Here is a 112,766-nt window from a genome sequence, read left to right as displayed (position 1 = left end):
CGCTGCGGGCCATGAACGGCCGGCTGAGCAGCACCCCGACCGGAATGCCGAGCAGCAGCGCCATGAGCATCGAGGCGCCGACCAGCAGCAGGTGCGATTGCAGGTAGAACAGCAGGTCGCCGCGCGAGTCGCGCAGGGTCTCCAAACCTATCCAGTGAACCAGCAGCGCCAGTACCACGACGAGGCCTGCCAGCCCGGCGAGCAGCTTGCCGGTGGTCTTGCTCATGACGACTCCCTTCGAACCCGCGCGCCGATCCGCAGGCATGTTCTGATGGGCGCGGCCCGCCTGGAAGGCGCAACCGCTTGATTCTCCGACGGCATTTGCCGTCAAGAGGTTCCACCGGCATCTCATGCCGTGGGCCTCGACGTCACGTCGGACGGGCACAGCGACCACCGCGGGGCATGGGCTTTTGCCGTATACTTGCCGGCTTTTTCCGACACGCCTTAGATACCGGGACCGCCATGACCACCCAGGCCGCCGAAGTCGCGAAACGTCGCACGTTCGCCATCATTTCCCACCCCGACGCGGGCAAGACCACCATCACCGAAAAATTGCTGCTGATGGGGCAGGCGATCACCGTGGCCGGCACGGTCAAGTCACGCAAATCCGACCGCCATGCCACCTCCGACTGGATGGAAATGGAAAAGCAGCGCGGCATCTCCATCACCACCTCGGTGATGCAGTTCCCCTACCGCGAGCACATGATCAACCTGCTCGACACCCCCGGCCACGAAGACTTCTCCGAAGACACCTACCGCACCCTGACCGCGGTGGACTCGGCGCTGATGGTGCTCGACGGCGGTAAAGGCGTCGAGCCGCGCACCATCGCCCTGATGGACGTCTGCCGGCTGCGCGACACACCCATCGTCAGCTTCATCAACAAGCTCGACCGCGACATCCGCGACCCCATCGAGCTGCTCGACGAGATCGAGGCGGTACTGAAAATCAAGGCGGCTCCCATCACCTGGCCGATCGGCTCGTACCGCGACTTCAAGGGCGTCTACCACCTCTCCGACGACCGCATCTACGTCTACACGCCGGGCCACGGCCACGAGCGCATCGAGACCCGTGTGATCGAGAAGCTCGACTCCGACGAGGCCCGCAACCACCTGGGCGACCTCTACGAGCGCTTCGTCGAGGAATTGGAGTTGGTGCAGGGCGCCTGCCATGAGTTCGACCAGGACGCCTTCATCCGCGGCGAAATGACCCCGGTGTTCTTCGGCACCGCGCTCGGCAACTTCGGCGTCGACCAGGTGCTCGACGCGGTGGTCGACTGGGCGCCTCGCCCCCTGTCGCGCGCCGCCAACGAGCGGGTGGTCGAGCCGGTGGAGGAGAAGTTCTCCGGCTTCGTGTTCAAGATCCAGGCGAACATGGACCCCAAGCACCGCGACCGCATCGCCTTCATGCGCATCTGCTCGGGCAAGTACGAAAAGGGCATGAAGCTGCGCCATGTGCGAATCAAGAAGGACCTGAAGATCGCCGACGCGCTGACTTTCTTCTCCAGTGAGCGTGAGATGCTCGAAGAGGCCTGGGCCGGCGACATCATCGGCCTGCACAACCACGGCACCATCCAGATCGGCGATACCTTCACCGAAGGCGAAAACCTGGGCTTCACCGGCATCCCACACTTCGCGCCGGAACTGTTCCGCCGGGTGCGACTGAAGGATCCGCTGAAATCCAAGCAGCTGCGCCAGGGCTTGCAGGAACTGGCCGAAGAAGGCGCCACCCAGGTGTTCTTCCCCGAGCGCAACAACGACATCGTGCTGGGCGCGGTCGGTGTGCTGCAGTTCGATGTGGTCGCCAGCCGCCTGAAAGAGGAATACAAGGTCGAGTGCGCCTACGAGGCGATCAACGTCTGGTCGGCTCGCTGGATCGAGTGCGACGACAAGAAGAAGCTCGAAGACTTCAAGAACAAGGCCTACGAGAACCTCGCCATCGACGGCGGCGGCCACCTCACCTACCTAGCGCCCACCCGCGTCAACCTGAGCCTGATGGAAGAGCGCTGGCCCGAAGTGAAATTCCGCGCCACGCGGGAACATCACTAGCAGTCGCCCGCGCTGACGCGAATCTTCTGGGCAGGCGTGTGCAAGCACGGCGCCCCTCGCCCAGAAGATCCGTATCCATCACACATCACTGCCGCAGCGGCTTCGCTTCGCCTGGATGCCAATAGAGACCTGCCCGCTGCCGATGCGTGCGGCTTGAGCCTCAGGCGCGCTGAGGCTCCAGGGTCTTGGAAAACACCGCGGTACCGTCGATGTCCCGAAGGGTGACGCTCAGGGCACCGCTGCGCGAATCGATCTCCACCTCTCCAAAAAACTGGAAGCCGGCATAGGGCGATGCGTTGGCGGTCGGAGGGGCTTTCTGGAACACCACCTGCGGGCCAAAGGTCGCGTCCAGCGGATTGGGCCCGAAGCTGCCAGCATTGAGCGGCCCGGCGACAAACTCCCAGAACGGGTCGAACTCCTGAAAGGCCGCGCGATTGGGGTGATAGTGGTGCGCCGCACAGTAGTGCACATCGGCGGTCAGCCACAGGGTATTACGGACCCGATAGCGGCGGATGAAGCCAAGCAGATCGGCGATCTCCAGTTCGCGGCCACGCGGCGGGCCGTCCTGCCCGTTGGCGATCGCTTCCCAACGCGGGCGCCCGGCTTCATCGGTGCCGTCGGGCACATGCAGCCCAATGGGCATATCGGCGGCGATGACCTTCCATGTCGCCCTTGAATGACGCAATTCGCTCTTGAGCCAGGTCAGCTGCTCGGCCCCGAGGAACGCGGTATCTGGCCCCTGCGCTTGCTGAAGGTTGTGTGTGTTGGGGCCGCGATAACTGCGCATGTCCAGCACGAACACATCCAGCTGTGGCCCATAGGCGATCTTGCGATAGACGCGTCCGGATGCATCGCGACCTTCCAGTCGCATGGGGGCGTACTCCAGAAACGCCTGGCGACCGCGACGGGCCAGCAGGTCGATATCCCTGACCTGGTAGCGCCCGTCCAGCTCCTTGCCGGGGGACCAGTTGTTGGTGACCTCATGGTCGTCCCATTGCCAGATCTGCGGCACCTCGGCATTGAACTGGCGCAGGTTGTGGTCAAGCAGGTTGTAGCGGTAGTTGCCGCGAAACTCGTCCAGTGTCTCAGCGACCTTCGTCTTGGCTTCAGTGACGATGTTGCGCCACAGACGCCCGTCCTCGGCGGTCACCTCAGCCTGTATCGGGCCGTCGGCGTAGATGGCGTCGCCGCTCTGGATGAAGAAGTCAGGCCGACGCTGACGCATGGCTTCGTATATGCGCATGCCACCGAAATCGGGGTTGATTCCCCAGCCCTGGCCGCAGGTGTCCCCACCCCAGACGAATCGGATATCCCGCGCCCGCTTGGGCGCCGTGCGCAGATGCCCCAACCAGGGTTCGCTGCGCACATGATCCCTGGCGTCCTCGAAGTAGGCTCGGTAGAAGATCGACTGGTCCGATGGCAGGCCGCGCAGGTCCAGGCGCACCGTGTAGTCGAGGCGCTCATCGGTCGGTCGCGAAACCATCCGCCGCGCATTGCCGAACCCACTGGTGGTGTCCCACTCCACCACCAGCCGAGCCGGCCGATCACAGCGGCTCCAGATCATTGCACGATCGGCCAGTACATCGCCGGACTGCACGCCGTCGGTCATCCAGGGACGCGCCGTAGGCGCCGCGACGATGGCAGGCGATACTCCCAGCGCCGGCAGTGCGAGTCCCGCACCGATGCCTTGAACGAGACGGCGGCGTATGGGGTCCGGTTCAGCAAGCACTGGCTCGGTTACGGTCGGTTCGGTCATGGTGGTCCCTCCAACGTTTGCCCGTTGAGAAGGGTTTAAGCGACACGCTTGACAGAACCGTGACGCACCGACGAACGGCGACCGGGGAAACCGCACTCAGGCGTGGCGTCGAGCCAGCCTCAGGCCCTGAAGACGCCGCTCACAGCAACGCCTTCGCACAGGCCAGGGTGGATGAACCGCTCTTAAGCTACTGCCCCTCCTCCAGCGTCCACGCCACGACCGAATCGCCGATCTTCGTGCCGAACGAGCCATGTCCGCCGGCCATCTGCACCACGTACTGCTTGCCGGTCTTCTCCGACACATAAGTCATCGGCGTAGCCTGGCCACCAGCCGGGAGCCGTCCTTTCCACAGTTCCTTGCCGGTCTGCAGGTCGTAGGCGCGCAGGTAGTAGTCCAGGGTGCCGCTCATGAAGGCCACGCCTCCGGCCGTGACGATCGGGCCGCCCAGCGCAGGCGTGCCGACCCGCAGGGGAATGCCCAGCGGCGCACTGTCGCGGCTGGTGCCGTTCTTGTGCATCCAGACCTTCTGCATGGTGCGCAGATCGACTGCCGTGACGTAACCCCACGGCGGCGCTTGGCATGGCAGCCCGAGCATTGAGAGCAAGGGTTGCAGCCGCACCATATAAGGCGCGCCGAGGTTCGGCTGCAGGCCGGTTTCGCCGCCGCCGGTGCGCTCGTCGGGATCGACTTCGCTGCGCTTGACCATCTGCGAGATGAACGCCAGGTAATTGGGCGCGCCGAACAACAGCTGGCGGCTCGGATCGACCGCCACCGAGGGCCAGTTGAAGGTCCCGACGTTACCGGGATAGATCAGCGAGCCCTGCTCGGACGGCGGCGTGAAGTCGCCCTCGTAGCGCAGCTTGCGGAACTGGATGCGGCACATCATCTGGTCCAGCGGGGTGCCGCCCCACATGTCGCGCTCGTACAGCGGCTCGTCCGGCGCATAGCTGAGCGCAGACATCGGTTGCGTCGGCGCGGTGTAATCGCCCTGGACGGTACCTTGCGGCACCGGACGCTCTTCCACCGGCACGATCGGCTCGCCGGTGCGTCGGTCCAGCACGTACAGATCGCCACGCTTGGTCGGCTGGATGATCGCCGGCACTCGGCCCTGCGGCGCGTCGATATCCACCAGGATCGGCTGCGACGGCAGGTCCCGGTCCCAGAGGTCGTGATGGATGGTCTGGAATTCCCAGCGCACCTGGCCGGTATCCAGATCCAGCGCGACCAGGGTCGCCGTGAAGCGCTCGGCCTCGGGAGAGCGCGGGACGCCCCATTGGTCCGGCGTCTGGTTGCCGGTCGGAATGTAGACCAGGCCGAGCGACTCGTCGGCCGTGGCGATGGTCCAGGAGTTGGGTGTGCTGCGTACGTAGGTCTCGCCCGGTGGCAGCGGCTCGGTGGCGTCCGGATTGCCCGGGTCGAAATTCCACACCAGCTGACCGCTGCGCACGTCGTAGGCGCGAATCACGCCGCCGGGCGAATCCACCGCGCCGTTGTCGGTGATCGAGCCGCCGACGATCACCAGTCTTTCGGTCACAACCGGCGGAGAGGTGGGCAGGTAGACGCCCAGCGCGTCGTCACCCAGCCCGACCTTCAGGTCCACCACGCCGGCGTTGCCGAAGTCTTCGCAGGGCTTGCCGTCCTCCACGTCGAGGGCGATCAGGGTGCCGTCGTTGGTCGGCAGGAACAATCGGCGCTCGCAGCGCGCGGCAGGCTGCGGGCTGGTCGCCGTCGCACCGCCATAGCGGGTCGCGTCGTGGAAGGCCAGGCCACGGCAGGTCATGTGCTGGTAGTACTCGGCTTTACGGTTGATGCTCGGATCGAAGCGCCAGCGCTCCTCGCCGGTGTCGGCATCCAGCGCGATGGCGATGCTGTGCGGGGTGCAGATATACAGCGCGTCGCCGATCTTGAGCGGCGTGACCTGGTTGGTCAGCTCGCCCGGGTCGCCTTCGCCCGGCAGATCGCCGGTGTGGTATTCCCAGGCCTTTTCCAGCTTGTCGACGTTTTCTGGAGTGATCAGATCCGCAGTCGAATAGCGGACCCCCCGGTCCGAGCCGCCATAGGCCGTCCAGGCGCTGGCGGAACGATCGGCCTGCCCGTCCGGGCTGATGCCCTGCATCTGCGCGTCGCTGAACTGGCCCTCGATCGAATGGTAGTCCTGGGTCAGCGAATAGACGGCCATCAGCGCGCCGGCCAGCAGCCCCACGCCGAGCAGGCCGCTGGCACCGTCGCGCCAGGTGCGGCGGTCGCCCACGTGGCGGTTGACGAAGGGCAGGATCAGCCAAAGCCCCAGGAGGCACCAGAGATCGATGCGCGGCGCCAGCTGCCACCAGTCGAACCGCACCTCGTAGATCGTCCAAGCCAGCGTCCCCAGCAGCAGCACCGCGTACACCCAGAGCGCCGCCCGACGCCGGGTGAACAATAGGCCAGCCACTACCAGCAACCCGATACCGGCGATCAGGTAGTACCAAGAGCCACCCAATGCCGCGAGATAGGCACCACCCGCCGCCATGATGATGCCCAGCACCAGCACTATCAGGGCGGTCAGGGTGATCCGCAGCGGTCGGGCCTCGTGTTCGGTGGTCATCAGCACGCTCCTGCTCGTTCGGTTGAGGCGAATGGGCGAAGCGAAACGTTTTGATACACCTCACCCCGCTATGGATGGATGCAGCGATCCGGCCTTAGTTCAGATCAGGCGACGGCATCGACGCTCAACGGTTGTGCCTCGGGCCTCTTGATGACCGCATAAACCACGCCGGTCAGCAGGCTACCGGCGGCGATGGCCAACAGATAGAGCAGCGCATGGTTCATCGCATTGGGGATCAGCAGCACGAACAGCCCGCCGTGGGGAGCCAGGAGCTTGCAGCCGAAGGCCATCGACAGCGCACCGGTGAGCGCGCCGCCGGCGATGCTGGCGGGGATGACCCGCAACGGGTCCTTGGCGGCGAAGGGAATCGCCCCCTCGGAGATGAAGCACAGCCCCAGCACCCCGGCGGCCTTGCCGGCTTCGCGTTCGGCCTGGGCGAACTTGCGCCGCGCCAGCACGCTGGCGATCGCCATGCCGATCGGCGGCACCATTCCGGCGGCCATGGTCGCGGCCATCGGCGCATAGCTCTGGGAGGCCAGCAGACCGACGGAAAAGGCATAGGCCGCCTTGTTGATCGGCCCGCCCAGGTCCACGCACATCATCGCGCCGAGCAGCAGGCCGAGCAGGATCGCGTTGGAGGTGCCCATGGTGTCGAGGAAGGCGGTCAGCCCGTTGAGCATCTGCGCGACCGGCGTGCCGACCACGTAGATCATCACCAGCCCGGTGAACAGGCTGGCCAGCAGCGGAATGATCAGGATCGGCTTGAGGGACTCGACGCTCACCGGCAGCCGCACCCAGCGGATCACCGCCAGCGCGCTGTAGCCGGCCACGAAGCCCGCAATGATCCCCCCGATAAAGCCCGCGCCCAGGCTGCCGGCCAGCAGCCCGCCGATCATCCCCGGCGCGAGGCCCGGGCGGTCGGCGATCGAATAGGCGATGTAGCCGGCCAGCAGCGGCACCATCAGCTGGAAGGCGGTCTCGCCGCCGATCTTCATCAGGGCCGCGGCAAGCGTCCCCTCTTCCTTGAACGCCTCGATGCCGAAGACGAACGACAGCGCGATCAGCAACCCGCCGGCCACCACCATCGGCAGCATGTAAGACACGCCCGTCAGCAGGTGCTTGTAGACGCCTGTCTTCTCGGTCTTCTTCGGCGCCTGGTCGGCGGGCGCGGCGCCCGTCTCGATGCGGGCTTCCTCGAATGCCTTCTGCAGCGTGGCCTCGGGCTGCTTCAGAGCGACGCCGGTACCGCAGCGGTAGATGCGCTTGCCGGCGAAACGCTCGACATCCACCTCGATGTCGGCGGCCAGCAGCACCGCATCGGCGTCGTCGATGGCCTGGCGCTCCAGCACGTTGCGCGCCCCGACCGAACCGCGGGTTTCGACCTGCAGCTGGTAGCCGAGCTTCGTGGCCGCCTGCTGCAGGGCCTCGGCGGCCATGAAGGTATGTGCCACCCCGGTCGGGCAGGCGGTGATCGCGACCAGCCGCGGCGCGCGCTCATCGCTCGCAGCGGCGGGTTCGCCCTCGGTTTCGAACACCTCGGCCTCTGCGGCCGCCTGCCGAATGAACGCCTCGGGATCGCGCAGCGCCTCGGCAGGTGTCGATTGCACCAGCCGCTTGCCGACGAAACGCTGCAGGGACAACGGCCCGGTCTTGACCACCACCACCAGGTCGGCGGCGGCGATTTCGGCAGCGGTCAGCGGCGAGCCGATCGCCCGCGGGTCATGCACCTCGACGCGCGTCGACCAGCCGAGGCGCTGCGCCGCGGCTTCCAGCAGCCGTGACGTCAGCACGCTGGTGACCATGCCGTTCGGGCACGCCGTGACGATCAGAAGATTCATTCCACACCTCGTGTCAGGGTTTGCAGGCTCACCTCGGCTTCCAGCCGGGCCAATTGCTGGCGATCGCCGATGCCGAAACCGATCTGGCCGACCGCCTGCGCGGCGACCGCCGTGGCCAGGCGCAGCGTGCGCTCTCCGCTCCAACCCTCGAGCAGCCCATGGAGCATGCCCGCCAGCAGCGAGTCGCCCGCACCGACCGTACTGACCACCTCGACCCTGGGCGGTGTCGCCTGCAGCAGCCCCTCCGGGCCGAACCAGCTGACCCCCTCGGCGCCCTGGGACACCACCACATGCTCGATTCCGGTGGCGCGCAACCGTCCGGCTTCGGCCGCCAGCGCCCCGGGCGAGTCGAGCGTCGTGCCGCTGGCATCGGCCAGTTCATCCTCATTGGGTTTGATCAGCCAGGGCGACACCTCAAGCCCGGCCCGCAGCGCCGTGCCGCTGGTGTCGATCGCCAGCGGGATATCGAGCTGCCGGAGCATCCCGAGCAGCTCGGAGAACCACTCGACACCGACGCCTCGCGGCAGGCTGCCGGCGACCACCACCGCGTCGTGGCCAGGCGCGACGCGGGCCAGGCGCGCCAGCAGCATCGCCTGGGCCTGCTCGCTGGCCATCAGCCCCGGACCGTTGATGTCGGTCACCCGCCCGCCCGTTTCGGCGAGCTTGACGTTGCTGCGTGTCTCGCCCGGCACGCGGACGAACTCGTCGGCGAAGCCGCGGCGGGCGAACAGCGCATCGAAATCGTTGGGGTTGCTTTGCCCCAGAAAGCCGCTGACCGTGCAGCGATGCCCCAGGTCGGCCAACACCTGGGCCACGTTGAGCCCCTTGCCGGCCGCATGGACGCTCAGGGACTCGCCGCGATTGACCTCGCCGAGGCGCAGGTCACCCAGGCGTACGGTCAGGTCCAGCGCCGGATTGGGTGTAATACTCAGGATCCTTGCCATCAGTCTTGCTCCGTCACGAAGGCGCGCACTTCGGCGGCGCCGGGCAGGTTGAGCGCCTGCTGGGCCAGTTGCCGGCAGCGGGCCTGATCGAGTTCACGCACCCGCGCCTTGACCAGCGCGATGCTGCGCGCCGACACGCTCAGTTCGTCGACGCCAAGGCCGATCAGCAAGGGCACGGCCAGCGTATCGGCGGCCAGCTCGCCGCAGACACCCACCCACTTGCCGTGAGCATGGGCCGCCTCGACAGTCATGCCGATCAGCCGCAGCACCGCGGGGTGCAGGCCGTCCGCCTGGCCCGAGAGCGAGGGATGGCCACGGTCGATGGCCAGGGTGTACTGGGTCAGGTCGTTGGTGCCGATGCTGAAGAAATCCACCTCGGCGGCCAGGGCGGGTGCGATCAACGCGGCCGACGGCACCTCGATCATGATGCCGACCTGCAGGTCGGCCACCGGGATCTCCGCGCGCAGGCGGTCCACCAACTGCCTGGCGGCGCGCCACTCCTCCATGAAGCCGACCATGGGGAACATGATGCGCAACGGCCGCCCCTCGGCCGAGGCCAGCAGGGCGCGCAACTGCACCTCGAGGACTTCCGGACGCTGCAGGCTCAGGCGGATACCGCGCACGCCAAGGAAGGGGTTCTCCTCGGCGGGCATCGGCCAGTAGGACAGCGGCTTGTCGCCGCCCACATCCAGGGTGCGCACCACCAGCGGCCGCCCATCGAGGGCGTCGAGCACGCGTCGGTATTCGACTTCCTGGGTGGCCTGGTCCGGCGCCTGGGCGTGGTTCATGAAGACCAGCTCGGTGCGCAGCAGGCCGATGGCTTCGGCGCCCTGCTCCACCGCATCGGCGGTTTCGGCGCTGCTGCCCAGGTTGGCGGCCACCTCGACTCGACGACCATCGCGTGTCACTGCTGGCTCCAGGCGCCGGGCGTCGGCCAGGCGCTGCCGCTCCAGGCGCTGGGCGCGGGCCTCGATCGCTTTCTGCAGCTCGCCCTCGTTCGGCGCGACCTGCAGCTCGCCGCGATCGCCATCGAGCAGCAGGACCGTGCCCCTGGCGAGCCCCAGCACCGCCGCGCCGGCCCCGACGATGGCGGGAATGCCCAGCGCACGCGCGATGATCGCGCTATGGGCGGTGGCGCCGCCGCGCGCGGTGAGAATGCCGGCTACCCGCTGGCGGTTGAGGGTGGCGACATCCGAGGGCGCCACCTCGTCCATCACCAGCACGTAGGGCTCGTCCGGTGCCTGCTCGGCCTCGGCACCGATCAGGCAGGCCAGTACCCGTCGGCCGACGTCGCGCAGATCCGCGGCACGCTCGGCCAGCAGAGCGTCGTGCAGGGCTTCCTGCTGGCGCGCCGCCACCTCGACCTCGTCGGCCCAGGCCGCTTCGGCGCTCAGGCCCTGCTGGATCTTCGCCAGCACGTCCTCGCGCAGGGCCGGGTCGCGCAGCATCGCCTGGTGGGTGACGAATATGTCGCGCACGCTGGCCACTTCGCTTTCGCCGATCAGCCGGTCGATCTGGGCGAAGACCTCGTCCAGCGCGGCGTCCAGGCGCTGCTGCTCGACCTGCGCCGATTCGCCTTCACGCTTGAAATCCATCGTCAGGGGCGTGCGTACCAGTGCCGGGCCGATAGCGATGCCCGGCGAAGCGGCCACGGCCTGAATACGCTCGCCCGGCTGCAGCCTCGCCACGGCGGCGGTATCGGTTTGCGGGTAGGCAGCCGGCGCCTCGAGCACTTCGTCCAGCTCGGCGGGCAGCGGCTCGACCGCTTCACCCAACCCCTCCTCGACCGCAGCCACCAACACCGGCAGCGCGTCGGCGGCGATGCCCGGTTCGGCGAGAAACTCCAGCGCCTGGCCACGCTGAACACCCATCGCGAGCAGCTTGCTCAGGCTCTTGGCCGACACGCCGGGGCCATCGGTGCCGGCCAACCGTACGCGGATATCGCCGGCGAACTGCTGGGCGACTTCGATCAGTATCTTCGCCGGGCGCGCATGCAAGCCGTGAGCGTTAGCCAGGATCACCCGTGCCTGCGGCCAGTCTGCGGCCACCTCGCCACCGAGGGCCTCGAGCACCACGCGGCTGCTGCGGGCGCGGGCCAGCTCCTCGCCCCGCCCTTCGATGAGCAGGTCGCAGAGGCGCTCGAGCATGCTGCGATGGGCTTCGCCTAGGCTGGACAGGCAGAACAGCCCGGTGACCGGCTCGCCGCGATGACTCAAGGTCCTGGCCGGTGTGACGAAGGCCAGCGCCGGGCGCAGCACGGACTGCTCGCTGCTCAGCCACCAGAGGCCCTGGCCCAGCGGCAGTGCATCGTCCAGGGACAGGCTGTTGCCGAAGCCGGACTCGACGCATTCGGCCTTTTTCAGCAGTTTTACGCTCTGCCAGGCCAGTTCGTCGAAATCCTCGGCGGCAGTCGCCAACGCCACCAGCTGGCTGTCGAGGGCCAGCTCCTGGGGAGCGCCCTGCAGCAGATCGATGATGGTTTCGGCGCGCTCGGCGTTCTTCAAGGCTTCGCTCATGTCCGCCTCACCAAGGGCGCGGGTGAGCAATTGCAACAGTCGCAGGTGTTCGTCGGAGCGGGCAGCGATGCCGATCGCCAGGTAGACGCGATGGCCGTCACCCCAGTCGACGCCGTCGGGAAACTGCAGCAGGCGCACGCCGGTGGCATGCACCTGGTCGCGGGTCTGTGGGGTGCCGTGGGGAATCGCGATCCCCTGGCCAAGGTAGGTCGAGCCTTGGGCCTCGCGGGCGCGTAGGCCCTCCAGATAGCCTGGGGCCACCAGGCCATCGGCCACCAGGGCGTCGGCCAGCAGCACCAGCGCAGCGGACTTGTCGTCCGCGGACTGGTGCATGCGGATATGCTGGGCGTGCAATTCGAGCATAGGGTCTCCTGTACCGGCTACGCCCGCCGGGAATGGGCTCGCTCGCGGTGAGGCGGTCGAGCGAAATCATGAGTGGCGGTATGACCGGACGACTGCTGAAACGTTTCACCAAGACTGGAAACATACCCTACTCTCGGGTCATCCTAGAAGTACCGCCGCCGATACGCCCCTTCAACCTTAGGACATTCGCTTGAAACTGACCGACATCGCCCGCCTCGCCCAGGTCTCCGTGACCACCGCCAGCTATGTGATCAATGGCCAGGCCCAGCAACGGCGCATCAGCCAGGCGACGGTCGAGCGGGTCATGGCGATCGTCGAGCAGCAGGGCTATCAACCCGATCAGCAGGCCGCCGGCCTGCGTCGCGGCCAGACCCGTACCCTGGCGCTGGTGGTGCCGGACCTGGAGAACCCCAGCTACGCCCGCCTGGCCAAACTGCTGGAGCAAGGCGCGCGCCGGCGCGGCTACCAGCTGCTCATTGCCAGCTCCGATGACGACCCGGACGCCGAGCGCACGGTGGTCCAGGTGATGCGATCACGGCGCTGCGACGCGCTGATCGTCGCCAGCTGTCTGCCGGCCGAGGACCGCAGCTATCGCCGCCTGCTCGATGCCGGCCTGCCGATCATCGCCCTCGACCGGGCGATGGACCCGGAACACTTCTGCTCGGTGGTCAGCGACGACCACCAGGCCGGCGCCGAGCTCGCGGCCTCGCTGCTGAGCCCGCCCCCCCGGCACATCGCGCTGATCAATGCCCGTCCGGGCCTGCAAATCAGCCAGGAGCGCGAGCGTGGTTTCAACGATGCGCTCGAAGGTTTCGCCGGGCGCGTCAGCATTCTGCGGGCCGAGCAGTTCAGCCGGGCCTGCGGGCGCGAGAAGATGCTCGAACTGCTTGCCGACGACATGCCCGACGCCCTGGTGACCACCGCCTACCTGTTGCTCAAGGGGGTGTTCGATGCCCTGCGCGAGCGCCAGATGCTCTGGCCGGAACACCTGCGCCTGGCCACCTTCGGCGACTCGCAGTTGCTCGATTTCATGCCGCTGCCGGTCAACGCCATCTCCCAGCAGCATGAGCGCCTTGCCGAACGGGTCCTGGAGCACGCCTTCGCCGCCATCGAACAGGACGACTACCGCCCCGGCGTCGAGGCCATCGAGCGCATCCTCAAAGTTCGCGCCTAGCCGCGGCCGCCGGTTGCGCCCGCGTGGCGCCTGGCGGAAGCTAGCGGCTTTTCACGCGAGCCGTCCCATGAACATCGACACGATCGTGCAGCGCCTGCACCGCATCCGCGACGCCAACGACTGGCGCCGCTATCACTCGCCGAAGAACCTGGCCATGGCCGCGAGCGTCGAGATGGCCGAGCTGGTGGAGATCTTCCAGTGGCTCGACGAGGACCAGGCACGGCAGCTCGACGAGGCGCAGCGCGAACACGCGGGACAAGAGGTGGGCGACATCCTGATGTACCTGATGCTGCTCTGCAGCGAGCTGGGCATCGACATGGAACAGGCACTGCTGGCCAAGCTCGCCGACAACGAGCGGCGGTTCGCCCGATGACCGACCGCCACTTCGACGAACTGGCGACCCGCTTCGCCGAGAAGATCTATGGTGGCGCCAAGGGCGCGATTCGCCTCGCCGTGCTGCAGACCGACCTGACCGAGGTGCTGCCAGAGCGCCCGCTGCGGGTGCTGGACATCGGTGCGGGGCTCGGCCACATGAGCCTCTGGCTCGCCGCGCAGGGGCACCGGGTCACCCTCACCGAGCCTGCTGAGCCGATGATCGAGAGCGCGCGCCAGCGCTTCGCCGAGGCGGGCCAGGATGCAACGTTCATTCAGGCGCCCTGGCAAGCACTGCCGGAGCGGCTCGAGGGCCAGTTCGATCTGGTGATCTGCCATGCGGTGCTCGAATGGCTGGCCGAACCCCAGGCGATCTTGCCGGTGCTGCGCCAGTTCACGGCCGATGATGGCTGGCTGTCGCTGGCGTTCTACAACCGCGACGCGCTGATCTACCGCAACCTGCTCAAGGGCCACTTCAAGAAGCTGCGCAGCGGGCAGTTCGCCGGTGAGCGGCAGAGCCTGACCCCGCAGCGGCCCCTGGACCCGCGCGAGCTGGCCGCGCAACTCGACGCGCAGTGGAGGGTCGAACACCGTAGCGGCGTGCGGGTCTTCCACGACTACATGCCGCCCGATTTCCAGGCACGCACAGAGCCCGCCGAGCTGGTCGAAATGGAGCTGGCCTATCGCAGGCATCCGGCCTTCGCCGGCCTCGGTCGCTACCTGCACTGGTTGTGCCGTCCACGCGGCACAGGAGGTTCTGAATGATCCGCCCGCTCGCCCTGGCGCTCTGCCTTGGCCTAGCCGGCTGCCAAGGCCCGCAGCCCTACGTCGCCGAGTCCACGCCGATTCCGCCCGCGCCGACTAATGTCCAGCACGCACCCGACATGAGCGCCTATCCGGCGGCGCCGCTGGATTTTTCCCGCTATCAGCGTTGGAGCTGGAAGTCGGCGCCGGCCGGCACGGCATCCGTCACCCCCGAGAGCCTGCAGGAGATGGTCAGTGGCGCGCTCGACCAACGCGGCCTGAGGCCGGCGCCCAGCGGAAGCCAGGGCGACGTGCAAGTCACGGCCGATGCACGCCTGGAGACCCGCACGCGGCAGGTCTATGACAGTTACGGCACCTACTACGGTCAAGGGCTCTATGGCCGCGGGTATGGGCTCGGAGGCCAGGTGCCGCTGGCACGCAATTACGAGGAGCAGGTGATGCTGGTGCGCATCGCTCTGTTCGACTCAGCCACAGGACGACAGGTCTGGAGCAACCAGGCCGAAGCCCGCAGTTCGGGCAGCCAGGCCGAGCGCGCCGACGCGATGCGTGAAGCGGTGCGCCGCGCCCTGGACGATTATCCGCCACGCTAGCGCCGCTAGTTTTGGCTCCACTACGGCATTGCAGGAGATCGACCATGATCCAGCGACTGCTTCTGATACCCGCCCTGCTGCTGCTCGCGGCCTGCCAGAGCGTCCAGCTCGATCGGGACTTCGACCCCAACCGGGACTTCGCCGGCTACCGTAGCTGGGAGTGGAAAGACCCGGCGGTGCAGTATCGCCCGGACGATCCGCGCATTCAGAGCGACCTGACCGGACAGCGGATCCGCGATGCCATCGGCGACCAGCTCGACCAGCGAGGCCTGCGCCCTGCGGTGGCAGGCGCCAGCGCCGACCTGCTGGTCCAGGCCTGGTACCTGGTCGATGAACGAGAAGAACAGGTGATGACCAGCAGCTATGGCGGCTGGGGCGGCCCCTGGCACGGCTTCTGGGGTGGACCGGGGATAACCCAGATGCGCACCATTCGCTACCAGATGGGCACCTTGCAAATCGACCTGTACGACCGCCGCGACGGCAAACTGGTCTGGCGTGGAACCGGCAGCCAGATGCTGCAGGCGGGTCAGCCCGGCCCCGGCGAACGCGCCGCCGCGATACGTGAGACGGTTGCACAGGTTCTGTCGCAATACCCTCCGCGCTAGAGCGCCTGCGCGGCTCCGGAAGCTGAACTATCCTGACAGCAGCGCCGTCGAAATTATGGTTCCGTATCCGTTCGGACCTTGTCGCAGCGTTACCGGAACAGGCAGGGGGCCGCCATGCACACTGGACATCTACGCCCGCTGTCTTCCGAAGAGCGGCGACGACAAGACGATGCGGAGCTGATCGAAATCCGCTCACCAGACCCTGTCTGGCCTCGGCGTTATCTGGAAGAAGCGAGCGCCATCAACCGGACCATGAAAGCCTACGGCATCGAGGGAATGCGCTTCGAGCACTTCGGCAGCACCTCCGTGCGCGGCCTTGCCGCCAAGCCCATCATCGACATCATGATGCTGCCGCCGCCGAGGTGCGACTGGCGCCAACTGGTGGTGCCGCTATTGTCGCTGGGCTATGTCCACTGGCGCGACAACGTCGCCCCGGAGCGCATGTTCTTCGTCAAGTCGCTGCTTCCTGAGGGCCGTCAGCGCACGCATCACGTGCACGTGATGACCCTGGCCGAGGCCGACAAGCATCTGCGCTTTCGCGACTATCTGCGGCGCCACCCTGAAGTGGCCGAAGCCTACGCCGATCTCAAGCGTTCCCTCGCCCGCCAGCATCCCTACGACCGCGCCGCCTATACCCGCGGCAAGGACGCCTTCTTCGCGATGACCCTCGGCCAGGCCAACGCGGAGCGCACCCTGCAGCGCTGAAGTAGCGATCACGGCCTGCCTTACCCATACTGTCGCGCCCCGCTCTCACTGGAGATTCCAGATGCCCGCTACTGCCTGGTGGCTGCTCGCGCTGCCCTTCATCGCCGGTTCCTTTCTGCCTTTGCAAGCCGGAATCAACGGACAACTGGGTCGGCAGATCGCCAGCGTTACCGGTGCCGCGCTGATCTCCTTCGCGATCGGCACGCTAGCGTTGCTGGCGCTGGTCGTTGTCCAGCGCGAACTGCCGACGATGCAGGCGCTGCGGGAATTGTCGTGGTGGCACTGGAGCGGCGGGCTGCTCGGGGCGTTCTTCATCACCACCGCAGCCTTCGCCGGACCGCGCATCGGTGCCCTGCTATTCATGGCGCTGGCCCTGGCCGGCCAACTGGCCATGGCGACGCTGCTGGACCACTTCGGCTGGGCCGGTTTCCGTCAGTCGGCGGTCAGCCTGAGCAAGATCGGTGGCCTGCTGCTGATCTTCGGCGGCGTCTGGCTGATCAATCGTGGCTGAGCCGGCCTGCCGTCACTGCCGCGAAAAGACGTAGAACAGGTTCGGCTCACTGACCAAATAGAGGTCGCCACGTTCGTCGAAGGTCATCCCTTCGGCTTGCGGCACGCCGCGTTCCAGACCGGCGAAACCGCTCCAGAGAGGCCGCGAACTTACCATCCGGCCCTCGCCGTCCAGCTCGACGATGATTTGCGACTCGTCGCTGAGCAGCGCCAGGTGGCCACTGCTCGCATCGTAATGCACTGACGACAGATCGCTGACTGGCAACTGGTCGTCCAGCCAGGACGCCCGATCGATCACTTCGATGTCCAGAGCGCCGCTCAGGCTCGCCTTGAGCCCGCGGATCTCATAGAGCTTCATCGGCGCCTTTTCCTTGACCACAAAAAGCCGGTCGCCGGCGCGATCATAGTCGACGCCTTCGAAGCCCGCGTTATCGCCTTCGCCGAGTGCCAAGGTCAGGCTGCGTGACTGGTGCCGATGGATCGGCCCGGGACTGGTGGGCACCGGCAGTATGTGCATGGCTTGGCCGCGTTCCTCGAGCACCACCAGCAAGTCGTCGCCCAGGTAGGCGACCCCCTCCACGTCGATGAAGCCGCTCAGGGGATACTGGCCGAGCACATGGCCATCCCGGCTCAGGGCGAGCAACGTCTCGGGGTTGTTGACGACCGCCCAGAGCTGGTCGCGATCTTCATCGAAGGCCAGCCCGGAGAGATTGTCCTGCACCTGCGCGACCGGCCGTGCCTCCACCCGTACCTGATAGGTATCCAGCGCCATGCCGGCGGGGGCCAGCGCCTCCTGGCGCCACGCTGACTTCAGCGCATGATAGAGATGATCATCCAGATGCACCTGATACAGGGCCAGTAGCCCGCAGGCACCGAACAACCAGCGCCAGGGGCGCGCGACGGGGCGCGTGGCGAACCACGCTTTCATAGTGGCGATCATCGCAGACTCGGCTTGATGAAGGAGTGGGCCGGAGTCTACCCCGCCAATGTGTCAGCCTGGCGACCAGCACGACATTTATCGCAATACCATCAGGGTGCGCCGCACGCCAGCTCGCGGCGGAACCCAGAGACATCCAGGCGCCGTCCTTGCTGCACCGAACCGATCAACTGCGGGTCGCGTACCGCATGACGCAGCAGGGCGTCGCGAATCTGCGTCGCGCTGGCACAGGGATTGAGCGAAGCATACAGCGCTGCGGCCCCCGCCACGTGCGGGGCCGCCATCGAACTGCCGCTGTAGTACGCATACCCGCCTTCGGTAGCCGTCAGCGGCGCGGTCGAGATGATGTCCACACCAGGCGCCGAGATATGCACGCTGTTGGCGCCATAGTTGGAAAAGTCGGCCCGGGCGCCGCTCGGTCCATGCGCCGCCACGGTGATGACGTTGGGCAGGGCGTAGCTGGCCGGGTAGCTGGGGAACCGGTCGATATCGAGGCCGTCGTTGCCGGCCGCAGCGATGAACAGAATGCCGGCATCGCCCGCAGCCTGGATGGCATCGGCCAGCGCCTGGGAATAACCGCCGCCGCCCCAGGAGTTGTTGGTCGCGACCAGTGCGATGCGCTTCTCGCGCTTGAGGGTGGTGAGGTAGTTCACCGCCGCGATGGCGCCGGCCGTGGTGCCTCCGTCAGCGCCGAGGAACTTGGCGGTGATCAGCCTGGCGGTCGGGCATACGCCGGCCACCCCGATGCCATTGTTGGTAACCGCGGCGATGGTCCCGGCCACATGGGTGCCGTGATCGTCCTGCACGCCATCGAATACCGAGGCGTCGTTGGCATCGAAATCCCAGCCGTGAACGTCGTCTACGAAGCCGTTGCGATCATTGTCCTGACCGTCGGGCCTGCTGCCTTCGCCCGGGTTGACCCAGACATTGGCACGCAGGTCGGGGTGGTTGACCATCACCCCTTCGTCGATCACCCCTACATGCACTTGGTTCGAGCAGAGTGCCGACGCATTCCAGGCCGCCAAGGCACCGGAACCGTAGGGGTGCGCGGGCGAGGTAGTCGGCCCCTCCAGTCCCCACATCCACTGCAGGCCCGGATCGTTGGGATTACTCCGCTGGGTGCGGTAGACCCAGTTGGGTTCGACGTATTCGACCGCGGGGTCGCTCAGGAAACCGGCGATAGTCGCCCTGTCGAGTCGCTTGCCGGCCAGGCGCACCTTTACCAGATCGCCCCTGCCGTCGCGGCGCTCGCGCTTGTTCGCCAAGCGTCTTGCAGGCGAGGCGGCATGCCGCGAATAGGCAGCGCTCTTGTCCTGTTCGGTGGCCTCGGCGCGAAACTGCACGATCAGCTCGCCGGCAACGTGAGGGCGCCCCGAACGTAACGATGTCTCGATGGATTCCACAGAGGGACGCGCCATCAGATCCCCACACCCCAACCCCAACAGCCCCACCAGGGCCAACCCCATACGCCGTTCGATCATTATCTCTACCTCGGGAACAACGATTGAGGACCGCCGCTGCGGCGGCATTTACTACAAAAGGTTTCAGGATCTTAGCGACTCCGATCACCCGCACCCGAGCGCACCGACGAAAGGCAAAGCCTCTGGATAGCCAGTCCGGCCCGGGCTTACGGAACTCCCCGACCATCGCCGCAGCCCAAGTGAGGCGCCGTGCTTGGAAGACGGCGCGGCACCTCGACTCAAGGGAGCGAAACATGCAGGTAGATTTCTTCGGCTGGCTCGGCCAGGCGCTGGGTACGGTAATTCGCTATATCGTCGACGGGCTCGAATGGTTCTTCAGCCTGTTCGCCATCGCCGGCCACAACTTTCTTCGCGGCCTGTCCGAAGCGCTGGGCATGGACCAGTCGGTGATCAGCCTCGGCGCGCTGGTGATCGGCCTGCTGCTGCTCGTGGCTGCCATCCGGGCCTTCCTCCGCCGCTCGATCGTCGCCGGCGTCATCTGGCTGATCCTCGGGCTATGGCTGCTGAGCTGGATCATTCACTGACACGGCAGACCTGTCGGTCGTCCCGCCGTATCATGCAGCCTCCCAATCACGCCAGCCCTCCCCATGCCGATGACCGCCTGGCGCCATCGTCCTACCCATCGCCGGGTCTGGGCGCTGGCCGCGCCGATGATCCTGTCCAACCTGTCAGTGCCGCTGGTGACGCTTGTCGACACCGCCGTGATCGGACATCTACCCCACGCCCACCAACTGGCGGCGGTAGCGGTAGGCGGTAGCCTCTATACGCTTCTGGTCTGGGTGCTGGGTTTCCTGCGCATGGGCACCACCGGCTTCGCCGCACAGGCGGTCGGTCGCGGCGATGGCGGCGCACTCCGGCAGGTCCTTCTGCAGGGGCTGCTGCTGGCGCTCGGCTTTGCGCTGTTGTTAGGCCTGGCCGCCGTGCCGCTCAGCGGGCTGGCGTTGCAACTGATGCAACCTTCGGCCGAGCTCGACGCACTGACCCGCGAGTACTTCCACACCCGGTTGTTCGGCCTGCCGGCGGCGCTCGCCAGCTATGCGCTGATCGGTTGGTTCCTCGGCGCGCAGAATGCCCGCGCCCCGCTGGCGATCCTGCTCATCGCCAATCTCACCAATGTGGCGCTGGACCTCTGGTTCGTGCTGGGCCTGGAGTGGGACGTCGCCGGTGCCGCGCGGGCCTCGGTATTGGCCGAATGGGCCGGTGTGCTGGTCGGCCTGGCGCTGGCACCCAAGGCATTGGCGCGCCATCCCGGCAGGCTGAATGCCCGCGCGCTGGGCCTGTGGCGCAACTGGCGGCCGCTGCTGGCGGTCAACCGCGACATCTTCATCCGCTCCCTGGCGCTGCAATTGGTGTTCTTTCTGGTTACCACCCAGGGGACCCGCCTGGGCGATGCCACGGTCGCCGCCAACGCGCTTCTGCTCAACGGGCTGATGCTCACCGCCCATGCGCTCGACGGCCTGGCTCATGCCGTCGAGGCCCTCGCCGGCAGGGCCATCGGCGCGCGTGACCGCCGCGAACTGGTGCGCGTGATGACCGTCGCCGGCGGCTGGTCGCTGCTGGCGAGCCTCGGCTTCGGCCTGTTCTTCCTGCTCGGCGGTACTCTCTTCGTCCAGTTGCAGACCGACATTCCCCAGGTACGCGAGCAGGCCATCGCCTACCTGCCTTATCTGGCTGCACTGCCACTGGTGGCGGTATGGAGCTATCTGCTCGACGGGTTGTTCATTGGTGCGACACGGGCGCGCGAGATGCGCGACAGCATGCTGCTGGCGGTCGCGATCGCCCTGCCGCTCGGCTGGATGCTCCAGGGGCTCGGCAATCACGGACTGTGGTTGGCGTTTCTCGCCTTCATGCTGCTGCGCGCGCTATGCCTGGGAAGACTCGCCTGGAAGCTGCAGCGCGATGACGGCTGGTTTACCCTTGCGCACCAACAACCACACGCCGAACCGAAAGGATCCTGACATGGCGTACGCGATCGCCGCCTACCTGCACTTCATCGCCATCTTCGTGCTTTTCGCCCTGCTCACACTCGAGCACCAACTGTTTCGCCTGCCGCTGACCCTGGAACGGGCGCGCAGTCTGTTCCGCATCGACATCGCTTTCGGCGTGACCGCCGGGGTGGTGCTGGTGACCGGCATCAGCCGGGTCATGTGGTTTGGCAAAGGCCTGGGCTACTACCTGAGTAACAGCGCCTTCCACGCCAAGATCGGACTGTTTCTGCTGGTCTCGCTGCTGTCGATCTACCCGACCCTGACCTTTCTCAACTGGCGCAATGCGCTCAAGGCCGGCCAGGTCCCGCAGGTCAGCCCGCAGACGGGCTACTGGGTGACCTGGGTGATCCGCCTGGAGCTGCTGCTGTTGCTACTGATACCGCTGGCCGCGGCGCTGATGGCGCGCGGCTTCGGTGTGATCACCTGAGCGACACTCAGGGCGTGAGGTAGGACGAGCGGGTCAGCCCCAGACGCAGCGCATCGATGTACTGGGTCCGCTCCTTGGCGCTGAGCTTGGCCCCGGCCACCTTGTCGCGGTAGTAGGTCATCAGCTCCTCGGGCGAGAGGTGCACATAGCGCAGCATGTCCTCGATGGTGTCGTGGGTCTCGATGCCGGCGTGGTAGAAGCTGCCGTCCTCGCGCTGGTAGACGTTCACCGAGTCGGTATCGCCGAACAGATTGTGCATGTCGCCGAGAATTTCCTGGTAGGCGCCGACCAGGAAGACGCCGAGGAAATACTCCTCACCGGCCTGAATTTCATGCACCGGCATGCTGCTCTCGATGCTCTGCTCGTCCACGTAGTGCTTGATCTTGCCATCCGAGTCGCAGGTCAGGTCCTGCAACACGGCGCGGCGCACCGGCTCCTCGTTCAGACGCTGCAGCGGCACGATCGGCAGAATCTGGTCGATCGCCCAGGTGTCGGGCAGGCTCTGGAAGACCGAGAAATTGCAGATGTACTTGTCGGCCAGCTTGTCGTTGAGTTCGTCGAGCACGGCGCGGTGCGAGCGCTGACGGGCCTTGAGCTGGTTGTACAGGCGACGGCAGATGGCAAAGTAGCTCTGCTCGGCCAGCGCCTTCTGCGCCAGAGTCAGCTTGCCGGCGGCGTACTGTGCGGCGGCCTCGCTCATGTAGTGGGTCGCGCGCCAGTAGGTTTCGGTGACCATCTCCGGATCCGTCGGCCCGAGCAGATCGGCCAGCGACTGCACGATCTCCGGCAACTCGTCGTAGTTGTCAATGGTTGGCGCCTCGTCGTTGTGGCGCTCGAAGTCGGTCACCTGCATCACCAGCACCGCATGGTGGGCGGTCATCGCCCGGCCACTTTCGGAGAAAATGTGCGGGTGCGGCAGCTCCTGGCGGTCGCAGAATTCCTTGAGCATGCCAACCACGGTACCGGCGTACTCGTCGATGTCGTAGTTGATCGAGCTGGCATTGCGCGAATGGGTGCCGTCGTAGTCGACGCCCAGGCCGCCGCCAACGTCGATGTGGTCGACCGGCAACCCCAGCGCTCGCAGCTCGGCGTAGTAGCGGATGGCTTCGCGGAACCCATCGCGGTAGTCGGCGAGGTTCGCGATCTGCGAACCCATGTGGAAGTGCAGCAGGCGTACGCCCTGGTCGATGCCGGCCTCGCGGAAGCGCTCGATGACGGTCAGCAGCTGCGCGGCGGAAAGGCCGAACTTGGACTTTTCACCACCGGTGTCGGCCCACTTGCTCGAGGCCAGCGACGACAGCCGCACGCGCAGTCCCACCTGCGGCACCAGCTTGAGTTCGGCGGCCTCCTCGATCACCAGGCCCACCTCGGACATCTTCTCGATGACGATGAAGACGTTGTGGCCAAGCTTCTGGCCCATCAGCGCCAGGCGGATGAACTCGCGATCTTTGTAGCCGTTGCAGACGATGGTGCCGCCCTTGGGCGCCAGCGCCAGCACCGCCATCAGCTCCGGCTTGGAGCCGGCTTCCAGTCCGATGGAGACGTTCTGGGTGGCGATGATGTTCTCGATCACCGCTTCCTGCTGATTAACCTTGATCGGATACAGCGCGGTGTAGCGACTCTGGTATTCGAGACGCTCGATGTTGGCGTCGAAGGCACCGGTCAGCCGCCGCACGCGGTCCTGCAGGATGTCAGGGAAACGCACCAGCAGTGGCAGCGTGAGGCCGGCTTCGCGCAGTTGCTCGATCAGCCCGGTGAACTCCACCGGCGCGCCGTCCGGCCCCTGCGGACGGACCTCGACCTGGCCCTCGTCATTGATCGAGAAGTAGCCGGCGCCCCAGTGGCGGATACCGTAAACACTGCGGCTGTCGGCTGCGGTCCACTGGCTGCCATCGTCTTTGCGTGTGCGTCGTACGGGCATCGAAGCCTCCTGAAAAATGCATTCGTCCAGCCGCGACGCTGATCGCGCGGCCGGCATATCGGGTTTGGACAGGCCGGGGCCCGGGAAAATCGTTTCGGGAAACGCGGGTCGCGCGGCCCCGCCATCAACCGCCGGACTTCTTCGCCTTGAAGCCACGCTTGAGCAGTTCATCGAGCAGCAACTGGACGTGGTCGCCCTGGATCTCGATCACCCCGTCCTTGAGCGAACCACCGGTGCCACAACGACGCTTGAGTGCGGTCGCCAATTCCTTGAGTTCGGCCTCGGCCAGCGGTACGCCTGTAACGGTGGTGACGGTTTTTCCACCGCGCCCCTTGGTTTCGCGCCGCACGCGCGCAATCCCATCGCCTGCGGGAATGACGTTCTGGCCACAGATGCATTCGGCCTGCGGCTTGCTACAGTCGGGGCAATGCTTGCCGCCATCGGTGGAGTACACCAGGCCGCCCAGGGCTGCGAACGAGGTGGTTTTCTTCGCCACGAAGACCTCATCGAACAGAATGGTGAGTCGGCCCGGCATCGCGGGCCCGAAGGGGCGGCAATGTATCAGCAAAGTGTGTCGATGCTAATCCCCGCGCCCCTGGTCATCGCTCCCCTCAACCCAGCCGATCGCTCGGCGCATATGGCGCGGGATCGATGATCGGCGCGCGGCCACTCATCAGATCGGCCAGCAACTGGCAGGACGCCGGCGCCAGCACCAGGCCATTGCGGTAATGCCCGCAGTTGAGCCACAGCCCCTCGAAACCGTCCACGCTTCCTATATAAGGAATGCCTTCGGGCGAACCCGGACGCAGCCCGGCCCAGTGGCGCACCACGTCGGCATCGGCCAACGCAGGCAGTAACTCGATGGAGCTGGCCTTGAGACTGTCCAGCGCGACATTGGTGGGAGTCTTGTCGAAACCGGCATGCTCGAGGGTGCTTCCCACGAGGATATGGCCATCGCGTCGCGGGATCGCATAGCGCGTCCTGGCCAGCACCATGCTCGGCAGAAAGTCGGCGGCGCACTTGAAGAGAATCATCTGCCCCTTGACCGGTTCGACCGGCAGTTCGAGCCCGAGCGTGGCCAGCAGCTCGCCGGACCAGGCACCGGCCGCGACCACCACCTGGTCAGCCAGCATCTGCCCCTGCGCCGTCTCCACACCGATAACCCGCTCCCCCTGGCGGGCGAAACCATGCACCGGACAGTTCTCGACCAGGCGCACATTGGGCATCCGCTGCAGCGCCTCGCGCAATGCTCGGGTCAGTCTGGGATTACGTACGTTGGCCACCCCCGGCATATGGATGGCGCTGGAGAAACCCGGCCCCAACGGCGGAACCGCCTGGTAGACCTGCTCGATTTCCACCGACTGCAACGGTCGCCCTTCCCGCCGCGACCACTCCAGCGCCTGCGCTTCGTCTTCCAGATCCAGCCAGTAAAGGCCGGTCACATGCACCTCAGGATCGACACCCGTCTGGCCGAGCAACTGCTGCCCCAGCTCCGGGTAGAACGCCTGCGACCAATGCGCCAGGGCCGTCACCGCCGGGCTGTAGCGCCACGGATAGAGCGGCGAAACGATTCCTCCGCCCGCCCACGATGCCTCTTGCCCGACACCCTGCCGTTCGACCAGCACGACCTGCGCTCCGTCCCGCGCCAACATCGCCGCGCTGAGCAGCCCGATTACACCGCCGCCCACAACCAGGAACTGCGTCACAAACTTCTCCTTCAATATACCGTCGAGCGTTGACCTGGCTTCAGCAAAGGCCGAAAAGAGAAAGGCAACCTCATTCAAACCACAAGGACGTGGTCATGAAACGAACCAACACAGGCATGTCGTTGGCGGAGCTGCTTATCGTTGTCTGCCTGCTCTGCATCGCGAGCAGCATTGCACTGCCCGCCTTTTCCCACTTTCTTCAACGCAACACGCTCGAAGCCCTCGCCGACCAGCTGCAAGGGCAGCTCGCCCATGCCCGGGCCTTGAGCGTGGCGACTCATCGCGACGTGGAGCTCTGCGGCACCGTCGATGGCACTACCTGCACCAGTTCCTGGGAAAGGGGCTGGATACTCCGCTCGCCCGCGACCGGGCTGGTCATCAGTCACCATGCGATCGATGATCCGCAGCAGCTGCGCTGGGCAGGCGCGTCGAAGAAGATCAGCTTTTATCCCAATGGTACGACAAAGATGGGCAATGGCCGATTCTACCTCTGCGATCGGCAGGGCGAGCTCGCCTGGCAGCTCGTCCTCAACAAACAGGGCCGGATCAAGCGTATCCGGGGCCTGGAAAGGAACCAGCAGGCCAGCAAACCTTGCGGTTGAGCACACAACCGACAGCCCGGTTACCGGTCATCGCCACCCAGACTCCAGTCATCTGGCACTCTAGAGACAAAGGCGTGGCACTTGCGCATCATCGCCTCCAGCTAATCTCAGGAGTTCCGCATGGACAGCACGAGGAAACCCCAGGGTTTCACTCTGATCGAGCTGATGGTCGTCGTAGCCGTGCTCGGCATATTCGCCGCGATCGCAGTTCCCAGCTTTACCCAATTCGTCAAAAACAATCAGACCCAGTCCGCCAGCAACGAAACCCAATCGTTGCTGCAGCTCGCCCGTGCGACCGCTGTTTCCAACCGGGAAACACTGAGTGTGTGCATCGACGATCAGGTGTGGAGCCTGAAGAAAGACTGCGGCGACAACATTGCAAACGCCTTGCGAGTGGTCGAACCACCCCCAAATGTCGTGCTCAGTGCCGACAGAACCACTATCGCCTTCAACGTGAACGGTACCGCCCCAGCAACCAACATCACCGTTTGCCAGGACGATGACGCGACCAACGGTTACACCATCAGCATCAAGAGCAGCGGCCACATTCGCCAGTTCGCCCGAGGGAAGGCCAACGCCGAAGGAAATGCCATGAGTACCTGCACGCCATGAAAATATCCATGAAATCGCACCTGGGCTTCAGCATGATCGAGGTCCTGATCACCCTTCTGCTGGTCTGTATCGGCGTGCTGGGCATGGTGGCCTTGCAGGGCAAGACCATTGCCTACACGCAGGATTCGGTTCAACGCAACGTGGCCGCGACGCTCGCCAACGACCTGATCGAACTGATGCGGGCCAAGCCCGACGGCCTTCCGGCCAGCTCGGGCTTCTACAAGGCCAGGACGGCTGCCTTCCCCACCACTCCAGCAGCCTGCACACCTCTTCCGGATGAGCAAAGTGCCCAGCTGGCCTGCTGGGCAGAGCGAGCGAAAGCGGCACTGCCAGGCGCCTCGGAGCTGCTCCAAAGCGAATTCTATGTATGCCGCTCGTTGAGCTCGGGCAACTGCACCGGCAATGGATCGGCAGTGGAAATACAGCTGGCCTGGCGGGTTAAGGCAGGCGAATGCATGGATGCCAGTGCTACCGATGGCGACACCACGATCTGCCGCTACCGGCTGCGCAGCCAGCTCTAGGGAACCGATATGACTTTCAGCAAACACCAATCCGGATTGTCCCTGATCGAGCTGATGATCGCGCTGCTGATCAGCAGCTTCCTGATCATCGGCGTGACCCAGATCTACATCGACAACAAGCGCAGCTACCTTTTCCAGCAGAACCAGGCCGAGAACATCGAGGCCAGTCGCTATACCCTGCTTGTGCTGCAACAGGAAGTCGGCAAGGCGGGCTATCGCCGCCGCCCCGACGAAACCATCGAGGCCGCATTCCCAGCCTTCAACGCAGCCGGCTGTAGCTTCATCGCGGGGGAAGTCGCCAAGGCGACCAACTCGCCAGCAGCCTCCCTCTGCATTCGCTACCAGCCCATGGACCCCACCGACAGGGATTGCCTCGGCAACCTGCCGGAAAGGACCACGGAGATCAGTGATCCGTACACCAGTGCCGTAGAGATCGTCGTCGAGCACATCTACCTTGACCCGGCCGACAAAAGCCTGAAGTGCACCGTCGCCAATACCGACAAGACAGGTTCCACCCTGCGCGCTGCGCAGACTGCTGAACTGGTTACCGGTGTGGCCGGCCTGCGGCTGGAGTCCGGCATCGGCAGTGCGAGCGATACCCGCGCCGTCGAGCAATACACGACCGACCCGACCACTCAGCAGGTCCTGACCTTGCGCTATACCGCGCTGATGCAGAGCAGTAACCCCAACATGCGCGACGCCGTGGACGTCGACACTGCTCTGGCCAACTGGAAGCAGTTCACCAATGCCTCCGATGACGAAACCAACGCGATAAAGGCCGCCGACAAAGGCGAGCTCTATCAGGTCATGCAAAGCACCATCATGCTCAGGAACCTATTGCCATGAAATCGATGCCAAGGCGCCAGGACGGAGCCACCCTGTTCATCGCACTGATCATCCTGCTGGTAGTGACGCTGCTGGCGGTATCGAGCGTTCGCGAAGTCACCCTCGAATCGCGCATGACCGGCAACTTCGTCGAGCAGCAACGTCTGCTCAACGCCTCTGAAGCGGGCCTGCGTGAAGGGGAAAGCCGTCTGACCGCGCCGATCAAACCGCTGGAGGTTGGCTGTTCCACGGGCTACTGCCTGCGTGACATCGACCCCGCGTACGAGCAGACCTTCAACACCAGCCTGGCCTACAGCCCGGCCGACGGCACGCAGAGCAACTCAGGAACCAACGTCAGATGGTATGCCCTGCCCGCTCCCTCGGGCAGCGCCGAGGGCGCCGCGGAAAACCCGGAATACGGAAACATGATGCAAGGCATAGGGGTGTTCCGCTACGAGGTGAACTCCGAAGCGACCAACACCAGTTCGGAGCGCACCACTGGCCTGCGCACCACCACCGCCAAAGTATTCAACTGAGACTCTGAAATGGAAATCAAGACGCGCATTAATCATGCGAAGGCCTTTGCGAGCCTGCTGACCTTCAGCCTGTTGTTTGGCGGCATCCAATCGGCCCAGGCGACTCTGCTGGACGTCAGCCAGAAACCGTTGGTGCTTTCAGACAGCGTAGCACCCAACCTGATCTTGACGTTGGACGACTCGGGCAGCATGCGCTGGGCGTTCGTGCCCGACGACATTAACGGCGTTCATCAGACCCGTCGCGCCAAGTCCGCAGCGTTCAATCCGATGTACTACGATCCGTCGGTCACCTACCAGCTGCCGACCAGATACAACAACGACGGCAGTGTTGCGGCTACTAGCCCCTACAGCACAAGCTTTACCGCCGCGTGGAACAACGGCTTCTTCGCTAATAACACCAGGGGTTCGTTGAACCTGTCCACAGGATACAAAGTCAGCTGGAGTTACGACCCAAACGGCAATATCGGCACTTCGTACGGGTACAGCAACACCACTAACAGGCTGGCTCAAAACCCGACCGACGACTTCAGCGCCACCGCTTCGCGTAGCACCAATGGCATCACCAGGGTGGTCAAGGGCGATATCAGCTTCGCGATCGAGCGTACGGCCAGCAACCGATGCACGGCAACCGCCACCATCAACGGAACCAGCATTCCCGCTACCTGCACCGGCTCAAACAACAACTACACCGCGAGCTTGGCGCAGGTGGGAGTGCCTGCCTATTACTACCTATATGACACTTCTCTCAGTGGCTGTACCAGAGCCACCACTGACGAAGATTGCTACCGCCTTGTCTTCGTCAGCGCTACTTCGGGTCAGCTACGCGACGACGATGACGCCTCGGGTCGAGACGAGCGGCAGAATTTCGCAATCTGGTACTCCTTCTACCGTAACCGCGGTCTCGCTACGCTGAGCGCGGCCAACCTGTCGTTTACCGGCTTGCCCAGCTCGATCCGCTTGACCTGGCAGACGCTAGGTAACTGCACCAGCTTCACCGGCACGGGCGCCAACTGCGGCACAAACTACTTCCGCAGGTTCACCGACCATCACCGGGGCAACTTCTTCAACTGGCTGCCGACCATCAACTTCAACACTTCAACCTATCTGCTACAGGCTACGGATCGGGCAGGGAAGTTTCTGGCAACCGCAGAGCCGTGGTACAAGGACCCTAACCCTCTTACCAGCAGCGGTGGCAGGGCCAACTCTGAAACGACCCCGACCTATGCCTGCCGTCCCAGCTTCCACGTTCTGATGACTGACGGCATGTGGAACTCGGCGATGACGGTCGACGTTGACGACAACTCTTCGATCGCAAGTCTTCCAGACGGCACAAGCTATGCGCCTCGCACGCCGTTCAGGGACTCGACGCGAAACACTCTGGCGGACCTGGCATTCAAATACTGGGCAACCGACGCGCGTCCGAACCTAGCCAACGACCTGAAGCCATTGATCGCCGCGCCGAACACCGATGCGACAACGCGCTACTGGGATCCCCGCAACAACCCCGCCACCTGGCAGCACATGGTCAACTACACCATCGGCCTTGGCCTGGGTTCAGCACTGACCAATCCCAGCGTACCCTGGACAGGAGAAACTTTCGCAGGTGCTGGGTACGAAGCACTGAAGGCCGGCACGAACTGGCCAGCAGCCGCCAGCGGCAGCAATAACAACGTCTACGACCTCTGGCACGCAGCGATCAACTCGCGTGGCGAGTTCTTCAACGGCGACAGCCCCGACAAGGTAGTGGATGCGTTCAACCAGATCCTCAACCGCATCGGCAACTACACCACGTCGGCGAGCCGCCCTGCCGTCACTGCCTCGCAAGTCAATGGCGCCACATCACGTGAAGTTTATGAGACCGAGTTCTCCAGCGATGACTGGAGCGGCGACCTGAAAAAATATGCAATCGACTCGGTGGGCGTTCGCACTCAGGCCTGGAGTGCTAAGAGCAGACTGAGCGGTGAGCGCACCGTCCATATGGCTGCCGCGAACGGCAGACAGCTCCAGGAATTCAACTGGACCAACCTCACTATTGAGCAACGCGCCTTTTTCAATACCGATCCCGACAACATCACCGGCAGGCCCGATAACAAAGGCGAAGCCCGGGTCAATTACATTCGCGGTAATCGCAGCAACGAAGGCATAACGACTGGAACCTTTCGCACGCGTAGCAGCGTACTGGGCGACATCGTCAATTCGGCCCCGGTGGTCGTGAAGGACGCGCAATATCTGGCATATCTCGCCGACCGTATCGATGGCTCGCCAGGCGACTATTACCAGTTCCAGCAGCGAGTCGCTAACCGCAAGGAAATGATCTATGTCGGCGCAAACGACGGCATGTTGCATGGTTTCAACGCTGCCACCGGTGCCGAGGAGCTGGCATTCGTGCCCAACGCCGTGCTGCCCAACCTCTACCGGCTGACGGGGCAAAACTATCAGTCCGGCGGGCACCGTTACTATGTAGACGGCACCCCCGTGGTGTCAGACGTCTACTTCAACAATGCCTGGCACACAGTGCTGATCGGCTCGCTGCGAGGCGGCGGTCGCTCCCTCTTTGCACTGGATATTACCGATCCCAATAACGTCCGGCCTCTGTGGGAATTCACCCATGAAGATATGGGTCATACCTTCCCGCAACCTGTCGTAGCCCGGCTGCACACCGGCAAGTGGGCAGTGGTGACCGGCAACGGCTATGGCAACCAAAGTGGAGCCACCGCTGACAAGGCTGCGCTGTTCGTGATCGATGTCGAAACCGGCGAACTGGTACGCGAAGTCATCGTCGATGGAGACACCACCAAGGCCAACGGCCTGTCGTCCGTGCGACTGGCAGACAACGACAGCGACGGCATTGCCGACTATGCCTACGCAGGCGACCTGCAAGGCAACCTCTGGCGCTTCGATCTGTTCCGCGCCACCAATAGCACCACACCGGCTGGCAATCCCTTTGCCTCGTCCGTGATCGGAACGGCGCAAGCCGCGCACATTGAGGCGTCGTATGGCGGCAAGCCCCTGTTCAAGGCCACCGATGCCACGACCGGTGCGGTTCAACCCATCACGGCGGCGCCGTCACTGGTTCGCCATCCCTCGCAATTGGGCTATCTGGTGATGTTCGGTACCGGCAAGTACTTCGAGGACAGCGACGGCAACGTCAACACCACTTTGGGGCACAGCGTCTACGCCATCTGGGACCGCAAGACCAAGGCGGAGACCACGGCGACTCCCCCGACCATCACGCACGGCAACTTGCTCGCCCAGACGATCCTGCGGGAGCTCAGCACGGACATTAACGGTGTCACCAGCGAAAGCCGCCTGGTCAGCCAGAATGTGCCGAAGTGGTACAAAGACAACGCTACTGCCAATCTGACCGATAACGATGTCAACCACTGGGGTTGGCGTCTCGACCTGCAGGTGGGCGCTAAAGCCGGCGAGATGATGATCAACCCGATGGCCGCCCGCGGCCAGGCGCTGATCTTCAGCACCCTCACCCCCAACGACGACCCCTGCAAAGACGGTGTGGAGGCCTGGCTTTACGGTATCAACCCGTCCTCGGGTGGCCGCACCACCTTCAGCGTGTTCGACATGGATGGCAGTGGCGACGTCAACGGGGGTGATACCTATAACAATGAGGTAGTGTCCAGCCGCAAACTGGATTCGGCCAGTGGATTCAACCTGAACGGCGATACGCTATTCAGCACCGACGAAAGCATTGTGGTCGATTACGGCCCAACCTCCAGCGGACGCCAGAGCTGGCAAGTCATACCTAAGAGGAACGATTAATGGCCATGCGTAAACAAGGCGGCTTTACCCTGATCGAGTTGATGGTCGTGGTCGCCATCATCGGAATCCTGGCTGCGATCGCCATTCCCAGCTACCAGGATTACGTGCTGCGCGGTAATCGGACCGAAGGCATGGCACTGCTCAGCGACGCAGCTGCCCGCCAGGAGCGCTATTACGCGCAGAACAATACCTATGCCGATACCCTGGCCAAGCTGGGACTTCAGGAGAGTTCGAACAACAACCTATATACGTTGACCATCAGCAACACGAGCAGCACCACCTATACCCTGACGGCCGCGCCTAAGGGCGCTCAGCTCAAAGACACCAAATGCGGAAGCCTGGGCCTGAACCAGGCGGGGGTAAAAACCAAGACCGGAACCGCAGCGCTGAGCGATTGCTGGAAATAATCTGAGCGACAGCAAAAAGGCCAGGAGCCCAAGCTCCTGGCCTTTTTTGTTTCCGCTGTTTTTGTCACTGAACGAATGCCGATGAAATACTTTTGCTGCTTTCGGCATCTGCCGGGTCCCGTTAACCAGCACTAACTTCAGGCCATTCGAACATCTTGATTGCCCTTGCCCCCTTCGTCACTGTATACCCAGCCCGACTGGCACGCTATACCGCCTTCAGCCGCAACTCCTTCGGCATCGAAAACGTCACGTTCTCCGGACGGCCCGCCAGTTCGTCAGTGCCTTGCGCGCCCCACTTGCCCAGCTGTTCGATCACGCCACGCACAAGCACCTCGGGAGCCGAGGCGCCGGCGGTGATTCCGATGTTCTGCACGCGCTCGAACCATTCCTGCCTGAGATCCTCGGCACCGTCGATGAGGTAAGCCGGCGTGCCCATTCGCTCGGAAAGTTCGCGCAGGCGGTTGGAGTTGGAACTGTTGGGGCTGCCGACCACCAGAACCACGTCGCATTCATTGGCCAACTGCTTCACCGCGTCCTGGCGGTTCTGGGTGGCGTAGCAGATATCATCCTTGCGGGGGCCGCCGATGCTCGGGAAACGCGCCCGCAGCGCATCGATCACCCGGCTGGTGTCGTCCATCGACAAGGTGGTCTGGGTGACGAACGCGAGCGCCTCGGGATTGCGCACCTGGAGCTGCGCCACGTCCTCCTCGTCCTCGACCAGATAGATCGCACCGCCGTTGCGGTCATCGTACTGGCCCATGGTGCCCTCGACCTCGGGGTGCCCCTCGTGGCCGATGAGCACGCATTCACGTCCTTCCCGGCTGTACTTGGTCACTTCCAGATGGACCTTGGTGACCAGGGGGCAGGTGGCATCGAACACCTTCAGCCCACGCTTCTCGGCTTCCTGGCGAACCGCCTGGGAAACGCCGTGTGCGCTGAAGATGACGATAACGTCGTCCGGCACCTGATCGAGTTCTTCGACGAACACGGCACCACGAGCGCGCAGGTCTTCGACGACGAACTTGTTGTGGACCACTTCGTGGCGAACGTAGATCGGTGGGCCGAAGACCTCGAGCGCCCGGTTGACGATCTCGATGGCGCGGTCGACACCGGCACAGAAGCCGCGGGGGTTTGCGAGTTTGATCTGCATGGTTATCTCGGCACGCATGGCAAAGGCGTCAGTGTAACGCGGGTGGTGCGCACGAACAGCGCGCAGGCGTTGCATGGCCCAGGCGACCTCACCCGGGCCTGCCGATCAGGCCGGCTGGACGTCGAAGATCTCGACATCGAAGGTCAGCGCCTTGCCGGCCAGCGGATGGTTGAAGTTAACGGTCACGTGCTGATCGTCGAAGGCCTTCACCACCCCCGGCAGCTCGGTATTGGCGGCATCGTTGAAGATCACCAGCAGCCCCTCGGACAGCTCCATGCCTTCGAACTGGCTACGCGGCATGACCTGCTCGTTCTGCGGGTTGGCCTGGCCAAAGCCCTGCTCCGGAGAAATCTGCAGCGAGCGCTTGTCTCCGGCCTTGAGACCGAACAGCGCCTGCTCGAAACCCGGCAGCAGGTTGCCGTCGCCGACCTTGAAGGTGGCGGGCTTCTTGTCGAAGGTGCTGTCGACGACATCGCCGTTTTCCAGCTTGAGCGCGAAGTGCAGGGTGACTTGGCAGTCGGCCCCAATGCGCTGTTCAGTCATGTGCGGGTTCTCCGGTTTTGTTGCCCTTGAACATATCCAGCGCCAACATGATCGCGCCCACGGTAATGGCGCTGTCGGCGATGTTGAACGCGGGGAAATACCAGCGGCTCTGCCAGTGGACAAGGATGAAGTCGACCACATGGCCGAGCACCATACGGTCGTAGAGGTTGCCCAGCGCGCCGCCGAGCACCAGCGACAGCGCGACGGCGAGCCAGGTTTCGTCAGGCTTGAGGCGTTTGAGCCAGACGACCAGCACGGCACTGACGCCGATGGCGATCGCAGCGAACAGCCAGCGCTGCCAGCCGGAATGATCCGCCAGGAAGCTGAAGGCGGCGCCGGTGTTGTAGGCCAGCGTCCAGCTGAAGTAGTCCGGAATCACCTCGATGCGCTGGTACAGCGTCAGCGCGCCCTCGAAATAGAACTTGGTCGCCTGGTCCAGCACGATGATCACCACACTGAGCCAAAGCCACGGCAGTTTGCCGAAGCGGGCGCTCATGACCTTTTCTCCAAGCACGGCGTAAGGCGACGGTCACGCATAGTGACGGACCTCGCCATTGCCTTCGATGTTATCCAGGCAACGACCGCAGATCTCTGGATGAGCGGCATGAGTGCCGACGTCAGGCAGGTGATGCCAGCATCGGCCGCACTTGGCGTAGCCAGTCTTGCTGATCTGAAGCTTGAGACCGGACAACTCGCTCTGCACGGCTTCGGCCGGCGCCTCGACAAGAGGCGCTACCGTCACCGCCGAGGTGATCAGCACGAAGCGCAACTCGCTGCCCAGCTTGGCCAGATCGCTTACCAGCGCATCTTCAGCATAGAGCACCACTTCGGCCTGGAGATTGCCCCCGATCGTCTTGGCCGCGCGCTGAGTTTCCAGTTCCTTGTTCACGGCAGCCTTGACCGCCATGACCTTATCCCAGAAGTCACGACCCAGTTCGACGTTCGCCGGCAGCTCGGCCAGCCCTTCGTACCAGGTATTGAGCATCACAGACTCGTTGCGCTCACCCGGCAGGTACTGCCAGATCTCATCGGCGGTAAACGACAGGATCGGCGCGATCCAGCGCACCAGCGCCTCGGCGATGTGGTACAGCGCGGTCTGGCAGGAGCGCCGCGGCAGACTGTCGGAACCGGTGGTGTACTGGCGATCCTTGATGATGTCGAGGTAGAAGCCGCCAAGCTCCTGCACACAGAAATTGTGGACCTTCTGATAGACGTTCCAGAACTTGTAGGTGCCGTAGGCTTCCTCGATTTCCCGCTGCAACAGCAGAGCACGATCGATCGCCCAGCGGTCGAGCGCAATCAGTTGATCAACCGGAACCAGATGCTGCGCAGGATCGAAACCGTCGAGATTACTCAGCAGGAAGCGTGCGGTATTGCGAATGCGCCGATAGGAGTCCGCGCTGCGTTGCAGGATGACCTTGGAAACCGCCATCTCGCCGGAGTAATCGGTGGACGCTACCCACAGGCGCAGAATGTCGGCGCCCAGGGTATCGGTGACCTCCTGCGGCGCAACGACGTTGCCCAGCGACTTGGACATCTTGCGCCCGTTCTCGTCGACCACGAAACCATGGGTCAGCAGCCCCTTGTACGGCGCATGGCCGTCGATCGCCGAACCAGTTAGCAGCGACGAGTGAAACCAGCCGCGGTGCTGATCGGAGCCTTCGAGATAGAGATCGGCGCGTGGACCGCTCTCGTGGCCCATCGGATGCGAACCGCGCATTACGTGCCAATGCGTGGTCCCGGAGTCGAACCAGACATCTAGGGTGTCACTGATTTTTTCGTACTGCGCCGCTTCATCGCCCAGCAGCTCGGCCGCATCCAGCTTCGACCAAGCCTCGATGCCGCCCTGCTCGACGCGTTGCGCCACGGCTTCCATCAACTCGACGGTGCGCGGATGCAGGTCGCCGCTTTCCTTGTGCAGGAAGAACGGGATCGGCACGCCCCAGGTGCGCTGACGCGAGATGCACCAGTCCGGACGCCCGGCAATCATGCCGTGCAAACGCGCCTGGCCCCAGGCCGGGACGAACTCGGTCTGTTCGATGGCATCCAGCGCGCGTCGACGCAGGGAGCTGCCGTCGTGGGCGACCTTGTCCATGCCGACGAACCACTGCGCCGTGGCGCGATAGATCAGCGGCGTCTTGTGCCGCCAGCAGTGCATGTAGCTGTGCTGGATCGATTCGTGCTGGAGCAGCGCGCCGACTTCACGCAGCTTCTCGACGATCTGCGGGTTGGCCTTCCAGATGAACTGGCCACCGAAGAACGGCAGATCCGACACGTAGACGCCATGGCTCTGCACCGGGCTGAGAATGTCGTCGTTCTCCATGCCGTAATGCTTGCAGGAGCGGAAGTCGTCTTCACCGTAAGCGGGCGCCGAATGGACGATGCCTGTGCCGGCGCCGGTTTCCACGTACTCAGCCAGGTACACCGGTGCAAAGCGCTCATAGAACGGATGGCGGAAGCGGATGAGCTCCAGCGCCCTGCCCTCGCAGCGGGCGATGATTTCGCCCTGCAGACCGTAGCGCTGCAGGCAGGATTCGACCAGCGCCTCGGCGAGCACCAGCAGTTTGTCGCCGGTATCGACCAGCGCATAAATGAAGTCGGGATGGACGTTGAGTGCCTGGTTGGCCGGAATGGTCCAGGGCGTGGTGGTCCAGATGACGATACTGGTCGGCTTGGACAACGCCGAGACGCCGAAGGCCGCGGCGAGCTTGTCCGCGTCTTCGACTTGGAAAGCGACGTCAATCGCATCGGACTTCTTGTCCTGATATTCGACCTCCGCCTCGGCCAGGGCGGAGCTGCAATCGAAGCACCAGTTCACCGGTTTTAGGCCCTTGAAGACAAAGCCGCCTTCGACCATCTTCGCCAGCGCGCGGATTTCGCCGGCCTCGTTGGCAAAGTCCATGGTGCGATAAGGATTGTCCCATTCCCCGAGCACACCGAGGCGGATGAAGTCGGCCTTCTGCCCCTCGATCTGCTCGGCGGCGTAGGCGCGGCAGCGCTCGCGGGTCAGGTCGGCAGGCTGGTTCTTGCCATAGGTGATCTCGACCTTGTGCTCGATTGGCAGGCCGTGGCAATCCCAGCCTGGCACGTAGGGTGCGTCGAAGCCGGCCAGGGTCTTGGAACGGACGATCATGTCCTTGATGACCTTGTTCACCGCATGACCGATGTGAATGCTGCCGTTCGCGTAGGGCGGGCCGTCATGCAGGATGAACTTCGGACGACCCTCTCCAATCTGCCGCAGCTTCCGGTACAGATCGATGCTGTTCCAGCGCTGCAGAATCTCCGGCTCGCGCTGGGGCAGACCGGCCTTCATCGGAAACGCCGTGGCCGGCAGATTGAGGGTCGCTTTGTAATCGGTCATTTCAGTCCTGGCTCATGGTAGAGGGTGAAGCCCGCCAATAGGCACGGGCAGCAGCGATGTCCGCGTCGATCGCTGCCTTGAGCGCCTCCAGAGAGGCGAAACGCTGCTCGTCGCGCAGCTTGCGATGGAAAGTGATCCGCAGCCGGCGTCCGTACAGGTCACCGGCGTAGTCCAGCAGATGCACTTCCAGATGCGGTTGGCCGTCGCTTTTCACCGAAGGCCGCATGCCGATATTGGCCACGCCAGGCCATTGCCTGCCGTCCAGCTCGGCGCTGACGGTGAACACCCCGTCGACCGGAGGCCGGCGCCGCTTGAGCTGGATGTTCGCAGTCGGCGCGTCGAGCTGCCGACCGAGCTTCTGTCCATGCAGGACGCGCCCGGTGATGGCGAAGGGTCTGCCCAGCAGGCGCTCGGCCAGGGCAAAGTCAGCCGCCGCCAGCGCTGCGCGCAACCGCGTGCTGCTGACCCGCTCGCCATCGACTTCGATGGTGGTTGCCGACTCGACGGTGAAGCCTTCGACGGCTCCGGCCTTGAGCAGGAAATCGAAATCCCCGGCCCGGTCGCAGCCGAAGCGAAAGTCATCGCCCACTTCCAGATGCTCGACGCCCAGTCCTTCGACGAGCACCGCATGGACGAACTCGGCGGCACTGAGCTCGCGCAGGCGTCGATTGAAGGCCAGGCATAGCACGCGATCGACGCCCTGTTCGGCCAGCAGCTCGAGTTTCTCGCGCAGACGGGTCAAGCGTGCCGGCGCCTGGCCGGGAGCGAAATACTCCCGCGGCTGGGGTTCGAAAATCACCACGCAGCTCGGCAGCCCGAGCTCGGCCGCACGCTCGCGCAGACGCGCCAGGATGGCCTGATGCCCCCGGTGCACGCCGTCGAAATTGCCGATGGTGGCGACGCACCCCCGATGTCGGGGTTGCAGACTCTGTAGACCTCGAACCAGCTGCATACCGCACTTCTTGATCGTAAAGTGGCCAATTATACGCACGCGGCGGGTAGCGCGGACAGCGTCACTACAGTCGCGGATCGACGGCGCGATCGATCAGTGACGCAGGTGCCGCGGCCGCAAACCCAGCACCAGCAGCCCCAGGGCGAATGCCGCCAGCCCGCCGCCCACCAGCAACGTCAGCTGCAGCGCCCGGCGCTGCCATCCCCAGGCGAACCATTCGGCCGACGGTACATTCAACCACCACACCACCGCCACCATCGCCGCGCAAGCGCCCAGCAGGCGAAGCGCGAACAGCCCCCAGCCCGGCGCCGGCTGGAAGACCCCGATCCTGTACAGCCCCCAGAACAACAGGAAGGCATTGAGCATCGACGACAACGAGGTGGCCAGCGCCAGCCCGACGTGCTTGAGCGGCCAGATCAGCAGCAGATTGAACACCATATTGGCGACCATGCAGATGATCGCGATGCGCACCGGCGACTTGAGGTCCTGACGCGCGAAGAAACCGGGCGCCAGCACCTTGATCAGCATGAAGGCCAGCACCCCGAGCGAGTATGCCTGCAGCGCCGCCGCCGACTGCACCACCGCCTCCTCGCTCATGACGCCATAGAAGAACAGGCTGGCGATCAGCGGCTCGGCCAAGATGCCCAGCGCGAGCGCGGCCGGCACACCGACCAGCAGCACCATCCGCAACGCCCAGTCGAGCGTGGCCGAGAACCCTTTCGGGTCGGCACCGGCATGCTGGCGGGACAGGCTGGGCAGGATCACGGTGCCGATTGCGATGCCGAAAGCACCGAGGGGCAACTCGGACAGCCGATCGGCGTAGTACAGCCAGGACACGCTGCCGGTCTGCAGGAAGGACGCCAGCACCGTGTCGAGCAGCAGGTTGATCTGACTGACCGACACGCCGAACAGCGCCGGCACCATCAGCAGCATGATGCGCTTGACGCCCTCGTCGCCGCGTTTTATCCGCGGCCTCGGCAACAGCCCCAGGCGCGCCACGAACGGCAACTGGAAGCCGAGCTGAACGACACCGGCGATCAGCACGCCCCAGGCCAGCGACATGATCGGCTGATCGAAGTACGGCGAAAGCAGAACTGCTGCCCCGATCATGCAGACGTTGAGCAGTACCGGGGTGAAGGCAGGAACGGCGAAGCGCCCATAGCTATTGAGCACACCGGCGGTGAACGCCGTCAGCGAAATCAGCAATAGATAAGGAAACGTGATGCGCAACAGCTCACCGGCCAATTGCATCTTTTCGGGTTCGCCGCTGAAGCCGGGCGCAAAGAGCATGATCAGATAGGGCGATGCCACCACCCCAAGCGCCGTCAAGGCCGTGAGGGTTAGACCAAGCATGCCTGCCGTGCGATCGACCAGAAGCTTGACCTCGGCAAGGCTGCGCTTGGTGCGGTACTCGGACAACACCGGCACGAAGGCTTGCGCGAACGCTCCCTCGGCAAACAGCCGACGCAGGAAGTTGGGTATCTTGAAGGCGATGAAGAAGGCATCAGCTGCTGCGCCCGAGCCGAAATAGCTCGCCACCACCATGTCGCGTATCATCCCCAGCACCCGGGAAAACAGCGTCATCACGCTGACCACTGCGCTTGAGCGCAGTAAACCGCCTTTGCCGGACGTCTCGGACATGTGTGTTCCTAACTGATTGCAATGCACAGGGCTCGGACGAATTGCCCGATGGCCCAATACGACAGGAAACGAGCGCGCGAGTTTAACCAGCACCCACCCGTCAGGCCAGTATTCGGACTTAACGACCAGGGTTGACATTCGCTCTACGCGTCGGCATGATTCGCGGCCTTATTTGTTCCGGCAATCCCCCCAAGTTTTCGAGGAGTTCGACGGTGGCCAACAGCCCTTCCGCCAAAAAACGCGCAATTCAGGCTGAGAAGCGTCGCAGCCACAATGCAAGCTTGCGCTCCATGGTTCGCACCTACATCAAGAACGTGGTCAAGGCCATCGATGCCAAGGACCTGGAAAAAGCCCGTACCGCCTACACGGCAGCCGTACCGGTCATCGACCGCATGGCCGACAAGGGCATCATCCACAAGAACAAGGCCGCCCGTCACAAGGGCCGCCTGAACGCTCACATCAAGGCCCTCGGCGAAGCCGCTGCAGCCTAAATCGAGCGCTCGAAAAAAACCGGCCATGCGCCGGTTTTTTTGTGCCCGCAAAAGAGCGCTACAAAATCAAGAGAGCCGCACCGATCAGCGCGCCGGCTCGGCCCAGGGAAGAATGGGAATAGCCGTGACCGCGTTCTGCGGACTCCCCTCTATTACCCGATCGCTATAGACCAGATAAACCAGCGTATTGCGCTCCCGATCGAAGAAGCGCACTACCTGCATGGTCTTGAACACCAGCGAGGTGCGCTCGCGAAAGACCGTCTCGCCATCCTTGAGCGTCTCGTCGAAGCGGATCGGCCCTACCTGTCGACAGGCGATGGAAGCCTCGGCACGATCCTCCGCCAACCCCAGCCCGCCCTTGATGCCGCCGGTCTTTGCCCGCGACAGGTAGCAGGTTACGCCCGAAACCTTGGGGTCATCGAACGCCTCGACCACAATTTTGTGATTGGGACCGAGCCACTTGAACACCGTATCGACTTCGCCGATTTCCCGCGCCTGCCCCATTGCTGGCAACAGCAGTAGCGCAGCAGCCATGATCGCTTTCGTCGAAACCATCAACACCTCACACCAGGATCAGATTGTCGCGATGAATGAGCTCGGGCTCATCGACATAGCCGAGCAGCTTCTCGATGTCGTCGGAGGCATGCCCCAGGATTCGCTGAGCCTCGAGCGCACTGTAGTTGACCAGGCCGCGAGCGATCTCGCGCCCCTGCGGATCGACGCAGACCACCATTTCGCCCCGGCGGAAGCCTCCCTGCACCGCCCGCACGCCGACCGGCAGCAGGCTGCGCCCGGAACCCAGCGCCTGGGCCGCACCGGCATCGAGCGTCAGCGTGCCACGCGTCTGCAGATGCCCCGCAAGCCACTGCTTGCGCGCCGCATGGCGGCTACGCTCCGGCGCGAGCAGGGTACCCAGACGCTCGCCAGCCTTAAGACGCGCCAGCACCTGCTCGATACGCCCGCCCACGATCACCGTATGGGCACCGGAACGTGCCGCCAGCCGAGCCGCCCGCAGCTTGGTCTGCATGCCGCCTCGCCCGAGCGCACCACCGGTCCCGCCAGCCACGGCGTCGAGCGCCGGATCATCGGCACGCGCCTCGCTGATCAGCAACGCATCGGGATTGACCCGAGGGTCGGCGTCGAACATGCCATCGCGATCGGTGAGGATCACCAGCAGGTCCGCCTCGACCAGATTGGCGACCAGGGCCGCAAGGGTGTCGTTATCGCCGAAGCGGATCTCATCGGTGACGACCGTGTCGTTCTCGTTGATCACCGGGATGGCACCGAACTGAATCAGGGTTCGCAGGGTGCTACGAGCGTTCAGGTAACGCTTGCGATCGGAAAGATCGTCATGGGTCAGGAGGATTTGCGCGGTGTGACGCTGATGGCGGGCGAAGCTCGACTCCCAGGCCTGCACCAACCCCATTTGCCCGATCGCGGCGGCCGCCTGCAGCTCATGCATCGCCTTCGGCCGAGCGGTCCAGCCAAGCCGACTCATACCGGCCGCCACCGCCCCGGAGGAAACCAGCACCAGTTCGACCCCCGCTTCGCGCAGGGCCACCATCTGCTCCACCCAGACCGCCATCGCCGCCTGATCCAGACCACGCCCATCGGCCGTCAGCAGCGCGCTGCCGATCTTCACCACCCAGCGCCGTGCGCCGGTCACCTTGTCCCGCATCATGTCCGCCTTATGATCCGATCCAGCCCTTCAAGGCGCGACCAGTGATTGCACCGGCCGCGTCGCGCAAAAGATCAACGTACGTAAATGATCTCGGCGCCGTCCTCATCATCATCGTCATCATCGAAGTCGTCGTCATCGACTTCGTCCACCGCCTTGACCCCGGCACGCCGCAGCGCACGCTGGTCGTCGAGCGCCTGCAGGCGCGCCCGCGCTTCGTCCTCGATACGCTGATCCAGCTCGGCCAGCGCCTCGGCGAATGCCGGCTCCTCGGCGATGCGCAGCGCGCGCTCATCCAGGTAGCGCATGATCGCCTGACTGAGCTCTTCGGTGCCTTCGCGCTCAAGGGCAGAGATCACGAACACCGGCCCTGTCCAGTCGAGCCGCTCGATGACTCGGCGCTTGCGCTCCTCCTGCTCTTCCTCGAGCAGTTGGTCGGCTTTGTTCAGCACCAGCCAGCGGTCGCGCTCGGTCAGCGCCGGGCTGAATTTCTCCAGCTCGTGCAGGATGGTCTCGGCCGCATCGGCCGGATCACTTTCGTCCAGCGGCGCCATGTCCACCAGATGCAGCAGCAGCCGGGTACGCGAGAGGTGCTTGAGAAAACGAATGCCGAGTCCGGCGCCTTCGGCGGCACCCTCGATCAGACCCGGAATGTCCGCGATCACGAAGCTCTTGTAGCGCCCGACACTGACCACCCCGAGATTGGGCACCAGGGTCGTGAAGGGATAGTCCGCCACCTTCGGCTTGGCCGCCGAGACCGAGCGAATGAAGGTGCTCTTGCCGGCGTTCGGCAAACCCAGCAGACCGACATCGGCCAGCACCTTGAGCTCCAGCTTCAGATCCCGCGCCTCACCAGGCTTGCCCGGCGTGGTCTGGCGCGGCGCACGGTTGGTGCTCGACTTGAAGCGGGTGTTGCCCAGCCCGTGCCAGCCGCCCTGGGCCACCATGATGCGCTGACCAGGCTTGGTCAGGTCACCGATGATTTCCTGGGTATTGGCATCGATGATGGTGGTGCCGACCGGCACCGGCAGGATCAGATCCTCGCCCTTGGCACCCGTGCAATCGGTGCTGCCGCCCTTCTCGCCGCGCTGCGCCTCGAAACGGCGGGTGTAGCGATAGTCGATCAGGGTGTTGAGGTTCTCGTCGGCCTCCATGAACACCGAGCCGCCATCGCCGCCGTCGCCGCCGTTGGGGCCACCCTTCTCGATGAACTTCTCGCGACGAAAGCTCATCATGCCGTTACCGCCGTCGCCGGCCTTTACAAAAATCGATACTTCATCGACGAATTTCATGGGTACGCCTCCCGCCGGGACAGCGGGCCAGATAACAAAGAGAAACAGACCGGTCGCCGGAGACGACGATCGCGACTGCAGTGTTTGAGAGCTACGGATCGAAAAGACTCGACTCGCCGCCTACCGCCCGTCGCAGCTACCGGTTAACAGCTCAACAGGATACAGAAACAAAAAAGCCCCGTCGCATGACAGGGCTTTTCCAGCAACGCCGCGATCAGGCCGCGACGACGCTCACGTAGCGACGGCCGAAAGCGCCCTTCACTTCGAACTTGACCACGCCTTCCACTTTCGCGAACAGGGTGTGGTCCTTGCCCATACCAACGCCGTAACCGGCATGGAACTGGGTGCCGCGCTGGCGAACGATGATGTTGCCGGCTTTGATGACCTGGCCGCCATACATCTTCACGCCAAGGCGTTTACTTTCGGAATCGCGACCGTTGCGGGTAGAACCGCCAGCTTTTTTGTGTGCCATGAGTTCAACACTCCTATAAAGGATTCAGGCGGGGATTAGCCCTGAATACCGGTGATTTTGACCTCAGTGAACCACTGACGGTGGCCCTGACGCTTCATGTGGTGCTTACGACGGCGGAACTTGATGATGGTCACTTTGTCGTGGCGGCCCTGGGCAACCACTTCAGCGGTGACTCTGGCACCATCGACCACCGGAGCGCCGATCGTTACATCGTCGCCGTTGCCGATCAGCAGAACGCGATCAAAAGTGACCGCTTCGCCAGTGGCAACTTCGAGCTTTTCAATCTTCAGGTACTCACCTTCGGCAACTTTGTATTGCTTGCCGCCGGTTACGATAACTGCGTACATCGTGTATCTCCGTTAATCCTGCTCACCCAGCGCTTTGGAATGGTGTTTGGTGGCTGGCATGGCTGCATGGGGCCGGAAGGGACGCCCGTGCAATTGCGTAAGGCAGGGAAATGCCCAGGGGGAAGTTCAGGGGCCGCGATTGTACGCAAGCCGCTGGCGCTGTGCAAGGGCCACGGGCCCTTGCCTTGACAGCCCAGGACCCGCCCCATAGCATGCCGCGCATCCTTCGAGGAGCGATAGCCCCCACATGCAACCCCAGGCTTTCTACCAGGTCGTGGCGGACGACTTTGCCGCGGTCGACGGCATCATCCGCAAACAGCTCACGTCGCGCGTGCCGCTGGTGGAAAAGATCGGGGACTATATCACCTCCGCGGGCGGCAAGCGCCTGCGTCCACTGCTGGTTCTGCTCAGCGGCAAGTCGCTGGGTTACGAAGATGAACAGTTGCGGTTGCTGGCTGGCATCATCGAATTCCTTCATACCTCGACCCTGCTGCACGACGATGTCGTCGACATGTCCGGCATGCGCCGCGGTCGCTCCACTGCCAATGCGCTTTGGGGCAACGCGCCGAGCGTGCTGGTCGGTGACTTTCTATATGCACGCTCGTTCGAGATGATGGTCGAGCTCGGCTCGATGGAAGTGATGCGCATCATTTCCCAGGCAACCCGCGTCATTGCCGAAGGCGAAGTGCTGCAGCTGTCCAAGGTCCGCGACGCCAACACCACGGAGGCGACCTACATGGAAGTCATCCGTGGCAAGACGGCCATGCTGTTCGAGGCCTCGACCCATAGCGCCGCCACCCTGGCGCAGGCGGCACCGGAGCAAAGCGAGGCGCTGCGTACCTTTGGCGACCACCTCGGTGTCGCCTTCCAGCTGGTCGACGACCTCCTGGACTACCAGGGCGACAGCGAAGCGCTGGGCAAGAACGTCGGCGACGATCTCGCCGAAGGCAAGCCCACGCTGCCACTGATTCGCACCATGAGCCATGGCACCCCGGAACAGGCGGCCCTGGTGCGCCAGGCGATCCAGAAAGGCGGGATCGAAGACCTGGAGTCGATCCGCAGCGCCGTCGAAGCCTCTGGGGCCCTGACTTACACCGCCGAGCTGGCCCGCGACTACGCCGAGCGGGCCATCGCCTGTCTCGAGGTCATCCCGGCAAACCGCTACCGCGACGCGCTAGCCGAACTGACCCACTTCGCCGTCGCCCGCACCCACTGACAGCCGCGCCTGCGGCTGTACCGCTCGTCTCACGTCATCAAGCACATCGGCCGGTCTCGGCGGATCGTTGCCGCTCGACAGAAGTTATTTGCAGCCACCTCTTGCTAAATTGAGAATAGTAATTATTCTCATTACCAGAATTTACTGGAGGTGCCGCATGACTTATCTGATAGACGCTTGGCTCGACCGCCCGCAACCCTACCTGCGCATCCTCGACAGCAGCACCGGTAATACCTGTGTGACGCTCGACGGCGAGGCGCTGGAAGAACTCAGGGAACAGGGGGATCTGGATCTACACGAGCTCGGCACCACGGAGCCCTGCATCCTGAAGGAGCAGGTCCGCAACCTGTTCCTGTTCAGCTATGCGCGGGCGCTGCGTCCGCTGGAGAAGCGCAGCTGACACACGTTGCGCCCGTGCCCCGACCTTGCGTCGGGGCGGTGCGCGTGACGCGTCCTCAGAGGACGGCCAGCAGCTCGACGTCGAATACCAGCGTGCTGTGCGGCGGGATACTGCCAACGCCCTGGGCGCCATAGGCCAGCTCGCTCGGCACATAGAGCCGCCACTTGCTGCCGGCATTCATCAATTGCAGGGCCTCGGTCCAGCCTGCGATCACACCTGCCACCGGAAACTCGGCCGGCTCGCCGCGCTGATAGGAGCTGTCGAATACGCTGCCGTCGATGAGCGTGCCGTGGTAGTGGGTGCGAACGCTGTCCTCGCGGCTGGGTCGAGCGCCTTCGCCGCTGCTCAGCACTTCGTACTGCAGTCCGGACGGCAGCACGGTAACGCCTTCGCGCTTGGCATTTTCAGCGAGGAACGCCTTGCCCTCTCCCGCCGCCGCTTCGGCCTTGGCCTGAGCCTGTGCCTGCATCTGCTCGCGGATCACCTTGAAGCTTGCGTTGAGCGCCTCGGGGCTGACCTGGCTGGCAGTGCCGGCGAACGCATCGCGAATACCGGCGATGACCGCATCCAGGCTCACTCCGGGCGGCGGGTTCTCGCGCAGCTGATCACCGAGCTGACGGCCAATGCCGTAGCTTACGCGCGCTTCGTCGGTGCTTAGATTCAGTTCGGACATGCCGGGGCTCCGCTGGAAAAAATGGCCGGCCAGACTAGCACAGACCGCCACGGCCGGCAGCGCCGGCGCATCTACCAGGGCCGATGCGCATCGGACGCGCAACGACTCGCGATGGCCTTCCGCGAGCCTTGATGCGCCCGACCGAAGCCCGTGCTCAGTGCTTGGTCAGCTTGTCCAGATAACCCATGGCGAAGGCAGAGAAGACGAAAGTCAGGTGGATGATCACGTACCACTTCAGCTTCTCGGCGTCGATCTGCTGCGCGTCCATGAACATGCGCAGCAGGTGGATCGACGAAATGGCCACGATCGACGCGGCGACCTTCATCTTCAGCGAACCGGAGTCGATCTTGCCGAGCCAATCGAGCTTTTCCTGCCCTTCGGCGACATCGAGGCGCGACACGAAATTCTCGTAGCCGGACAACATCACCATGACCAGCAACCCGCCCACCAGCGCCATGTCGATCAGCGACAGCAACTTGAGGATCAGGTCGGCCTCGCTGAGCGCGAAAACGGCCGGCATGATGTGGAACACTTCCTGGAAGAACTTGATGGCCAGCGCCAGCAGGGCGAAGGCAAGGCCGAAATAGATAGGCGCCAGCAACCAGCGTGCGGCGTACATGGCGTTTTCGATCAGGCGTTCCATGATTACTCGGTCAAAACGGACGGGCCGCCGAGTATACCCAGCGGGTCGCTGCAAACAAGGCGACGATGCCTGAGCAGTAACGGGCCTTCCGGCTTCAGGCTTCGGGACGTGACTGCCAGCCGCCGCTCAGATAGCGCGCCTGGTTGGCGTTGACCTTACGCAACTCGGCCTGCATGTGCACCTGCCAGATGAAGGGTTCCTGCGCCTGCGAGTAGCCCTGCTCGGTGAGGTTGTCGGCAATGGCGGTGAGCACGGATTCGGCCATTCGCGGCCCGTGGAACGGACCCTGCACCTTGATCGCGGTGGGCTGCGAATTGGCCAGGCCCGCTGCGCAGAGCAGGGTCCATAAGCCATTCCCCCCAGACAACGGACGGATGGAACACTCGATTCGGGTAATCAGGCCCAGACACTGGCGGGTCAGACAAATGCTTTGGGACATGACGGCGATCCTCGCTGTCGGCTACCGGCGCGATTGCGTGGGCCGGCAACCGGTTATCCGGCTGTGGATAACCTTGTGGATAGAGATGGAGGCAACCCCCCAGTCTTTATCCAGACCGACGCCGCCGGCCATCGTTCCGCCATGGCCTGCAGAACGTCGCGCGCGCCTACAACGAGACCGGTTTCTGCCCTGACGCGACGGCCGCATCTTCCAGCGCCTGGCTCGCAGGCCCAGCCTTGTCCTCTTCTTCCATGCCCATCTCCGCGATGTCGCGCAGCCGCTGGACGACACGCGCATTGACACTGCCCCTGGGGAAGCGTCCCTGCTCGTCCGCCTCGCCAACCGCCTCGCCCACCAGCAGGGCCAATGCCTGGTCGACATGACGCACGGCGTAGACGTGGAAGCGCTCCTGTCGCACGGCCTCGAGCACGCGCTCGTCGAGCATCAGTGTGGTGACGTTGGCAAAGGGGATGATCACCCCCTGCTCGCCGGTCAGCCCGCGCGCCTCGCAGAGCCGGAAGAATCCTTCGATCTTCTCGTTCACCCCGCCCACCGCCTGGACTTCGCCGAACTGGTTGATCGAACCGGTGATGGCGAAGCACTGCTTGAGCGGTGTGCGGGACAGCGCGGAAATCAGCGCGCAGACCTCGCCAAGCGACGCGCTGTCGCCGTCGACGTAGCCGTACGACTGTTCGAGCGCGATGCTCGCCGAGATCTCAAGCGGGAATTCCTGGGCATAGCGGCTGCCGAGATAGCCGGTGAGGATCATCACGCCTTTGGAATGGATCGGCTGGCCGAGATTGACCTCCCGCTCGATGTCGACGATGCCGGAGCCGCCGGGATACACCGTAGCCGAGATGCGCGCCGGCATGCCGAACGCCGAATCGCCGACCTCGAGCACCGTCAGACCGTTGCACTTGCCGATCGCCGCGCCTTCGCTGTCGATGAGGATGACACCGGCCAGGATGTCATCAAGGATGCGCGCCGAGACGCGGCCGGTGCGAGTCGCCTTGGCTTTCAGCGCGCGTTCGATGTGGCCGACGTCGGTGACCGGTTCCTTGGCCAACTGGCGGATGAAATCGGCTTCGCTGACCAGCTGGAACAGATCGCCGATGCGCGCCGACAGGCGCCCCTGGTGCTCGGCCAGACGTGCGCTGTAGGTGGCCAGGCGGGCGACCGCCGCGGCGGTCAGCGGTGCCATGCCCTCCTCCGAGGTACGCGTCTTGAGCAACTGGGCGAACTGCTCGAGGCTGTCTTCGGCCAGCGGGATGTCCTCGTCGAAATCGACCAGCACACGAAACATCTCCTGGAAGTCCGAATCCAGGTCCTGCAGCGTGTAGTAGAGCTGACGAGAGCCAATGATGATGACCTTCAGCTGCAGCGGGATGACCTCCGGCGTCAGCGTCACGGTGGCCAGGCGGCCGAGCTCGGCCAGCGGCGACTCCATCTTCAACTGTCGAGACTGCAGCGAGCGCTTGAGCGCTTCCCAGACGAAGGGCTCGCCCAGCATTTTCTCGGCTTCGAGAATCAGGAAGCCGCCATTGGCCCGATGCAGAGCACCGGGGCGCAGCTGCCGATAACTGGTGTACAGGGCGCCCTGATCGGTGCTGTATTCGATGCGGCCGAACAGATTGTCGTAGGTCGGGTGTGGTTCATACACCACCGGCGCGCCGCCGTTGAGCTGATGCCCCACTACCAGGCTGGGGCTGTACTGTTCTTCGAGCAGCTGCCGCGATTGAGCCTCCGGGCGGTTTTCATCGACCAGTTGCTCGACCACGGTCTTGAGCAGATTGACCTGCACCGCCTGCAGGTAGCCCTCGACACCGGCGTTCTCGGCGTACTTCTCCGACAGGGGCGCCAGCAGGGGCTGCAACGCCTGGCTGATGGTCTCGTCATTGAGCTGACGCAGCTGGTTGCTCGATTCGCGCTTCCACTGCGGCAGGCTCGCCAACTCTTCGTTCAGCTTCACCTCCAGCGCGGAAATGTCGCTGTGGTAGCGCTCGCGCTCGACGTCGGGCAGTTGGGCGAACTCGGTTTCGTCCATCGACTTGCCGTCTTTCATCGGCGTGAAGGCGATGTTGCTGCTGTCGCGGTACAGCGCGATCTCCTTCTCCAGCGCCAGCTTCTCGATCACATCCAACGCGCGGTCGTAGCGCTGGTTGAAGGCGCGATCGATCGCGCTTTTCTTCTGCTGGAAGCTGGGGTGTTCGAAGACCGCCGGAAAGGTGGCCAGCAAGTTGTCGATCAGTCCGTTGATGTCGGCGATGAACTGATGCGCCGTGCCCGGCGGCAGCTCGAGCACACGCGGTTCGCGGGGCTCGTCGAAATTGTTCACGTAAACCCAGTCCGAAGGCGTTTCCATCCGCTTGCCTTCGGCCTTCAGGTAGCGCTTGGCGAAGGAGAAGCGGCCAGTGCCCGGCTCGCCCATGACATAGACGTTGTACCCGGCGCGCGGCATCGCCACGCCGAACTGCAGCGCTTCAACGGCCCGCTCCTGGCCGAGCACGCCGAGAAACGGCTCGAGATCGTCGGTCGTGGTGAAAGTGAACTGGCTGGGTTCGAAGGGGCGGGTCAGTGCATCGGGCGCCAGGCGCAGCCCAGCAGCGGCAGTTTCAGACATCGGTATTCCTTGGAGGGTTGGCCAGCGGCCACGTCATGCGCGCCATTCTCGCGCTGCCACCGGCGAGTCGCAAGGCGCCCGGGTGCGCCACAGGTCGCGGAACCCACCATCAGCCGAAGCCGCTGGGTCAATTTGACCCACCCCGGGACAGCGTCTCGTTTGACCTGAGTCAAGGGCGAAACGGCCCGCTTGGCGCCTGCTAGAGGTGCCAACAAAACGATGAGGAGCAACCCGGATGCGCACCCTAAACCCTGTCCTGCTGAGCAGCCTTCTGTTGATTGCCAACATTGCCCAGGCCGACGCGTTGCGCGAGCGCGCCAACACCCTGTTCAAACCCGTGCCGGACAAGGTCAGCGAAGTTCGCGGCCAGCCGGTCAGCGAGGCCCAGGCCGTCTTGGGCCACAAGCTATGGTTCGACCCACGCCTGTCGCGCAGCCACATCATCAGCTGCAACACCTGCCACAACCTGAGCCTGGGCGGCGTCGACAGCGTGACCACCTCGATCGGCCATGGCTGGCAGAAAGGGCCACGCAACTCGCCGACGGTATTGAACTCGGTATTCAACGCCGCGCAGTTCTGGGATGGTCGCGCCGAAGACCTGCAGGCCCAGGCCAAAGGTCCAGTGCAGGCCAGCGTCGAGATGAACAACACACCGGAACGCGTCGAGCAGACCCTCAAGAGCATCCCGGCCTATGTCAGCGAGTTCAAGAAGGCCTTCCCGAAGGACAGCGACCCGGTCAGCTTCGACAACATGGCGCTGGCCATCGAGGCGTTCGAGGTCGGCCTGACGACGCCCAACGCGCCGTTCGACCGCTACCTCACGGGCGACGACAAGGCGCTGTCCGACAAGCAGAAAACCGGCCTGGCGCTATTCATGGACGCCGGCTGCGCCGGTTGCCACAACGGCGTGAACCTGGGCGGCCAGGGCTACTTCCCGTTCGGCGTGATCCAGAGGCCGGGGGCCGAGGTACTGCCCGAAGCGGACAAGGGACGCTTCACGGTGACCAACACCGCGTCCGACGAGTACGTCTTCCGCGCCGCACCGCTGCGCAACGTCGCACTGACCGCGCCCTACTTCCACAGCGGCGAGGTGTGGGAACTGGAACAGGCGGTGGCGATCATGGGAGACAGCCAGCTGGGTCGCCAGCTGGATGCGGATGAAGTCAACGCGATCACCGCCTTCCTCCACAGCCTCACCGGCGACCAACCCCAGGTCGCCTACCCGGTGCTGCCGACCAGCACCGCGACCACCCCGAAACCCGAGTGACGGGTCGGCCCTCCCCCCGCCTGGGTGGGAGGGCTCCCCTTCAGAGGCGGTTCTGCGTCTTGAGCAGGTCGCGAATTTCCATCAGCAGCTCCTCTTCCCGGGTCGGCGCCGGCGGCTCGGATGGCGCTTCCGCCTCCTCGCGCTTGAGGTGATTGATCGCCCGCACGCCCAGGAAGATGGCGAAGGCGACGATAGTGAAGTCGATTACCGTCTGGATGAAACGGCCGTAACTGAGCGTGACCGCTGGGCTGTCGGCGGTGGCCCCTCGCAGGACGACGGCCAGGTCGGAAAAGTCCACGCCGCCGATCAGCAGACCTAGCGGCGGGGTGACCACGTCGCCAACGAAGGACGAGACAATCTTGCCGAACGCCGCACCGATGATGATGCCGACCGCCATGTCGATCACGTTGCCACGCACAGCAAAGGTTTTGAACTCGGAGAGAAGACTCATGGTGTCGCGTTCCTTTGATTTGGGGAGAGGGAGCCGTCCACGCGGCGGTGACCTTAAAGACTCTAGGTCAGAAGTGCGGTTCCGCCCCTGTCTAGCCCAGCTACAGCAGCGCTAGCTCATCGAGAACCGATCAGTGATGAAAGATCGCTATCGGTAGCTTTGTCTTTTCCAATTTAGCGCGCAGCGCAGCCCTCCGTAGCCTTGGCGGGCGTGCCTAGACACGCCTTTCAGAACATAAAGAGGATGCACCATGTCGAAGACTTTCAGGGCGGCCATGCCCAACCGCCTGATGCTGGCGATCACTACCGGCGCGCTGGCGCTGTCGGTCAATGCCGCGCCGCTTACGCGCGACAACGGCGCCCCGGTTGGCAACAATCAGAATTCCCAGACCGCCGGCCCTAACGGCCCGACCCTGCTGCAGGACGTGCAGCTGATCCAGAAGCTGCAGCGCTTCGACCGCGAGCGCATCCCCGAGCGCGTCGTACATGCTCGCGGCACCGGCGCCCACGGCGAGTTCACCGCTACCGAGGACATCTCCGACCTGACCCTGGCGAAGGTCTTCGAGAAGGGCTCCACCACGCCCGTGTTCGTCCGCTTCTCCACCGTGGTGCATGGCCTGCATTCTCCTGAAACCCTGCGCGACCCCCGCGGCTTCGCCACCAAGTTCTACACGGCGGACGGCAACTGGGACCTGGTCGGCAACAACTTCCCGACCTTCTTCATCCGCGACGCCATCAAGTTCCCGGATATGGTCCACTCGTTCAAGCCCGATCCGCGCTCGAATCTGGATGACGACAGCCGCCGCTTCGACTTCCTCTCGCATCACCCCGAATCGACCCGCACCCTGACCCTGCTGTACTCCAACCAGGGCACACCAGCCAGCTACCGGATGATGGACGGCAACGGCGTGCATGCCTACAAGCTGGTCAACGACGAGGGCCAGGTGCATTACGTGAAGTTCCGATGGAAGACCCTGCAGGGCCTGAAGAACCTCGACCCGAAAGAGAACGAGGCGATGCAGGGGAAGGACTACAGCCACCTGTCGCGCGACCTGATCACCTCGATCGAGAAAGGCGACTACCCCAAGTGGGATCTGATGATCCAGGTGCTCAAGCCTGAAGACCTGGCCAAGTTCGACTTCGATCCGCTGGACGCGACCAAGATCTGGCCTGACGTGCCGGAGCGCAAAATAGGCCAGATGGTGCTGAACAAGAACCCGCAGAACATCTTCCAGGAAACCGAGCAGGTCGCCATGGCCCCGGCCAATCTGGTACCGGGCATCGAGCCCTCCGAGGATCGCCTGCTGCAGGGCCGCCTGTTCGCCTATGCCGACACCCAGCTGCACCGCGTCGGCACCAATGGCCTGAGCCTGCCCATCAACCGTCCGAAGGTCGACGTCAACAACGGCAACCAGGACGGCGCGATGAACTTCGGCCAGACCACCTCGGGGGTCAACTACCAGCCGAGCCGTCGTGAAAACCGCGAGGAAACTCCGCGTGCGGTCTACAGCAAGCTGGAGCTGAGCGGCACCACCCAGCAGGCACCGATCCAGCGTCAGCAGAATTTCAAGCAGGCCGGCGAGCTGTATCGCTCGTTCACCGCCAAGGAGAAGACCGACCTGGTCAATACCTTGGGCGGCGAACTGGCGCATACCGACGACGAAGCCAAGCACATCATGCTGTCGTTCTTCTACAAGGCCGACGCCGAGTACGGCGAGCGCCTGACCAAGGTCGCCAAGGCCGATCTCAAGCGCGTGCAGGCACTGGCTGCCGATCTGGAAGACTGATCCGTTCCTGCCGATCCGTGCCCTGCGGGTCGGCATTTCGAAGCAGCGAAACATCCGGGGCCGCCACCGGCGGTCCCGTCTTTCGGAGGACGCCCCATGCGTTATCTGGTTTTGAGCGCACTCATGCTGATCAGCCTGGGCGGCTGGGCCGACGAGCCCATTCCCAGCGATCCGGCCGAAGTGCAGGCGACCCTGCGCCAGTATTATTTCGACGCGGCACGCAGCGGCGATACCGCCATGCTGGCCGAATTCATCGACGCGGGCTTCAACCTCGCCACTGCGGACGAAAAGGGTTATAGCGCTTTGATCCTGTCGGCCTATCACGGCCACATGCAGGCCGTCGAACAGCTGCTGGCCGCCGGCGCCGACGCCTGTGCCCAGGACAAGCGAGGCAATACCGCCCTGATGGGCGCGATCTTCAAGGGCGAACTGAGCATCGCAAGGCGCCTGCTGAACACCGAGTGCAACCCCGATCAACCCAACGGTGCCGGGCAGACCGCCGCCATGTACGCGGCGCTGTTCCAGCGCAAGGAAGTACTCGACGCCCTGAAGGAACGCGGCGCGGACCTGAACGCCACCGACCATGCAGGCAATACCCCGCAGACCCTTGCGACGGGCGAGATTCGCAGCGGCTACTGAGCGGGAAAACTGATCTCCGGCAACGCCTGGAACGCCGGCTTGGCAAAGAGGTAGCCCTGAAACAGCGTGACGCCCATCTCTCTCAGCGCGGTGTACTCGCCGAGCGTTTCGATGCCTTCGGCGATCACCGTGATATCCAGTCGGCGGCATATCTGTAATGCCGCCTCCACCAGCACCTGACGAACCGAGTCGGTGTCGATTCCGCGAATCAGATGCATGTCCAGCTTGATCACGTCCGGCTGGAAATCGGCCAGCAGGTTCAGCCCCGCGTACGCCGCGCCGAAGTCGTCGATGGCGGTGATGAAGCCCATCCCGCGATAGCTGCGCAGAATCTGCAGCAGGTGCTCCATGTCCTCGACCTGCTCCTGCTCGGTCACCTCGAACATGATGCGTTCGATCGGGAAATTGACGCGCTTGGCCGTAGCCAGCGTGGCGCGGATGCACAGCTCCGGCTTGTACACCGCATTGGGCATGAAGTTGATCGACAGCCGTCCGGGCAGCTGCAGTTGCGCCGACCAGTTCAGCGCCGTGACACGGCATGCCTGGTCGAAGCTGTAGAGGTTGTCCTGGGTCACCCGCGACAGCACCCAAGCCGCCCCTTCTCCGGCCACGCCGCGTACCAGGGCTTCATGGGCAAAGACGCTGCGGTCGGTGATATCGACGATGGGCTGGAACGCCATGCTGATCGGAAAATCCAGGGCTTCGCCGTCGCGACAGCCGGTACAACGGTGCAATTCTTTCATGCCACAGCTCCGCGAGGGATTCATGTCGGTAGACCTCCCACGCGCGCGAAGGCGCGGAAACCCTGACGGTGGCCGGACAGGCGGCCATGGGTCCGTAGGCCTCGGACAGGAGAAGCCGGATTATGGGCGAAATGCCATCTGCGTTTCCAACGCGCGCCTCGGTGAGGGGACAAATGACCTGTTGACCAGCGTCAACGGCGGCGCCACCACCGAGCGCTATGGTGGCCGCTCATTCCCACGGAGCTAGCAGCATTAATTTTGTCTGCACCACCTGCGCAAGCACCGAAGACCCGAGCCACGCCGTAGGTGGCAACCAAAGACTGGCCAGCCACAGCCCGCTAACCACCTGCAGCCCCAGGGCCGGCAGGCCGACTCGCTCGTAGCGCCGTTCGAAGCCGCGCACGACCTCCACATCCCGACGCCATAACGCGCCAGGCAATACGCCCAGGAGCAACACCAGATGGCCGCCGACCCAAACGCTAGCGCCAAGCAAATGAATGAACAACAGCATGCGCATGGCGGCCTTCCTGACTGATTTGTTTACAGTCTGAACGCTGTCGCCGCACGCGGGGCTGATCGTGATCAAGCCAGCCGTTATCATGCGCACCCATTCCTCCGACGCGGAGCTCCCCATGGCCAAGGCCAAGCGCATGTATGGCTGCACCGAATGCGGCTCGACCTTTCCCAAGTGGGCCGGCCAGTGCGGCGACTGCGGCGCCTGGAACACCTTGGTGGAAACCGTCATCGACTCCATCGCCCCGTCTACTTCCGGGCGTGCCGGCTGGGCCGGGGACGCGGCCAATCTCAAGACCCTCGCTGAAGTCAGCGTCGAGGAGGTGCCGCGCTTCTCCACTGCCTCGGGCGAGCTGGACCGCGTCCTCGGCGGCGGCCTGGTGGACGGCTCTGTGGTGCTGATCGGCGGCGACCCAGGCATCGGCAAGTCCACCATTCTGCTGCAAACGCTGTGCAACATCGCCCAGCGCTACCCGGCCCTCTACGTCACCGGCGAGGAATCCCAGCAGCAGGTCGCCATGCGCGCCCGGCGCCTGGACCTGCCGCAGGACAAGCTCAAGGTGATGACCGAGACCTGCATCGAATCGATCATCGCCACCGCCCGGCAGGAAAAGCCCAAGGTCATGGTGATCGACTCGATCCAGACCATCTTCACCGAGCAACTGCAATCGGCCCCCGGTGGCGTCGCCCAGGTGCGCGAGAGCGCGGCCCTTCTGGTGCGCTTCGCCAAGCAGAGCGGCACGGCGATCTTCCTGGTCGGCCACGTCACCAAGGAAGGCGCGCTGGCCGGTCCGCGGGTGCTCGAACACATGGTCGATACCGTGCTGTATTTCGAGGGTGAATCCGACGGTCGCCTGCGCTTGCTACGTGCGGTGAAGAATCGCTTCGGTGCAGTCAACGAGCTCGGCGTGTTCGGCATGACCGACAAAGGCCTGAAGGAAGTCACCAACCCCTCGGCGATCTTCCTCACCCGCGCCCAGGAAGCGGTGCCCGGCAGCGTGGTCATGGCGACCTGGGAAGGCACCCGCCCGATGCTGGTGGAGGTGCAGGCGCTGGTCGACACCAGCCACCTGGCCAACCCGCGCCGGGTGACCCTGGGCCTGGACCAGAACCGCCTGGCCATGCTGCTGGCCGTGCTGCACCGCCACGGCAGCATCCCGACCTACGATCAGGACGTGTTCATCAATGTGGTCGGTGGCGTAAAGGTGCTGGAAACCGCGGCGGACCTGGCGCTGATGGCCGCGGTGATTTCCAGCCTGCGCAACAGGCCGCTGGATACCGATCTGCTGGTGTTTGGAGAAGTGGGGCTGTCCGGGGAAATCCGCCCGGTGCCGAGTGGCCAGGAGCGGCTGAAGGAAGCCGCCAAGCACGGATTCAAGCGCGCCATCGTGCCCAAGGGCAACGCGCCGAAAGAAGCGCCAGCGGGGTTGCGAATCATCGCGGTGACGCGCCTGGAGCAGGCGCTCGACGCGCTGTTCGAATAGGCGGACGCGGCTTGACGGCCGCGCCTCGGGCTCAGCTGCCCAGCGCCGCCAACTCTCGTTCGAGCAGTTCGCTGTCGCCCAGATTGAGCTCCACCAGACGGCGCAGGTGGCTGATCGAATCCAGATCGATATGCCGGCAGGCGAAGCCCAGGGCGTTGCCCTCCTCATGCGCCAGATCGACCTCCATGCGCACCTGTGCGTCGGGCCCTAGCACGATGCGAGCGCTGAACGGCAGGCAGGCATCGCCGTTCCAGTCTTCCGGCCGCTCCGCAAGGACTCCTTGCAACGAAAGGTCCAGTAGCGTGGCGCTCCATCGCTGGTCATGCTGGGTAAGCACGAGCGAGGCATCGAAGTCGATGCGCTGAAATCGGCGACGTTCTTGTGCAGGTCCGGTCATGGCAATGCTCCCGTATTACTTCAAGACTATAGAACGCTTGTAACGGTGAGTCCCCCGCGACAGGCAAAAAGAAGCCCGGCGCACAGGGTGCACCGGGCTCCGTGGCCACTCGGATCAGGCGCCGTAGACGGGGAACTTGGCGCAGACGGCCTCGACCTTGGCGCGCACCGCCTCGATCACCGACTCGTCGCCCATCTTGTCGAGAATATCGCAGATCCAGCCGGCCAGCTCACGGCACTCGGCTTCACCGAAGCCGCGGGTGGTGACGGCCGGGGTACCGATGCGCAGGCCCGAGGTCACGAAGGGCGAGCGCGGATCGTTCGGCACGCTGTTCTTGTTCACGGTGATGTGGGCGCGGCCCAGGGCGGCGTCCGCATCCTTGCCGGTGATGTCCTGCTTGATCAGGCTGAGCAGGAACAGGTGGTTCTGGGTGCCGCCGGACACCACGTCGAAGCCACGCTGAATGAACACTTCGGCCATGGCCTGGGCGTTCTTCACCACCTGCTGCTGATAGGCCTTGAATTCAGGCTGCAGCGCTTCCTTGAAGCACACGGCCTTGGCCGCGATCACGTGTTCCAGCGGGCCGCCCTGCGCACCTGGGAAGACAGCGGAATTGAGCTTCTTCTCGATCTCGGCGTTGGCGCGAGCCAGGATCAAACCGCCGCGCGGACCGCGCAGGGTCTTGTGGGTCGTGGTGGTGACCACGTCGGCGAACGGCACCGGATTCGGGTAGACGCCAGCGGCGACCAGGCCGGCCACGTGGGCCATGTCGACGAACAGGTAGGCACCGACCTTGTCGGCGATTTCGCGGAAGCGGGCGAAGTCCAGCACCTGCGAGTAGGCGGAGAAGCCGGCGACGATCATCTTTGGCTTGTGTTCCAAGGCCAGACGCTCGACCTCGTCGTAGTCGATCAAGCCCTGGTCGTTGATGCCGTACTGCACGGCGTTGTACAGCTTGCCGGAGGAGGAAACGCTGGCGCCGTGGGTCAGGTGTCCACCGTGAGCCAGGCTCATGCCGAGGATGGTGTCGCCAGCCGAGAGCAGCGCCAGGTAGACCGCGGCGTTAGCCTGGGAACCGGCATGCGGCTGCACGTTGGCGTAATCGGCGCCGAACAGCGCCTTGGCGCGATCGATGGCCAGTTGCTCGACCACGTCGACATGCTCGCAACCGCCGTAGTAGCGCTTGCCCGGATAGCCTTCGGCGTACTTGTTGGTCAGCACGCTGCCCTGGGCTTCCATGACCGCCGGGCTGGTGTAGTTTTCCGAGGCGATCAGCTCGATGTGGTCTTCCTGACGGCGGGCTTCCTGCTCCATGGCAGCGAAGAGATCGGCGTCGAAGCGGGCGAGGGTCAAATCACGGCTGAACATGGCGGTCCCCTGGTATCAGCTGGGCGGTAAGAAAGAGGCCGCGGATTCTACCCTATCGCTGGCACGGTAGGTATGAAGGGCGATCATCCGATGACGAAGCGCGCTCATGCAGGCTGAGTCCAGCGGCTCGGAAAACGCCGCTCGATTTCATCCGCTGGCACCGGGCGCCCGAGGTAGAAGCCCTGTACCTCGTCGCACCCGTGCCGACGGAGGAAATCGAGTTGCGCCTGGTTTTCCACGCCCTCGGCGATGACCGACATGTTCAGGCTGTGGGCCATGGCGATGATCGCCCGGGCGATCTGGGCATCCTGCTCGCCGTCGGGCAGTCCGTCGACGAAGCTGCGGTCGATCTTCAGCACATCGATCGGGAACTGTTTGAGGTAGTTGAGCGAGGAATAGCCGGTGCCGAAATCGTCCACCGCGATGGACGGTCCCAGCTCCTTGAGCCCGGCCAGGATGCGCATCGCCTCGGCGACATCGGTCATCAGGATGCTTTCGGTCAGTTCGAGTTCCAGGCAGGCCGGGTCGATGCCGGTACTGTCGAGGATCTGCGCGACCCGCCAGCCGAGCTGCCCATCGCTGAACTGGCGCGCCGAAATGTTCACCGAGACCTTCGGCACGGCGATGCCCAGCCGCTGCCAGTCGGAGATCTGCCGGCAGGACTCGTCGAGCACCCAGGCCCCCACCTCCACCACCAGCCCGACCTCCTCGAGCACCGGAATGAAGTCGCAGGGCGGTACCAGACCGCGAATCGGATGCTGCCAGCGCAGCAGCGCTTCCACCCCGGTCAGGCGCACGCCATCGCCGCAGAATTGCGGCTGGTAGTGCACGACGAACTGGCCGTGCTCCAGGGCATGGCGCAGGTCGCTTTCCAGCTCCAGACGCTCGAGGGCGCTGGCGTTCATGTCGCTCCGATAGAACTGGAAGTTGTTCTTTCCCCGCTCCTTGGCGTGATACATGGCCGTGTCGGCGTTCTTCATCAGCTGGCTGAGTTCGGCGCCATCCTGCGGGCTCAGGGCGATGCCAATGCTCGCGGTCACGAAAAACTCACGCCCGGAGAGCACGAAAGGCTCGGCCAGGCTCGCCAGCACCTGCTCGGCCACCGTCACCGCCCGCTTCAGCGCCGCGTCGCGGTGGGCGATCGGGTGCAGCAGAAAGGTGAATTCGTCCCCGCCCATGCGGGCCACGGTATCGTCCTGCTCGACGCACGCAGCCAGGCGCACCGCGACATCCTTGAGCATCCGGTCGCCGGCGGCATGGCCGAGCGAATCGTTGATCGGTTTGAAGCGGTCCAGGTCGAGGAACATTAGCACCACCCAGTCGCCACGCCGCGCGGCCTGCTGCAGGCTGTTATCCAGGCGATCTTGGAACAGGGTGCGGTTGGGCAGTCCGGTCAGGCCGTCGTAGTAGGCCAACCGGTGGATGCGCTGTTCGCTCGCCTTGCGTTCGCTCATGTCGCTGAAAAAGCAGACGTAGCTGACCAGGTCGCCCTCGTCGTCACGCACCGCGGTAACGCCGATCCAGCACGGACAGATCTCGCTATCCTTGCGTTTGAGCCAGAACTCCCCTTCCCAGCTGCCACGCGCCCTGAGTTGTCGGAGTATGTAACCGATCTGGTCGACTTGCTGCCGGTCGGCGATGAGGCGCGAGGGCAGCTGGTCGATCACCTCCACGCCAGAAAATCCGGTGATGCGGGTGAAAGCTTCGTTGACCTGAACGATGTAGCCCGCCGGATCGGTGACGAGGATCGCTGCGGTGGAATGCTCGAATACTGTCGCCGCCATGCGCAGATCCTTCTCGGCGCGGCGCTGGAGGCTGATGTCGCGACCGATGCACAGGGTGCCGCCGAAGCGATCCTGCTCGGTCAGGATGAGCATGATCCGCAGCTCGATCGGTACCCGCCTGCCGGTCAGGGAAAGGCAGTCGAAATGCAACACTTTGCGTGGCAGTTGATTGCGCAGCACGGCGAGCGCCGCCGGGTCGTTGGCGGCCGCGCGGACTTCACGCATCAGCGTATGGAACGCGGCGACCTGGCGCGGATTGGTCACCACGTCCGCCAGGCCGTTTTCCGCGACCCACGCAGGGCTGTAGCCCAGCACCGTCTCGATCGAGGGACTGATGAAGTCGATGCGTACGTCGCGGGTGGTAGTAAAGACGACATCGCTGAGGCTCTCGGCGAGCATCCGGTAACGCCGCTCGCTGGTGCGCAGCGCGTGGCTGGCTTCGATCTGCTCGGTCACGTCGCGCGCCACGCCGATCAGCCGCTCCGCGCGACCGACCGCATCGCGCGTCAGCACCTGCTCGCTGACGCTGAACCAGCGCCACCCGCCCTCATGATGACGCCAGCGCAGCAGGGACTCCTGAACCGCGCCGTCCCTCAGACTGGCGCGCAGCGCCAGCAGCCGGGCCATGTAATCCTGATCGTCGGGATGGGTGATCGTGCGCCAGAAGCGGTTGGCGTCTTCGCACCGCCCATAGCCGAGCTGTCGGGCCAGATCCTGGTTGGAATACAGCACCCGGTTGGCCTGCAGGTCCTGTACGTAGAGGGTGTCGGACACAGTGCCGAGCACATCGGACCAGAATCGCTCGCGCTCGACCAACGCCTCGCGCGCCACCTGCTCCTCGGTGATGTCGCGCAGCAGCCAGACGAAGCCGGAGGCACGGCCGCCATCGAGCGCGAGGGTACGTCGGGTGATGGAGAACAGCCGTTGCTCGCCATACTGCAGCAGGCGCAAGGGCTCAAGGTAAGGCTCGCTGTCGCCCAGGTTGCGCACCAGCGCCTGCGGGTCGAGGCTCGGCAACAGTTCATGAAGCCGGTAGCGGGCCGCCTGCCTGTTATCGAGGCCAAACATGGCAGCGGCGGAAACGTTCAGGTAATCCAGACGCCCGTCAAGAGTGGTGATCAGCACCCGTTCCTCGACTGCGGCAAGGGCATTGGCGGCGTAACGCAGCGTCTTGTTCCGCTCAAACACCCGCCGCGGGCCGGGAAACCAGCACAGCACGGCCGTGGCACGGTCGAGCAGTCGTGTAAGCCAGGGCTGGCTGATCTTGGGTGATGCAGGAGTCAGGGGTCTACCCACGCTAAACAATCCGTAAGAATAAAGCTGTGTTGCGTCGAGTATCAGGGGCGACCCGCTAGGATGCCTTGACGTAAGGCAAAGTGCCAGCATTGCCCGCTCGGCGGTTTGCCCTGACTTCGGCATTCCGGTAGCTTTGCCGGCATGTCCGAGCCATCGGCCCGGTCGTTTCGTTTTCACTTTTTCCTTTCGTCACGGGCATTCGTCTCCATGGCTCAATACGTCTACACCATGCACCGGCTGAGCAAGGTCGTTCCGCCGAAGCGTGAAATCCTCAAGAACATTTCCCTGTCGTTCTTCCCGGGCGCCAAGATCGGCGTGCTCGGCCTCAACGGTGCCGGCAAGTCCACGCTGCTGCGCATCATGGCCGGCGTCGATACCGAGTTCGACGGCGAAGCCCGGGCGATGCCCGATCTCAATGTGGGTTATCTGCCGCAAGAGCCACAACTTGACCCCGAACAGACCGTTCGCGATATCGTCGAGGAAGCGGTGAGCGTCATCAAGGATGCCCAGGCGCGACTGGATCAGGTCTACGCGGCCTACGCCGAGCCGGACGCCGATTTCGACGCCCTCGCCGCCGAGCAGGCCAAGCTCGAAGCGATCCTGCAGGCCTCCGATGGCCACAACCTCGAGCGCCAGCTGGAAGTCGCCGCCGATGCGCTGCGCCTGCCGCCGTGGGACGCCAAGATCGGCCATCTGTCCGGTGGCGAGAAGCGCCGCGTGGCGCTGTGCCGCCTGCTGCTGTCGGCACCCGACATGCTGCTGCTGGACGAACCGACCAACCACCTGGACGCCGACTCGGTCGCCTGGCTGGAGCACTTCCTCCACGACTTCCCCGGCACCGTGGTGGCGATCACCCACGACCGCTACTTCCTCGACAACGTCGCCGGCTGGATCCTGGAATTGGACCGCGGCCAGGGCATCCCCTACGAGGGCAACTATTCCGGCTGGCTGGACGCCAAGTCCGCGCGTCTGGCGCAGGAGTCCAAGCAGCAGTCGGCCCACGAGAAGGCGATGAAGGCCGAACTCGAATGGGTTCGCCAGGGCGCCAAGGCGCGTCAGGCCAAGTCCAAGGCCCGCTTGCAGCGCTTCGAGGAACTGCAATCGCAGGAATTCCAGAAGCGCAGCGAGACCAACGAGATCTACATCCCGGCCGGGCCACGCCTGGGCGACAAGGTCATCGAGTTCAAGAATGTCTCCAAGGGCTACGGCGATCGCCTGCTGATCGACAACCTCTCGTTCAGCGTGCCGAAGGGCGCCATCGTCGGCGTGATCGGCGGCAACGGCGCGGGCAAGTCGACGCTGTTCCGCATGATCATGGGCAAGGAGCAGCCGGACTCGGGCAGCATCGAGATCGGCGAAACCGTTCAGCTCGCCTCGGTCGACCAGAGTCGCGAAGAGCTGGTCGGCGACAAGACCGTCTGGGAAATGGTCTCCGACGGCCTGGACCAGATCCGCATCGGCAATTATGAAGTGCCCTCGCGTACCTACGTCGGGCGTTTCAACTTCAAGGGCTCGGACCAGCAGAAGTTCGTCAAGGACCTCTCCGGTGGTGAGCGCGGTCGCCTGCACTTGGCGTTGACCCTCAAGCAAGGCGCCAACGTGCTGCTGCTCGACGAACCGTCCAACGACCTCGACGTGGAAACCCTGCGTTCGCTCGAAGAGGCGCTGCTGGACTTCCCCGGTTCGGCGATCGTGATCTCCCACGACCGCTGGTTCCTCGACCGTGTCGCCACCCACATCCTGTCCTATGAGGACGACTCGCAGGTGGTGTTCTTCGAGGGCAACTACACCGAGTTCGAAGCCGATCGCAAGAAGCGCCTCGGCGAGGCGGCCTCCCAGCCCAAGCGCGTCAAGCACCGCAAGCTGGCGTAAGCCTCGATTCGAAGAAGCCCCGGTCCTGTACCGGGGCTTTTTCGTTTGCGCCTATACCTGCTCGGGCAGCGCCGCGACGATTTGTTCGACGATGGCCTCGGGCGTCTGGCGGATGTCCACCATCAGGGCTTCGTCAGGGCCAGGCGGCTCCAGCGTGTCGAGCTGATCCTGCAGCAGCTCGGGCGCGAAGAAATGGCCGCGACGGCGGGTCAGACGTTCGGCAAGCAGCTCGGGCGAGCCCTTCAGGTACACCATGAACAGATCGGCCCGGTCGCCGCGCAGCAGGTCGCGATAGGCGCGCTTGAGGGCCGAACAGGCGAAGATGTGGGTTTGCCCTTTCCGGTACTGCTCGTCGATGGCCGCACGGATGGCCCGCAGCCAGGGCATGCGGTCTTCATCCGTGAGCGCGATGCCTTGCGCCATCTTTTGCTTGCTGGCTTCGCTGTGAAACTGGTCGGCATCGGCGAACCCGCACCCCAGGCGCTCGGCCAGCCGCTCGCCGATGGTGGTCTTGCCGCTGCCGGACACGCCCATGATGAGGATGATCATCCCCTGCCCCTCCTGGTTTCTGCTGTCAGATTTCGGCGGGGCGGACGAGGCTTAAGTTCCGGGCCAGGGATGACCAAAGGTTACGGTGGCGTCTACCAGTAGTTCTCGACCGCCACCTGACCCGGGCGCCGGGTCAGCGACAGGTTCATCCCGCGCGCCTTGAGCACGGCCCGGGTGTCGTCGATCATCTCGGGGTTGCCGCACAGCATGATCCTCGAATGCTCCGGCACCAGCGGCAGATCGGCGGCGCGTTCAAGTTCGCCGTTCTCGATCAGCGTGGTGATCCGCGCATTCAGCGCACCGGGCATCGACTCGCGGGTCACAACCGGCAGGTAGAGCAGCTTGTGCCCCTGGCCTTCGAGGTATTCCCGCTCGGGCAGCTCGCGGATCAGTGTCTGGTAGGCCAACTCGGCGCGATGCCGTGCGCTGTACACCAGCACGATGCGTTCGAAGCGGCTCCACACTTCCAGATCCTGCAGGATAGAGAGAAACGGCGCGATGCCGGTACCGGTGCCGAGCAGCCAGAGGTCGCGGCCATCGGGGAAGCGATCGAGGGTCAGAAAGCCGAACGCCTGCTTGTCCACCATGAGCTCGTCGCCGGGCTTCAGACGCGACAGCTCGCTGGTGAACTCGCCGCCCGGCACCACGATGGAGAAGAAGTCGAGAAACTCGTCGTGGGGCGCCGAGACCATCGAGTAGGCCCGCCAGACAATGTTGCCGTCGGCCTTGCGTACGCCGAGCCGGGCGAACTGCCCCGCGCGAAAACGAAAGCCCGGGTCGCGGGTGGTACGCAAGGTAAAGAGGCTGGGCGTCAGCGTCTGCACCTCGAGCAGGCGCTGGCGGGTGAACTTCTCTTCGCTGACGGTCATACTTCGCTCCCTTCGCGGATATCGGCAGCTTGGCCTGCCGACCTTGATACTCCATTCCGACGCCGACAAACACCGCCAGTTCTTATGCCTATTCTCGACAGTCCCTTCGCGCGCCTCGACCTGATCCGCCAGCCGGAACAACCCAACGAGCCGTTGCAGGCGTTCGACGCCGCCGACGAGTACCTGCTGAGCCACCTCCATGAACAGGGGCTGCAAGCCGATTCGCGCGTGCTGATCCTCAACGACGCCTTCGGCGCGCTGGCCTGCTCGCTGGCCGGGCATGCCCAGGTGATCAGCAGCGGTGACTCGCATCTGGCGCACCTGGCGCTGCAAAAGAACCTGCAGCGCAACGAGCTGGCCGCTGACGGTCTCGTCTTCGTACCCGCCAGTGAGACCGCCCAGGGGCCGTTCGACTGGGTGCTGATCCGCGTACCCAAGACGCTGGCACTGCTCGAAGAGCAATTGATCCGCCTGCAGGGCCAGCTGGCGCCAGGCGCCCAGGTGATCGCCGCAGCCATGGTCAAGCACCTGCCGCGCGCCGCCGGCGATCTGCTGGAGCGTTACATCGGTCCGGTGCAGGCCTCGCTCGCGGTGAAGAAGGCGCGCCTGCTCTTCGCCAGCCCCGAGCAGAAGGCCTCGGTCGATTCGCCCTACCCCACCCGTTATCGCCTGGACGAGCCGCTGCTCACGCTGGTCAACCACGCCAACCTGTTCTGCCGAGAAAGCCTGGACATCGGTACCCGCGCCTTCCTGCCCCATCTGCCCCGAGCGCTGGGCGATCTGCGCGTCGCGGACCTGGGCTGCGGCAACGGCGTGCTCGGCATCATCTACGCGCTGCACAACCCGCAGGCGAGCCTCACCCTGGTGGACGAAAGCTACATGGCGGTGCAGTCGGCGCGGGAAAACTGGCAGGCGGCACTGGGCGATCGCCCGGCTGACATCCGTGCCGGGGATGGCCTGGCCGAGCAGCCTCCCGCGTCGCTGGACCTGGTGCTGTGCAACCCGCCGTTCCATCAACAGCAGGTGGTCGGCGATTTCCTCGCCTGGCGCATGTTCACCCAGGCCAAGGCCGCACTCGCCAAAGGCGGCGAATTGTGGATCGTCGGCAATCGCCACCTGGGCTACCACCTTAAGCTCAAGCGGCTGTTCGGCAAGGTCGAGCAAGTGGCAGCGACGCCCAAGTTCGTGATCCTCAGGGCGATCAAGGATCGCTGAGGCGCCGCCAGGCCCCCGCGGTCCCTCCGAGCAAAGCGTGCGAACAGCGAACGAACGGTTCACCACGCGGTGCGCCTGGGTCGCTGCCGCATGCTAATGTGCGGCCCCCGTTTCCCCGCTGCGCTCGCACATGTCTACCCACGCCAAGCTGTTGCTGCGTCACCAGGTCCCCTTCATCAAGTTCTGGTTCGCCCGGGTCTGTACCGCCAGTGGCTTCCAGATGCTCGCCGTCGCCATCGGCTGGCACATGTACGAGCTCACCGGCAACGTGCTGGATCTGGGCCTGGTGGGCCTGGCCGAGTTCTTTCCCCGCGCCCTGTTCATCCTCTGGACCGGGCATGTCGCCGACCGCTTCGATCGACGCCGGGTCGCCGCCCTGTGCCAGGGCCTGCAAGGACTGATCGCCCTGTCGCTGGTGCTCGGCGCTTGGGGGCTCGGGATCACGCGGGAAATGATCTTCGTCCTCGCCTTCCTGCTCGGCAGTGCCCGGGCGTTCGAGATGCCGGCCACCCAGGCGCTGCTGCCGAGCCTGGTGCCGACGCCGCTGTTCCCGGCGGCGGTCGCGGCGTCCTCCTCGGCGATGCAGGCGGCAACCATCGTCGCGCCGGCCACCGGCGGGCTGCTCTTCGCCCTGGGCCCGATCTGGGTCTACGCACCGGTCGCCGCGCTGTTCGCCATCGCCGTGAGTCTCATGCTGAGCCTGCCCAAGCGCCCGGCACCGCCCCGCCAGACGGGACCGGCCATGGACAACCTGCTAGCGGGGATGCGTTTCATCCGCAGCCGCCCGGACATCTTCGGCGCGATCTCCCTGGACATGTTCGCGGTATTGCTCGGTGGCGCCACGGCGCTGCTGCCGGTGTTCGCCAAGGACATTCTGCTCACCGGACCCTGGGGTCTGGGCCTGCTGCGCTCGGCGCCAGCCGTGGGTGCGCTGCTGATGTCGTTCTGGCTGGCGCGCTATCCGATCAATCGCCAAGTGGGCCGGGTGATGTTCGCCGCGGTGGGCATTTTCGGCCTGGCGACCATCGCCTTCGGCCTGTCCACCTCGTTCTGGCTGTCGATGGGCGTGCTGGTGGTACTGGGCGCGGCGGACATGGTCAGCATGGTGATCCGCGGCGCCTTCGTGCAGCTGGAAACCCCGGACGAAATGCGCGGCCGCGTCAGCGCGGTGAACGGCCTGTTCATCGGTGCCTCGAACCAGCTTGGGGAATTCGAGTCCGGCCTGACCGCCCACTGGTTCGGCACCGTGCCGGCCGTAGTGATCGGTGGCGTCGGAACGCTATTGATCGCAGGGACCTGGATGAAGCTGTTCCCCACCCTGACCAACCGCGACCGGCTCTACAAGGAGCCGGAAACGGGCGACAAGGCAGGCTAGCTGTCCGCGCCGCCACGGCTTGCGGCGCGGATGAGGCGCTAGAGCAGCTTGTCGAGGGTGATGGGCAAATCCCGGATGCGCTTGCCGGTGGCGTGGTAGATGGCATTGGCCACCGCCGCGGCAACGCCGACGATGCCGATCTCGCCGACACCCTTGGAGCCGAGCGCGTTGACGATCTCGTCCTTTTCCTCGACGAAGATCACGTCGATCTCGCCGATGTCGGCGTTGACCGGGATGTGGTACTCGGACAGGTTGTGGTTCATGTAGCGGCCCAGCGTGTGGTCGATCTGGGTTTCCTCCTGCAGCGCCTGGCCCACGCCCCACACCACGCCGCCCATGATCTGGTTGGCCGCCGTCTTGGGATTGACCACCCGGCCCGCCGCCACGGCGCTGACCACACGGCTGACTTTCACCGTGCCCAGCGACTCGTCCACCCGCACTTCGACGAAGACCGCCGAATGGGTGGCACTGGCGTAGTTCTCGCGCTGCTTGCCCGGTTCGGCCTTGACCTCGACCTCCAGCACGCCGCTGACCGCGACGATCTGGGTGAGCTCGACCGCCGTATCGGGTCGATCCTTCAGCTGCATCCGGCCACCGTCGAACACGACCCCATCGAGGGTCACCCCCGTGAACGGCGATACCGGAGATTGCTGCGCCGCGTCCAGGATCTTCTGCTGCAGCGCCTGACAGGCCTGCTGGACCGCGCTGCCGACCGAGGACACGGTGAACGAGCCCCCTTCGAGCGGGGCCTGGGAGAGGTTCGAGTCGCCCAGGCGAAACTCCACCTGCTCCATCGGCAGGCCCATGGTGTCCGCCGCGATCTGCGTCATCACCGTGTAGGTGCCGGTACCGATGTCCGAGGTGGCGCTGCTGACCACCAGCCGACCGTCAGGCTCCAGGCAGGCCTTGGCGCTGGCCGGCATCTGCATCGCCTCCCAAACACCGGTGGCCATCCCCCAGCCGATCAACTGGTGGCCGTCGCGCATGCTGCGCGGCTCCATCGAGCGCCGCGACCAGCCGAAACGCTCGGCGCCCTGCTCGTAGCACTGGCGCAGCTCTTTGCTCGAATAGGGTTTGTCTTCGTTGCCGTTGTGGGCCGTGAAATTCCTCATTCGCAGCGCAACGGGATCGATCGCCGCCGCGTAGGCCAGCTCGTCCATCGCGCATTCAAGCGCGTAGACGCCAATGGTCGCGCCCGGCGCACGCATGTCCAGCGGCGTATAGACGTCCAGGGCCACCAGTTGGTAATCGAGCTTGACGTTAGGGCACTCGTAAAGCATCCCCGACCACTCCACCTCGTGCTCGGTGAAGTCCTCAAAGCGCGAGGTCTGCCCGATAGCCTGGTGGCTGATCGCCTCGAGCTGGCCGTTGGGCGCGGCTCCGATGGCGATTCGCTGCACGGTGCGCGGACGGTAGCCGAAGGTGAACATCTGCTGGCGCTTGAGGGTGACGCGCACCGAACGCTTGAGCTTGAGCGCCGCCATCACCGCCAGCGGCAGCTGGTATTGCGGACGCAGGCCGGAACCGAAAGCGCCGCCGACGAAGGGTGAGAGGATGCGAATCTGCCCCTCCATGCCGAACACGCCTTCGAGATAGCGCATGCAGTTCTGCACGCCCTGGGTCTTGTCGTAGATCTCGAGCTTGCCGTCGGGCAGGTAATGCACCGTGGATGCATGGGGCTCCATCGGGTTGTGGTGCTCGACCGGTGTGCTGTATTCCAGATCGAGCCTGAGCATCGCGCCGCGCAGCACGCCGTCGACGTCGCCACGCGGTGACGGCAGCTCGGCTGGCGCCTTGTGCATCGTCTCGAGCTCGCTCAGCAGGTCGGTGTGGTGCGGCTCGGCCGCGTATTCGACGCGCACCAGGCTACCGGCATGGCGCGCCAACTCCAGGTTCTCGGCCACCACCAGGGCGATGGGCTGGCCGCTGTAGAGGATGCGGTCGTTGAACAGCGGGCGGAACGGCGACCCGTCGGCGGCATCGTCGTCCTCGTAGGGCTCGTCGTAGCTGGCGATCGGCGGGCGATTCTGATGGGTGAGCACCAGCACCACGCCGGGCACCGCCTCGGCGGCGCTGGCGTCGATGCTGACGATCCGCCCACGGGCGATGCTGCTGTTGACGACGCTGCCATAGAGCAGCCCGGGCACGTGAAATTCGCCGGCATAGTGGGCCTGCCCGGTGACCTTCAGCGGCCCGTCGACACGCGCCAGGGGTTTTCCGAACGGTGAGGTCGAGCTGTTCATCGGCTGGCTCCTTTGGCGGCTTCGCCCAGGGCGCGGGCGATGGAACGGCGCGCCAGGTCGATCTTGAATGCGTTGTGCTCGAAGCCGGACGCACCGGCGAGCAAAAGACTGGCGGCTTCATCGAAGGCCGCCTCGTTCGCAACCTTGCCGACCAACACCGTCTCGGCTTCTGGCTTGCGCCACGGCTTGTGCGCCACTCCACCCAGGGCGAGACGTGCCGACACGATGCGATCGCCGTCCAGCTCCAGCGCGGCGGCCACCGAGACCAACGCGAAGGCATAACTGGCGCGGTCGCGCACCTTCAGGTACGCGCTGTTGCTGGCGAACCCTTGCGCGGGCAGCTCGATCGCGGTGATCAACTCACCGTCGGCCAAGGTGTTGTCACGCTCCGGTGCGTCGCCCGGCAGGCGATGGAAATCGGCGAAGGCGATGCGGCGCTCGCCACCGGTACCCTGCACGATCACCTGCGCCTCCAGCGCCGCCAGCGCCACGCACATGTCGGAGGGATGCACGGCGATGCAGCTGTCGCTGTGGCCGAGGATCGCGTGGATGCGGTTGAGCCCGTCGCGCGCGGAACAGCCCGAGCCCGGCTCGCGTTTGTTGCACGGCGTGGTGCTGTCGTAGAAGTAGTAGCAGCGAGTGCGCTGCAACAGGTTGCCGCCGGTGGTGGCCATGTTGCGCAACTGCGGCGAGGCGCCGGCCAGGATCGCCTGGGACAGCAACGGATAGCGCGCCTCCACTAGCGGATTCCAGGCCAGATCCGCGTTGCTCACCAGCGCGCCGATGCGCAGCCCGCCGTCGGCGGTTTCTTCGATGTCGTGCAGCGGCAGCCGGGTAATGTCGATCAGCTGGGTCGGACGGGTGACGTTCTCCTTCATCAGGTCCAGCAGGTTGGTTCCGCCGGCGATGTAGCGGCTGTCCGGGCGGAACAACCCGATGGCCTCGTCGACGGCGGCCGGCCGTGCGTAGCTGAAGGGATTCATGGTTTCACCTGCTGCACGGCCGACAGACGTTCGCGCGTCTCGGAGGCGGCGTCTTCGATGGCCGCGAGAATGTTGGGATAAGCGCCGCAGCGGCAGAGGTTGCCGCTCATCTGCTCACGGATATCGTCGCGGCCGTTGGCGCGGCCCTCGGCAATCATGCCCACCGCCGAGCAGATCTGCCCGGGCGTGCAATAGCCGCACTGGAAGGCATCGTGCTCGACGAAGGCGGCTTGCATCGGGTGGAGTTCGTCCCCCTCGGCCAAGCCCTCGATGGTCGTCAGGCTGGCGCCGTCATGCATGATGGCCAGGGTCAGGCAGGAATTGATTCGCTTGCCGTTGAGCAGCACGGTACAGGCGCCGCACTGACCGTGGTCGCAGCCCTTCTTGGTACCGGTGAGCTGCAGTTGCTCGCGCAGCAGGTCGAGCAGCGTGGTCCAGGGATACACCTCGAGTTGCCGGGTGCGGCCATTGAGTTCAAGGGAAATCGGGCAGGCGGCAACGGGGGTCGCCCCCTCGCGGGTGGGGGTTGCGCTCATGGGTGCCTCACGGTCGGTTGTCGCGCCGCTACGTCTGGCGCGTAGGTTGCGCAGTGGTTGCGTCTAGGTTTTACGACCGGGGCCGCGGCGTGATCGTTCAGCCATTCGTCGAGGCTGAAAAGATCGCTGCCGATAACGACCGAATCACGGGCATTGCCTGACCGAAGGCCTTAGCGGCGCATGACGTGAGAAGGCGTCCTCGACCGACGACCGGCCGTTGCGCAGGTCGATCCCGCGCTCAAAGGCGATCGGCAGGCGTGTCGATATCGAGGGCGATGCCGGCGTCCTCGACAAGCAGCTCGGCCACTTGGGCGCTGGCGAACAGCGCTTGCGCGCCGCGGTCGCCGTCGAGCTGCCGCAAGACGTCGAAATAGGCAGCGCCGATGGCTCGCGGGTGCCCACGGCGGTTCGCATGGGTCGGCACCAGGAGCGTCTCGGGGCGCAGAGCGGCCGCCAATTGCTCGAGGGTCTTGCGCTGTACGTAAGGCATGTCAGCCAGCCCCACCAGCCAGCCCGCGTGTACCGGAATGCGCTCCACCGCCTGAGCCAGGCTGTGGCCCAGGCCGTCGGTATTGACGACCAGCCATTCGATCCCGAGCTCCGCGGCGTGTCGCTCGACCAGCTCCAGACGCTCCGGGTTACCGGCCGGCAGCACCACCACACACCGCTCGCACACGCCGGCGAATAACTGCATGGATGCCAGCAGCACCACCGGCGATGCGGGGTCGTCACGCCGGCTCGATACGAGCAGCTTGTCTTCGCCCCCCTGCTGTCGATAGCGCCGTCCCTCGCCTGCGGCGAGAAGGATACTGGCCCGCGCCACGCCAGTCGGCATCAGGCGCAGCGCCGAGCAGCGGTTTGAGGCCCGCTTCGGGGGTTGAGCAGGGCGTTCTTCTCGGCGACCACCTCGGCCATCATCGACAAGGCGATCTCCGCCGGGGTGCGGCTGCCGATTGGCAATCCGATCGGGCCATGCAGCCGCTCCACGTCCCGCGCGTTCAGGCCGAGGGAAAGCAGGCGCTGCTGACGCTTGTCGCTGTTTGCCCGGGAGCCCAGCGCGCCGACATAGAAGGCTGGCGATCTGAGCGCCGTAAGCAGCGCCATGTCGTCCAGGCGCGGATCGTGGGTGAGTGCGACGATGGCGGTATGCGCGTCGGGCTCGATGGCCAGCACCGCGTCATCCGGCATGCCAGGCACGAAGCGCACACCTTCCACTGGCCAATCCTGGCTGTAGGCTTCGCGGGGATCGCAAATCAGCACTTCGAACCCGAGGCCGCGCGCCAGCTCCGCCGCGTAGCGCGACAGTTGGCCGGCGCCGATCATCAGGATTCGCCAGCCCGGCCCGAAGGGTGCGCTGAGCGTGGCGCCGTCAAAGGCGAAGCATTCGTCCCGCGCGGCCGACCGCAGGCTGACCGCGCCGCTGATCAGGTCGAGCTCGCGGACGACCCGCTGATGGCTGGCGCAGCGCTCGAGCAACTCGTCTATCCACTGCGCCGTGCTCAACGGCTCTTGCACCAGGCGCAGGGTCCCACCGCAAGGGAGGCCGAAACGGGCCGACTCTTCCTTGCTCACGCCGTAGGTGATCAGCCCGCAGACGGGACCGTCGGTTCGGCTCAGCGGCAACCGCGCCAGCAAATCGTCCTCGATGCAGCCGCCGGAGACCGAGCCCTCAATGCGCCCGTCGCCGCGCAGGGCGAGCAGCGAACCCACCGGGCGGGGCGCGCTGCCCCAGGTTTCGACGACCGTGTAGAGAGCCACCTCGTGCCCCTCGCGCATCCAGTCGCGAGCGCGTCGCAGTACTGCCAGATCTACGCTATCCACCAATCAACACCGTCTCGCTTCGCCATTGCCGGATGGCACTGGTCTGTTTTAGAGACTGGTGCGCGCAAGGACAAGTTCGCCCTGGCGTGACCGGCGAAACCTCAGACCGAAGCACCCAGCCCCTCGGCAACGGAGCGCCGCATCGCTCGCCCGGCGAGGCGCTCGACCAGCTCCAGCGCAAACCCCAGGGCGCTGCCGGGCCCCTGGGCGGTAACGCAGTTACCGTCGACCACGACCGGCTGCTCGACGAAGGTGGCGCTGCCGAGGTGATCGCTGAATGCCGGATCGCAGGTCACCCGCCGCATGCGCAGCACGCCATAGGCATGCAGGGCCAGCGCCGGCGCCGCGCCTGTTCCAGCGAAGAACTCTCCAGCCGCCGCCTGTCGGCCGACCCGCTCGGCCAGCGGTTGATGCGCACCGAGCCGCTCGGCACCTTGAGCGCCACCGGGCAGCACCACGAGGTCGAACGGCTGCGCCAGCACATCGAGCAGCATCACGTCGGCGGTGATCCGCATTCCCCGTTCGCAGGTAAGCATCCGGCGCGCCTCGATGCTGGCCAGCAGGACGTCGAACCCAGCGCGCCGCAGCACATCGAGCAGGGTTGCGATATCCAGGTCTGCACTGCCGTCAGCCACCGGGATCAGCACGCGAGTCGTCATGCAGGCTCCTGCTCAATGGAAATTCAACCGCACGGTCGCTCGGTGTAAGATGCCGGCCTTTTTCGCCCACCGCTTTGCAAGCGCCCGACGATCGGCTTTGCTTTAGCAGGCTCAGGCCACGGCGCGCATATGCGCCCCCGACCGGCAACAAGAGGATTCACCATGCTCGAAAAGCTGTTTCGACTCAAGGCGCACAACACCACCGTGCGCACCGAGGTTATCGCCGGCCTGACCACGTTCCTGACCATGGCGTACATCCTCTTCGTCAACCCGAGCATGCTGGCCGAAACCGGCATGGATCATGGCGCGGTGTTCGTCGCCACTTGCCTGGCCGCGGCGCTCGGCTCGGCGATCATGGGCCTGGTGGCCAACTACCCGATCGCCCTGGCGCCGGGCATGGGGCTCAACGCCTTCTTCACCTATACCGTGGTCATGACCATGGGCTACGCCTGGCAGACCGCGCTCGGCGCGGTGTTCCTGTCGGGCGCGATCTTTTTCATGCTGTCGATCTTCAAGATCCGCGAATGGATCATCCACAGCATCCCGCTGGCGCTGCGCTCGGGCATCGCGGCGGGCATCGGCCTGTTTCTGGCGATCATCGCACTGAAGAACGCCGGCATCGTCGTCGACAACCCGGCCACCCTGGTGGGCCTTGGCGACATGACCGCAGGCGGGCCGCTGCTCGCCTGCCTGGGCTTCGTGCTGATCGTCGCCCTCGCCTACCGCCGTGTGACCGGCGCGGTGATGATCGGCATCCTCGCGGTCACTCTGCTGTCGATCCTGTTCGGCCTGTCGCAGCTCAACGGCGTGGTCTCGATGCCGCCGTCGCTCGCCCCCACCTTCCTCGAGCTGGACCTGATGGGCGCGCTGGACATCGGCCTGCTCAGCGTCATCTTCGCGTTCCTCTTCGTCGACCTGTTCGACACCTCGGGCACCCTGGTCGGCGTCGCGCAGAAGGCCGACCTGCTGGACAAGGACGGCAAGATGCCGCGCCTGGGCCGCGCGCTATTGGCCGACAGCACCGCCACCATGGCCGGCGCCGCCCTCGGCACCAGCACCACCACCAGCTACATCGAATCGGCCGCCGGCATCAGCGCCGGCGGGCGCACCGGGTTGACCGCTTGCGTGGTCGCCGCACTGTTCCTGCTCAGCCTGTTCTTCGCGCCGCTGGCCGGTGCGGTGCCGGCTTATGCCACCGCGCCGGCGCTTCTGTTCGTCGCCGTGCTGATGACCGGCAGCCTGGCGCAGATCGACTGGGACGACCTCACCGTCGCCGCACCGGTGGTCATCGCCGCGCTGGCCATGCCGCTGACCTTCTCGATCGCCAACGGCATCGCCTTCGGCTTCATCGCCTGGACCGCCATCAAGTTGCTCGCCGGGCGCTGGCGTGACCTCAACCCGGCCCTGGTGATTCTGTCGATCCTGTTCGTCATCAAGCTCGGCTTCTTCGCTGCCTGAGTCGACGCCCTTTGACCGCCCCGGCGAGCCTTCTGGCTCGCCGACGCTGATTCGCGAGTACCCATGAGCGCTCCCCAGTTCGACCCCGCCACCTACGATGCCCAACTCGCCGAAAAGGCCGAGCGCCTTGAGGCGCTGCTGACGCCCTTCGAGGCGCCCGCGCCGCAGGTTTTCGATTCGCCGCGCGAGCATTACCGCCTGCGCGCCGAATTCCGTCTCTGGCGCGAGACCGGCAGCGAGCGGCGCGACTACGCGATGTTCGAACAGGGCGAGAAGCACACGCCAATCCTGATCGAGCGCTTCCCCATCGCCAGCACGCGGATCAACGAGCTGATGCCGCGCCTGAAGGCCGGCTGGCAAAGCAGCCCGGCGCTGTCGTTCAAGCTGTTCCAGGTGGAATTCCTGACCACGCTTTCGGGCGACGCGCTGATCACCCTCGCCTACCACCGGCCGCTGGACGCCGCCTGGCAGGAGGCCGCCGACGCCCTGGCGGGCGAGCTGGGTGTGAGCATCGTCGGGCGCTCGCGCGGCAAGCGCATCGTCATTGGCCGCGATTATGTCGAGGAAGACCTGCAGGTCGCCGGCCGCCGGTTCCGCTATCGCCAGCCCGAGGGCGCGTTCACCCAGCCCAACGGCGAGGTGAACCAGAAGATGCTCGGCTGGGCCTTTGAGGCGCTGGGGCAACGCGAAGACGATCTGCTGGAGCTTTACTGCGGCAACGGCAACTTCACCCTGCCGCTGGCGACCCGGGTGCGCAAGGTGCTCGCCACGGAGATCAGCAAGTCATCGGTGAACGCCGCGCTGGCCAACCTGGCCGATAACGGCATCGACAACGTCAGCCTGGTGCGCCTGTCGGCCGAAGAGCTGACCCAGGCGCTGAATGAGGTGCGGCCGTTCCGCCGCCTGGCCGAGATCGACCTCAAGGGTTACGACTTCGGCAGCGTGTTCGTCGACCCGCCGCGCGCCGGCATGGACCCGGACACCTGCGAGCTGACCCGCCGCTTCGAGCGTATTCTCTACATCTCCTGCAATCCGGAAACCCTGGCGCAGAACATCGCCCAGCTGCACGACACCCATCGCGTCGAGCGTTGCGCCCTGTTCGACCAGTTTCCCTACACCCATCACATGGAAGCCGGCGTTCTGCTGACGCGCCGCTGAGCTCAACGCTCTCCGGCAGTAGGCGGGTTCGGCGCGGCTTCCGCCGAATCGACCCTCAGCGGCGCCGGATCACCTACCCGAAACGGCTGTGGTTCGGCCGGTATCGCCGCCCCTTCGCCAAACATCTGGCCTTCGCCGACCCGGAAGGGTGCCGGCTCACTGGGAAAGCGATGACGACGAGGCGCCGGGACGGCGGCGTCTGTCTCCGGCTCGGCCGCCGGGCGCAGGGTAAGCAGCGCCGCGCCCGCCAGTGCCGCAGCCAGCAGGCGATAGACCAGCGACACCAGATCGAAGCCGATGAGGCTGCCACCGTCGAGCCACAAAGAAGCCAGCCGAGCACCGGCGAGCGTCAGCAGGGTGATGACCAGCATCACCAGCGCGGCACGCGCGTAGTCCGGGGCGCGCACCGCCCACAGCAGGAACAGCGCCAGGCCCAATTGCAAGCCGCCGTAGTAGACGCGCATGTGGCTGACCGATGCGCTCTCCATCAACAGCATGCCGTTGAGATTGGCCATTTCGTAGGGGCGAACCCAGTAAGCCAGGCTCAGGGCGACCATGACCACAGCCTGGGCGACCAAAACGATCCGGGCGAAACGCATCGATGCTCTCCTGCTGGCCCGAAGCGAAACAAAGGAGTCCCCGGGCGATCTGTAAAAGACCTCCGCCGCTCCGATTTGTTCGCTGCGTCACATCTCAGCCACAGGCGAAAGCCCGGGTGCGACCGGTCGTCACGGTGACGTATCTGGAGACGCCCCCGGCTTGGGCAGGCGCATATCCAGCGTTATGCTGACCCTATTTTCTGCCGTCTGGTGACCTTCATGCGCCGCTCGCTCCTGCTCGCTACCCTTTCCACCGTTCTGTTCGGCAGCCTCGCCCATGCCGCCGAACCGCTGGCCATCGACGTCTACCGCGATCCGAACTGCGGCTGCTGCACCGCCTGGATCAAGCATCTGGAAGAAAACGGCTTTGCTGTGACCGACCACGTCGAAACGGACATGACCGGCGTGAAGAGCCGCCTCGGCGTGCCACATCGACTGGGCTCGTGCCATACCGGCGTCATCGACGGCAAGTTCGTCGAAGGCCATGTTCCGGCAGCCGACATCCTCAAACTGCGTGCCCAGCCGGACTTGCTCGGCGCGGCGGTCCCGGGCATGCCGATGGGCTCGCCCGGCATGGAAATGGGCGATCGCCATGACGCCTACCAGGTCATCGGCCTGGATCGGCAAGGCCAGGAATCGGTCATCGCCGACTATCCGGCGCACTGACTGCGATACGCTCCCCCAAAAAGGCCGCTTCTGCGGCCTTTTTCATCTGCACACCTCCGGAACTTGCCTGCCCGCGCCGGATTCTGAATGAGCAGGCCTGCCGCATCTCCCTTCGCAGGCATTTCAGTTCAGAGGACACGGCATGCGCTGGAATCGGGGACGACGCAGCGACAACGTGGTGGACGCGCGCGGCCGCGGCGGCATGGTCGGCGGGCTGGGGATCGGCGGCATCGTCGTGGTGGTCGTGCTGAGCCTGGTCATGGGCGAAGACCCGCTGACCGTGCTCGACCAGCTCGGCGGCGGACAGGCCACCGGCGTCGACTCGCGCAGCGCCGTGCCGGCCGGCAGCGAAGACCCGCAGGTCGACTTCGTCCGTGCAGTGCTTGGCGACACCGAAGACACCTGGCGCGAGCTGTTCCAGGGCGCCGGGCGACAATACCAGGACCCGAAGCTGGTGCTCTTCCGTGGCGGCGTCCAGTCGGCCTGCGGCTTCGCCAACTCGGCGGTCGGCCCCTTCTATTGCCCCGGCGACCAACAGGTGTACCTGGACCTGCAATTCTTCGAGGAAATGGCCAGGCGCTTCTCCGCCGCCGGCGATTTCGCCCAGGCCTACGTGATCGCCCATGAGGTCGGCCACCATGTGCAGACCCTGCTCGGCGTCTCCCAGCAGATGCAGGCCGCACGCCAGCGCGGCGCCAGGATGGAGGGCGACAACGGCCTGCTGGTGCGCCAGGAACTGCAAGCCGACTGCCTGGCCGGCGTCTGGGCCTACCACGCCCAACAGCGCCACGACTGGCTCGAAGAGGGCGACCTGGAAGAAGCGCTCAACGCCGCCAGCGCCATCGGCGACGACCGCCTGCAGCAGCAATCCCAGGGCCGCGTGGTGCCCGATGCTTTCACTCACGGCACCTCGGCGCAGCGCGTTCGCTGGTTCAAGACCGGTTTCGAGGGCGGCCACGTCAACCGCTGCGACACCTTCAACGCCCAGCGACTGTAACGGCGTCGCTAGCCGCCCGCGAGGTGACGCTGCAGTGCGGCGCAGTCGGGCATGTGTAGATCGGCCAGCTCCGGCCAAGGATTCTCCGGCGTGTTGACCAGCACGCCTCGCGCACCGGCGGCGCGGGCGCATTCGAGGTCGAAGCGGTAGTCACCGACCATCACCAGCTCGCCGGGCCGCACGCCCCAGCGCCCCGCCAACAGCACCAGCCCGCCCGGATCGGGCTTGGGCGGCGCCTCGTCGCGGCCGAGGATGTCCTCGGCGTCGAAACAGTCACCCATGCCCACCGCCTCCAGCGTCACCTGGGCGAGCTCCTGCGCATTGCGGGTCAGCACGCCCAGACGGCAGCCGCGATCGCGCAGCGCGTGCAGCAGCTCGCGCGCGCCGACCGCGGGCCTGGCCGCGTAGGCCAGCTCGCGCTCGTGTTCGAGCAGCCAGGCGTGCTTGGCGGCGGCCTCGTCGGCCGGCAGCGCCGCCAGGTGATGGAGGATGTCGTCGCTCTCCGGGATATCCAGCGCCCGGCGAATGGCCTGGAAGTCGTGCACCGCGATGGTCAGGGTGCCGTCCATATCGAACACCCAGTGACGCGCCTCGGCGAACGTCATGCCCAGTCGTCGCGTTTACGCATCAGCCCTTCCTGGGCTACCGAGGCCACCAGCTGTCCGGCCTGGTTGAAGATGCTGCCGCGGGCGAAACCGCGCCCGTTGCCGGCCCAGGGCGAATCCATGCTGTAGAGCAGCCATTCATCCATGCGCACCTCGCGGTGGAACCAGATCGCGTGATCCAGGCTGGCTAGCTGCATCGAGCGCTGCCAGACGCTGACCCCGTGGGGCAGCATGGCGGTGCCGATGAAGCCGAAATCCGAAGCGTAGGCCAGCAGGTATTTATGCAGGGCCGGGTCGTCCGGCAGCATGCCGTCGGCCCGGAACCAGGCGTGCCGGATGGGCTCCATCGGCTTGGGATCGACCGGATTCTGGAAGGTCACCGGGCGGATCTCGACCGGCTTGGGCAGCAGGATCTTGTCGCGCATCGACTCGGGCAGCAGGTGCGACAGCTGGCCGGCAAGCTCCAGTTCGCTGGGCAGGTTTTCCGGCCCCACCACGTCGGGCATTTGCAGCTGGTGCTCGAAGCCTTCCTCGAAGGTCTGGAACGAGGCGCTGCAAGTGAAGATGGTCTTGCCCTTCTGCACCGCGGTCACCCGACGGGTGCTAAAGCTGCCGCCGTCGCGTACCCGGTCCACCAGGTAGACGACCGGCAGGCCCGCGTCGCCGGGGCGCAGGAAGTAGCCGTGCAGCGAATGCACCTGGCGTTCAGGCTCGAGCGTCTGGCTGGCCGCCGACAGCGCCTGGCCGAGCACCTGCCCGCCGAACAGCTGGCGAAAGCCCAGGTCCTGGCTATTGCCGCGAAACAGGTTCTCTTCGATCGGTTCCAGCGTCAGCAGGTCGACCAGGGCCTGGAGTATCTGGCTCATTCATCATTCCTTGTTCATCGAATTGCGACGTTACGGCGCTGGCCGTCGCGTCTGCGCATAGGCGGGTTGCGATGATAACCGCTCGTCCCACACCGCGCGGCCCAGAGTGAAATGGTAGAGGCTTTGCCAACGGCTGTCGGCAAGCCCGAGCAACTCGTGCACCAGCGGATCGAAATAGCAGCCAATGCCGGTACCCGAGAGCCCCGCGGCCTCGGCTTCCAGGTAGAGCAGCTGGCCGATCTGCCCACATTCCCAGTAGAGCCGAGGATAGCGCCAGTCACCCTCCCGCAACGCCTCGTCGAAGCGCGCCAGCATCGCCACGGCCAGGCAGCCGTCGCTGGCGATCTCCTGCCCGCACGAGAGCAGCCCGGCCAACTGCTGGGCATTGCCTTCTTCGAGCAGATAGAGCGGCAGCGCCTCGTCCATGCGCCGCCAGGCAAAATCCCGCAGCCCGCTAACCGGACTGCCGTCACCGCTGCGGGCCAGCCAGTAGAGCCCTGGTGTCAGGCCTTGCACCCGATGGACGAATAGCAAAAGATCGACCTGCGCCGACTCGCCGCTGACCGCGAACGGCACCGGCGAGTGGACTGGCATCAGACGCGAGAGCCAGGCCCGCAGCAGCTCGGCGGTGATGCCGGCGCGACCGTCCATGGCTTGCGCGCTGCGCCGTCGGTGCAGCAGCGGACGCAAGACGAGCTCCGGATTGGCGGGTTCGCTCGCCCCAGGCGCAGCGCTCCAGTCACGGGCAGGCAGTTCCGGCGCGCGACATTGGCGCTGTACCTCGGCCAGCGCCGGCCAGTCGCGATAGCGGGCCGACAGCCGATTCGGCTGACCCTGGTGCGAGGCGTTGGCCAGGGCGTCGAGCAGGGACTCATCCAGCCTCGGCTCGCTCGTTCGGGGCGACCCTATCCAGAGCAGCGCATCGGCATGTTCGGCTTCGGCAAAACCCTCTCCACTCAGGCCCATCAGCCGGTCCAGCTCAGGCTCGGCCAGCTGACGCATCAATCGCACCTGCCAACCCAGCGCGCTGGCCGCGATGGAAAAACAGGCCAGGGCGTGGCCGAGGTCGTGCTGGCAGTAGCGATAGGCACGCTCGCCATACTTCCAGGCTTCGCGCCAGGGGATGCTGCTCAGCGCAACCAGCACGCCGTCGCCGGGCAGGGTTTGCATGGACGCCGAATCGAGTTCGGCGCGCACCTCGGCGGCGTGCAGGTCGGGCCGGTAGTGCAACAGCAGACCTTCTTCCTGCAGCACGCCCGGTGGCGCCACCAGGTAGGCTTCGGTCGGATGCAGATTGCCGCTCGAAGGATTGACCCGCAGCGCCCAGCGGCTACCGCCCGATTCTTTCCAAGCCGATAGCCCCAGGCTGTCGTAGAGAAGTTGGGAAAGGCTCGCCAGGCTCAGCGGCACGGGCTCGCCGACGGGACCGGCGAACACCTCGTCGTAGCCGGGCGATTCCTCCAGCGGGCGATGCCAGAGTTCGATCAGCCGCGCGCCGCGATACTGACGAAACGGCGCCGGCTGGGTCGCCCAGTCGAGCGCTCCCGGGCCCGGCGCGAAGCCGTCCGGGCGGTGCATGCTCAGTTGATGGTAGGCCCGCACCCGCTCGCTCATGGTGTCCAGACTCCGCGACGCGCCCGATAGAGCACGTGTGGCCGTAGCCGGTGACCTTCGGGCAAGTCTGGATGGTCGAAATCGTCGCGCGGATCGTGGGTCATCCCGACGGCCTCCATCACATGCCGCGAAGGCTCGTTGATCACCGCGGTGTAAGCGATCACCTCCTCGATACCGAGGCGGTCGAACGCGCAGGCCAGCGATGCCTGGGCGGCCTCGTGGGCGAAACCTTCACCCCATTGGTCGGGAGCCAGGCGCCAGCCAATCTCGATTGCCGGCGTGAAATGGGCATCGAAGCCGGTCCAGCCAATGCCGGTAAAGCCGATGAAGCGGCCGTTGTCCTTGCGCTCCAGCGCCCACAAGCCGAAGCCGTGCTCGGCGAAGTGCGCGCGGCAGCGCTGAATGATCGCCGCGCTTTCTTCACGGGTGATCGGCGACGGGAAGTAGCGCATCACCTCGGGGTCGGCGCTCATTTCGGCGAGGGGGTCGAGGTCCTCGTCACGCCAGGTGCGCAGCCAAAGCCGCGGGGTTTCCAATTCGAGGGGTTCGCTCATCAGCTCTCCTTGAGGGGCTCGCCGGGCCAGCCGCATACTGCAGGCCAATCCCGTCGAGCAGGTTTTTCATGCCGCTACCGCTGGTCTTTCACGACGACTACAGCCCGCCGCTGCCACCCGGGCATCGCTTCCCGATGGAGAAATTCCGGCTGCTGCGCGACCATCTGGTAGCCAGCGGTTTGACCACGGACCAGGCGCTGTTGCGCCCCGAGTTGTGCCCGACCGAGCTGCTCACCCTCGCCCACGACACCGGCTACGTCGAGCGCTATTGCACCGGCGCCATGAGCCGAGAGGAGCTGCGCCGGCTAGGGCTGCCCTGGAGCGAGGCTCTGGCGCAACGCACCGTGCGGGCGGTCGGCGGCTCGCTGCTGGCCGCCGACCGGGCACTGGAACACGGGCTGGCCTGCCATCTGGCAGGCGGCACGCACCATGCGCATCGCGACCACGCTTCGGGGTTCTGCATCTTCAATGATCTGGCCATCATTGCCCTGTCGCTGCTCAAAAGCGGGCGAGTCGGGCGTGTGCTGATCTTCGACTGCGACGTGCACCAGGGCGACGGCACTGCACGCATCCTGGAGCACGTGCCCGACGCGGTGACCGTCTCGCTGCACTGCGAAAAGAACTTCCCCGCCCGCAAGGCGCGCAGTGACTGGGATATCGGTCTGGCGCCGGGCCTGGGCGACGCCGAGTACCTCGCCGTGGTCGACCAGACGCTCAATTATCTGCTGCCGCTCTATCAACCGGACCTTGTGCTCTATGACGCTGGCGTGGATGTGCACCGTGACGATGCCCTGGGCCTGCTCGACCTCACCGATGCTGGCCTCAGAGCCCGCGACAGCGCGGTGATCGAACATTGCCTGGGGCGCGACATCCCGGTGGTCGGCCTGATCGGCGGCGGCTACGACAAGGACCGCGCCGCCGTCGCACGCCGCCATGCCTCCCTGCATTTCAGCGCGGCCGAAGCCTGGATGCGGCACGGCCTGCGTTAGGCTGCCGGCCACGCGGCCAACCGCTACAATGCCCGCCCCGCAACCGACGGTCCGCACCATGTCCCCTGCCCCTTTTCGCATCGCCATCATCGGCGGCGGCCCCGCCGGGCTGATGGCCGCCGAGGTGCTAAGCCAGGCCGGCGCGGCGGTCGACCTCTACGACGCCATGCCCTCGGTGGGCCGCAAGTTCCTGCTGGCCGGCGTTGGCGGCATGAACATCACCCATTCCGAAGCTTTCGAGCCCTTCGTCGGGCGCTACCGCGAGCGGGCAGGCGAGCTGCGTCCATTGCTCGAGGCATTCGACCCCGAGGCGCTGCGCGCGTGGATTCACGGGCTCGGCATCGACACCTTCGTCGGCAGCTCCGGGCGCGTCTTCCCCGCCGACATGAAGGCCGCGCCGCTGCTGCGGGCCTGGCTCAAGCGGCTGCGCGAAGCGGGCGTCCAGCTGCACACCCGCCACCGCTGGCTCGGCTGGACCGGTACCGGCGCCTTGCGCCTGCAGACGCCAGCCGGCGAGATCGAACGCGATGCCGATGCCACACTGCTCGCCCTGGGCGGCGGCAGCTGGGCACGCCTCGGCTCGGACGGCGCCTGGGTGCCGCTGCTCGAAGCACGCGGCATTGCCGTCGCCAGGTTGCAGCCGGCCAATTGCGGCTTCGAGGTCGACGCCTGGAGCGATCATCTGCGCGAGAAATTCGCCGGTGCGCCGCTCAAGACCGTCTCACTCGTGCTGCCCGGCCAGCCACCCCGTCGCGGCGAATTCGTACTCACCGCCACCGGCATCGAGGGCAGCCTGGTCTATGCGCTGTCGGCCGGGATACGCGATGCGATCAACCGCGACGGCCAGGCCATCGTCGAACTCGACCTCCTCCCCGACCGCTCCCAGGCACAGATCGCCACCGCGTTGGCCAAGCCCCGCGGCTCGCAATCGATGGCCAAGCACCTGCACCGCCAGCTGCGCTTGGAAGGTGCCAAAGCGGCCCTGCTGCGCGAACTGACCGACCCGGCCTGCTTCGCCGATCCGCAAGCGCTGGCCAAGGCGATCAAGGCGCTGCCGATCCGCCTGCGTCGCCCGCGCCCGCTGGATGAAGCCATCAGCAGCGCTGGCGGTGTGCCCTTCGAAGCCTTCGATTCGAACCTGATGCTGCGCCAGCTGCCCGGCGTGTTCTGCGCCGGCGAGATGCTCGACTGGGAAGCCCCCACCGGCGGCTACCTGCTCACCGCCTGCTTCGCCAGCGGACGGGCATCGGCAGAGGGCATCCTGCGCTGGCTGAACGGCTAGCGGAGTGCGATGAATGCTGGCCGAGTTCCGCATCTGCACGAGTGGCTCGCGTTGTTTCAAGAAGCAGGACGGCAAAACTCCATCGCACGCTGACCTTGACGATCATCCTACTAGAAGGTAGGTTGCCCGCCATGACCAAATTGACGAACACCTCCGACCAGATTCTCCATTGCGCGCGATCCCTGATCATCGCAGGGGGATACAACGGCTTCAGCTACGCCGATATTGCGGAAGTTGTGGGCATTCGCAAGGCCAGCATTCATCACCATTTCCCGAGCAAGGTCGATCTGGTCAGAACCCTTCTGGTGACGTATCGCGAAGAAGCCGAGGCGGGAATCGCCGAGCTGCAACGCCACCACCCGGCCCCGGTGGATCAACTGCGGGCCTACACCGGGTACTGGGCGGCTTGCATCGGCGACCCGACAAACGCCTTTTGCGTGTGCGCGTTGCTTGCGACGCAAATACCCGTGTTGCCGCCAGAAATCGTGTCGGAGGTGCGGGCTCACTTTCGCACGCTCTCCACATGGCTCACGGCGGTCTTGGAGCATGGCGCAAGGCAGGGCAGCCTAGCCCTCTCGGGTACCACTCAATCCGAGGCTGAAGGCTTCATGGCGGCCGTGCATGGCGCCATGCTGTCGGCACGGGCCTACGGAGACGCGGATGTCTTCAGGGTCATCACCGAACCATTGATCGACAGGCTCGTTGCCGTACATCCGTGAACGGGTCGGCTCGCCAGTTCGCTTGCCCAGGCAACCTACCGTCTAGTAGGTAGTTTAGTTCACGAGATTTGATTGGCGTCTGCGAAGACATGCGCGCCGCAGACGTAAGTTTCAACATGCGCAGGCAGGCTACCTACTAGTAGGTTTGGAGAAGACTCAAATGATTCCGAAATCAATGCAGGTGTTATTCACGGCCACGGTCGTCGGGTTGTCGCTCTCGATGGGTACGGGTTCGACTGCCTTCGCGCAAAGCGCCAAGGCGGAGCCTGTTCGGGTCCGCGGCGCCTTGGTCAGCCTCAATGACCAGGCACTGAGCGTCAGGACGCGGGAGGGTCAGACCGTCAATGTCGCCCTTGCGCAGGGATGGACGCTTTCGGGTGTCGCCCGGGCGGACATCGCCGATATCAAGCCCGGCGACTATGTCGGCATTGCATCGCTTCCCACCGAGAACGGCGAAGACGGCGCGCTTGAAGTAATGATCTTTCCGCCGGAATTGAAGGGGGCCGGTGAGGGCAGCTTCGGATGGGATCTGAAACCCAAGAGCACCATGACCAACGCCACGGTGGCCGACGCCGTAAAGGCGGTGGACGGCCGCACCGTGACGGTGTCCTACCACGGAAAGGAGAAGAAGATTGCCATCCCGGAAGGTACGCCCGTGGTGACGCTCGCACCGGCCACGCAGGCCGATCTGAAGCCCGGTGCGACCGTCTTCATTCCGGCCGAGAAAGGCCCGGACGGGGTAGTCACTACGCAGCGGGTCGTCGTCGGCACCCATGGCGTCGTGCCCCCGATGTGAGTCGGCAGCGGCCTGGTTCGCCAGGCCGCACTGCGGTCACCTTGCCACCCAGTCCAGCCAATCTCAGGAACGACCGATGAATCAGGAGCCATCACATGCCCGGACTTCGTCACGCAGCCAATCGATTTTCATCCGCCGCCATTCAGCCGTTACGCGTCTGACGCACTGGGTCAACCTGTTGTGTCTCGTCGTCCTGCTCTCCAGCGGGCTACAGATTTTCAATGCCTATCCGCGACTTCACTGGGGGCAGTACGGCGCCGATGCCGACCCTGCCCTGCTCGAGATCGGCGCCCATGACCGTAACGGGGCGGCGCAGGGCTTCGTCTCGGTCGGCGGAGTCTTGGTGCCGACCACGGGATTTCTGGGACTGTCGACGACGGGGGGCGAATCGATGCCACGGGCATTTCCGGCCTGGCTCACACTGCCGTCCTATCAGGATCTGGCTGCTGGTCGTCGCTGGCACTTTTTCTTCGCCTGGGTCTTCGTCATCAACGGCCTGGTTTATCTGGGGCACGGTTTTGCGAGCGGTCATTTCCGCCGTGATCTGGCCCCTGGTCGGCGACAGCTCACGGGGTCTCACCTCTGGCGCGAACTCATCGATCATGCTCGCTTGCGCTTCCCGAGCGGCGATGCGGCCCGCCAATACAACACGTTGCAGAAACTGACCTACCTTGGCGTGATCGCAGGGCTGCTACCTCTGATGGCGCTGACGGGTTTAACCCTATCGCCGGGCATGAACGCAGCGTTCCCCGTCTTCCTCGATTTCTTCGGGGGGCGGCAGTCTGCGCGTACGCTCCACTTCGTCTGCGCGTCGCTGCTGGTTCTGTTCGTCATCGTTCATGTGGCCATGGTCATACTGTCGGGGGCCTGGAACAATTTGCGCGCGATGGTCACCGGCCGCTATGCGATCGCGCAGGGAAGGAGCTGACGCATGAGCCTCTTTCTGACCCGCCGCGACTTTCTCATCAGGGCCTCGCTCGGTGCCGGGGGCCTTGCGCTAGGTGGCTGCGACGTCCTGGAGCAGCGCGCCGATGTGAACGCTGTGCTGCGCTCGGCCGAAGCGCTCACGATGAAAACGCAGCGCCTCCTGCTGGCGCAACGGCCCTCGGCCCGCGAGTTTTCGTCGGCTGACATCTCGCCGACGTTCCGCGTCAACGGCACACAGATGCCCGACAGTCAGGCCTATGCTGCGCTACTCGGCGGCGGCTTTGCCGACTGGCGGCTGAAGGTCGGAGGGCTCGTGGACCGTGAGCTGGCGTTGTCGCTGGCAGAGCTCAAGCAGCTTCCGTCACGCACCCAGATTACCCGTCACGATTGCGTCGAAGGTTGGAGCGCAATCGCCCAGTGGACAGGCGTTCCCCTCGGCCTCGTACTGCGCATGGCGGGATTGAAGCCTGGCGCCCGCTACGTCGTCTTTTATTGCGCCGATGAGCTGGAAAAGACGCTCGACGGCAGTGGCCGCTACTACGAAAGCATCGACCTGATCGATGCGTTTCATCCGCAGACGATTCTCGCGTACGGCATGAACAACACGGACCTCACTGTGGGGCACGGTGCGCCGTTGCGGCTGCGGGTGGAGCGCCAGCTTGGCTACAAGCAGGCCAAATATTTGATGCAGATCGACGTCGTGGACAGCTTCAGCGCCCTGTGGGGCGGCAGAGGCGGTTTCTGGGAAGACCGTGGATACGAATGGTACGCCGGAATCTAGCGGCCATGCTCTGCCGGTTCAGGAGGTAATTAATGATGAGCATGAGTGAACACTGCGATACGACATTCTCCATAGAGAGAATCCAATGACGAATCCAATCGACAAAATAGCCTGCGCGACAACGGCGAGGGACGGCGTCGAAGCGGAGAATGTGCTCGAAATGTCGGACGAAGAGTTCCTCTCACGCGTGCTTGTGCAACTGAAATACCACGACCATCTGGTTCCACGAAGTTGCTACGACACGTATTGCGGCTTGTCGCTCCGGCCGACGTGTCCACACTTCAAGATTCAGGAGCGCTCTTGAGCTGTTCTCGGGCAACAACAAGATAGGCATACCCGGATGTTTTCCTGGCTTACTGCAGAGTTATCGGTTCACAGCACTTGGGGCAGAGGGGCAATGAACGTTTCAGGCTTGGGAAACGTGGTGATCGAACGAGCACAGGCAACGGATATAGCGCCCATCAAATCGATCGTTGTGGCCGCTTATTCGAAATACATCGAGCGCATAGGTAAACCGCCAGCACCTGTGACGGAAAACTACGAAGAGCTGATACGGTTGCAGGGCCTGTATGTGCTGCGACTCGACGGGGACGTTGTGGGTGCTATCCATCTTTCCAAGACAGGCGATTCAATGTCCATTGGAAATCTTGTTGTAGACCCCCCGGTTCCAGGGCCGTGGCTTGGGTCGGCTGCTTATGGCATACGCAGAAGACCAGGCACGGACGGCGGGGTTGCCCGCATTGACGCTATTCACTAACGAAAAGATGCACGAAAACATCGCCATCTATACCAAGGCGGGCTTCCTGGAAACCCGCCGCATGACAGACAACGGCTTCAACCGTGTCTATTTCAGAAAAGATCTTGGATGAGCATCGGGCTCGCATCATAGAGCCGTTGGGCGACTTGCATGGCCGGCGCGGCCCGCCGCCCACTCGAGCCACGCCAGATATTCGCTACGGTGCCCGGGGCGCACCAGAGACTGGCTGGCAACGGGACTCACCATTCGGAGCGGTTCCGCACTCAATGGGACGACACGTAAATGGAGGGCTCCGTTGGTGCCGGCAGCACATAGGTGTCCTGCATCCATTGCACTTCGGCCTGGGGCGTACGCCCAAAGAAACGCTTGAAATCGCGGCTGAATTGGGACGGGCTTTGATAGCCCACCTCAAAGCCTGCCGCAGCCGCCGTAATATCGTGACGAAGCATCAGTAGGCGCGCCTGATGCAGGCGTGTCGACTTCAGGTACTGCATCGGAGTTGAACGGGTCACAAGACGGAAATGCCGATAGAAACTTGGCGCACTCATACCCGCCTCCAATGCCAGCGTCGAAACGTCCAGCCTTTGCGCGTAGCTCGTATGGATCCTGCGAATCGCTTGCACGACCTTGCCGAAGGCGCCCTGCTGGGCGAGTGCGGCGCGTAGGGAACCACCCTGTTCGCCAGTGGCGATGCGGTAGTAAATCTCCCGCACCAGCGTCGGCCCCAGCACGCGGGCTTCTAACGGGTCGCTCATGGCTTCGAGGAAGCGGAGCGTCGTCTTGCTCAGCGGCTCGTCCATGGGCGATGCGTACATGCCTTTTGGCTCGGCCGGTTCGAGCGCGGCGGCATCCGCGATTTCCAGCATCAGCTCGCCAGCCAAGGTGAAGTCCAGATGCATGTAGATCGCCAACATCGGTTCAGCTTCGCTGGCATCGGTCTCCATCGTGAAAGGCACAGGAACCGAGACGACCAGGTAGTGATGCGCATCGTAAAGGTACAGCTCATCGCCCAGATGACCGCGCTTGCGACCCTGGCAGAGAATGACGATGCCAGGGTCGTAAAGCACGGGTGTACGGGAGAGCGGGCGGTTGCAACGCAAGAAGCGGACATCACCCAGCGCGCTGAGGTTGTAGCCCTCGAGCGGGGCGAGCTGCTTCATGAGCTCTACCATGCGCCTGATGCGTGCCACTGCGTCTTCCACGATTGATCAGGTCCTGTGGTTATGCTCAGCCATCGGTGGATCGGGACACCTGTTCCCAGCGATCAAGCTCCGAGGCGGTGCGCGCGAGCTTGTCGCGTACTAGCGCCAATGCATCGCTCCCGAGAAGCAAGTGATAGGGCGGCGCAGGCTCGTCGATGATCCTCAGTATCGCTTGTGCGGCTTTTACCGGGTCGCCAAGCTGTTTGCCGCTCTTGAGTTCGCGCGCCTTTCGTATGGGATCGAAGCTTTCGTCGTAATCGGGGATGCTCCGCTTGGTGCGACGCATGGATCGTCCGGCCCAATCGGTGCGGAACGAGCCCGGTGCCACGGCGGTGACGCTGATGTTGAATGGCGCCAGCTCCTGGCTCAGCGTGTCGGAAATCCCTTCCAGGGCGAACTTGCTGCCGCAGTAATAGGCGATACCGGGCATGGTGATGGTTCCGCCCATCGAGGTGATGTTGATGATGTGCCCGGAGCGCCGCGCGCGGAAATACGACAGAAATGCCTTGATCAGCGCGACGGCGCCAAAGACGTTGACGTCGAACTGCTGCCGCATCTCCTCGAATGGCGATTCTTCAAGAACGCCTTCGTGCCCGTAGCCGGCGTTGTTCACCAGGACGTCGACCGGGCCGTATGCCGCTTCGATTTCATCCACGATGCCGTCGATCCGGTCGAACTCGGTCACATCCAGAATCACCGCGTGCGCACGCTGCTGAGAGAGCGACTCGAAGCGCACCGCTGCCTCGGCCTGGCGCACGGTGCCGATCACCCGGTGGCCTGCTGCAAGCGCTTCGCTTGATAGTGCCTTACCGAAACCGCTGCTGACGCCAGATATGAATAGGGTTTTGCTGCTCATGGAGGTACTCCTGTTCGGATGCACCGCCATGGTAGATACCGGCGTGCAGCGCACCTATGCCAGCGCCTCTGGGACCCTTGCCTGATCCTATCAACCTGCCGTGCCAGCTAGCCGGTCTGCTCTGCGTAGGCAGGAATAGCCCGCCCGCTCACACCCCTTTGGTGGACGGCAGCAGGATCGTCATGATCCCCAGCAGCGGCAGGTAGGAGCAGAGCCTGTACACGTACTCGATGCCATGGATGTCCGCCAGGTGCCCGAGCAGCGCGGCACCGATGCCACCGAAGCCGAACATCAGCCCAAAGAACACGCCGGCGATCATGCCGACATTTCCCGGCACCAGCTCCTGGGCGAACACCACGATGGCGGAGAATGCCGAGGCGAGGATGAAGCCGATGACCATCGCCAGCACGGCCGTCCAGAACAGGTCGACGTAGGGCAGCGCCAGCGTGAAGGGCGCGACGCCAAGGATGGAAAACCAGATCACCTTCTTGCGGCCGATCCTGTCGCCGACGGGGCCGCCGAAGAAGGTGCCCGCCGCGACGGCGCCGAGGAAGAGGAAAAGATAGAGCTGGGAATTGGCCACCGACAGGCCGAACTTCTCGATCAGGTAGAAGGTGAAGTAGCTGGTGAAGCTCGCCATGTAGAAGTACTTGGAGAACACCAGCAGCGCCAGCACCCCCAGCGCGAAGCTCACCCGCCTCCTGGACAGCCCGTGGGTCGCCTGGCCGCCCTGCTTGAGCTTGAACAGGTTGAGGTGGTTGCGATACCAGCGGCTCAGCCCGTAGAGCACCAGGATCGCGAACACCGCGAACAGGCCGAACCAGGCGACGCTGCCTTGCCCGTACGGAATGACGATGGCCGCCGCCAGCAGCGGGCCGAAGGCGCTGCCGGCATTGCCGCCGACCTGGAAGGTCGACTGTGCGAGACCATAGCGACCGCCCGAGGCGAGCCGCGCCACCCGAGAGGTTTCCGGGTGGAAGGTCGAGGAGCCGATCCCCACCAGGGCCGAAGCGATGAGGATCGCCGGGAAGCTCCCGACGAAGGCCAGCATCAGAATGCCGATCAGCGTGCAGACCATGCCGGCCGGCAGCAGCCAGGGTTTGGGATGGCGGTCGGTGTGGTAGCCCACCCAGGGCTGCAGCAACGACGCGGTGAGCTGGAACGTCAGGGTAATCAGCCCCACCTGGGTGAAGGTCAGCCCGTAGTTGGCCTTGAGCATCGGATAGATGGCCGGGAGCACGGCCTGGATCAGGTCGTTGATCAGATGCGCCAGGGCGCAGGCCCCGATCACACGCATGGCCAGGGGGCTGGCTTGGCTGGCAACCGAGGCGGTCGTCGTGGGGGTCGCAACGCTGGTCATTGCAGGTCGTCCGGGGCAGGGAAAGAGGTAAGTGCGAATACCGACAAGCACTACGGCAAGGCCCGCGGTATGGAAAGCTCAGGGCTGCCACTCCCTTCCAGGGGCACCAACCGGGCTCCGGCGCTATCCTAGATACCCAGGAAATTGCCTGTCTTGCTCGATATGGGCGGACACTCTCGCGAAAAGGGAATCATGCTCAGGCCGTTGGACGAATTGCTGGCTGAAGTGGACGAAGTGCCTTGGGCCGTCATCAGCAGCGCCACAGATTACCCGGAAGGCTGGCTCATCGAGCCCCATTCCCACGCAAAGCATCAGCTGATCTACGCCATCGAAGGCGTGATGGTCGTGCACTCCGCCTCGAGCCAGTGGACCGTCCCGCCCAGCCGGGGAATATGGATGCCCAGCGGGCACGTGCATTCGATTCGCTGCGTGGGCTCGGTGAAGATGCGCAGCGTTTTCGTGCGGACGGACGAATTTCCCGAACTGCCGGACGAGATCAGAGCCGTGAGCATTTCTGCGTTGCTGAGCGAGCTGATCAAGGCCTCTGTCTCGATAAAGGCGTCCTACGAGCCAAACTCACGGGAGGCCAGAATCATGCATTTGATCCTGGACGAACTCACCCTCCTGCCGACCTTGCCTCTGCACCTGCCTCAGCCGGTCGATCAACGAATCAGAACGATCTGTTCGGCCCTGCAATCCGATCCGGCTGATCGATCATTGCTCTCGGATTGGAGCGACCGCCTGAACCTCGATGAAAAGACGATTCAGCGACTCTTCCACAAGGAAACGGGCATGACGTTCGGTCGTTGGCGTCAGCAAGCCCGGCTGCTTTTGGCGTTGGAGCGTATTGCAGTCGGCGAGAAGATCATCGACGTGGCGGGCGCGCTGGGTTACGACAGCCCAAGCGCGTTCACGACCATGTTCAAGAAACAGTTCGGGAAGACCCCGAACCATTTCTTCAAGTGACGCTTGAATGAAACGCCTCCAAAGCGCTTCTCATATACGCGACGTACCTGAGCACTTGCTTCGCCAACGAACGAAACGCGGACCTGGTGCGCTGCCGGAACACTCGCGGAGCTAACGGTTCATGTGGCCACGGAGCTGGCCGGCCCTGCGCGTAAGCGCTGGGCCTGGATGTAGGCATCCCTGGATGGCAGGAGGTGGGCGCGGCAGAGCTCGACGAGGGTTTCCACGTCGCCGCCTCTGAGGGTTTCGATCAGTTGCCAGTGCTCCTGCCGCGAGCGTTCGAGCTGGGCCGGCATGGCGATGGTGGAGGAGCGTATCGAGTGGGCCCGCTGGGCATGGTTGCTGATCGCCTCGACCAGCACCGGGTTGTCGGCCAGGCCGAACAGCTCGCGGTGAAAGCGGACGTTCAGGCGGAACACCTGCCGCAGGTCGCCCTGCGCCACGGCCTCGTCGTGGGCGTACTGGATCGTCAGCAGCGCCTGTAGCCGCGCCTCGTCCACCGGGAGCGGGATCTGTCGGACGCAATGGGTCTCGAGCAGTTCGCGTACCTCGTAGAGGTGCTCGACCTCCTCGACCGTGTAGGCCTTGACCAGCGCGCCGATGTTTCGCTTTCGCTCGACCAGGCCCATCTGCTCGAGTTCGGCGAGGACGTTGCGCACCACGTGGCGTTTCAGGCCGAAGCGCGCCATGAGGTCGTCTTCGACCAGCCGCTCGCGCGGATGCAGCATGCCGAGCACGATCTCTTCTTCCAGGGTCTCGATCACCGACGCCGGGCTGTGGGCGCCCGGCACCGGCTCTCTCTGCGATTCGTTCAAGTCGTTCCAAGCTCCAGCCCAGCGAACCTGCAGGACTATAAAGAGGTTTTCCGGCTGCCTCAAACCAACAAAAGGCCGGGTTGCCAGCGCCGCCATCTCATGGCTAAATGCGCCCCACAAGATTATTGATAATAATATCGACAAAGGTGAATCTGATGGTGGACAAGAAAAAAGACGACGCCGTGGTCGTGCCCACAGGCCTGCGCAAGGGCCTGACCAACTATGGCGACACCGGCTTTTCGCTCTTCCTACGCAAGGCGTTCATCAAGGGCGCCGGCTACACCGATGACGCGCTGGACCGTACCATCGTCGGCATCATCAACACCGGCAGCGGCTACAACCCCTGCCATGGTAACGCCCCGCAGCTGATCGAGGCGGTCAAGCGTGGTGTCATGCTCGCAGGCGGCCTTGCGATCGACTTCCCCACCATCTCCATTGGCGAAAGCTTCTCCACGCCGACCAGCATGTACCTGCGCAACCTGATGTCGATGGACACCGAGGAGATGATCCGCGCGCAGCCCATGGATGCCGTGGTGCTCATCGGCGGTTGCGACAAGACCGTACCGGCCCAGCTTATGGGCGCCGCCTCGGCGAACATCCCGACCGTGCAACTGATCACAGGCTCCATGCTCACCGGCGGCCATCGCGGCGTGCGCGTCGGCGCCTGCACCGACTGCCGTCGCTACTGGGGCCAGTACCGTGGGCAGGAAATCGACGAGGCGGAGATCGTCGAGGTCAACTCCAAGCTGGTCGCCAGCGTCGGCACCTGCTCGGTGATGGGTACCGCCAGCACCATGGCCTGCATCGGCGAAGCGCTGGGCATCGTCATGCCCGGCGGCGCGACGCCACCGGCCGTCACTTCCGACCGCATGCGCATCGCCGAACTCACCGGCAAGCAGGCCGTCGAGATGGCGCGCACCGGGCTCACCCCGGACAAGATCCTCACCCCCAAGGCCTTCGAGAACGCCCTGCGCGTGCTGCTCGCCATCGGCGGCTCCACCAACGGCATCGTGCACCTGACCGCCATCGCCGGGCGCATGGGGTATGACATCGACCTGGAAGCCTTCGACCGCATGAGCCGCGAAACGCCGGTGCTGGTCGATCTCAAGCCGTCCGGCCAGCACTACATGGAAGACCTGCACCGCGCCGGTGGCCTGCAGACGGTACTGCGCGAGCTGCGCCCGCTGCTGCACCTCGACGCGCTCACCGTCACCGGCCGCACACTCGGCGAAGAGCTCGATGACGTGCCAGCCTTTACCCAAGACGTGGTGCGCAGCGTGAAGGACCCGATCTACCCGTACGGCGGGATCGCCTTCCTGCGCGGCAGCCTCGCGCCCGAAGGCGCCATCATCAAGCAGTCGGCCGCCGACGCCACGCTCATGGAACACGAGGGTCGCGCCGTCGTCTTCGAGAACTCCGAAGACCTGGCCCTGCGCCTGGACGACCCGGACCTGGACGTGAACGCCGACGACATCCTGGTGCTCAAGAACATCGGCCCCATCGGCGCGCCCGGCATGCCGGAAGCCGGTTACCTGCCGATCCCGAAGAAGCTCGCCCGTGCCGGCGTCAAGGACATGGTGCGGATCTCCGACGGCCGCATGAGCGGTACCGCCGCCGGTACCATCGTCCTGCACGTAACGCCCGAGGCTGCGCTGGGAGGCCCGCTGGCTCTGGTGCAGAGCGGCGACCGCATCCGCCTGAGCGTATCGGAGCGCAGCATCGACCTGCTGGTGGCCGAAGACGAACTGGAACGCCGCCGTGCCGCCCTGGTGCTGCCGACTCCGAAAAACGCCGAGCGCGGCTACCGCAAGCTGTTCTTCGAGCAGATCACCCAGGCGGACAAGGGCTGCGATTTCGACTTCCTGCGCCCGCCGACCATGCAGGGACGGATCCCCACCCGCAACCACGACTGATACCAACACCCTATATGTGCGCCGGGCAGCCGGCGCATTTCCGCGCTCCCCACAATAACAATCGGAGTTTGCATGGAAAGTAATGCCCTCATCCTGACGGTCACTGCGTCATCGATCGTCGCGCTCCTGTTTCTGATCGTAAAACTCAAGTTCCAACCTTTCCTCGCGCTGATTCTGGTGAGCCTGGCCGCGGGCCTGGCCATCGGCATGGCGCCGCAGGACCTGCTGGCGTTCGTCGTCAAGTCCATGGGCGGAACCCTCGGCTTCGTCGCACTGATCATTGGCCTCGGTTCCATGTTCGGCGAGATGCTGCGCGTCTCCGGCGGCTCCGAACGGCTGGCCCTGACGCTGATCCACAAGTGCGGCGACCGCAGCGTGCCCTGGGCGCTGGGGCTGGTGGGCTTCCTGGTGTCGATCGCCGTGTTCATCGACGTCGCCATCGTCATCCTGGTGCCGCTGATCTACGGCATCGCCCGGCGTACCGGCAAGTCGCTGCTCTACTACGGCATCCCGCTGTGCGCAGGCTTGAGCGTGACCCACACCTTCCTGCCGCCCACGCCCGGCCCCATCGCGACCGCCAGCATCCTCGGCGCGGACCTGGGCTGGGTGATCATCTGGGGCGTGATAGCCGGCCTGCCGGCCATGGCTGTCGCCGGCCCGATATTTGGCAAGTTCATCTCCAACCGCATCTTCGTGCCTGTCCCCGAATACATGGTGCAGGGCGAAAGCAAGTTCGATGACCCGAGCAAGCTGCCGGCCTTCCGCGGCGTGGTCCTCGTCCTGTTGCTGCCGCTGGCGCTGATTCTCAGCAACACCACCGCCGAGATGCTACTGCCCGAAGGCAACCTGCTGCGTGACGTGCTGATGTTCGTCGGCAACCCCATCATCGCGCTGCTGCTGACCACGCTGCTGACCTTCTGGGTGTTCGGTCACAACCGTGGCTTCTCGGCCGACCAGCTGCAGAAGATCGCCACCAAGGCGCTGGAACCGGCGGGCATCATCATCCTGATCACCGGTGCAGGCGGCGTGTTCGGCAAGGTGCTGGTCGAGTCCGGGGTCGGCAAGATCCTCGCCGATGCGATGCAAGACATGAACATGCCACTGGTGCTGTTCGGGTTCACCACGGCGGCCATCATGCGCATCTCGCAAGGTTCGGGCACGGTGGCGATGATCACCGGCGCGAGCCTGACCGCCCCGGTGGCCCAACTGCTGGGCGCCAGCCCGCAGATGCTCGCCCTGTGCACCATCGCGATCGCCTGCGGCGGCGCCGCCTTCTCCCACGTCAACGACTCGGGCTTCTGGATGGCCAACCGCTACTTCGGCATGAGCGTGTCCGATACGCTCAAGTCGTGGACGGTGATGAAGACCATCGTGGGGCTGACCGGTCTGGCGATCTGCCTGGTGATCAGCCTGTTCATCCAGTAACGCAGCGCAGACGCGACAAAAAAGAGGCGCCTTTTACGGCGCCTCTTTTCGTTTCACTTGCCTGCGCCAAGCCCGGCCGCGCGTCGCCACCACCAGGGCCCGTCGCTTAATCTCAGGAGCCAGGGCTCCAAGCGGTCATCAAGTGGTCGATGGCACCCTCAATGACCGACTGCGGAACACCGTCGCGCGCCATCGGCGAAATGCCCAGTAGAAACCCCTCGAAGACCGCGGCAAGTGCTGACGCGTCGGTGCCTTCAGGCAAATCACCTCGCTCGATACCGCGAGCGATGCAGGAGAGAAGACCAGCACGTGTGCGGGCACGTGCCACACGCAACGGTTCCAGAACGTTGGAATCATCGGTCGCACATGTACCTAGGATTCCGAGTGCCACCATGCAACCTTTCGGATTGCCCTCGTCGCACTGCATGCGCGCCGAGCGTTTGAGTGTGGTGACAATAGCCTCTCTTGGCTCGAGCGCCTGGTCGAAAAGCGGGTCAGTCACCCGCCCGTGCGTATCCATGTAGCGTGCTACCACTTCCTTGAACAACCCTTCTTTCGAGCCGAAAGCGGCATAAAAGCTGGGCGCGGTTATACCGCCGCCAATGTGCGCTTTCAGCTGGCTCAGCGACGTGGCGTCGTAGCCGTACCGCCAGAACAACTGCATTGCCTCGTCGACTGCTTGCGCCCGGTCAAACGAGCGGGGACGTCCCATCTGCGCCATATACAGGCCTCCTGCAAACCTGAATCTATACTAATCGATACAAAAGTCATTGACCACGAGCAAGAACGCTGATTGGATATATACCGATCGATACATATCCCGAGGACGCTGAAGTGGCGAAGATGGATGACAACGCAGAACACCTACCCCTTGCAGCCTTATTGGCGCTGGCGATGACAGGATTCATCTGCATCATGACCGAAACGCTGCCAGCAGGGCTTCTTCCCGAAATCAGTAACGGACTCGGCGTCTCGCCAGCACTGGCGGGGCAAACGATAACGGCCTATGCCGTGGGATCGATGGTAGCCGCCATACCCCTCACGATAGCGACGCAAGGCTGGCGCCGCCGCCGGGTGCTGATCGCGACGATCTTGGGATTTCTGTTCTTCAACACGCTGACTGCCCTGTCATCTAGCTATGCGCTGACCCTCGTCGCTCGGTTCTCAGCCGGCGCGGCGGCTGGCCTCGCCTGGAGCCTGCTGGCCGGTTATGCCCGGCGCATGGTGACGCCGTCCCTTCAAGGGCGAGCAATGGCTGTGGCGATGGTCGGTACACCTATCGCTCTGTCGCTAGGCGTACCGCTTGGGACATGGTTGGGCAACCTCCTGGGATGGCGGTTGGCGTTTGGCGTGATGTCGGTACTGACTGTGATGCTGATCGTATGGGTGCTGGTGAAGGTTCCAGACTACCCAGGCCAGCCCAAGGGGCAGCAGCTGCCTATTCGTCAGGTGTTCAACACACCAGGTATCGGCCTCATCTTGGCCGTAGTGTTCACTTGGATGCTGGCGCACAACATTCTCTACACCTACATCGCGCCTTTCGCGGCGCAAGCCGGACTTGGCCACCGCGTTGATATGGTACTGCTGGTGTTCGGTTTCGCATCCTTGATCGGTATCTGGGTCATCGGCCGCGTCGTGGACCGAAACCTGCGCGGCGCCGTACTGGTAAGCCTTGCAGTGTTCGCTCTGAGTGCACTCCTGATGGGCCTGCGCAGTCACTCCGCTGCGGCGCAATATGTAAGCGTTTTCGTGTGGGGACTAACGTTCGGCGGTGCGGCCACGCTGCTGCAGACCGCATTGGCGGATACCGCAGGTGCCGGGGCCGACGCGGCGCTTTCAATGAACGTGGTTACCTGGAATGGCGCGATTGCAGGCGGCGGCATTCTGGGCGGCATCCTGCTCGAGACCCAGGGCGCCAATTCGCTGGCCTGGGCCGCATTCGTGCTGCTGTTGATCGCGTTTTCCATTGCGTCGGCTGCTCGCCGCCACGGTTTCCCGGACGGTGGGCGATCGGTCGGATTGGCCGTTACCAGCCACTGACGGAATCCGTATCAATCGAAACCTGAAGAGATATCCAACATGACAATCGCAAATACTAAAACCGTCCTGGTACTGGGTGGCAGCCGAGGTATTGGATCTGCCATCGTGCGGCGCCTTGCCCACGACGGTGCCCACGTCACGTTTACCTATGCTCGCTCTGAGGAGCGTGCTGCAGCTCTCGCAACGGAGGTTGGCGGCAAGGCGTTACAGCTGGACAGTGGTGACCGTACGGCGTTGATCTCAGCGATCGAAGGCATGGGCGCCTTGGACGCACTTGTGGTAAATGCCGGCGTCCTTCACGGTGGTGAGGCCTTGGCAATGGATCCCGACGAGATCGACAGCCTCTTCCGTATCAATATCAATGCCCCGTACCACGCCGCCGTTGCGGCCGCTCGACACATGCCAGAGGGGGGCAGGATCGTCTTTATCGGTTCGACAAACGCCGACCGAACGCCGATGCCAGGGCTCGCTGCCTATGGTGCAAGCAAGGCTGCCCTCAAAGGTATGGCAAAAGGCCTCGCCAGGGATTTCGGCGAGCGCGGGATCACGGTAAACGTGGTTCAGCCTGGCCCAACCGACACCGAAATGAACCCCGCCGACGGAGAGCTACGAGACGTCATGCACAGCTTCATGGCGATAAAGCGCCATGCGAAAGGCACCGAAGTGGCCGCGTTGGTCGCCTGGCTCATAGGCCCGGAAGCCTCGATGGTGACGGGTGCCGCCTTGACCATTGATGGCGGTTTTTCGGCGTAGGATTATGCAACGTGGAACGACCAATGGAATTGGAACGGTAGCTGCCCCTCGGGACGGGCAGCTTCGTGCTTCTGTTTCACATCCAGACAGCGTTGAGCCGAATGACCCGTGGAGCTGAAGCCCAGTGCCGCCGTTTTTACTCCGCCAGCTTCGCGATCACCTTGATCTCGAACTGGAAGCCGTAGAGCCAGGTCACTCCGACGGCGGTCACCGTTGGGTGCGGCGCCTCGCCCCAAAACTCGGACACCACCTTCCAGGCTCGCTCGAAGATCGCCTCGGGGTCGACTATGAAGACGGTCACGTCGACCACATCGTCGAAGGTGCAGCCCGCCGCTTTCAGGATCGCGTTCAGGTTCTCGAACGCGAGCCGGACCTGCGCCTCCAGCTCAGGCTCGGGCGAGCCATCCTCGCGGCTGCCGACCTGCCCGGACACGAACAGCAAGCCGTTGGCACGAACAGCCGGCGAATAACGATTGATTTCGTAGAGCGCCTGGCGCCCGTCTGGGAACACCACGTCTCGCTTGGCCATGGGAACAACCTCCATCGGTGGGCCGTGCGGCCCGTGAGTTGACGATGGAAGGACTGTAGGCCCACCGCCCCACTGGATAAACTCGCAAGCTCAACCAGCACTGTTTGCAAATCCCAAACAATCAGCCCGACAGGAGCCGCGATGGACCGTTTCGATGCGATGCAGGCCTTCGCCCGTGTGGTGGAAACCGGCAGCTTCACCAAGGCGGCCGAGACCCTGCACATGAGCAAGACCAGCGTCACCCAGCTGATCCAGCAGCTGGAAGCACGCCTGCGTGTCCGCCTGCTCAACCGCACCACGCGCAAGGTCAACGTCACCGCCGACGGCGCCGCCTACTACGAACGCGTGGTGCGCCTGCTGGCCGACATGGACGATGCCGAGACCAGCCTGTCCAGCGCGTCCGCCGCGCCCAGGGGCCGGCTGCGGGTGGACGTGCCCAGCCCGTTCGCGCGCATGATCCTGGTGCCGGCGCTGCCGGCCTTCCACGCCCGCTACCCCGACATCCAGCTCGACATGGGCGTGAGCGACCGCCGGGTCGACCTGATCGGCGAGAACGTCGACTGCGTGGTGCGCGGCGGGGAAATCACCGACCAGTCGCTGGTGGCCCGCCACGTCGGCGACCTGCGCCTGGGCGTCTACGCCGCGCCGAGCTACCTGGAGCGCGCCGGCACGCCCCGGCATCCGCGCGAGCTGGAAGACACCCACCACCGCATCGTCGGCTTCCTCTGGGCGCGCTCCGGCAAGGTCTTCCCCTACGCTATGCATGGCCAGGACGAACGCGTCGAAGTGCTGGGCCGCTACGTACTCGCCGTCGACGACGGAAACGCCTACCTCGCCGCGGGTCTCGCCGGCCTCGGCATCCTCTGGCTGCCGGACTACATGGCCCGAGAGCAACTGGCTCGGGGCGAACTGGTGCCGCTGTTCGAAGACTGGCAACTGGACCCGATGCCCATGTACGTGGCCTACCCGCCGAACCGGCACGTCAGCGCCAAGCTGCGGGTATTCATCGACTGGATCGTCGAGCTGATGGGCGAGCACGGGCCCGTGCTCGATCGGCGGGGTTCATGAGCGGGCCGGATGCGGCAAGGGCTTGGCGGTGCGAAGAGCTTCGGCTAGTGACTAGAGCTGGCCGGCAGCAAGCGGCCAGAAGCGACATATCGCCCTGGCCACGGCCTGCTGCAAAGCGCGCCAGTCCTCCGCCCCGCCACGCACGGAGTGCGTTTGCCTAGCGGCGAGACTCCTGACGCAACAGCTCCTTGAGTTCGGCGATTTCGCCGCGCAGCGAGCGGACCTCGTCGTGCAGATCGGTTTCGATGTGATCCCGCGCCGCATCGATACTCGACTGCGTGGCTTCGCGGTCTGCCTCGGTCACCGTCTGCATGGCATTGACGATGATCGCGATGAAGAGGTTCAGCATGGTGAAGGTGGCGATCAGGATGAACGGGATGAAGAACACCCAGGCGTAGGGGAAGACCTCCATCACCGGCCGCACGATACCCATCGACCAGCTTTCCAGCGTCATGACCTGGAACAGCGTGTACACCGAACGCCCGAGGGTGCCGAACCACTCGGGGAATTCGGCCGAGAACAACCCGGTCGCGATCACCGCCGACACGTAAAACACCAGCCCCAGCACCATCGCAATCGAACCCAGACCGGGGATCGCGGACAACAACGCACTGACCACGCGGCGCATCGACGGCACCATGGTCACCATTCGCATCACCCGCAGCACACGCAGCGCTCGCAAGATGCTGAGCTGGCCACTGGCGGGCACCAGGGCGATGGCGACGACTGCGAAGTCGAACAGACTCCAGGGATCGCGGAAGAACCCAGCCCGATGCACGTAGATGCGCGCAGTGATTTCGGCCACGAAGACCGCCAGGATGATCGTATCGAGCAGATGAAGCATCCCGCCCCAGCGATCGACCACCGAAGCGGAGGTCTGCATGCCGAGGATGACCGCATTGATTACGATCAACAGCAAAATGGTCCGCTGAACGGCCGGCCGTTCGATGAATTGTCCCAGCCGACTTCGCATACCCGTGTCTGGCTTTACTACCTGCATGATGCCTACCTGTTTCTAACTGATCGTTGCCCCGGCGCCGCACGGCTTGCCGCCCGCGCACCGAATTACTCGCGGGCGCGAGTATGGCGTTGCGGGGCGGACGGGGGAAGAGATGGCGCTTGGTGGGCAGAGCGTCTGCCATGAGCCTTAACCGTGCCTGGCGAAGGATGAGATGTACGCTCTGAGTGGAGTATCAACGGGCCCGGACGGCCCGGGCGGCAGGCTCGTCGGGCTCATGGCCAGCCGGACATGACTGATCTCCCGGCGTTTCCGAACGAGCTGGTGCAAGCGGATCAGAATTACTTTGACTTACAAAGGGGAACAGATTGCGTTGCCCCCTTTCGCTCGTCCTGTGTGTTCGTTAGCCGAACGACTTCTTTGTCTCCCTCCGGGCAGGAGAACCCCGCTCTAGAACCAAGTCAACTCACCTACCGATCGATAGCCCAACGCCATCATCGTCGGTGTACCATTGCCCGGCATCGCATGGAAAGGACGCCGAGATGGAGCTTTCGCTCATCATTGCCGTGATCACGGCATTCGTATTGCTGATCAAGCACTCCAAGGCCAAGGGCCGTGAGGAAAGGCCGTACCCATGGCGCTATCGGTCAGACGGACGCCCTTTCCCGTAAATAAATCTGCCCCCTTCTCTGTTGTCCCCCCCTTCTCTCTTTGCCTCTGTCTCCCGGCAGCCCAAGGTTCGCCGGACGCAACGGACAGACTGCATTCCGGCTTTGAGGTATCGGGTGGGACTCTCGATAAGGAAAGGCCTTCGTTATTCAAGACGCCCGAAATGACCTCAAACAGCCGCCCTTCTCTTCGCTACCACCTTCCCGTCGCGCTCGTCGCCGCCGCCCTGTCATCCGCCTGCAGCAGCCTGTCGAGCCCCGCTCCGTCTGGCCCTCATCCAGGACTTGCAGTCTTTAACCAAGCGATCAACCAGCCGGTCAGACCGGACACCATCGTGCGGGAGGGCGACAAGGTGTCCTATCTGGCCGCGACCTCTCCCGAGGCCCCGGTGCTGGCCCGGTTCGAGATTGCATGTAATGGGACCTCGGCGAGCATGTTCTATCGGACGGACAGGGGAATGATGCCGTTCAGCCACTCCCCAACCTCGACCAGGCTACCGAGACTGCAGTTCGAGCAGTTGCAACAGAGCGACCAGTTAAAAAGCGTCTGCGAGCAACGACCGGTTCCTGACTGGCGTGTTCTGGACACTGCTGAAGGCAAGGACTGGCTCCTCATCGACCTCAGGAGTGTGCGAGTCGAAGACGGAGTCCTGAAGGCGTGGACCGGCAAGCACTATTATCGCCAGCAGCTCAACGGCGCTAATCGGGAACTGATCTCCCAGGAGCGAGAGCGCCTGGCGATAAGCTGTGACGAACAGACCCTCAAGGTCGCGAGCCATTTCACTCTCGATGTCGCATCAAGGGTGCTCAATGGCTGGGTAAGACCCGAGGACGATTTCAAACCCGTCAAGGAGGCGACTCCCGACCACCAGAGGTTGTACGAGGCGATCTGCAAAGGTGGCGAGGCCTTGTCGGCGCTGCCTTCGTTCGAACCGCGTACCTCGCGGCCCATTCTCATCACCTCCCCTCGGGTCTCACCTCAAGTCATCGCCGACATCGAGACACTTGGCCTGCAGGCCCCAAGGCTGAACTTGAAGAAGGTCAACTATCGATACGACGCTGCGTTATTCAACGGTGCGCGGTTCGATGGCAGAGCGAAAACAGACCTTATCAGTGTCGATGAAGCGTCCGGCCAGGTACTGGTGCAACCCACAGAGAACATCACTGATCCGCAGGTTCGCTTAACTTTCAGAGGGCTGTTCGAACTGGCTCGGACTTCCATCGATCGAAAGACCGGAAAAGAAGTCGAACTCAGCACTGTTACGGCCGTGAGATTTACCGGCAATTGGCAGGATTTGCCGCCCAATAGCGAAGTTGCCTATACCCTGACTCGTACCCAAAACACCCTGGAAGGGCCCAGGAGTCAGGGAAGCACCGTGACGTGCAAGATCGGCGAAGAAGGGCCTGCAAGCCGATACAACGCTGGACTGCAGGGCACGGCTAAGCCAATCAACTGCATCAAGATGAAAACACGGAAAATGGAATGGTCCGAGCGATTCATCTTCTTGAACGACTACGGAGTCTTCCTGCATACGTTTGAGAACAGCGTCTTGGGCAGATGGGCTTGGTATATCGAATCGGTCGAATAACGTGCCACGACCCCCATGCCGCTCGATGAGCGGCATGCGGCCTCTACCTGTCCCGCCTTACTTCTGGTTGAAGCTCTGAATCAGGTTGGAATAGGCCGGCAAGTGGCCGCCCAGGATGCCGCCGAAGCCCTCCACATCGTTACGCCAGTCACGATGCAATTCGCCACCGACGCTGAACCAGTTGACCAGTTGCGCACCAGCATGGGCCATGCGCGCCAGCGCCGCGTCGCGCACGGCGGTGTTGAAGGTGCCGGAGGCATCCGTCACCACGAAGACGTCATAACCCGCCTCCAACGCCGAGAGCGTCGGGAACGCCACGCAGACGTCGGTCACCACCCCGGCGATGATCAATTGCTTGCGCCCGGTGGCCTTGATCGCGTCGACGAAATCCTCGTTATCCCAGGCGTTGATCTGCCCCGGACGCGCGATATAGGGGGCATCGGGGAACATCGCCTTGAGCTCAGGAACCATCGGACCATTGGGGCCCTCCTCGAAGCTGGTGGTGAGAATGGTAGGCAGCTTGAAGAACTTGGCGATATCGGCGAGCGCCAGCACGTTGTTCTTGAACTCGTCCGGCGAGTAGTCGCGCACCAGCGAAAGCAGACCCGCCTGATGGTCGATCAACAAAACGACGGCGTCGTCCTTGTCCAGACGCTTGTATGTGAATGCCATGCAAAAAGCTCCTATTCGAGTGAGGACCTGGGGCGCGGGAATCCGCTTCACCCCGATGGAGTCCTCATCGTAGTTACCGATAGCCCGGGCAATCGACCACGCGGGAGGAAAATAGCTTTTCGATAAAATCGAACAGACGCTCATCCGTCCAGGCATTACCCTCATGACGTCGAATCAGGAAGCCAGACATGAAGCTCGATCTACAGGAAATCGAAACCTATCTGCGCGTGGTGGAACTGGGCGGGGTCAGCCGGGCGGCAGAAGACCTGGCATTGTCGAAATCCGTGGTGAGCAAGCGCCTGAGCGATCTCGAGCAACGCCTGGGCGCCAAGCTGCTGCACCGCTCGACACGCAAGGTCGCGCCAACCGACAGTGGCATGGCCTTCTACACCCAGGCCAAGGAAGCGCTCTTCAATCTGGGCGAAGCGGCAGAAGCCGCCGCCTTCAACGACAGCGGCCTGTGCGGGCGTTTACACGTACTGGCGCCGATGAGTTTCGGTACGTTGTGGCTGGCGCCATTGATCGCCGAATTCATGCGCCAGCACCCTCGACTGGAAATCAGCCTACACTTGGAAGACCGGATCAGCGACTTCGAACGCGAGGGCTATGACCTCTGCGTGCGTATTTCACGCATTGGCGATAGCGCCCTCATCGCCCGCAAGCTGGCCAGCAGTGCACGGATACTCTGCGCCAGCCCCGACTATCTACAACAGCGCGGAGCCCCCGAAAATATCGAGGCGCTACGCGGGCACGAGTGCATCGGTTACAGCAACGTTTCTTCCCGACAGTTCTGGTCATTCGAGAACACCGACGAGCAGGGCGAACTGGCGAATGTAGCCCCACGGGGGCGCTTCTCCAGCAACAACGGCGAAGTGATGCGCGAAGTGGTGCTGGCTGGCCTGGGCCTGGCACTGCTACCCAGCTTTCTCGTCCACCACCATCTCAAAGCCGGCTCGCTGATCGAGGTGTTGCCCCACGCACGCCCCAAGCCCTACTCCATCTACGCCATGTACCCGCGCTCCAGCCGAGCCTCACGCAAGGTCGCGGCCCTGTGCGACTTTCTGCAGCAACGCCTAGTCGAACCGCCTTGGGAACAGCACTGACATCTGGGCGAAACGGGCCGGTTCGTCACCAACACACGTGAACCGGTTGAGTACCCAGGCGTCTCAGCCTGACGATCTGGTCGACGTCCTCGGACGCCGCGACTCCAGGTATTGCTCGCCTAGCAAGACAACCAATCCGCTCAGTACGATGATGAAGGTGCCGATGCAGCTCCACAGATTCGGCAGCTCGGAAAAAAGCAGGTAGCCCAGCAGGCTCGCGCCGACGATTTGCAGGTAAGTGAACGGTGCGACGAACGGTGCAGGGGCCACCTCGAAGGCACGCACCAGGCAGTAGTGCCCGCAACCACCGAGGATCCCCATGCTGACCAGCAACCCAACATGTACCAGGCTGTCCGGCGACTGCCAGAAGAATGGCAGCATCAGGCTCGTCAACACGAACCCGGCGGCGGCCATGTACGTGTTGGACGTTTCCGGCGTGTCGTGACTGGCGAGCTTGCGCGACAAGATCTGCGTAAGCGCTGAGGTGCAAGCACTCAGGAGCACCAGTAACACGGCAGGATGAAAGGCATCGCCACCCGGCTGGATGACGAACAGCGCCCCAGCGAACCCACTGATTGCCGCGACTGTCTTCAGCAGGCCTACCGTCTCGCCCAGCATGATGGGTGACAGTACTAGGACCACCATAGGCGCCGTGAAACTCACCGCCGCCGCGGTCCCCACCGGCACGTACTGCAGCGCACAGAACATCAGGAAGGAGGTGAGGCAGAACAGCAACGACCGCACGATTTGCAACCAGGGGCGCCGAGAGCGAAACAGCGCCTTCCCTTTGCGCGGCGCGAATACCACAAGCATGAACACCACATGGCCGAAGTAGCGGCACCAGAGCAACTGAATGACCGGGTAGAACAGGCCGAGGTACTTAACTTCCGCGTTCAGTAGAGGAATCAGAATCGCCGCCGCCAGCATGAATGCCACCGCTGTCACGAACGGGCTGCGCTTCGGATCCAGCTGCTCCTCGAGGGCTTCATCTTCCCGCGCCGCCAACATCAGGTGCTCCCTTGATCAGCTTGTTGTTGTCAGCCATGTTCCGCATCGGACTACCAACGCAGGCTCCATGTTCGAACGGATGTAGATGGCCGATCAACTGAGGTGTATCGCAGCTTACTCCTATCAGTTGCCAGCTCGGCCGGAGAACGTGCCTTTTGACCGCAGGCGTCACCGTCTGCAATCGGCCGAAACAGGCACTAGTCACCATCAGGATCCGGCACCTCCTCTCCAACCGCGGCCCCGCCCACTCCACGAACGCCCTCACCCGCGGCGAAAGCTGCAACGAATGCGGATAGACCAGCTGGATCGGCAGGTCCCCCGGCTCGAACTCCCTGAGTATCCTGACCAGCCGCCCATCGGCCAGTTCGTCCGCCACCTGATAGTGCATCAGGCGCGTAACGCCCAGGCCTTGCACGCAGGCCAGGCTGGCGGCGCGGATCTGGTTGCACATCAGCCGCGGCGCAATAGGTTCGGCGAGTTCCTTGCCGTCGTGGCGGTAGTACCAGTGCCGACCTTGGGAGGCGAGCGTGATGCAGGCGTGGTCGCGCAGCGCCGCCGGGCTGTCGATGGCCGGGGCGGTGCGCAGGTAGTCGGGCCTTGCGCAGGTCACGAGTCGGGTGACTTAAACGAGCTCCGACTCACCCATGGACACCTCGGCTACGCGGCGGAGCCGGCGGGCATCTTTGGCGGGCGGTAGGCCGAACATGCGCGCGTAAGCTCGGCTGAATTGCGATGGGCTTTCGTAGCCCACCCGATACCCAGCGCTCGCCGCGTCCACCGCCTCGGTGGCCATGAGCCGTCGCGCTTCCTGCAGCCGCAATTCAGTCCGGAACTCCAGCGGGCTCATGGCCGTGATCGCCTTGAAATGCGCATGGAAGGTGGAGCGGCTCATGCCGGCGATATCGGCCATGCTGTCGATGCGGCAGGGTTCGGTGTAATGACTCCGCAGCCAGGAAATGGCCTTGGCGATCTGGTTCAGGCGGCTGTCGGCTTGGGCCATCTGCCGGATGATGCCGTTGCCGCTCCCGGTCAGCAGCCTGTAAAGCATTTCGCGAACCACCAGCGGCGCCAGCGCCTCGATGTCGCCTGGCGTGTCGAGCAACCCGACAAGCCGAACCGCGGCATCCAGCAATTCGGGACTCGTCTCGTTGAGCGCGATGCCTGCAGACGGGACGTTGTCATCGCTCGACTGGCAGGGGTAGCGCAGAGCGAGGTCGCTCAGCACGGTCATGTCCAGATCCAGCACCAGGCACAGATAGGGCGCGTCCCGACTGGCCTCGATGACCGACCCCATTACCGGCAGATCCACCGACGCCACCAGGTAGGTAGCCGCGTCATAGACATAGGCCGTGGTGCCCAGCATGACGCGCTTGCCTCCTTGGACGACGAGGCAAAGAGTTGGCTCGTAGACGACGGGCATCGGAATCGTCGGCTGGCCTGATCGCGCCAGGCTTACACCCGGAAGCGGCGTGCGATGCAGGCCATCCGTCTGGACGTGACGTTTGATGAGGTCGACGAGCTTTTCCAGCGGGTCCATGCCCCTCCTCCGAGGTCGGTACGTAAACGATTCGGCGCCGACCGCTTAGATGATCGAGCAAGGACCGAGGACAATCCGACTACGGGCGGGTGCTCACTCGTAGGCAGACTTATTCCCACAGCATCTGATAGCAACGTTGTGAGGAACCCATCATGCCCGCTTTCCCAGCCTCCAACCACTACCGCCGCTCCGGACGATCCGGCATGCGCGGCATACTGGCCGGCCTGTCGCTCATCGTCTCGAACACCCTGATGAACACCGCGACGGCGGCAGGCGCGTCGTCATGCCCAACGGCCGGTCCAGGCCAGATCGGCGATCTGCACAGCGAGTGGATTCTGGTCGGCTGGGAGAAGCATCCCGGTGACGGGCCGTTCGATTTCCGCGCCAAGCTCGGCAAGTTCTATGACTTCACGGGGCCGAACGTGGTGCTCTACGACGATTTCGAACCCCAGCACCGCGTAGCACGCAGTGCGTCCGAATACGGCACTTTCTGGACAGCGCCCTTCACGGCCATGAGGTCCGCCCGACATCGCGTCATGGACGGGCCGGACGTCATCGCCGGCAGCGACCTCGCGACTTCCACCCTGGAGTTCGCCGCGCGCCTCGAAGCCGCAGACAGGGCCATCACCGGCATCAGAACCCGTTCCTCCCTGGTGTGGCAGTGCACGGCACAGGGCTGGAAGATCGTTCGCGAGCACAACTCCACGAGGCGCGTCGATCAGGACGAAATCGATTCGCTTATTCCCGGCTAACCACCGAACGCCCCCGATACCAAGAGGACTTCCAGCATGTACACATCGACCTTTCGTACTCTCCGTTCAGCCAGCCTGGCAGCCATGCTGGCGCTCGGCGGCGCGCTGTTGCCACACATGGCCAGCGCGGCTTCACAAAACGATGTCGAGGCACGCAACAAACAGATCGTCACCGAGGCATTCGATCGTTGGGCTGCCGGCGGGACCACGTTTTTCACCGACGTGCTGGCGCCGGACGCCACCTGGACGATCAAGGGCTCGGGCCCCAGTGCGGGAGTATTTCGAGGTGTCGAACCCTTTGTCGAACAGGCCGTTCGACCCTTCGTGTCGCGGTTATCGACCCCCGTAAGGCCGGTCAGCAAACAGGTGTGGGCCGATGGCGATCATGTCGTCATCCAATGGGACGGCGCCGGCATCGCGCGGGACGGGCAACCCTACAACAACAGCTATGCCTGGATCTTTCACATGCGCGACGGCAAGGCCGTCGAGGTAACCGCCTTTCTCGATCTCGAACCCTACGACGACGTATTGCGGCGCATTCCTGCACCAACGGGAGAGTGAACAACCGAGCCGGGTGTCGCCTCGCAGCCAGGGCAGGCGAAGCCCTCCCAACCGAACCAGCGAATTGGAGAACGACATGATTTACCGATCCGCCATCATGAGCGGCCTGATATTCGGCTCTCTTTATCTGTTGAACTCACCGGTGGTGCTCGGATCGAGTCAAGCCGGCACCCCCGGCGACTCCAGACAACACTCAACGGAGAACAGCATGGCGCAGCACCCCTATGTCGGCATGTGGGTCACCGATGACGGCCAGATCCGTCACGAACTCCTGCCCAATGGTCGCTATGACGAGGCACGTGGCGCCCGAAAGAGCGCCTACCAGGGTCGCTACGAAGTCAGTGGCAACCACATCGACTATTGGGACGACACGGGCTTTACTGCCGATGGCGAGTTCGTTGACCGGAACACGCTCCACCATGGCGGGATGATCTTTCGTCGCCAATGACGGGCAATTGCAGAGAGGCGTCAAGCCACGGCCTGTTATGGCCAACCCCGACGCTATCCCCAGCTGGATCAGGCGTGACCGTCATGATTGCGGACACGCCAACCCCCACGGCTCTTTCTCTCACCGAGAGCCATAACGATCGGAGGGTTCATTAGGTTGGCAAATCCATGGATGAGAAATCCTGGACCAGGCGATCATTGGCAAGCTCATCCGCTTCCTGGTAACGCACCAATCACGCAATGCTCAGATTTGCAGGAAAACGATAGTTATCGACATATGATAAGGCAAAGCGATTTTCGCTCTGGTCGCATCCGCAGCTAGTACTGAGTTGAAATAGACAAAGACCCGAACCGGCCATGGTTAGTTTGCTCTTGGAACTCCCGGGTTTGCCACACATTCGAAAGCGTAAGTTGCCAACGACCCCACAAAAGAGCTAGACCCACCTGCACATCTGCCACCAAATCTTTACGATCCACTGAGTGGCTATCTCGGAAAGTGTTGCCATCCAAAAGCATGTTATGCGCCATATACCGCCCCTCTATATTGCCATAGGCAACCCAGCTGAAACCGTCACTCGCCTGGAATAATGGGGCTCCCCCAGAGGGCGGACCAATCGAAGCGTGATCGAGACTTTGTGGAAGATTATGACCTAACCGCATGCCAGCACCCGTTGAGAGATAGGTATATAAATTGCCGACGGCGCCTCCGTAACTCGGCCCAAACTCCAACTCCATGCCGCGAAATTGCTTTTGATGCCACCAGCGCCTTGTGTAGCCTAGATTCGCAAATGGCTCGTTGCTCAACTGGTGGCTCCAACCTTGTGGGATAGGGCTGTCAATTAATTCATGAACGCCTCGCTGGAGCCTTTCTCCGCCGGTGGCCGGTCCTACCAAGCCGAGGTCGAGCGTAAACGTACTAGTCGTCCGGTAACCAACCAGCTGTTCCTCCGCATACAGGGTAATCCCTCCAAAAATCAAGCCCGCATAGGGGCGATCATCAACCTGAAGCCCGGCTTGCTCAATATCCTCCGGTGTGAACATCTGGTGGCCGAATCTATAACTGACATAACCACTAAGGTCTTCTGGTTTCCAGCCAGGTACGGCGCTTGCTAGAGCTTGTGTCCAATGTTCACGATCAGGTTCAAAGGTCCAAGACGCTTCTATGCCATTTGTGTAGTGGTCGTCGTCCCCGCTTGGAAAGGCATCGTTATCGACTTTGAAAGTCAGCACTTCTGCACTTGTAAAAGCAGGAGCGGCCAGTAGCGAAAGCAGTGGTAGGATTTTTAGAAATTTTGCAATCACCCGACAGGGCTGACTCCAGCGGGCTCTAAAGCGCTGCCAGCGGTCATCTAGCCGCGCGAGACCTACTTCGCGTAAAAACCTCCTCATTACTGTATCTCCTGTCCAAACTCCGGGACTACCACGGGTGATAGGTTTTTCGGAAATTACCCCTCGGAGCGCAGAAAGTTATGGGCTCGTACTTCCATCCAGCGACGAACC

General features: G+C 64.2%; 106 protein-coding genes and 2 pseudogenes (1 of these 108 only partly in view). 51 read left to right on the top strand and 57 right to left on the bottom strand.

The genetic code is table 11. The features are described from left to right. A protein-coding gene (locus tag G7026_RS00785) for an ABC transporter permease (protein WP_181068734.1) crosses the window boundary here: on the bottom strand, positions 1 to 226 show its beginning. Its footprint begins 488 nt before the window's first position; the window shows 226 of its 714 coding nt (coding positions 1–226); the start codon lies at positions 224 to 226; its stop codon lies off the left edge, out of view. 236 nt (positions 227 to 462) lie between these two features. Here G7026_RS00785 and G7026_RS00780 point away from each other — a divergent pair, with 236 nt between their 5' ends. Further along, complete coding sequence (locus G7026_RS00780) at positions 463 to 2,046, top strand: peptide chain release factor 3 (protein WP_181068732.1); 1,584 nt, start codon at positions 463 to 465, stop codon at positions 2,044 to 2,046. A gap of 160 nt (positions 2,047 to 2,206) precedes the next feature. On the opposite strand, the gene G7026_RS00775 is transcribed toward G7026_RS00780, so the two are convergent. From G7026_RS00775 to ptsP, 5 genes are all read right to left on the bottom strand, one after another. Then, the gene (locus tag G7026_RS00775) at positions 2,207 to 3,802 is read right to left on the bottom strand and encodes an alkaline phosphatase D family protein (protein WP_181068730.1); all 1,596 of its coding nucleotides are present in this window, start codon (positions 3,800 to 3,802) and stop codon (positions 2,207 to 2,209) included. Positions 3,803 to 3,989: 187 nt separating this feature from the next. Then, complete coding sequence (locus G7026_RS00770; protein WP_181068728.1) at positions 3,990 to 6,386, bottom strand: glucose/quinate/shikimate family membrane-bound PQQ-dependent dehydrogenase; 2,397 nt, start codon at positions 6,384 to 6,386, stop codon at positions 3,990 to 3,992. Positions 6,387 to 6,490: 104 nt separating this feature from the next. Next, positions 6,491 to 8,224, bottom strand: coding sequence for a PTS fructose-like transporter subunit IIB (locus G7026_RS00765; protein WP_181068726.1), 1,734 nt, complete (start codon positions 8,222 to 8,224; stop codon positions 6,491 to 6,493). Further along, positions 8,221 to 9,168: a 1-phosphofructokinase gene (gene pfkB, locus G7026_RS00760; RefSeq protein WP_181068724.1), complete on the bottom strand. Its 948-nt coding sequence runs from the start codon at positions 9,166 to 9,168 to the stop codon at positions 8,221 to 8,223. Before pfkB ends, G7026_RS00765 begins: the two co-directional genes overlap by 4 nt. Then, positions 9,168 to 12,047, bottom strand: coding sequence for a phosphoenolpyruvate--protein phosphotransferase (gene ptsP, locus G7026_RS00755; RefSeq protein WP_181068722.1), 2,880 nt, complete (start codon positions 12,045 to 12,047; stop codon positions 9,168 to 9,170). Before ptsP ends, pfkB begins: the two co-directional genes overlap by 1 nt. A gap of 190 nt (positions 12,048 to 12,237) precedes the next feature. On the opposite strand from ptsP, the gene cra reads away from it, so the two are divergent. From cra to G7026_RS00720, 7 genes are all read left to right on the top strand, one after another. Further along, positions 12,238 to 13,221, top strand: coding sequence for a catabolite repressor/activator (gene cra, locus G7026_RS00750; protein WP_181068721.1), 984 nt, complete (start codon positions 12,238 to 12,240; stop codon positions 13,219 to 13,221). 67 nt (positions 13,222 to 13,288) lie between these two features. Further along, positions 13,289 to 13,594 carry a nucleotide pyrophosphohydrolase gene (locus G7026_RS00745; RefSeq protein WP_181068719.1) on the top strand — a complete coding sequence of 102 codons (306 nt, stop codon included), beginning with the start codon at positions 13,289 to 13,291 and terminating at the stop codon, positions 13,592 to 13,594. Further along, positions 13,591 to 14,358: a methyltransferase gene (locus G7026_RS00740; protein WP_181068718.1), complete on the top strand. Its 768-nt coding sequence runs from the start codon at positions 13,591 to 13,593 to the stop codon at positions 14,356 to 14,358. Before G7026_RS00745 ends, G7026_RS00740 begins: the two co-directional genes overlap by 4 nt. After that, a complete protein-coding gene (locus G7026_RS00735; protein ID WP_181068717.1) occupies positions 14,355 to 14,948 on the top strand; it encodes a DUF4136 domain-containing protein in 594 nt (197 codons plus the stop codon). Before G7026_RS00740 ends, G7026_RS00735 begins: the two co-directional genes overlap by 4 nt. A 44-nt stretch (positions 14,949 to 14,992) precedes the next feature. Then, positions 14,993 to 15,553, top strand: coding sequence for a DUF4136 domain-containing protein (locus tag G7026_RS00730; protein WP_181068715.1), 561 nt, complete (start codon positions 14,993 to 14,995; stop codon positions 15,551 to 15,553). Between the two features lie 114 nt (positions 15,554 to 15,667). Continuing rightward, positions 15,668 to 16,258 (top strand): GrpB family protein, encoded by a 591-nt coding sequence (locus G7026_RS00725; protein ID WP_181068714.1) that lies wholly within the window; start codon positions 15,668 to 15,670, stop codon positions 16,256 to 16,258. A 61-nt stretch (positions 16,259 to 16,319) separates the two neighbouring features. Continuing rightward, positions 16,320 to 16,769, top strand: coding sequence for a DMT family transporter (locus G7026_RS00720; RefSeq protein WP_181068712.1), 450 nt, complete (start codon positions 16,320 to 16,322; stop codon positions 16,767 to 16,769). A 12-nt stretch (positions 16,770 to 16,781) separates the two neighbouring features. Here the strand turns inward: G7026_RS00720 and G7026_RS00715 are convergent, their stop codons facing one another. After that, positions 16,782 to 17,708, bottom strand: coding sequence for an SdiA-regulated domain-containing protein (locus tag G7026_RS00715; protein WP_181068710.1), 927 nt, complete (start codon positions 17,706 to 17,708; stop codon positions 16,782 to 16,784). 89 nt (positions 17,709 to 17,797) lie between these two features. After that, positions 17,798 to 19,186: a S8 family serine peptidase gene (locus G7026_RS00710; RefSeq protein WP_258190131.1), complete on the bottom strand. Its 1,389-nt coding sequence runs from the start codon at positions 19,184 to 19,186 to the stop codon at positions 17,798 to 17,800. A 233-nt stretch (positions 19,187 to 19,419) separates the two neighbouring features. Here G7026_RS00710 and G7026_RS00705 point away from each other — a divergent pair, with 233 nt between their 5' ends. The 3 genes from G7026_RS00705 to G7026_RS00695 all read left to right on the top strand — a co-directional run bounded on the left by G7026_RS00705 (position 19,420) and on the right by G7026_RS00695 (position 21,601). Further along, entirely contained in the window at positions 19,420 to 19,710 is a 291-nt protein-coding gene (locus G7026_RS00705) for a hypothetical protein (protein ID WP_181068708.1), read from the top strand. 69 nt (positions 19,711 to 19,779) lie between these two features. After that, complete coding sequence (locus G7026_RS00700) at positions 19,780 to 21,144, top strand: MATE family efflux transporter (protein ID WP_258190153.1); 1,365 nt, start codon at positions 19,780 to 19,782, stop codon at positions 21,142 to 21,144. A gap of 1 nt (position 21,145) precedes the next feature. Then, positions 21,146 to 21,601: a DUF2214 family protein gene (locus G7026_RS00695; protein WP_181068705.1), complete on the top strand. Its 456-nt coding sequence runs from the start codon at positions 21,146 to 21,148 to the stop codon at positions 21,599 to 21,601. 7 nt (positions 21,602 to 21,608) lie between these two features. Here G7026_RS00695 and speA read toward each other — a convergent pair whose 3' ends face one another. The 3 genes from speA to thiO all read right to left on the bottom strand — a co-directional run bounded on the left by speA (position 21,609) and on the right by thiO (position 25,228). After that, positions 21,609 to 23,522: an arginine decarboxylase gene (gene speA, locus G7026_RS00690; protein ID WP_181068703.1), complete on the bottom strand. Its 1,914-nt coding sequence runs from the start codon at positions 23,520 to 23,522 to the stop codon at positions 21,609 to 21,611. Positions 23,523 to 23,646: 124 nt separating this feature from the next. Further along, positions 23,647 to 24,018 (bottom strand): translation initiation factor Sui1, encoded by a 372-nt coding sequence (locus tag G7026_RS00685; RefSeq protein ID WP_181069202.1) that lies wholly within the window; start codon positions 24,016 to 24,018, stop codon positions 23,647 to 23,649. A 115-nt stretch (positions 24,019 to 24,133) separates the two neighbouring features. Continuing rightward, positions 24,134 to 25,228: a glycine oxidase ThiO gene (gene thiO / locus G7026_RS00680; protein WP_181068701.1), complete on the bottom strand. Its 1,095-nt coding sequence runs from the start codon at positions 25,226 to 25,228 to the stop codon at positions 24,134 to 24,136. Between the two features lie 95 nt (positions 25,229 to 25,323). On the opposite strand from thiO, the gene G7026_RS00675 reads away from it, so the two are divergent. From G7026_RS00675 to G7026_RS00645, 7 genes are all read left to right on the top strand, one after another. Then, positions 25,324 to 25,830, top strand: a complete 507-nt coding sequence (locus G7026_RS00675; RefSeq protein ID WP_181068699.1) for a GspH/FimT family pseudopilin — start codon at positions 25,324 to 25,326, stop codon at positions 25,828 to 25,830. Between the two features lie 120 nt (positions 25,831 to 25,950). Beyond that, positions 25,951 to 26,442 (top strand): GspH/FimT family pseudopilin, encoded by a 492-nt coding sequence (locus G7026_RS00670; RefSeq protein WP_181069200.1) that lies wholly within the window; start codon positions 25,951 to 25,953, stop codon positions 26,440 to 26,442. A gap of 8 nt (positions 26,443 to 26,450) precedes the next feature. Continuing rightward, the gene (gene pilV, locus G7026_RS00665) at positions 26,451 to 26,963 is read left to right on the top strand and encodes a type IV pilus modification protein PilV (RefSeq protein WP_258190130.1); all 513 of its coding nucleotides are present in this window, start codon (positions 26,451 to 26,453) and stop codon (positions 26,961 to 26,963) included. 9 nt (positions 26,964 to 26,972) lie between these two features. Further along, positions 26,973 to 27,809 (top strand): PilW family protein, encoded by an 837-nt coding sequence (locus G7026_RS00660; RefSeq protein ID WP_181068697.1) that lies wholly within the window; start codon positions 26,973 to 26,975, stop codon positions 27,807 to 27,809. 5 nt (positions 27,810 to 27,814) lie between these two features. After that, on the top strand, positions 27,815 to 28,324 hold the full coding sequence (locus G7026_RS00655; RefSeq protein ID WP_445683972.1) for a pilus assembly PilX family protein: 510 nt from the start codon (positions 27,815 to 27,817) through the stop codon (positions 28,322 to 28,324). A gap of 9 nt (positions 28,325 to 28,333) precedes the next feature. Continuing rightward, positions 28,334 to 32,101, top strand: a complete 3,768-nt coding sequence (locus tag G7026_RS00650) for a pilus assembly protein (RefSeq protein ID WP_181068695.1) — start codon at positions 28,334 to 28,336, stop codon at positions 32,099 to 32,101. A gap of 5 nt (positions 32,102 to 32,106) precedes the next feature. Next, positions 32,107 to 32,508, top strand: coding sequence for a type IV pilin protein (locus G7026_RS00645; RefSeq protein ID WP_181069196.1), 402 nt, complete (start codon positions 32,107 to 32,109; stop codon positions 32,506 to 32,508). Between the two features lie 205 nt (positions 32,509 to 32,713). Here the strand turns inward: G7026_RS00645 and ispH are convergent, their stop codons facing one another. The 6 genes from ispH to murJ form a co-directional block, all read right to left on the bottom strand. After that, positions 32,714 to 33,658, bottom strand: coding sequence for a 4-hydroxy-3-methylbut-2-enyl diphosphate reductase (gene ispH / locus G7026_RS00640; RefSeq protein WP_181068694.1), 945 nt, complete (start codon positions 33,656 to 33,658; stop codon positions 32,714 to 32,716). Between the two features lie 105 nt (positions 33,659 to 33,763). Further along, positions 33,764 to 34,201 carry an FKBP-type peptidyl-prolyl cis-trans isomerase gene (locus tag G7026_RS00635; RefSeq protein ID WP_181068693.1) on the bottom strand — a complete coding sequence of 146 codons (438 nt, stop codon included), beginning with the start codon at positions 34,199 to 34,201 and terminating at the stop codon, positions 33,764 to 33,766. Beyond that, on the bottom strand, positions 34,194 to 34,697 hold the full coding sequence (gene lspA / locus G7026_RS00630; protein WP_181068692.1) for a signal peptidase II: 504 nt from the start codon (positions 34,695 to 34,697) through the stop codon (positions 34,194 to 34,196). Before lspA ends, G7026_RS00635 begins: the two co-directional genes overlap by 8 nt. Positions 34,698 to 34,730: 33 nt before the next feature. Then, complete coding sequence (gene ileS, locus G7026_RS00625; RefSeq protein WP_181068691.1) at positions 34,731 to 37,562, bottom strand: isoleucine--tRNA ligase; 2,832 nt, start codon at positions 37,560 to 37,562, stop codon at positions 34,731 to 34,733. A 1-nt stretch (position 37,563) separates the two neighbouring features. Beyond that, positions 37,564 to 38,514 (bottom strand): bifunctional riboflavin kinase/FAD synthetase, encoded by a 951-nt coding sequence (ribF, locus tag G7026_RS00620; RefSeq protein ID WP_181068690.1) that lies wholly within the window; start codon positions 38,512 to 38,514, stop codon positions 37,564 to 37,566. 93 nt (positions 38,515 to 38,607) lie between these two features. Beyond that, positions 38,608 to 40,155, bottom strand: a complete 1,548-nt coding sequence (gene murJ, locus G7026_RS00615) for a murein biosynthesis integral membrane protein MurJ (protein WP_181068689.1) — start codon at positions 40,153 to 40,155, stop codon at positions 38,608 to 38,610. A gap of 212 nt (positions 40,156 to 40,367) precedes the next feature. Here murJ and rpsT point away from each other — a divergent pair, with 212 nt between their 5' ends. Further along, the gene (gene rpsT / locus G7026_RS00610; RefSeq protein WP_138409685.1) at positions 40,368 to 40,646 is read left to right on the top strand and encodes a 30S ribosomal protein S20; all 279 of its coding nucleotides are present in this window, start codon (positions 40,368 to 40,370) and stop codon (positions 40,644 to 40,646) included. 84 nt (positions 40,647 to 40,730) lie between these two features. Here rpsT and G7026_RS00605 read toward each other — a convergent pair whose 3' ends face one another. The 5 genes from G7026_RS00605 to rplU all read right to left on the bottom strand — a co-directional run bounded on the left by G7026_RS00605 (position 40,731) and on the right by rplU (position 44,435). After that, complete coding sequence (locus tag G7026_RS00605) at positions 40,731 to 41,180, bottom strand: CreA family protein (protein WP_181068688.1); 450 nt, start codon at positions 41,178 to 41,180, stop codon at positions 40,731 to 40,733. A gap of 28 nt (positions 41,181 to 41,208) precedes the next feature. Further along, the gene (proB, locus tag G7026_RS00600) at positions 41,209 to 42,324 is read right to left on the bottom strand and encodes a glutamate 5-kinase (RefSeq protein WP_181069194.1); all 1,116 of its coding nucleotides are present in this window, start codon (positions 42,322 to 42,324) and stop codon (positions 41,209 to 41,211) included. A 74-nt stretch (positions 42,325 to 42,398) separates the two neighbouring features. Continuing rightward, a complete protein-coding gene (gene cgtA / locus G7026_RS00595) occupies positions 42,399 to 43,616 on the bottom strand; it encodes an Obg family GTPase CgtA (protein WP_181068687.1) in 1,218 nt (405 codons plus the stop codon). 214 nt (positions 43,617 to 43,830) lie between these two features. After that, complete coding sequence (rpmA, locus tag G7026_RS00590) at positions 43,831 to 44,088, bottom strand: 50S ribosomal protein L27 (RefSeq protein WP_120996743.1); 258 nt, start codon at positions 44,086 to 44,088, stop codon at positions 43,831 to 43,833. A 35-nt stretch (positions 44,089 to 44,123) separates the two neighbouring features. Continuing rightward, entirely contained in the window at positions 44,124 to 44,435 is a 312-nt protein-coding gene (gene rplU / locus G7026_RS00585; protein ID WP_181068680.1) for a 50S ribosomal protein L21, read from the bottom strand. Between the two features lie 247 nt (positions 44,436 to 44,682). Here rplU and G7026_RS00580 point away from each other — a divergent pair, with 247 nt between their 5' ends. After that, complete coding sequence (locus G7026_RS00580; RefSeq protein WP_181068678.1) at positions 44,683 to 45,651, top strand: polyprenyl synthetase family protein; 969 nt, start codon at positions 44,683 to 44,685, stop codon at positions 45,649 to 45,651. A gap of 157 nt (positions 45,652 to 45,808) precedes the next feature. Beyond that, positions 45,809 to 46,051, top strand: a complete 243-nt coding sequence (locus tag G7026_RS00575; RefSeq protein ID WP_181068676.1) for a PA4570 family protein — start codon at positions 45,809 to 45,811, stop codon at positions 46,049 to 46,051. A gap of 55 nt (positions 46,052 to 46,106) precedes the next feature. Here G7026_RS00575 and G7026_RS00570 read toward each other — a convergent pair whose 3' ends face one another. From G7026_RS00570 to G7026_RS00555, 4 genes are all read right to left on the bottom strand, one after another. Then, complete coding sequence (locus G7026_RS00570; protein ID WP_181068674.1) at positions 46,107 to 46,724, bottom strand: FKBP-type peptidyl-prolyl cis-trans isomerase; 618 nt, start codon at positions 46,722 to 46,724, stop codon at positions 46,107 to 46,109. A gap of 154 nt (positions 46,725 to 46,878) precedes the next feature. Continuing rightward, a complete protein-coding gene (locus G7026_RS00565) occupies positions 46,879 to 47,367 on the bottom strand; it encodes a TIGR00645 family protein (protein WP_181068672.1) in 489 nt (162 codons plus the stop codon). Between the two features lie 94 nt (positions 47,368 to 47,461). After that, entirely contained in the window at positions 47,462 to 47,806 is a 345-nt protein-coding gene (locus tag G7026_RS00560) for a PA4575 family protein (protein ID WP_181068671.1), read from the bottom strand. Between the two features lie 166 nt (positions 47,807 to 47,972). Beyond that, positions 47,973 to 50,426, bottom strand: coding sequence for a Lon protease family protein (locus G7026_RS00555; RefSeq protein ID WP_181068669.1), 2,454 nt, complete (start codon positions 50,424 to 50,426; stop codon positions 47,973 to 47,975). A 235-nt stretch (positions 50,427 to 50,661) separates the two neighbouring features. On the opposite strand from G7026_RS00555, the gene G7026_RS00550 reads away from it, so the two are divergent. Beyond that, complete coding sequence (locus G7026_RS00550; protein ID WP_181068667.1) at positions 50,662 to 51,693, top strand: cytochrome-c peroxidase; 1,032 nt, start codon at positions 50,662 to 50,664, stop codon at positions 51,691 to 51,693. A gap of 40 nt (positions 51,694 to 51,733) precedes the next feature. On the opposite strand, the gene mscL is transcribed toward G7026_RS00550, so the two are convergent. Next, on the bottom strand, positions 51,734 to 52,144 hold the full coding sequence (gene mscL / locus G7026_RS00545; RefSeq protein ID WP_181068666.1) for a large-conductance mechanosensitive channel protein MscL: 411 nt from the start codon (positions 52,142 to 52,144) through the stop codon (positions 51,734 to 51,736). A 274-nt stretch (positions 52,145 to 52,418) separates the two neighbouring features. Here mscL and G7026_RS00540 point away from each other — a divergent pair, with 274 nt between their 5' ends. Both G7026_RS00540 and G7026_RS00535 read left to right on the top strand, forming a co-directional pair. After that, positions 52,419 to 53,930, top strand: a complete 1,512-nt coding sequence (locus G7026_RS00540; RefSeq protein ID WP_375138182.1) for a catalase — start codon at positions 52,419 to 52,421, stop codon at positions 53,928 to 53,930. 96 nt (positions 53,931 to 54,026) lie between these two features. Then, on the top strand, positions 54,027 to 54,569 hold the full coding sequence (locus G7026_RS00535; RefSeq protein ID WP_181068663.1) for an ankyrin repeat domain-containing protein: 543 nt from the start codon (positions 54,027 to 54,029) through the stop codon (positions 54,567 to 54,569). On the opposite strand, the gene G7026_RS00530 is transcribed toward G7026_RS00535, so the two are convergent. Both G7026_RS00530 and G7026_RS00525 read right to left on the bottom strand, forming a co-directional pair. Continuing rightward, positions 54,563 to 55,312, bottom strand: coding sequence for an EAL domain-containing protein (locus G7026_RS00530; protein WP_181068661.1), 750 nt, complete (start codon positions 55,310 to 55,312; stop codon positions 54,563 to 54,565). The two genes, G7026_RS00535 and G7026_RS00530, sit on opposite strands and share 7 nt — an antisense overlap. Before the next feature lie 241 nt (positions 55,313 to 55,553). After that, positions 55,554 to 55,829: pseudogene (locus tag G7026_RS00525) on the bottom strand (CopD family protein); the annotation flags it as partial. Between the two features lie 115 nt (positions 55,830 to 55,944). On the opposite strand from G7026_RS00525, the gene radA reads away from it, so the two are divergent. Then, positions 55,945 to 57,309: a DNA repair protein RadA gene (gene radA / locus G7026_RS00520; protein WP_181068657.1), complete on the top strand. Its 1,365-nt coding sequence runs from the start codon at positions 55,945 to 55,947 to the stop codon at positions 57,307 to 57,309. A gap of 31 nt (positions 57,310 to 57,340) precedes the next feature. Here the strand turns inward: radA and G7026_RS00515 are convergent, their stop codons facing one another. The 3 genes from G7026_RS00515 to G7026_RS00505 form a co-directional block, all read right to left on the bottom strand. Beyond that, entirely contained in the window at positions 57,341 to 57,706 is a 366-nt protein-coding gene (locus G7026_RS00515) for a PilZ domain-containing protein (RefSeq protein ID WP_181068655.1), read from the bottom strand. Positions 57,707 to 57,820: 114 nt separating this feature from the next. Further along, complete coding sequence (gene glyA, locus G7026_RS00510) at positions 57,821 to 59,074, bottom strand: serine hydroxymethyltransferase (RefSeq protein WP_181068654.1); 1,254 nt, start codon at positions 59,072 to 59,074, stop codon at positions 57,821 to 57,823. A 104-nt stretch (positions 59,075 to 59,178) separates the two neighbouring features. After that, positions 59,179 to 62,154 (bottom strand): bifunctional diguanylate cyclase/phosphodiesterase, encoded by a 2,976-nt coding sequence (locus G7026_RS00505; RefSeq protein ID WP_308811736.1) that lies wholly within the window; start codon positions 62,152 to 62,154, stop codon positions 59,179 to 59,181. 207 nt (positions 62,155 to 62,361) lie between these two features. On the opposite strand from G7026_RS00505, the gene ettA reads away from it, so the two are divergent. Continuing rightward, positions 62,362 to 64,026, top strand: a complete 1,665-nt coding sequence (gene ettA / locus G7026_RS00500) for an energy-dependent translational throttle protein EttA (RefSeq protein ID WP_181068650.1) — start codon at positions 62,362 to 62,364, stop codon at positions 64,024 to 64,026. A gap of 51 nt (positions 64,027 to 64,077) precedes the next feature. Here the strand turns inward: ettA and G7026_RS00495 are convergent, their stop codons facing one another. Continuing rightward, positions 64,078 to 64,575: a gluconokinase gene (locus G7026_RS00495; protein WP_181068648.1), complete on the bottom strand. Its 498-nt coding sequence runs from the start codon at positions 64,573 to 64,575 to the stop codon at positions 64,078 to 64,080. Between the two features lie 92 nt (positions 64,576 to 64,667). After that, the gene (locus G7026_RS00490) at positions 64,668 to 65,444 is read right to left on the bottom strand and encodes a ferredoxin--NADP reductase (RefSeq protein ID WP_181068646.1); all 777 of its coding nucleotides are present in this window, start codon (positions 65,442 to 65,444) and stop codon (positions 64,668 to 64,670) included. Positions 65,445 to 65,528: 84 nt separating this feature from the next. On the opposite strand from G7026_RS00490, the gene G7026_RS00485 reads away from it, so the two are divergent. Both G7026_RS00485 and G7026_RS00480 read left to right on the top strand, forming a co-directional pair. Beyond that, positions 65,529 to 66,659 (top strand): methyltransferase, encoded by a 1,131-nt coding sequence (locus G7026_RS00485; protein ID WP_181068644.1) that lies wholly within the window; start codon positions 65,529 to 65,531, stop codon positions 66,657 to 66,659. 130 nt (positions 66,660 to 66,789) lie between these two features. Further along, positions 66,790 to 68,034, top strand: a complete 1,245-nt coding sequence (locus tag G7026_RS00480) for an MFS transporter (RefSeq protein WP_181068643.1) — start codon at positions 66,790 to 66,792, stop codon at positions 68,032 to 68,034. Between the two features lie 38 nt (positions 68,035 to 68,072). Here the strand turns inward: G7026_RS00480 and G7026_RS00475 are convergent, their stop codons facing one another. The 6 genes from G7026_RS00475 to G7026_RS00450 all read right to left on the bottom strand — a co-directional run bounded on the left by G7026_RS00475 (position 68,073) and on the right by G7026_RS00450 (position 74,276). Then, positions 68,073 to 70,277 carry a xanthine dehydrogenase family protein molybdopterin-binding subunit gene (locus G7026_RS00475; protein WP_181068641.1) on the bottom strand — a complete coding sequence of 735 codons (2,205 nt, stop codon included), beginning with the start codon at positions 70,275 to 70,277 and terminating at the stop codon, positions 68,073 to 68,075. Beyond that, positions 70,274 to 71,260 carry an FAD binding domain-containing protein gene (locus G7026_RS00470; protein WP_181068640.1) on the bottom strand — a complete coding sequence of 329 codons (987 nt, stop codon included), beginning with the start codon at positions 71,258 to 71,260 and terminating at the stop codon, positions 70,274 to 70,276. The genes G7026_RS00475 and G7026_RS00470 overlap by 4 nt, the downstream gene beginning before the upstream one ends. Further along, positions 71,257 to 71,796 (bottom strand): (2Fe-2S)-binding protein, encoded by a 540-nt coding sequence (locus G7026_RS00465; RefSeq protein WP_181068638.1) that lies wholly within the window; start codon positions 71,794 to 71,796, stop codon positions 71,257 to 71,259. The genes G7026_RS00470 and G7026_RS00465 overlap by 4 nt, the downstream gene beginning before the upstream one ends. A gap of 238 nt (positions 71,797 to 72,034) precedes the next feature. Beyond that, the gene (locus G7026_RS00460) at positions 72,035 to 72,631 is read right to left on the bottom strand and encodes a nucleotidyltransferase family protein (RefSeq protein ID WP_181068636.1); all 597 of its coding nucleotides are present in this window, start codon (positions 72,629 to 72,631) and stop codon (positions 72,035 to 72,037) included. Next, positions 72,631 to 73,617 carry an XdhC family protein gene (locus tag G7026_RS00455; protein WP_181068634.1) on the bottom strand — a complete coding sequence of 329 codons (987 nt, stop codon included), beginning with the start codon at positions 73,615 to 73,617 and terminating at the stop codon, positions 72,631 to 72,633. Before G7026_RS00455 ends, G7026_RS00460 begins: the two co-directional genes overlap by 1 nt. Positions 73,618 to 73,718: 101 nt before the next feature. Beyond that, a complete protein-coding gene (locus G7026_RS00450; protein WP_181068632.1) occupies positions 73,719 to 74,276 on the bottom strand; it encodes a DJ-1 family glyoxalase III in 558 nt (185 codons plus the stop codon). A 162-nt stretch (positions 74,277 to 74,438) separates the two neighbouring features. Between G7026_RS00450 and G7026_RS00445 the strand changes: the two genes are divergently transcribed. Together G7026_RS00445 and trmA are read left to right on the top strand one after the other, a co-directional pair. Then, on the top strand, positions 74,439 to 75,734 hold the full coding sequence (locus G7026_RS00445; RefSeq protein ID WP_181068630.1) for an NCS2 family permease: 1,296 nt from the start codon (positions 74,439 to 74,441) through the stop codon (positions 75,732 to 75,734). A gap of 63 nt (positions 75,735 to 75,797) precedes the next feature. Then, positions 75,798 to 76,892 (top strand): tRNA (uridine(54)-C5)-methyltransferase TrmA, encoded by a 1,095-nt coding sequence (trmA, locus tag G7026_RS00440; RefSeq protein ID WP_181068629.1) that lies wholly within the window; start codon positions 75,798 to 75,800, stop codon positions 76,890 to 76,892. Positions 76,893 to 76,894: 2 nt separating this feature from the next. On the opposite strand, the gene G7026_RS00435 is transcribed toward trmA, so the two are convergent. Continuing rightward, on the bottom strand, positions 76,895 to 77,491 hold the full coding sequence (locus G7026_RS00435) for a DUF4345 domain-containing protein (RefSeq protein ID WP_181068628.1): 597 nt from the start codon (positions 77,489 to 77,491) through the stop codon (positions 76,895 to 76,897). A 219-nt stretch (positions 77,492 to 77,710) separates the two neighbouring features. Between G7026_RS00435 and G7026_RS00430 the strand changes: the two genes are divergently transcribed. Further along, complete coding sequence (locus G7026_RS00430; RefSeq protein ID WP_181068627.1) at positions 77,711 to 78,157, top strand: DUF411 domain-containing protein; 447 nt, start codon at positions 77,711 to 77,713, stop codon at positions 78,155 to 78,157. A 142-nt stretch (positions 78,158 to 78,299) separates the two neighbouring features. Further along, on the top strand, positions 78,300 to 79,154 hold the full coding sequence (gene ypfJ, locus G7026_RS00425; protein WP_181068626.1) for a KPN_02809 family neutral zinc metallopeptidase: 855 nt from the start codon (positions 78,300 to 78,302) through the stop codon (positions 79,152 to 79,154). 8 nt (positions 79,155 to 79,162) lie between these two features. Here the strand turns inward: ypfJ and G7026_RS00420 are convergent, their stop codons facing one another. From G7026_RS00420 to G7026_RS00405, 4 genes are read right to left on the bottom strand one after another with little or no spacing between them, the layout of a single operon-like run. Continuing rightward, complete coding sequence (locus tag G7026_RS00420) at positions 79,163 to 79,759, bottom strand: HAD family hydrolase (RefSeq protein ID WP_181068625.1); 597 nt, start codon at positions 79,757 to 79,759, stop codon at positions 79,163 to 79,165. Beyond that, entirely contained in the window at positions 79,756 to 80,625 is an 870-nt protein-coding gene (gene tesB, locus G7026_RS00415) for an acyl-CoA thioesterase II (protein WP_181068624.1), read from the bottom strand. The genes G7026_RS00420 and tesB overlap by 4 nt, the downstream gene beginning before the upstream one ends. 30 nt (positions 80,626 to 80,655) lie before the next feature. Next, the gene (locus tag G7026_RS00410; RefSeq protein ID WP_181068623.1) at positions 80,656 to 82,239 is read right to left on the bottom strand and encodes a SagB/ThcOx family dehydrogenase; all 1,584 of its coding nucleotides are present in this window, start codon (positions 82,237 to 82,239) and stop codon (positions 80,656 to 80,658) included. Beyond that, a complete protein-coding gene (locus tag G7026_RS00405) occupies positions 82,236 to 82,793 on the bottom strand; it encodes a GNAT family N-acetyltransferase (protein WP_181068622.1) in 558 nt (185 codons plus the stop codon). Before G7026_RS00405 ends, G7026_RS00410 begins: the two co-directional genes overlap by 4 nt. Before the next feature lie 68 nt (positions 82,794 to 82,861). Here G7026_RS00405 and G7026_RS00400 point away from each other — a divergent pair, with 68 nt between their 5' ends. The 8 genes from G7026_RS00400 to G7026_RS22770 all read left to right on the top strand — a co-directional run bounded on the left by G7026_RS00400 (position 82,862) and on the right by G7026_RS22770 (position 89,156). Next, entirely contained in the window at positions 82,862 to 83,782 is a 921-nt protein-coding gene (locus G7026_RS00400; protein WP_181068621.1) for a histone deacetylase family protein, read from the top strand. Between the two features lie 28 nt (positions 83,783 to 83,810). Beyond that, complete coding sequence (locus G7026_RS00395) at positions 83,811 to 85,064, top strand: TIGR03862 family flavoprotein (RefSeq protein ID WP_375138175.1); 1,254 nt, start codon at positions 83,811 to 83,813, stop codon at positions 85,062 to 85,064. Between the two features lie 131 nt (positions 85,065 to 85,195). Then, on the top strand, positions 85,196 to 85,783 hold the full coding sequence (locus G7026_RS00390; protein WP_181068619.1) for a TetR/AcrR family transcriptional regulator: 588 nt from the start codon (positions 85,196 to 85,198) through the stop codon (positions 85,781 to 85,783). Between the two features lie 160 nt (positions 85,784 to 85,943). After that, positions 85,944 to 86,579, top strand: coding sequence for a hypothetical protein (locus G7026_RS00385; RefSeq protein ID WP_219858252.1), 636 nt, complete (start codon positions 85,944 to 85,946; stop codon positions 86,577 to 86,579). 76 nt (positions 86,580 to 86,655) lie between these two features. After that, positions 86,656 to 87,507, top strand: coding sequence for a cytochrome b/b6 domain-containing protein (locus G7026_RS00380; RefSeq protein WP_181068618.1), 852 nt, complete (start codon positions 86,656 to 86,658; stop codon positions 87,505 to 87,507). 3 nt (positions 87,508 to 87,510) lie between these two features. Beyond that, positions 87,511 to 88,287, top strand: a complete 777-nt coding sequence (locus tag G7026_RS00375; protein WP_181068616.1) for a molybdopterin-binding protein — start codon at positions 87,511 to 87,513, stop codon at positions 88,285 to 88,287. Positions 88,288 to 88,684: 397 nt separating this feature from the next. After that, positions 88,685 to 89,044, top strand: coding sequence for a hypothetical protein (locus G7026_RS22530; RefSeq protein ID WP_219858294.1), 360 nt, complete (start codon positions 88,685 to 88,687; stop codon positions 89,042 to 89,044). Next, positions 88,983 to 89,156 (top strand): hypothetical protein, encoded by a 174-nt coding sequence (locus G7026_RS22770; RefSeq protein ID WP_181068614.1) that lies wholly within the window; start codon positions 88,983 to 88,985, stop codon positions 89,154 to 89,156. The genes G7026_RS22530 and G7026_RS22770 overlap by 62 nt, the downstream gene beginning before the upstream one ends. Before the next feature lie 151 nt (positions 89,157 to 89,307). Here the strand turns inward: G7026_RS22770 and G7026_RS00365 are convergent, their stop codons facing one another. The 3 genes from G7026_RS00365 to G7026_RS00355 form a co-directional block, all read right to left on the bottom strand. Continuing rightward, a complete protein-coding gene (locus tag G7026_RS00365; protein WP_258190129.1) occupies positions 89,308 to 90,204 on the bottom strand; it encodes an AraC family transcriptional regulator in 897 nt (298 codons plus the stop codon). Between the two features lie 67 nt (positions 90,205 to 90,271). Beyond that, complete coding sequence (locus G7026_RS00360; protein ID WP_181068612.1) at positions 90,272 to 91,102, bottom strand: oxidoreductase; 831 nt, start codon at positions 91,100 to 91,102, stop codon at positions 90,272 to 90,274. A gap of 148 nt (positions 91,103 to 91,250) precedes the next feature. Then, a complete protein-coding gene (locus G7026_RS00355; protein ID WP_181068610.1) occupies positions 91,251 to 92,462 on the bottom strand; it encodes an MFS transporter in 1,212 nt (403 codons plus the stop codon). 162 nt (positions 92,463 to 92,624) lie between these two features. On the opposite strand from G7026_RS00355, the gene G7026_RS00350 reads away from it, so the two are divergent. Beyond that, positions 92,625 to 93,428: an AraC family transcriptional regulator gene (locus G7026_RS00350; RefSeq protein WP_375138181.1), complete on the top strand. Its 804-nt coding sequence runs from the start codon at positions 92,625 to 92,627 to the stop codon at positions 93,426 to 93,428. A 119-nt stretch (positions 93,429 to 93,547) separates the two neighbouring features. Here the strand turns inward: G7026_RS00350 and G7026_RS00345 are convergent, their stop codons facing one another. Next, positions 93,548 to 94,243, bottom strand: coding sequence for a GntR family transcriptional regulator (locus tag G7026_RS00345; protein WP_219858251.1), 696 nt, complete (start codon positions 94,241 to 94,243; stop codon positions 93,548 to 93,550). Positions 94,244 to 94,398: 155 nt separating this feature from the next. On the opposite strand from G7026_RS00345, the gene G7026_RS00340 reads away from it, so the two are divergent. Together G7026_RS00340 and G7026_RS00335 are read left to right on the top strand one after the other, a co-directional pair. Further along, positions 94,399 to 96,156, top strand: coding sequence for an IlvD/Edd family dehydratase (locus tag G7026_RS00340; protein ID WP_181068607.1), 1,758 nt, complete (start codon positions 94,399 to 94,401; stop codon positions 96,154 to 96,156). Positions 96,157 to 96,228: 72 nt separating this feature from the next. Beyond that, the gene (locus tag G7026_RS00335) at positions 96,229 to 97,581 is read left to right on the top strand and encodes a GntT/GntP/DsdX family permease (RefSeq protein ID WP_181068606.1); all 1,353 of its coding nucleotides are present in this window, start codon (positions 96,229 to 96,231) and stop codon (positions 97,579 to 97,581) included. A gap of 112 nt (positions 97,582 to 97,693) precedes the next feature. Here G7026_RS00335 and G7026_RS00330 read toward each other — a convergent pair whose 3' ends face one another. Next, positions 97,694 to 98,302 carry a TetR/AcrR family transcriptional regulator gene (locus G7026_RS00330; protein WP_181068604.1) on the bottom strand — a complete coding sequence of 203 codons (609 nt, stop codon included), beginning with the start codon at positions 98,300 to 98,302 and terminating at the stop codon, positions 97,694 to 97,696. A 122-nt stretch (positions 98,303 to 98,424) separates the two neighbouring features. Between G7026_RS00330 and G7026_RS00325 the strand changes: the two genes are divergently transcribed. Both G7026_RS00325 and bdcA read left to right on the top strand, forming a co-directional pair. Further along, complete coding sequence (locus G7026_RS00325) at positions 98,425 to 99,621, top strand: MFS transporter (RefSeq protein WP_181068602.1); 1,197 nt, start codon at positions 98,425 to 98,427, stop codon at positions 99,619 to 99,621. A 30-nt stretch (positions 99,622 to 99,651) separates the two neighbouring features. Beyond that, positions 99,652 to 100,374 (top strand): SDR family oxidoreductase, encoded by a 723-nt coding sequence (gene bdcA, locus G7026_RS00320; protein WP_375138180.1) that lies wholly within the window; start codon positions 99,652 to 99,654, stop codon positions 100,372 to 100,374. 136 nt (positions 100,375 to 100,510) lie between these two features. Here bdcA and G7026_RS00315 read toward each other — a convergent pair whose 3' ends face one another. Next, a complete protein-coding gene (locus tag G7026_RS00315) occupies positions 100,511 to 100,903 on the bottom strand; it encodes a RidA family protein (protein WP_181068599.1) in 393 nt (130 codons plus the stop codon). 141 nt (positions 100,904 to 101,044) lie between these two features. On the opposite strand from G7026_RS00315, the gene G7026_RS00310 reads away from it, so the two are divergent. Beyond that, positions 101,045 to 101,971, top strand: coding sequence for a LysR family transcriptional regulator (locus tag G7026_RS00310; protein WP_181068597.1), 927 nt, complete (start codon positions 101,045 to 101,047; stop codon positions 101,969 to 101,971). A 157-nt stretch (positions 101,972 to 102,128) separates the two neighbouring features. Here the strand turns inward: G7026_RS00310 and G7026_RS00305 are convergent, their stop codons facing one another. Next, a complete protein-coding gene (locus tag G7026_RS00305; protein WP_181068596.1) occupies positions 102,129 to 102,971 on the bottom strand; it encodes an ion transporter in 843 nt (280 codons plus the stop codon). Between the two features lie 790 nt (positions 102,972 to 103,761). Between G7026_RS00305 and G7026_RS00300 the strand changes: the two genes are divergently transcribed. Continuing rightward, on the top strand, positions 103,762 to 105,186 hold the full coding sequence (locus G7026_RS00300; protein WP_181068594.1) for a hypothetical protein: 1,425 nt from the start codon (positions 103,762 to 103,764) through the stop codon (positions 105,184 to 105,186). Between the two features lie 57 nt (positions 105,187 to 105,243). Here G7026_RS00300 and ycaC read toward each other — a convergent pair whose 3' ends face one another. After that, the gene (ycaC, locus tag G7026_RS00295; RefSeq protein ID WP_181068592.1) at positions 105,244 to 105,858 is read right to left on the bottom strand and encodes an isochorismate family cysteine hydrolase YcaC; all 615 of its coding nucleotides are present in this window, start codon (positions 105,856 to 105,858) and stop codon (positions 105,244 to 105,246) included. Positions 105,859 to 106,046: 188 nt separating this feature from the next. Here ycaC and G7026_RS00290 point away from each other — a divergent pair, with 188 nt between their 5' ends. Continuing rightward, the gene (locus tag G7026_RS00290) at positions 106,047 to 106,961 is read left to right on the top strand and encodes a LysR family transcriptional regulator (protein ID WP_181068591.1); all 915 of its coding nucleotides are present in this window, start codon (positions 106,047 to 106,049) and stop codon (positions 106,959 to 106,961) included. A 63-nt stretch (positions 106,962 to 107,024) separates the two neighbouring features. On the opposite strand, the gene G7026_RS00285 is transcribed toward G7026_RS00290, so the two are convergent. The 3 genes and pseudogenes from G7026_RS00285 to G7026_RS00275 form a co-directional block, all read right to left on the bottom strand. After that, on the bottom strand, positions 107,025 to 107,969 hold the full coding sequence (locus G7026_RS00285) for a DMT family transporter (RefSeq protein ID WP_181068589.1): 945 nt from the start codon (positions 107,967 to 107,969) through the stop codon (positions 107,025 to 107,027). A gap of 223 nt (positions 107,970 to 108,192) precedes the next feature. Continuing rightward, positions 108,193 to 108,588: pseudogene (locus G7026_RS00280) on the bottom strand (LysR substrate-binding domain-containing protein); the annotation flags it as partial. 3 nt (positions 108,589 to 108,591) lie between these two features. Continuing rightward, positions 108,592 to 109,506, bottom strand: coding sequence for an AraC family transcriptional regulator (locus tag G7026_RS00275; protein ID WP_181068588.1), 915 nt, complete (start codon positions 109,504 to 109,506; stop codon positions 108,592 to 108,594). 152 nt (positions 109,507 to 109,658) lie between these two features. On the opposite strand from G7026_RS00275, the gene G7026_RS00270 reads away from it, so the two are divergent. From G7026_RS00270 to G7026_RS00260, 3 genes are all read left to right on the top strand, one after another. Continuing rightward, positions 109,659 to 110,258 (top strand): hypothetical protein, encoded by a 600-nt coding sequence (locus G7026_RS00270; protein WP_219858250.1) that lies wholly within the window; start codon positions 109,659 to 109,661, stop codon positions 110,256 to 110,258. A 36-nt stretch (positions 110,259 to 110,294) separates the two neighbouring features. Then, positions 110,295 to 110,819, top strand: coding sequence for a nuclear transport factor 2 family protein (locus tag G7026_RS00265; RefSeq protein ID WP_181068586.1), 525 nt, complete (start codon positions 110,295 to 110,297; stop codon positions 110,817 to 110,819). Positions 110,820 to 111,027: 208 nt separating this feature from the next. Further along, complete coding sequence (locus G7026_RS00260; protein ID WP_181069185.1) at positions 111,028 to 111,267, top strand: Atu4866 domain-containing protein; 240 nt, start codon at positions 111,028 to 111,030, stop codon at positions 111,265 to 111,267. 317 nt (positions 111,268 to 111,584) lie between these two features. On the opposite strand, the gene G7026_RS00255 is transcribed toward G7026_RS00260, so the two are convergent. Continuing rightward, a complete protein-coding gene (locus G7026_RS00255; RefSeq protein ID WP_181068584.1) occupies positions 111,585 to 112,655 on the bottom strand; it encodes a lipid A deacylase LpxR family protein in 1,071 nt (356 codons plus the stop codon). Positions 112,656 to 112,766 lie beyond the last annotated feature (111 nt).

Source organism: Stutzerimonas azotifigens (assembly GCF_013522725.1).
Lineage (GTDB): Bacteria > Pseudomonadota > Gammaproteobacteria > Pseudomonadales > Pseudomonadaceae > Stutzerimonas > Stutzerimonas azotifigens_A.
The sequence above is the reverse complement of the archived record's forward strand: the minus strand, read 5'-3'. Positions and strand labels throughout refer to the sequence as shown.

Coding starts and splice junctions, on each gene's coding strand:
- G7026_RS00780 (WP_181068732.1), top strand. CDS start 463: ATGACCACCCAGGCCGCCGAAGTCGCGAAACGTCGCACGTTCGCCATC.
- G7026_RS00775 (WP_181068730.1), bottom strand. CDS start 3,802: ATGACCGAACCGACCGTAACCGAGCCAGTGCTTGCTGAACCGGACCCC.
- G7026_RS00770 (WP_181068728.1), bottom strand. CDS start 6,386: ATGACCACCGAACACGAGGCCCGACCGCTGCGGATCACCCTGACCGCC.
- G7026_RS00765 (WP_181068726.1), bottom strand. CDS start 8,224: ATGAATCTTCTGATCGTCACGGCGTGCCCGAACGGCATGGTCACCAGC.
- pfkB (WP_181068724.1), bottom strand. CDS start 9,168: ATGGCAAGGATCCTGAGTATTACACCCAATCCGGCGCTGGACCTGACC.
- ptsP (WP_181068722.1), bottom strand. CDS start 12,047: ATGCTCGAATTGCACGCCCAGCATATCCGCATGCACCAGTCCGCGGAC.
- G7026_RS00745 (WP_181068719.1), top strand. CDS start 13,289: ATGAACATCGACACGATCGTGCAGCGCCTGCACCGCATCCGCGACGCC.
- G7026_RS00740 (WP_181068718.1), top strand. CDS start 13,591: ATGACCGACCGCCACTTCGACGAACTGGCGACCCGCTTCGCCGAGAAG.
- G7026_RS00735 (WP_181068717.1), top strand. CDS start 14,355: ATGATCCGCCCGCTCGCCCTGGCGCTCTGCCTTGGCCTAGCCGGCTGC.
- G7026_RS00730 (WP_181068715.1), top strand. CDS start 14,993: ATGATCCAGCGACTGCTTCTGATACCCGCCCTGCTGCTGCTCGCGGCC.
- G7026_RS00725 (WP_181068714.1), top strand. CDS start 15,668: ATGCACACTGGACATCTACGCCCGCTGTCTTCCGAAGAGCGGCGACGA.
- G7026_RS00720 (WP_181068712.1), top strand. CDS start 16,320: ATGCCCGCTACTGCCTGGTGGCTGCTCGCGCTGCCCTTCATCGCCGGT.
- G7026_RS00715 (WP_181068710.1), bottom strand. CDS start 17,708: ATGATCGCCACTATGAAAGCGTGGTTCGCCACGCGCCCCGTCGCGCGC.
- G7026_RS00710 (WP_258190131.1), bottom strand. CDS start 19,186: ATGATCGAACGGCGTATGGGGTTGGCCCTGGTGGGGCTGTTGGGGTTG.
- G7026_RS00705 (WP_181068708.1), top strand. CDS start 19,420: ATGCAGGTAGATTTCTTCGGCTGGCTCGGCCAGGCGCTGGGTACGGTA.
- G7026_RS00700 (WP_258190153.1), top strand. CDS start 19,780: ATGACCGCCTGGCGCCATCGTCCTACCCATCGCCGGGTCTGGGCGCTG.
- G7026_RS00695 (WP_181068705.1), top strand. CDS start 21,146: ATGGCGTACGCGATCGCCGCCTACCTGCACTTCATCGCCATCTTCGTG.
- speA (WP_181068703.1), bottom strand. CDS start 23,522: ATGCCCGTACGACGCACACGCAAAGACGATGGCAGCCAGTGGACCGCA.
- G7026_RS00675 (WP_181068699.1), top strand. CDS start 25,324: ATGAAACGAACCAACACAGGCATGTCGTTGGCGGAGCTGCTTATCGTT.
- G7026_RS00670 (WP_181069200.1), top strand. CDS start 25,951: ATGGACAGCACGAGGAAACCCCAGGGTTTCACTCTGATCGAGCTGATG.
- pilV (WP_258190130.1), top strand. CDS start 26,451: ATGAAATCGCACCTGGGCTTCAGCATGATCGAGGTCCTGATCACCCTT.
- G7026_RS00660 (WP_181068697.1), top strand. CDS start 26,973: ATGACTTTCAGCAAACACCAATCCGGATTGTCCCTGATCGAGCTGATG.
- G7026_RS00655 (WP_445683972.1), top strand. CDS start 27,815: ATGCCAAGGCGCCAGGACGGAGCCACCCTGTTCATCGCACTGATCATC.
- G7026_RS00650 (WP_181068695.1), top strand. CDS start 28,334: ATGGAAATCAAGACGCGCATTAATCATGCGAAGGCCTTTGCGAGCCTG.
- G7026_RS00645 (WP_181069196.1), top strand. CDS start 32,107: ATGCGTAAACAAGGCGGCTTTACCCTGATCGAGTTGATGGTCGTGGTC.
- ispH (WP_181068694.1), bottom strand. CDS start 33,658: ATGCAGATCAAACTCGCAAACCCCCGCGGCTTCTGTGCCGGTGTCGAC.
- G7026_RS00635 (WP_181068693.1), bottom strand. CDS start 34,201: ATGACTGAACAGCGCATTGGGGCCGACTGCCAAGTCACCCTGCACTTC.
- lspA (WP_181068692.1), bottom strand. CDS start 34,697: ATGAGCGCCCGCTTCGGCAAACTGCCGTGGCTTTGGCTCAGTGTGGTG.
- ileS (WP_181068691.1), bottom strand. CDS start 37,562: ATGACCGATTACAAAGCGACCCTCAATCTGCCGGCCACGGCGTTTCCG.
- ribF (WP_181068690.1), bottom strand. CDS start 38,514: ATGCAGCTGGTTCGAGGTCTACAGAGTCTGCAACCCCGACATCGGGGG.
- murJ (WP_181068689.1), bottom strand. CDS start 40,155: ATGTCCGAGACGTCCGGCAAAGGCGGTTTACTGCGCTCAAGCGCAGTG.
- G7026_RS00605 (WP_181068688.1), bottom strand. CDS start 41,180: ATGGCTGCTGCGCTACTGCTGTTGCCAGCAATGGGGCAGGCGCGGGAA.
- proB (WP_181069194.1), bottom strand. CDS start 42,324: ATGCGGGACAAGGTGACCGGCGCACGGCGCTGGGTGGTGAAGATCGGC.
- cgtA (WP_181068687.1), bottom strand. CDS start 43,616: ATGAAATTCGTCGATGAAGTATCGATTTTTGTAAAGGCCGGCGACGGC.
- rpmA (WP_120996743.1), bottom strand. CDS start 44,088: ATGGCACACAAAAAAGCTGGCGGTTCTACCCGCAACGGTCGCGATTCC.
- rplU (WP_181068680.1), bottom strand. CDS start 44,435: ATGTACGCAGTTATCGTAACCGGCGGCAAGCAATACAAAGTTGCCGAA.
- G7026_RS00580 (WP_181068678.1), top strand. CDS start 44,683: ATGCAACCCCAGGCTTTCTACCAGGTCGTGGCGGACGACTTTGCCGCG.
- G7026_RS00575 (WP_181068676.1), top strand. CDS start 45,809: ATGACTTATCTGATAGACGCTTGGCTCGACCGCCCGCAACCCTACCTG.
- G7026_RS00570 (WP_181068674.1), bottom strand. CDS start 46,724: ATGTCCGAACTGAATCTAAGCACCGACGAAGCGCGCGTAAGCTACGGC.
- G7026_RS00565 (WP_181068672.1), bottom strand. CDS start 47,367: ATGGAACGCCTGATCGAAAACGCCATGTACGCCGCACGCTGGTTGCTG.
- G7026_RS00560 (WP_181068671.1), bottom strand. CDS start 47,806: ATGTCCCAAAGCATTTGTCTGACCCGCCAGTGTCTGGGCCTGATTACC.
- G7026_RS00555 (WP_181068669.1), bottom strand. CDS start 50,426: ATGTCTGAAACTGCCGCTGCTGGGCTGCGCCTGGCGCCCGATGCACTG.
- G7026_RS00550 (WP_181068667.1), top strand. CDS start 50,662: ATGCGCACCCTAAACCCTGTCCTGCTGAGCAGCCTTCTGTTGATTGCC.
- mscL (WP_181068666.1), bottom strand. CDS start 52,144: ATGAGTCTTCTCTCCGAGTTCAAAACCTTTGCTGTGCGTGGCAACGTG.
- G7026_RS00540 (WP_375138182.1), top strand. CDS start 52,419: ATGCCCAACCGCCTGATGCTGGCGATCACTACCGGCGCGCTGGCGCTG.
- G7026_RS00535 (WP_181068663.1), top strand. CDS start 54,027: ATGCGTTATCTGGTTTTGAGCGCACTCATGCTGATCAGCCTGGGCGGC.
- G7026_RS00530 (WP_181068661.1), bottom strand. CDS start 55,312: ATGAAAGAATTGCACCGTTGTACCGGCTGTCGCGACGGCGAAGCCCTG.
- radA (WP_181068657.1), top strand. CDS start 55,945: ATGGCCAAGGCCAAGCGCATGTATGGCTGCACCGAATGCGGCTCGACC.
- G7026_RS00515 (WP_181068655.1), bottom strand. CDS start 57,706: ATGACCGGACCTGCACAAGAACGTCGCCGATTTCAGCGCATCGACTTC.
- glyA (WP_181068654.1), bottom strand. CDS start 59,074: ATGTTCAGCCGTGATTTGACCCTCGCCCGCTTCGACGCCGATCTCTTC.
- ettA (WP_181068650.1), top strand. CDS start 62,362: ATGGCTCAATACGTCTACACCATGCACCGGCTGAGCAAGGTCGTTCCG.
- G7026_RS00495 (WP_181068648.1), bottom strand. CDS start 64,575: ATGATCATCCTCATCATGGGCGTGTCCGGCAGCGGCAAGACCACCATC.
- G7026_RS00490 (WP_181068646.1), bottom strand. CDS start 65,444: ATGACCGTCAGCGAAGAGAAGTTCACCCGCCAGCGCCTGCTCGAGGTG.
- G7026_RS00485 (WP_181068644.1), top strand. CDS start 65,529: ATGCCTATTCTCGACAGTCCCTTCGCGCGCCTCGACCTGATCCGCCAG.
- G7026_RS00480 (WP_181068643.1), top strand. CDS start 66,790: ATGTCTACCCACGCCAAGCTGTTGCTGCGTCACCAGGTCCCCTTCATC.
- G7026_RS00475 (WP_181068641.1), bottom strand. CDS start 70,277: ATGAACAGCTCGACCTCACCGTTCGGAAAACCCCTGGCGCGTGTCGAC.
- G7026_RS00470 (WP_181068640.1), bottom strand. CDS start 71,260: ATGAATCCCTTCAGCTACGCACGGCCGGCCGCCGTCGACGAGGCCATC.
- G7026_RS00465 (WP_181068638.1), bottom strand. CDS start 71,796: ATGAGCGCAACCCCCACCCGCGAGGGGGCGACCCCCGTTGCCGCCTGC.
- G7026_RS00460 (WP_181068636.1), bottom strand. CDS start 72,631: ATGCCGACTGGCGTGGCGCGGGCCAGTATCCTTCTCGCCGCAGGCGAG.
- G7026_RS00450 (WP_181068632.1), bottom strand. CDS start 74,276: ATGACGACTCGCGTGCTGATCCCGGTGGCTGACGGCAGTGCAGACCTG.
- G7026_RS00445 (WP_181068630.1), top strand. CDS start 74,439: ATGCTCGAAAAGCTGTTTCGACTCAAGGCGCACAACACCACCGTGCGC.
- trmA (WP_181068629.1), top strand. CDS start 75,798: ATGAGCGCTCCCCAGTTCGACCCCGCCACCTACGATGCCCAACTCGCC.
- G7026_RS00435 (WP_181068628.1), bottom strand. CDS start 77,491: ATGCGTTTCGCCCGGATCGTTTTGGTCGCCCAGGCTGTGGTCATGGTC.
- G7026_RS00430 (WP_181068627.1), top strand. CDS start 77,711: ATGCGCCGCTCGCTCCTGCTCGCTACCCTTTCCACCGTTCTGTTCGGC.
- ypfJ (WP_181068626.1), top strand. CDS start 78,300: ATGCGCTGGAATCGGGGACGACGCAGCGACAACGTGGTGGACGCGCGC.
- G7026_RS00420 (WP_181068625.1), bottom strand. CDS start 79,759: ATGACGTTCGCCGAGGCGCGTCACTGGGTGTTCGATATGGACGGCACC.
- tesB (WP_181068624.1), bottom strand. CDS start 80,625: ATGAGCCAGATACTCCAGGCCCTGGTCGACCTGCTGACGCTGGAACCG.
- G7026_RS00410 (WP_181068623.1), bottom strand. CDS start 82,239: ATGAGCGAGCGGGTGCGGGCCTACCATCAACTGAGCATGCACCGCCCG.
- G7026_RS00405 (WP_181068622.1), bottom strand. CDS start 82,793: ATGAGCGAACCCCTCGAATTGGAAACCCCGCGGCTTTGGCTGCGCACC.
- G7026_RS00400 (WP_181068621.1), top strand. CDS start 82,862: ATGCCGCTACCGCTGGTCTTTCACGACGACTACAGCCCGCCGCTGCCA.
- G7026_RS00395 (WP_375138175.1), top strand. CDS start 83,811: ATGCCCGCCCCGCAACCGACGGTCCGCACCATGTCCCCTGCCCCTTTT.
- G7026_RS00390 (WP_181068619.1), top strand. CDS start 85,196: ATGACCAAATTGACGAACACCTCCGACCAGATTCTCCATTGCGCGCGA.
- G7026_RS00385 (WP_219858252.1), top strand. CDS start 85,944: ATGATTCCGAAATCAATGCAGGTGTTATTCACGGCCACGGTCGTCGGG.
- G7026_RS00380 (WP_181068618.1), top strand. CDS start 86,656: ATGAATCAGGAGCCATCACATGCCCGGACTTCGTCACGCAGCCAATCG.
- G7026_RS00375 (WP_181068616.1), top strand. CDS start 87,511: ATGAGCCTCTTTCTGACCCGCCGCGACTTTCTCATCAGGGCCTCGCTC.
- G7026_RS22530 (WP_219858294.1), top strand. CDS start 88,685: ATGAACGTTTCAGGCTTGGGAAACGTGGTGATCGAACGAGCACAGGCA.
- G7026_RS22770 (WP_181068614.1), top strand. CDS start 88,983: ATGGCATACGCAGAAGACCAGGCACGGACGGCGGGGTTGCCCGCATTG.
- G7026_RS00365 (WP_258190129.1), bottom strand. CDS start 90,204: ATGAAGCAGCTCGCCCCGCTCGAGGGCTACAACCTCAGCGCGCTGGGT.
- G7026_RS00360 (WP_181068612.1), bottom strand. CDS start 91,102: ATGAGCAGCAAAACCCTATTCATATCTGGCGTCAGCAGCGGTTTCGGT.
- G7026_RS00355 (WP_181068610.1), bottom strand. CDS start 92,462: ATGACCAGCGTTGCGACCCCCACGACGACCGCCTCGGTTGCCAGCCAA.
- G7026_RS00350 (WP_375138181.1), top strand. CDS start 92,625: ATGGGCGGACACTCTCGCGAAAAGGGAATCATGCTCAGGCCGTTGGAC.
- G7026_RS00340 (WP_181068607.1), top strand. CDS start 94,399: ATGGTGGACAAGAAAAAAGACGACGCCGTGGTCGTGCCCACAGGCCTG.
- G7026_RS00335 (WP_181068606.1), top strand. CDS start 96,229: ATGGAAAGTAATGCCCTCATCCTGACGGTCACTGCGTCATCGATCGTC.
- G7026_RS00330 (WP_181068604.1), bottom strand. CDS start 98,302: ATGGCGCAGATGGGACGTCCCCGCTCGTTTGACCGGGCGCAAGCAGTC.
- G7026_RS00325 (WP_181068602.1), top strand. CDS start 98,425: ATGGATGACAACGCAGAACACCTACCCCTTGCAGCCTTATTGGCGCTG.
- G7026_RS00315 (WP_181068599.1), bottom strand. CDS start 100,903: ATGGCCAAGCGAGACGTGGTGTTCCCAGACGGGCGCCAGGCGCTCTAC.
- G7026_RS00310 (WP_181068597.1), top strand. CDS start 101,045: ATGGACCGTTTCGATGCGATGCAGGCCTTCGCCCGTGTGGTGGAAACC.
- G7026_RS00305 (WP_181068596.1), bottom strand. CDS start 102,971: ATGCAGGTAGTAAAGCCAGACACGGGTATGCGAAGTCGGCTGGGACAA.
- G7026_RS00300 (WP_181068594.1), top strand. CDS start 103,762: ATGACCTCAAACAGCCGCCCTTCTCTTCGCTACCACCTTCCCGTCGCG.
- ycaC (WP_181068592.1), bottom strand. CDS start 105,858: ATGGCATTCACATACAAGCGTCTGGACAAGGACGACGCCGTCGTTTTG.
- G7026_RS00290 (WP_181068591.1), top strand. CDS start 106,047: ATGAAGCTCGATCTACAGGAAATCGAAACCTATCTGCGCGTGGTGGAA.
- G7026_RS00285 (WP_181068589.1), bottom strand. CDS start 107,969: ATGTTGGCGGCGCGGGAAGATGAAGCCCTCGAGGAGCAGCTGGATCCG.
- G7026_RS00275 (WP_181068588.1), bottom strand. CDS start 109,506: ATGGACCCGCTGGAAAAGCTCGTCGACCTCATCAAACGTCACGTCCAG.
- G7026_RS00270 (WP_219858250.1), top strand. CDS start 109,659: ATGCCCGCTTTCCCAGCCTCCAACCACTACCGCCGCTCCGGACGATCC.
- G7026_RS00265 (WP_181068586.1), top strand. CDS start 110,295: ATGTACACATCGACCTTTCGTACTCTCCGTTCAGCCAGCCTGGCAGCC.
- G7026_RS00260 (WP_181069185.1), top strand. CDS start 111,028: ATGGCGCAGCACCCCTATGTCGGCATGTGGGTCACCGATGACGGCCAG.
- G7026_RS00255 (WP_181068584.1), bottom strand. CDS start 112,655: ATGAGGAGGTTTTTACGCGAAGTAGGTCTCGCGCGGCTAGATGACCGC.